Source organism: Streptomyces sp. B5E4, assembly GCF_039871555.1.
In the GTDB taxonomy this organism is placed as follows: domain Bacteria; phylum Actinomycetota; class Actinomycetes; order Streptomycetales; family Streptomycetaceae; genus Streptomyces.
The window spans coordinates 1-111,433 of record NZ_JBDPMI010000021.1 but is presented as its reverse complement, the minus strand read 5'-3'; the positions used below and the strand labels follow the sequence as shown (position 1 = coordinate 111,433).

Here is a 111,433-nt window from a genome sequence, read left to right as displayed (position 1 = left end):
TGTGCAGCGGCGTCGCCCATGCCGCCGACGACATCATGGGCAAGCCGTACGAGGACGCCTCCGGCAACACCTACCTGCCGATGTTCCGCGAGCCCGTCCTCGTCTTCGCCGCCGACGCCGCGGGCCTGACCCGTACCCACACCCGGGCCCTGTCCCGCGGGCTGGCCACCGCCGTCTACACCGACGAGCTCTTCGCCACCGGCAACGACGACGACAACCGCGCCGCCGTCCGCGACGTCGCCGCCGGTGACCTGAACCTTGCGGGCCTCGCGGTCCACGGCGCCCGCAACGCCGTGGACCGTACGGTCAAGGGCCTGTCACTGCACACCTGAGCCGCGCCCGCCCAGCGCGGCCCAGCCGCCCTCCGGCGCCTGCCCCACCTCCAGGCCGCGCAGCGCCCGCAGCGTCCGCGGGTCCTGCGCGTCGAGCCAGTCGGCGAGCTGCCGGAAGGACACGCACCGCACCTCCTTCCGGGGGCAGACCTCCTTGATGGTCTCCTCGACCGCGCGCATGTACGCGCCGTCGTGCCAGGTCTCGAAGTGGTTGCCGACGATCAGCGGCGCGCGGTTGCCCGTGTACGCGCGCTCGAAGCCGGCGAGCAGCCCGTCGCGCATCTGCGACTGGGCGTTGGCGGGGGTGGTGAGCGGGTTGACCTTGAAGTTGTAGTCCATGGTCAGCTCTTCGCGGTCGCTGCCGGGGTACGGCACGAGCTGCATCGACAGGTCCCACAGGCCGTCCTTCTTCGCCGGCCACACCTGCTCGTTCACCCCGCTCGTGTCGTACCGCCAGCCCAGATCGCGGGCGGCGGCGCGGAGGTTGTCGCCTCCTTCGAGGCAGGGGGTGCGGGCGCCGGTCAGCTCCTTGTCGTAGTCGAAGGGCAGCGGCGCGGCGTCGCGCAGGCCGGTGTTCGTCTTCCACCGCCGCACGAACCGCTTGGCCTGCGCGATCTCGCTCTTCCACTCCTCCTTCGACCAGCTCGCGACGCCGGTGGGGCCGCAGAAGTGGCCGTTGAAGTGGGTGCCGATCTCACTTCCGTCGAGCCAGGCCTCGCGGACCTGGTCGACGGTCTCCTCGATGTGCGCGTCGCTGAGCAGTCCGATGTCGGAGGCGCCGGGGGCGTGGCCGGGGGCCTGGTACTGGGAGCGCTTGGACTCGGGCAGGAGGTAGATGCCGGAGAGGAAGTACGTCATGGCGGCGTCGTACTTCCGCCCGACCTCCCGGAAGTGCGCGAAGAGGCCGTCGCCGATCTCGCCGGCGCCGTCCCAGGAGAAGACGACGAACTGCGGCGGCTTCTCCCCGGCGGCGAGCTTGCGCACCCGCGGCTGCCGGGGCTGCGCGCCGGTCCAGGCGGTGGAGCCGTCGCCGATCAGGCGTGCGCTCCGGCTCTTCTGCGCGGCGCTGCGGGCATCGGTCCGTGCGGCGGTGCGCTCGCTGCTCTTGTCGCCGGCCCTGTCGCCGCCGTCTCCCGGCCCCGCCGCGCACCCGGCCGCCGCCACCGGCACCAGCACCGCCGCCGCACACGCACCGACCGCCGCACGCCTCGCCCTGCCCATGGGTCACCTCTCTCCCGCGCCGATTCGCTGGAGTGATAACCCGAAAAACATACAAATACCGGATGCTCACCCGGATGCCCGGCGACATGCACCTGCCGGAGGCACGCCGTCGGGGCGGCTCCCCCGCGTCGGCCCGCCTCACCCCGCCTACGCTGACGACAGGAGAAGACGGCGCGTACGACGCTGTGAGACGCGCCCCGTCGGCTGAGAGGTGACTGTGCCCAGCGTGGTGAAGATCAATGTCCTGACCGTCCCCGCCGAGCAGCGGGAGGTGCTGGAGAAGCGCTTCGCCGCCCGCGCCGGCCTGGTGGAGAGCGCGGACGGCTTCGAGTGGTTCGAGTTGCTGCGCCCGCTGGAGGGGTCCGACCGGTATCTCGTCTACACCCGCTGGCGCAGCGAGGAGGACTTCCGGGCCTGGATGGAGGGTTCGATGAAGGCCGCGCACCGCGGGGACGCGGGCGGCGACGGGGAGCAGCGGCGGCCGGCGGCGACGGACTCGGAGGTCTGGACGTTCGAGGTCGTCCAGCAGGCGGGCCCGGAGGGCACTGCGGCCCAGGCGTGACGGCCCGGCCCCGGGGAGCACCGCCGAGGACCCGCCTCGGCGGGCGGCGGGCGGGCGTGGCAGCCGGGAGGGCGGGAACGGCCCGTCATACGTGCGGTCCGCCCTGCCCGCCGTGCCTGCCCCCCGCGGTCGGTTCGTACGGTCATGGGTCCCGGGCCCGGCCGCACAGGTCCCGCCTCGGTCCGGCAGGCCGGGCCCGGGGATGTGACTGCCGCGGGCCCCTAGGGAGGTGGGCGACCGGGTGGGCGCAGGGGCCCGCGGCAGGGCTCTATGACGTCAGCAACCGCTCCGCGAGGTCACGGGAGTCGCGGAGCGCGAGGCGCAGACGCTCGGTCTCGGCGTTCGCGGCGCCCTCGGCGGCGCGGGCGCTGCGGGTCAGGTCCCGGCAGGCGTCGCGGCGCTCCGCGAGAAGCGCGGCGATGCGCTCCCCGAGATCGCCGAGGACGACGCAGGCGTCGTCGACGGCGCCCGGCGGGTCGTCCACGAAGCGACCCGTCGCCCGGTGCAGCCGGTCCCCCCACTCGTCCCGCTCGGACGGCACCATGAGCGGGCCGCCCGTCTCGCGGTCGTCGTCGGCCGCGGACCCGGCCGCCGCAGCCGCGGGGGTCGCGGGGGCGGGGGCCACGGGGTCCGCGATCGCCACCGGGTCCGCGGCCACGGGTTCCGCGGTCGCCACGGGATCGGTGGTCGCGGGGCTGCCCTTCGCCTCGGCCGCCGGGTCCGCCGGTGCGAGGACGCCGGAGGACTCGGTACGGGCCGGCTCCCCGGCTCCGGGAGGGCCGGGCTCCGCCGCCGCGCCGCGCCCGTCGGGCGTGTCCCCGCCCGTGCCGCTCCCCGGCCCCGTGCCTCCTCCCGCTGCCGCCCCGGTGTTCTCACCCTCCCGGTCTCCGGAGCCGCCGGCCGGACGGGCCACCGCCTCGTCGCCTTTCCGCGTGCCGGTCACGACGCGCCCCCGTCCCGGCCGTCGCCGCGGCGCGGCCCCCACGGCACGTGCACGCGGTCGGCCAGCCGGCGCCCCCCGCCGCGCTCACGGGTCGAGGACGCGGTCTTCTCGGTCTCCGGGGTCCCGGGCGCCTCCGGCGCCTTCGGGAGGGTGGCGGAGGTGCCGGGCCGGCCGACGAGTTCGGTGTACAGCTCCCGGGTGTGGAGCAACGCGGTGCGGGCCTCCTCCGTGGGCGGCTCCGCGCCCGTCCGGCCGGGTTCGCGCTGGGCGAGCCGGTGCAGCCGGCGGTAGTCGCCGATGTGCCGCGGGTGGTGGACGGAAAGGGCCGAGACCCGCTCGTCGTACTCCTCGGCGGGATAGCCGAGGTCGCCGGCGAGCCGGGCGACGAGTCGGTCGGCCTCGGCGGCGGCGTGGGCGGGCGAGTCGACGAAGCGCTGCTGGATCAGGCTCCACTCGGCGTCGTACCGCTCACGGGCCGCGGCATCGAGCCGTACGGTCCGCAGCTTGCCGTACTTGCGGACGCGCCGGGCCAGTTCCTTCTCGGCGGCCCTGCGGTCGCCGTCATGCCGCTCGACGGTCCGGTCGTACTCCGGCCCGAAGCGCCGCCGCAGCCCTCTCGGCCCGCCGGGCAGGCCGAGGGCGGCGATGCCGCCGCCGGTGCGCATCAGTAACACGGCCGCTGCTGCGACGGCGGCCACGACCACGATGATGATCAGCCACACAGTCATAGAAGGCGGTTAGCCCGTATCTCCGGCCGCAAACACGGGCCGTACGACACCCGCCGGCCCGCGCACGCGGCGACGGGCGGTCCGGGGCGGCCCGACGGCGGTGCGCGGCGCGGGGGTTCCGCGCCGCGCCCGCGTGCCGCCGGGCCGCCGGGCCTTCGGGCCCTCGGGCCGTCAGCAGCCGGAGAGGACGGACTCCAGCTTCGCCTTCTCCGCCTCGTCGGCGGTCAGGTCGTACGTGTGCTTGACCCACACCCACATGCTCGCGTAGGTGCAGTGGTAGCCGGTCGACGGCGGCATCCACTCCGCCGGGTCCTTGTCGCTCTTGGACTGGTTGACGTTGTCGGTCACCGCGAGCAGTTGCGCGACGTCGAGGTCGTTGGCGAACTGCTCGCGCTCGTCGGTGCTCCACGCGCTGGCGCCGGAGCGCCAGGCCTCGGCGAGCGGCACCATGTGGTCGATGTCGACGTCGGAGGCCTGGGTCCAGGTCGCGCCGTCGTACGGGGAGTACCACGAACCGCTGACGGCGGCGCAACTCGCGTCCTGCTCGACGTTCTCGCCGTCCCGTTCGAGGACGACCTCGCGGGTGTTGCAGGCCCCGGACTGGGTGCTCCAGTGCGGGAAGAGGTCGCGGTCGTAGCCGTCGGAGGAGCCCTCGGGCGCGGTGGTGATCTCCCCGAGGTAGCCGAGGGCGGTGCCGGGGCCGGGCGGGGCGGGCGGTTCCGCCTGCGCGCTGGGTGCCGCGGTCAGCAGCAGCGCCGCCGCCGCGAGCGGCGCGGCGAGGTGACGCGCGTAGACCTTCAGCCGCGCGAGCGGCCGCTGAGAAATGCCGGACATACGAACTCCCGGATCTATGGGGGGTGTTGTGCACGTGCACGTGGATCTTGGCGCCGCGAAGTGTCGTTTCTGCAGGCACCAGGTAACACCTTGAGGACATGGCCATGTCATCCGCAAGACCGCGTACCGGGGTCGCCCTCGCCACGCCCCCGGCGTCGCCACCCCCCGACCGGACTACGCTCGGCTGGTGTTGCCCGTCGACGTCACCCTCGCGGCCGTGCTCACCGCCCTGTTGACCGCCGCCGTCACCGTCGCCGCGGTGGCCCGGCTCGGCGAGGGACAGGCACACCGGCAGAGCGGAAAAGGCGGTGCCGGCGGCGGGAGACGAGGGGGCGGGAAGAGCCGAATACGCCTCGGGGGCTCACCACACGCGCGCGCCATCGCCACCGCGGGACTGCGCGCCGCCGCCCCACTCGCCGTCGTCTCGCTCGTCATCGGCTACGTCGTACGCGCCGTGCCCCTGCTTCTCGCGTTCGTGGGCCTGATGTTCGCCGTCGCCACCTGGACCGCGGGCCGCCGCATCACCCACAACCGCACCTGGCGCTGGGCCGCCGTCCCCCTCGCCACCGGCGTCACCCCGGTCGTCGCCACGCTGCTGCTCACCGGCCTCGTCGCGGTCGACGACATCGCCCTCGTTCCCGTCAGCGGCATCCTCATCGGCGGCGCGCTGACCGGCACCGTACTCGCCGGCCGCCGCGCCCTCGACGAGCTGACGGCCCGGCACGGCGAGGTGGAGGCGGCCCTCGCGCTGGGTTTCCTGGAGCACGAGGCCCGACTGGAGATAGCCCGCCCGGCCGCCTCCGACGCCCTGATCCCGGGTCTCGACCAGACGCGCACCGTGGGTCTGGTCACCCTCCCCGGCGCCTACGTCGGCATGCTGCTGGGCGGCGCGTCGCCCGTCGAGGCCGGCGCCGTACAGCTCTTCGTGCTGGTCGCGCTCGTGGCGGTGCAGGCGGTGGCGGTCGCGGTGGTGCTGGAGCTGGTCGCCCGCGGCCGGGTGCATCGCCTACACTCGGGGACGTCTGAAGGGGAGTAGCCCTCAGCCGGTGTCGTCGACATACTGCCCAGCCCGCTGGGCCGGCGCCCGGAGCGCGGAACCGCACGGCCGAGAGGCCGCGGTGCGTCCGCGCCGGCGAGACCTTCGGCCGCAGTGTCCGTTGACGCTGCCGTGCCGAGGTCTGCCCCCGCGCTTACGCTCTCGGTACGGCGCCCGACCGAGAGTAGGAACCTTGCTCAGCCTCAGCACCGTCGCGATCGTCTTCGGCGTCGTCTTCCTCGCCGAACTCCCCGACAAGACCGCGCTCGCCGGCCTCATGCTCGGCACCCGCTACCGCGCCTCCTACGTCTTCGCCGGCGTCGCCGCCGCCTTCGTCGTCCACGTCAGCCTCGCCATCGCCGCCGGCAGCCTGCTCGCCCAGCTCCCCCAGCGGCCGGTGCAGGCGATCGTCGGCGCGCTGTTCCTGGCCGGCGCGCTGGTCCTGCTGCTGAAGAAGGACGACGACGAGGAAGAGGTCAGGGCCCCCGCCGACCAGAGCTTCCTGAAGGTAGCGGGGGCGGGCTTCATGCTGATCCTGGTCGCCGAGTTCGGCGACCTGACGCAGATCATGACCGCGAACCTGGCCGCGCGCTACGACGACTGGCTGTCGGTCGGCATCGGCGCGGTGCTGGCGCTGTGGGCGGTGGCGGCCATCGGCATCCTGGGCGGACGGACACTGATGCGCTACGTGCCGCTGAAGCTGATCACCAAGGTGGCGGCGGGAGTGATGCTGGTCCTGGCGGGCTTCAGCATCTACGAGGCGATCAGCGGGTGAGCCCGGCCCCGACCCGTTCCACCGCCGGCCGGAACTGGTCGTAGAAGCCCAGTTTGAGCTGCAGGGCCCGCTCCTCGACCGCCCTGAAGACCTCGGTCGACGTCTCGCGGGAGAGGAGTTCGCCCAGCCGCGCCGCCAGGCGATCGGCGTGGGAGCCGGACAGCAGGGACACGGCCGAGAGCGGGTGGGTCTTCGCGTCGTGCACGTGGTGGGGGTGGTAGAAGCGGGACCGGTTCTCGCCCTCGTGCGTCAGCAGCGGCTCCATGCGCGGCCACAGACGGCCGTATTCGACGGACACCAGCACCTCGCCCCAGAAGCGCAGGAGTGTCAGCAGGCGCAGGTCGGAGTCCTCGTGCCGGCCCGCGTCGGCGATCAGCTCGAAGGTGTCACCGATGATCTTCTTCGTCGCCGCCGTCGGCCCGGTCCCCACCAGGACCCGCCTGGACACCCCGAGCCGGAGCAGGTCCGCCACCATGTCCTCACGGTGCGACGGCGCGTGCCCGCTGCCGTCGGGGTACTCCTCGCGCAGGATGACCCGGGCGATCCGCCGTCCCGCCTCGTCCTGCAGCAGGTCGATCGCCAGGTCGTAGGCCGGGGTGAACGCGAGCGACACGAAGCGGCGCTGGAGCAGGATCGCGGCGAAGTCGTCGTCCGGGAGGAGCGTGGCGTGCGCAAGGACGGGGTGGTCCCTGAACCGCTCGATGAGTGCGTCCTCGAACTCGTCCAGTTCATGCATGGCGTGCCGCCTTCCGCGGGTCACAGGGTGTCGGTCGATCCGCGCCAGTCGTCGAGGTCCACGTCCCGCCCGATCCGCCACAGCTCGTCCAGCTCCCGCCGCACCCCTCGGCCCATGGTGGTGTCGTCGCCGTCGATCTCGGTCTGGGAGGAGTCGATGGCCAGTTGGCCGTGGAGAAACGAGCTGACGAGATAGTGGTCGTCGGCCTTGTACACGGCGATCGACGGCAGGGAGTTGTACACCCGCACCCGCAGCCTGGCCCGGTCCCGCCCCTCAAGCTCCTGCGACAACTCCGCGAGGATGCACAGGCACTCGTTGACGTTGTCCCGCACCCGCTCCCGGCGGGCGGGGTCGCGCCGCAACGCCTCCTCGCGCAGCTGCGCGACGGGCGACATCGGGTGCAGCAGCAGGACGTTCACCTGGACCTGCCGGTCGACGAGGGCCTTCTTCAGCGCCCACGTGAACCGGTGCAGGTTCGGCACCCAGGTCTGGAGGATCGTCACCTCGCGGCGGGCGTCCTCCAGGAAGGCGGTGAACGTCTCCTCGGGAAAGTGGTCGTGCACCCGCACGATGCCGCCGTAGCGCTCCTGGCGGAACCTGCTCGCCTCGCCGTCGAGATCGAGCGGGCGCAGCAGCTGCCAGACCTTGTCGAGCACTCCGAGACGGTCGATCTCCAGCAGGAGGAACAACGTGACCGTGCTCAGGATGACGAGGGTGAGCTTCGCCAGAGCGGCCGGAGACAACTCGTCGATCAGCCCGACGAGTTCGGCGACCGGCACCAGAATGCCCGCCGTGGCGACCGCGGCCAGGGCGGTCCGCTCGGTCCAGTAGCGAATCCGGCTCCCCATCCGTCACCCCAGTCTCGGCTCGCCGTGGCCGATGACCGTACACCGTGGGATGCCGGAGAAGGGGCGCTTTGCCCGCACCCGGCCGGCACCGAACGCATCAGCGAACAGTCCGCGCCAGCAGCCGCTCCCCGCCTACGCGAGCGTCAGTCGCAGCGCGCCGCCGCCCAGCGGCCGGACCCGCACCCCCGCCAGCGTCTCCACGTGCAGGTCCGTCCCCTCCGTCGCCGCCCGCGGCCCGACCCCCACGACCCGCATCCCGGCCGCCCGCGCCGCCGCGATACCCGCCGCCGCGTCCTCGAAGACGACGCAGTCGGCCGGCGCGAACCCCAGATCGGCGGCCCCCTTGAGGAACCCCTCCGGGTCCGGCTTGCTCGCACTCACGCACTCCGCCGTGATGGAGATCGCCGGCACCGGCAGCCCGGCGGCCGCCATCCGCGCCTGCGACAGCGCCCGGTCGGCGGACGTGACGAGCGCGTGCGGCAGGCCGGCCAGACCCGCCATGAACTCCGGCGCACCGGGCACGGGCACGATGCCGTCGGTGTCGGCGGTCTCCCAGGCGAGCATGCGCGCGTTGTCCGCGAGGTTCTGCTCGACGGGCCGCTCGGGGAAGAGGTGCGCCATGGTGGCGTGCGCCTGCCGCCCGTGGGCGTGGCGCAGGATCTCCTCGGGGTCCTTGCCGTTCTCGGTGGCCCAGCGGCGCCAGATGCGCTCGACGACGGCGTCGGAGTGGAGGAGCGTACCGTCCATGTCGAGGAGCAGTGCCTTGAAGACACCTATGTCCGTGGGCCTGCCCATACGTAACCCCCAGGGGTGGAGAACCGTGTTTGTTCCCCCACGATACAAAACGGCGCACCCCACGCCAAGAGCGGTATGACCCGGCTCACCCCCAGAGGCCGGCCAGGTGCGCGTGGAGAACGTCGTGCGCCTCGTGCGGGGTGAGATGACCCACGAGGACGTGCACGGTGAGGCCGTCCGCGAGGGCGAGGAGCGCACGGGCCTCGCGCTGCGGATCGAGGGGCACGTCCCGCCCGGCGTCCTCGCCGGCTTCCGCGAGGAGGCGGACGAACACCTCGTGCACGCCCGCGTAGTTCGCCCTCAGCGTCCCGGCGAGCGCGTCGCTCACGGCCGCCTGCGCCACGAAGGCGAGCCAGACCCTGGCCTCGGCGCGGTTCTCGTCCCCGAGCAGGGACACCTCCGCGGCGGCGTGCCCCAGCGCCGTACCCGCCGACTGGGCCGGGCTCCGGACCAGGCGGGCCCGTACGCGCTCACCGACCCGCTCGCTCACGTACCCGAGCGCGAACACCAGCATCTCTTCCTTGGTACGGAAGCACCGCTGCACGGCGCCCATGGACACCTCGGCGCGGGCCGCGACGTCGCGCAGGGTCACACCCTCCAGGCCGCGTTCGCCGGCGAGGCGGCAGACGGCCTCGGCGATAGTGCGGCGCCGGCTCACGTGATCCACCTGTCTGGGCATGCTTCCGGCCGCCTCCTTATTCGATGCGCGCGTATCGGATCCAGGGTACGGTGACCGTTCCGATGCGGACGCATCGGAACGTGGGGAGGAAGAGGAGGAGCCATGCCGGACGACCTGTGGAAGATGACGGCCGCAGCACAGGCGGAGGCCGTACGCGCCGCAGATGTCTCGGCCGTCGAGCTGGTCGACAGCCACCTCGACCGCATCGCCGAGATCAACCCGCGGGTGAACGCGGTCACCCAGCTCCTCGCGGAGAGCGCACGCGAGGCCGCGGCACGGACGGACCGCCTGCGGTCCGCCGGTGCGGCGCTGGGGCCGCTGGCGGGCGTGCCGTTCACGGTGAAGGAGAGCACCCCCGTCGAGGGGGTGCCCACCACGTTCGGCGTGAAGCGCTTCCGCGATCTCGTGGCGGCGGCCGACGCGCCTGCGGTGGCACGGCTGCGCGCGGCCGGGGCCATCCCTATCGGACACGCCAACGTTCCCACCCTGATCCTGGCGGGGATGCACACGCGCAGCGAGCTCTTCGGCGACACCGTCAACCCGTGGGACACCGGCCGCACCCCGGGCGGCTCCAGCGGCGGCGACGCGGTCGCCGTGGCCACGGGCATGGCGGCGCTGGGGCTCGGCAACGACTCCGGGGGCTCGGTGCGCATCCCGGCCCAGTTCTGCGGCGTGGCCGGGCTGAAGCCGTCCACGGGCCGCATCCCGGCGGACCACCGCGTGCTCGGCCCGGACGACCCCGGCCCGGCGTCCCAGGTGCTGGTCACGGAAGGACCGCTGGCCCGCACGGTGGCCGACCTGCGGCTGGCGTACGAGGCGCTGGCCGGAACCGACCCGCGCGACCCCAGGGCCGTACCGGTGCCGCCGTACGGCGAAGCGCTCCCCGGACCGCTGCCGGTCGCGGTCGTGGCGGACCCGGGCGGCCGCGGCGTCCACCCCGCGATCCGCGGGGCCGTCGAGACCGCGGCCGAGGCACTGCGCGACGCGGGGTACGCGGTGCGCGAGGTGGCGGACGTACCGCGGCTGGACGAGACGCTGGAGGCGTACGGGCGCCTGACCGTCACCGAGTTCGCCCCGGCCTGGCCGGCGGTGCGGACGCTGCTCGGCGAGGGCGGGGACCGCTACCTCGCGATGGCGATGGAACAGACCCCGCCCGCGACCGCGGACGAACTGGTGGCGCTGATGGGCACGTGGATGTCCGTTCGCCGCTCGTGGGCCGAATTCCTCGACGCCTACCCGCTGTTGCTGGGCCCGTCGTTCACCGAGCCGCCCGTCGAGCCGGGCCTGGAGTCCCGCGACCGGGCGGGCCGGGACCGGGTCGCCTCGGCGATGCGGCTGTGCAGCGCGACGAGCTTCGCGGGGGTGCCGGCCGTGGCCGTACCGACGGGTGTCGTGGACGGCCTGCCCGTGGGCGTGCAGATCGCCGGGCGGGCGTTCCGGGAGGACCTGTGCCTGGAGGCGGCGCAGGCGGTCGAGGACCGGCTCGGGGTGCTGACGCCGGTCGGCCCGGAGGCCGGGTGAGGCCGGGTGAGGCCGGGTGAGGCCGGGAAAAACGCCTTTCGAAGCTGCCCGGGATCGCGATACGTGTACGGGACGACCCCGGCACCACGACGGAACGGACGCCCCATGGACACCGCCCCCACCGAGGAACACCCGCCCTCCTGCCGCGACCTCGTCGGCCTCCTCGCCCAGACCGACCGCCGCGCCGTCTACGCCGCCCTCGCCCTCGGCGCGACCTCGGTGACCGACGTCGCCGCCCGCACCGGGCTCCGCCCCCCGGCCGCCGCCGCGGCGCTCCAGAAGCTCACCGACGGCCGGATCGCCGCCTTCGACGCCGCAACCCGCACGTACACGCTGCGCGATGACACCTTCCGGCTCGCGGTCCGGGCCGAGGCCCGGCTCACCGGCCGGGGCGGGGGCGACGGCGCGGGCGGGTACTTCCGCCGCGGCCGGCTGACGTCGATCCCGGGAGACGCGGAGGTACGGGGCCGGGTGCTGGCGGTGGTGACGGACTCGTTCGAGCCCGGCGTGACGTACTCCGAGGCGAAGGTCAACGCCCTCTGCGGCGAATGGCTGGACGACTGGGTGAGCCTGCGCCGCGCCCTGGTGGACGAGGGGCTGCTGCGGCGGAACGAGTCAGGCACCGCATACGCACGCGTCTGACGGACCTTCCCAGCACCGGCGTCCTCATGGCCGTTCCTCCCGGGTACGTCGGCATCGGCGCACCCGAACCTGGAAGCTCGACCGGACTTCAGGTCAACGGGGCCCGTCCAGCGGGGTGAGGAGAACGACCGGGATCTCGCGGGCGGTCTTCCGCGCGTACTCCTCGTACAGCGGGAAGATGCCCGCCATCTGCTCCCAGAGCGCCGGGCGCTCGGCCGCGGACGCGACCCGCGCCCGCGCGGTGAACCGCCGGGTGCCGACCTGCACTCCGACGCTGGGCTCCGCCACCAGGTTCCGCAACCACGCCGGGTCCTCGTCGGCGCCGCCCTTGGAGGCGACGACCACGTAGTCGTCGCCCGCGGTGCCGTAGATCAGCGCGTTACGGCGGGGCGTCCCGGTCCGCCGCCCGGTGGTGGCGAGCACGAGCGTGTACACGCCGTCGCGCTCGTGGCCCTCGGTGCCGCCGGAGGCGAGGTACGTACGGGTGTGCTCGGCGACCCAGTCCCACTGCGAGTCGGTGGCGCGGTCGAGGTCTTCTGCGGTGGCCATGGCGGCGCTCCTTCGGGTACGGCTGGTGCGCCCAGATTGACCGCACCCGCCCCGGGGACGAAGCAGGCACGCCGCCCTCGACGTTCTCCGCACACCTTTCCCACGACCGGTGCCCCTGCCGCCGGAGCCCGGCACGTCAAGTCCGCCGCGCAGAACACGCCTTGACCCGGCGGCTTGCCCGTCCCGGGGGAACGGCCACGAACCGCACGGTCCGATGCGCCGCGGGCGCCCGGGGACCCCACCCGGGCGGGCGGCGGTAGAACGCCGCCATGACCACATCGGAATCGACCACCCGCCGCACGGCACGCGCCGCGGCGGGGACGGTCGCCCTCCTGGCCCTCACCGCCGCGCTGACCGGCTGCGGCTCCGACGCGGACGACGCGAAGGCGTCCGGGCCGGAGTCACCCTCGCGTGCGGCCGCCCCCTCCCCCGCATCCCCGACGCCCACGCCGACACCCACGACCCCGCCGCCGTCGCCGGCCTCCGCGAAGCCGCTGAAACCGTCGACGCAGGCCGAGTTGGAGGCGTGTACGGACGGAAGCTGCACGGTCGTCGTCGAGGAGGGCACCGAGATCCCGGCGGTCCCGAGCCTGCGGGCGGGCCCGTTCCAGGTGACCGGCGTCGGCGCCGAGGGCGTGGACCTGACGTCCACCGACGCGACCGGCTTCACCTCCAGCCTCCTGGGCCAGCGCCCCGACCAGGGCGGCGCCTCCACCGTCAACGAGTTGTCCGTCGCCGTCCTCACCCTCACCGGGAACACCGCGAAACTGCGGCTCTTCCCGGCGGAGTAGGGGCACCGTGCGTGCGCGGTCCCCGCGGCGTCAGCCGGCGCCGTCCTCCGCCCGCCCCGCACGCGCGCGGTCGGCGAGGATCAGCGGGACCGCGCACGCGGCGAGTGCGGCGCCGACCAGGCAGACCGCGGTGAGGTCCGCGCCCCGGGTCAGCACGGCCGCCGCGAGGACCGGCGTGCCGCTGATGCCCAGTTGGAAGGCCGAGACCGTGGTGGCCCCGGCGAGCGTCGGCGCGTCCGCCGCGATCGCGAAGACGCGCCCGTAGAGAGCGGGGTTGAGGACGAATGCCGCGATGCCGAGGACGCACACGGTGGGGATCGCCGCCCAGGCGTGCCGGACCGCGACGGTCATCACCAGCGACAGCAGCACGATCGCCGCCGCGCCGGCCAGCAGCGCGGTGTGGGGCCGCCGGTCGGAGATGCGTCCGCCGATCGAGAGGCCGGCGAAGGCGCCGATCCCGAAGAGGGCGAGGACGGCGGGGATCCAGACCTCGGGCAGGGCGGTGACCTCGGCGAGCATGGCCGCGAGGTAGTTGAACGTGATCATGTACGCCGCGGTGGTCAGCACGGTGATCGCGTAGATGCGCCACAGGTACGGGTCACGCATCGTGGCCAGCTCCCGCGACACGCTCGGCCGCGCGTCCGGCGCCCCCGGCCGGGCCGCGGCGGGAACGCCGGCGAAGCAGCCGGCCGCCCCCGCCAGCGTGAGGGCGATGACGACCCAGAAGCCGCCCTGCCACTGGATGAAGTGGCTGAGCAGCGTCCCGGCCGGACCACCGGCGATCATCGCCACGCTGAGCCCGCTGACCACGACGGCCGACGCGCGGGCGTTGCGGTCCGGGGTGACCAGGCTGATCGCGGTCACCGACGCCACGGCGAAGAAGCCCGCGTACGCGACGCCGGAGACCACCCGCGTCAGCAGCAGGACCTCGTAGCCGCCCAGCAGCCCGACGGCGATGCTCACGGCGAAGACGCTCTGCGTCGCCACCAGCGCTCTACGCCGCGGCCAGCGCAGGCTGAGCACCGCGAACGGCGGCCCGCCGAGCACGACGCCCAGGGCGAACGCGGTGATCAGGAACCCGGCGGAGGAGAGCGTGACGTCCAGATCGGCGGCCACGGCCGGCAGCACGCCGGCGAGCAGGAACTCCGCGGTCCCCATGGCGAACAGGCTGAAGGCGAGGAGATACACCCCCGCGGGCAGCCGGTCCGGCCGGCCGCTCCGGGCCGTCGCCGCCGGCCCCGGCCCACTGCCCCCGTGCACCTTTCCGGAACCGTCGGCCCCGGTGAATCCGTCGTCCTGCGCCGTCCGCACGTCGACCACCTCCGCGGGCAGCGTCCGTCCGTCCGTTCGGAAACGACAACTTCCGTTGCCGATTCCGGGACGCGTTGATTGACTGCGCCCCATGGACGACCAGCCCAGCGTCGGCGCCGTCATCGACCAGATCGCCCCGCGGCTGCGCCGCGCCCGTGAGGCCAGGGGCGTCAGCCTCGCCGCCCTCGCCCGCACCACCGGCATCTCGACCAGCACGCTGTCCCGGCTGGAGTCGGGTCGGCGCAAGCCGAGCCTCGAACTGCTCCTGCCGGTCACCGCGGCCCTCGGCATCCCGCTCGACGAGATCGTCGCCGCGCCCCGCATCGTCGACCCGCGGGTGCCCCAGCGGCCCACCACCCGGGACGGCCGGGTGCTGATCCCGCTGTCCCGGCAGCAGGGCGAACCGCGCGCGTACAAGATGACCATTCCGGCCCACGACAAGGAACCCCATCTGCGGACCCACGCCGGGCACGAATGGCTCTACGTGCTGCGCGGGCGGCTGCGCGTACGGCTCGCCGACCGCGACTTCGTCATGACCGCGGGCGAAGCCGCCGAGTTCGACTGCCGGATCCCGCACTGGTTCGGCGCCGCGGGCCGCGGCCCCGTCGACGTCCTCAGCCTCTTCGGCAAGTCCGGCGAGCGCATCCACCTCCGCACCGCCGGGGGCGGCGGGGGCCGGAGGACCTAGGCCGTCTCTTCCGGATCTTGGGGCGGGCGGACTTCGCACGCTGCCGCGCGCACATATATTGGGGAGGTGGACGAAGCCGAGGCGAGCGGTCGGGTGTGGAGGGACGAGGTCCGAGCACGTCCGACGGCTGAGCAGGATCGGGATGCCCTGGCTCGTCTGGTCGAGGTGGACGCAGACTCCTTCGAGGTTGAGCTGTACGAGCGCGCGGCAGATCCCCAGGTGCTTTCGATTGATCGCGCGCAGAGGTCGCAGGCTGGGCAGTACGCCAGGCGCGTGCGGCGACGTCGAGAGCGTCAGCAGCGCCAAGGAAGTTGAGCAGTAGCCTTCCGACCATCTGATCGTTGGGCTGGTGTGTCGTTGACTGACGCCCAGTGGGCGAGGATCGAGCCATTGCTACCGGATAGGACTCCGAAGCGGGGCGGGCGGTGGCGTGATCACCGGCAGGTGATCGACGCAATCGCGTTCAAGTACCGCACCGGGACACCTGGATGGACCTGCCCGAGCACTTCGGCTCATGGAAGGGCGCCCACAACCGCCTGCGGAGATGGGCCGCCGACGGCACATGGGAGAAGGTCTTCACCGCCCTGCTCGCCCAGGCCGACACCGAGGCGACCTCGACTGGGCCGTCGCGGTCGACTCCACGATCGTCCGTGCCCACCAGCACGCCGCCGGGGCCCGTCAAAAGGGGCTGCGGCCGGCGAGCCGGTTGATCACGCCCTCGGACGGTCCCGCGGCGGACTGACCACCAAGATCCACCTCGCAGCCGACAGTCGCTGCCGCCCGCTCACCTTCGTCCTTACGCCTGGTCAGGCGGGTGACGCACCCGCATTCCCCAACGTTATGGCGCGCCTTCGGGTGCCCCGACGGGTCGGCCGACCCAGAACAACGCCGGAGCTGGTCCTGGCCGATAGGGCGTATTCGTCCCGCGCGATCCGCACCCAGCTCCGTCGGCGCGGCATCCGGGCGGTCATCCCCGAGCCCGTCGACCAGCAGGACAACCGCAAGCGCCGAGGCCGTGCCGGCGGCAGGCCCCGCACCCTGGACCGCCAGACCTACAAGCAGCGCAACACCGTCGAGCGGTGCATCAACAAGCTCAAGCAGTGGCGCGGCCTGGCCACCCGCTATGACAAGACCGCCACCAGCTACCTTGCCGGACTCCACATCGCCGCCATCTTCATCTGGTCAGACAGGTAACTCCAGCGGCTGCCTAGACCCAGCCCTCGTCAAGGTAGATCGTCCAGGAGTCTCCCACTGCCTTGTGCAGTTCAACCAGGGCCGCAACGTCGGCGATGGCCGCCGGGGCGTCGGACAGCCGCAACGGGGAGTTCGGGACGCTGCTGCGGGTGTAGACCGGCAGCTCGCCGTTGCAGTTGAAGGTGTGAAGCGATGGGGGAACATCGTTGAACCATGCGGGACGGTTCTCCTCGGCCCATGCAGCTGCGGCGTCGACACGATCCACATGCACCAGCAGATGCTCAGGAGCCGGCCCGCCACTGAACTGCACGAGGAACCCCTGAGCGTCCACCGCCCACCAATCCCACATGAATCCAGGTCGGGGGTGCCGCAGGATTGTCGTCATGCCGTCACCGTATCCAGGCCGGACAAGACCGCTGAAAGGTGATCCGGAAGAGACGGCCTAGGCCGAAGGTCTCGTTCCCCTGCCCGGCCGGCTTGTGATGGTGTCGGCGTACCCGATCACAGCAGGGCGGCAGGCAGCACGGACACTCCAGGGGCGGCAGGCAACCACATGGGCTTCGAACGGCAACGCGTCGTCATCACCGGTGCGTCCCGCGACTTCGGCCGGACTCTCGCCATCCGTTTCGCCCGGGAGGGTGCCGAGGTCTTCGTGTCCTCCCGCAGCCTGGCGGCGTCGCGGCGGGTGGCGGACGAGATCGGCGACCTCGGCCACGCACAGGTGCACGCCCTCGCCTGCGACCTGGCGGACCCCGCCTCGATCCGGCAGTTCGCCGCCGACGTGGCCCGGCGCACCGACCGGGTGGACGTGCTGGTCAACAACGGCGCCCGCTGGCTGGGCGGGCCGGATCTCCTCTCCGCCACCGACGAGGACGTGATCGACACCGTGTCCGCCGGGGCGACCGGCACGATCCTCGTCGTCAAGCGCCTGCTGCCGCTGCTGCTCGCGTCCGACAGGCCGGACATCGTCAACATGATCTCCGCCGCCGGGCTCCCGGCCCACCGGCGCTCCGACGCACACGACGCCTTCTACGCCGCCAAGAGCGCACAGGCCGGCTTCGCCGACATCCTCTCCGCGCGGCTACGGCCCCGGGGAGTGCGGGTCATCTCGCTCTACCCGCCGGACTTCGCCAACCCCGATCCGCTGTCCCCGGAGTGGGAGAGCACGCCGCGCGGCTCCGCGGACATGCTGACGGCCCACTCGGTCGCCGAGTGCGTGTTCTTCGCCCTCGGACAGCCCCGGGACTGCTTCATCAAGGCGTTCCACTTCGAACAGGCATCCGACTGAAGGACCGTCCGCATCCCGCGCCTGCGCCCGGCCCGTCAGGCTCCCACGAAGGTCACCGTCTCCGCCGGGTCCGCCCGGTCCGTACGCAGCGGCGGCACGCCCGCCTTCGCGTGGCCGACCGCGACGCCGCACAGCAGCACGAGCCCGTCACCGGCCCCGACCGCCTCGGCGACGGTCCGGCGGTACATCGTCCACATCACCTGGGGGCAACTGTGCAGCCCCTCCGCCCGCAGCAGCAGCATGACCGTCTGCAGATACATCCCCGCGTCCGCCCACTGCCCCGGCCCCATCGTGCGGTCGAGATAGCAGAACAGGACGACCGGGGCCCCGAACGCCCCCGCGTTGAGGGCGGCGATCTTCTGCGGCCTCCCGGGGTCGTCGCGCTCGATGCCCAGCGCCGCGTACCGCTGGGCCGCCGCGGCGGTGAACCGGTCCCGGTACGGCGGGCCCAGTTCGGCCGGGTACATCGGGTACTCCCGCTCGTCGCCCGGGTCCCCGGCCAGCGCCCTGGCCGTCGCGCGCTCCTTCAGGCCGGCCAGCGGGTCACCGGTGACGACGTACAGATGCCACGGCTGGAGGTTCCCGCTCGACGGGGCGCGGCCGGCGGCGGACAGCACCCGTTCGAGAACCTCCTTGGGGACGGGCTCGTCGCTGAACGCCCGTACGGCCCGGCGGCTGTCCACGGCCTCGTATACGTCCACGTTCAGGGTTCCTTCGTCATGGACTCCAGCGCGCGGCGCGTCTCCGGGCCGTAGACGCCGCGTTCGTCGCCGTCGATGTCGTTGTCCCGCTGGAAGCGCTCGACCGCCAGCCGCGTGAAGCGCCCGTACTGGCCGTCGGCGTCCAGAAAGTTCTCGTAGCCCGCGTCGTCGAGCCTCTCCTGCATCTCGGCGACCTCCCGGCCCGAATCGCCCTCCCGCAGCGTGGGCGGCGGCGGGGGCGGGTCCGGGTCGTCGGAGGTGGCGCCGGGGTCGGGGTCGGCGGGCGTGGTGGGGTCGGAGCCGGAGCCGGGCGGGGCGGCGGTGACCTGGCCGGCTTCGGTGCGCTCGGTCGGTGCCGCGTCCGGGTCGCCCGAGGCGGTGCCGGGGCGGTCGGAGTCTTCGGTGGCGCTGGGCTCCGCCGGGTCGTCGCCGTCCGCGGGAGCGCTGGGGGCGCCGCTGTGCGCGTCGTCGGGGCCGGGCTTCGTGCCGCCGCCGGTGGGGACGGCGGTGATGGAGTCCGGCTTCGGTACGGCGCGGTCGTCTTCCCCGTCGTCCGAGAACAGCCCGGAGCCCAGCAGTCCGACGCTGAGTGCGGCCACGACGCCGCCGACCGTGAGGACCAGCGTCATCCGCCGGCGCCGGCGGGCGGCGAGGCGCTCGCCGCGGCGGCGCGGGTCGTACGGGCCGCGGGGGTCGTCCGCGTCGTACGGATCCCGGGCGGCGCGCGGCGCGGCCGGGTCGTCGGCGAAGAGACCGAGGTCGGTGTCCGCGGGCCCTTCCGGTGCGGCGCCGATGGGGCCCAGGGGGGCGGCTTCCCCTCTCCCGGCCTCCGGCGCCCCCTCGCCGTAGCCCTCCGGCGCGCCGTCGTCCTCGCCGTCCCATCCCCCCACCGGACCCGGCGCCTTCATGACGTACGGCCGCAGCAGCGGCCTTTCCTGCTCCGGCGCCTCCCCCGCGCTCGCCTCGACGCCGCCCTCCGCGCCGCAGACGCAAGCCCGCCCGCCCCGCTCCTGGAGCGGCTCGCCGCAGGTGCGGCATGCGCGAGGTATCACCGTGCTCCCCCTCCTGTGGGCTGGAGGCGATTATGCAGACCCCGCGGAACCCTGCGCACCGCACCCCGGCCGCAATCCGTCCCGAGCGGACCGCCCCGGCGGGCCGTATCGACGCATCCGGGCGACTATGAGGCAAACGACCCGCGCATCACCGGCACCACGAGCATCAAAAGCACCGCCCGCCGCACGGTCACGCCACCCGAGGGGAGCCGCGCATGTCCCAGACCGCCGGCGCCCCGTCCGCCCCCGGGGTCCCCGGCCAGGGCCTCCCCCGGCGCGCCGTCCTGGTGTCCATGGGCGCCCTGCTGTCCGGGATGCTCCTCGCCGCACTCGACCAGACCATCGTCGCCACCGCCCTGCCCACGATCGTCAGCGACCTCGGCGGCCTGGAGCACCTGTCCTGGGTGGTCACCGCCTACCTCCTCGCCGCCACCGCCGGGACCCCGCTCTGGGGCAAGCTCGGCGACCAGTACGGCCGGAAGAAGCTCTTCCAGACCGCCATCGTCATCTTCCTCGCCGGCTCCGCGCTCTGCGGCATCGCACAGAACATGGGCCAGCTCATCGGCTTCCGCGCGCTGCAGGGCATCGGCGGCGGCGGGCTCATGTCGCTGGCGATGGCGATCGTCGGCGACATCGTGCCGCCGCGCGAACGCGGCCGCTACCAGGGCCTGTTCGGGGCCGTCTTCGGCGCCACCAGCGTCCTCGGCCCGCTCCTCGGCGGCATCTTCACCCAGCACCTGAGCTGGCGCTGGGTGTTCTACATCAACCTGCCCATCGGGCTCGCCGCCCTCGTCGTCATCGCCGTCGTCCTGCACCTCCCGCGCCGCGCCACCGAGCACCGCATCGACTACCTCGGCACCGCCCTCATCGCCTCCTTCGCCATCTGCCTCGTCGGCGTCACCTCCCTCGGCGGTACGACCTGGGCGTGGGGCTCCTGGCAGGTCGCCGTGGCCTGGCTGCTGGCGATCGCTCTGCTCACCGCGTTCATCCAGGTCGAGCGCCGGGCGGCAGAGCCGGTCATCCCGCTGAAGCTCTTCGGCATCCGCACGTTCACGCTCTGCTCGGTCATCGGGTTCGTCGTCGGCTTCGCGATGTTCGGCGCCATGACCTACCTGCCGACCTTCCTCCAGGTGGTCCGCGGTGTCTCCCCGACCGCCTCCGGCGTCCACATGCTCCCGATGGTCGCCGGCATGCTCATCGCCTCCACCGGCTCCGGGCAGCTCATCAGCCGCACCGGCCGCTGGAAGATCTTCCCCGTCCTCGGCACCGCCGTCACCACCGTCGGCCTCCTCCTGCTCCACCGGCTGCACCAGGGCAGCAACGACGGGGAACTCAGCGGCTCCTTCTTCGTCTTCGGCTTCGGCCTGGGCCTCGTCATGCAGGTCCTCGTGCTCGTCGTGCAGAACGCCGTCTCGTACGGCGACCTCGGCGTCGCCACCTCCGGCGCCACCTTCTTCCGCTCCATCGGCGCGTCGTTCGGCGTCGCCGTCTTCGGCACCGTCTTCAGCGGCCGGCTGCGCCACAAGCTCGAAACGGAACTGAGCGGCGTGTCCCTGCCCGACGGGATCAGCATCACGTCGCTGGAGTCCGATCCGCGCTCCCTCGGCCGGCTGCCCGCCGCCCTGCGGCAGGAAGTGGTGAACGCCTACTCCACTTCCATCACCGACGTCTTCCTCTACGCCGCGCCCGTCGCCCTCCTCGCCTTCCTCATCGCGCTCTTCCTGCGCGAGGACCCCCTGCGCGGCACCGTCACCGTCCCCGACGGCAGCGAGACCGTCGCCACCAACCCCGTCGAGCGCTCCCCCCGCGACGAGGTGTGCCGCGCCCTGAGCGCGCTCAGCACCCGCGAGGGGCGGCGGGAGTTGTACGAGGACATCACCCGCCGCGCCGGCCTGGACCTGCGGCCCGCGTCGAGCTGGCTGCTGCTGCGCGTCCAGCGGGACGAGTCCACCGAGCCGGTGGCGCTCGCCGAGCGCACCGGGCTGCCCCTCGACGTGGTCCTCGGCGCGGCACAGGAGTTGGAGGAAGAGGGCCTGACGCGCCGGGAAGGGCTGCCGATCCTCTGTACGCAGGAGGGCGTCAGGGCCGCGCGGCGGCTCGCGACGGCGCGGCAGGCCGCGCTGGCCGAGATGCTGGGCGACTGGTGGACGCCCGACCGGCCCACGGACCTCACCGAGCTGGTGGAGCAGTTGTCGGCCGAGCTGTGCGGCTCCGACCACGAGGCGCCGCCCGGCGAAGCCGTCGAGAAATGGCGGCCCGACCCGGACTCCCCGCCGAAACCCCCTGCTTGAGCGGCACGCCGCAGCACCCGTGCCGTGCGCCGGCCGCAACGACTGGCCTACGGCGGCACCCGGCACGCCGTGCCGTACGGCATCCGGGTGACAGCAGGTGAGCGTGCCCTCAGGAGTGATGCAGGTTACATCTGGTGCCCCCGTGCGAATTCCGGCGACGCCCCAGGCGTACGCTGTGATCCGCCCGGCGCTCTCGTCCGCGGCAGAGGATCACCGGAATGACCGCCGGGACACGGGGAGCAGGGGAACAGTGGAGTTTGTGGGGTCACTGAGCGGTACCCCGTGGATGTACGCGATCGTCGCCACCTCCGTCCTCCTCGACGTCTTCCTGCCCCTGCTGCCCAGTGGCGCGCTGGTCATAATGGCCGCCACCGCCGCCGCCGGCACCACCACCGCGGCCGACGCCGTACGCAACGGCGCCACCCTGCCAGCCGCCGACCACCTCGCCGAACTGCTGGCCCTCATGCTCTGCGCAGCCACCGCCTCCGTGCTCGGCGACATGCTCGCGTTCCGGCTCGCCAGCAGAGGCCGCGAGAAGTTCGCCAACTCCCGCCTGCTGGTCCGCGCGCAGGAGCGCCTCGGCCACCACCTCAGCGGCCGGCGCGGCGGCGGGATCGTCGTCCTGGCCCGGTTCGCGCCCGCGGGGCGCAGCGTCGTGATGCTCGGTGCGGGCGCGATGCACCGGCAGGTACGGGAGTTCCTGCCGTGGTCCGCGCTCGCCGGGCTGCTCTGGGCCGCGTACGGCGTGACGCTCGGGTACTTCGGCAGCCGCTGGCTGGGCGCGGGCTGGCTGGCCACGGGCGTGTCGGTGCTGGCGCTGTTCGTCGCCGGGCTCGGCGCCGCGTACCTGGTCCGCAGGCCGCGCCCACAGCCGACCGCCTCCGACTGACCGCCGGCGGGGACGGGTCAGCCGCGCAGGTAGGCGTCGACCTCGTCGGCGACCGCCCGCGTGTAGCGCTCAAGACCCGGGGACCTGGCCGGGCACGGCCGCCCGCCTTCGGGGGTCGGCGCGAGACAGAAGTGCAACGGGTCGTCGTCGCGGTGCAGTCGGGCGGTGTCGCCGGGTCCGGTGCAGTAGCCGGCGGTGCGCTGCTCGTAGGCGTTGCACGGCAGGTACTGCGTCCACTTGCCGTCGTCGTCGCGCAGTTCACGGCCACCGTCGGCCAGCAGGTCGCCGGCGGCGGCGGCCTGCTCGTCGTAGAGGGCGTTGACCTGCTCGATCCGGTCGGGGTGCAGCGCGTCGGGCGGCTGCTGCACCCAGACGATCCGGGGCCGCGGCACGTCCGCGGCGCGCGCGGCGTCGGCGATCTGCCCGGTGAGGGCGCGCAGGTCGGCCGCGTAGCGCTCGTAGTACGCGGCCGTCCCCCACTCGACGCCCTCCATGCAGGGGGTGTAGCCCCAGGTGTTGCCCCAGAACTGCAGCACGATCACGCCCGGTTCGCGCTCCTTGACCAGGGCGGCGGCCTTGTCCTCCTTCGGGACGAGGGAGCGGCCGGGGCGGCCCTGGAGGTAGTCGCAGACGGTCACCCCGGCGACGGGCTCGCTGCTGTACGAGCCGACGCGGGCGGAGCGTTCGAGCCGTCCGCCGAGGATGTCCTGGGCCTCCATGGCGAGGGAGTCGCCGAGGTAGAGCACGTCCTGCGGGGTGCGCGGGGGCGCGCCGGGGCCGGGTGAGGCGGAACCGGACGCGCCGGGGCGGGGGGTGGCGGCGTCGGGCGGGGTGAAGCGGGAGCGGTCCGGCGCCTGGTCCCGTACGGCGCTGTCCACCGCATCGCCGCCCGCCGAGCCGCCGTCGGAGCGCGACACCGCGCCCCAGCCGACGGCCACGGCCACCAACGCCACGGCGAGCACGGGCCCCACCCAGCGTTTCGTCTCCATCAGGTCCTCCGGCACCCGGTGACAACTGGCCAGTAGGGTAGGGAGTCGACCGCCTCCGGGTCGAGGCCCTTCGGCCCCTTCCCCGCGGCCGGTTGTGCCACGGTTGTCGGCCGTCGGTCGTCAGGTGCGCGGAGTCGGACGCGGGGCGTCGGGCGGAGGGCGTCAGGGCTCAGGTGCCGTATAGCCTGGCCACCGCCTCGTACGTCTCCTTCTTCTCCCACCGCTCCGGCTCGCCCTCCAAGAACCGGACCACCCCGGAGCCGGCCGTGTCCAGGCCGTGCCGCGGGTCGTCCGGGGTGTGCGGGAAGTGTCCCGCACGGCGAAGGTGCAGACGAAGCAGCGGTGCACGCCGCGGGCGGTGGCGAGGGCGTCGGCGAGGAGCGGGCGCAAGCGGCGCGCGGCGGCGGCGCGACGGCCCGAACCGGTGGGAGCGCGCGTCTGGGGTCCAGTGGGGCGGAAGTGGCCACGGACCGGGGCGGGTGAGGGCCCGTAGCGTACGGGGACGGCGCACGGCGCATCGCCGAAGGTCACAGCGGTGTCGGCCGAAGTCCCGCAGCCGTCGCCGTCCGCCCGCCGTCCGCCCGCCGCCCCGTTCGCCGTACGCCCAGGAGGCCCCCGTGCACCCCGTCCTCGCCGCCGACCTCGACCGCTTCGACCAGCTCCTCGACGCCGCCCGCGCCCGCGCCGTGGCCGCTCTCCGCGGCCTCGCGGACCGCCCGGTCGCCGCGCCCGCGCCGCATGCCCCCGGCCCGTACGAGCCGCTGCCCGAGCGCGGCGCCGGGGGCGCGGCGGCGCTCGCGCGCTTCGGGGAGCGCTGGGAGCCGGGTCTGTCGGGCAGCGCGGGGCCGCGTTACCTCGGGTTCGTGACCGGCGGGGCGACGCCGGCGGCGGTGGCGGGCGACTGGCTCGTGGGTGCGTACGACCAGAACGTGGTCGTGGCGGGCGACTCCGCGGCGACGGATCTGGAGCGCGAGACGGTGGGCTGGTTGCGCGAGTTGTTCGGGCTGGGCGGGGCGCACGCGGGCGCGTTCGTGTCCGGGGCGACGATGTCGAACGTCGCGGGGCTGGCCGTGGCCCGGGAGTGGCTGGGCGAACGGCTCGGGGTCTCGGTCGCGGACGCCGGGGCGGGCGCGCTGGGCGAGGTCACGGTCCTGTCGGGTGCGGCCCACTCCAGCGTCCCCAAGGCGCTGTCGCTCCTCGGGCTCGGCCGCGGCGCGCTGCGCGCGGTGCCGCCGCTGCCGGGGCGGGAGGCCGTGAACGTGGGCGAACTGGCCGCCGCACTGGCGGCGTTGGACGGCAGGCCGGCGATCGTGGTGGCGAACAGCGGCACGGTCAACACCGTCGACTTCGACGACCTGCGGGCGATCGCCGCGCTGCGGGAGCGGTATCCGTTCTGGCTGCACGTGGACGCGGCGTTCGGGGCCTTCGCGGCGCTGTCACCGGAGCACGCGCACCTGGTGGCGGGGCTGGACGCCGCCGATTCGGTCTGCGTGGACCTGCACAAGTGGCTCAACGTCCCGTACGACGCGGCGGTGCAGTTCACCCGCCGCCGGGACCTCCAGGTCCGCGTCTTCCGCAACGCGGCCGCGTATATGGCGCAGCCTGGCGACGACCCCGACTTCGTTCACCTCACCCCGGAGAACTCCCGCCGCCTGCGCGCCCTGCCGGCGTGGCTGACGCTGGCGGCGTACGGGCGCGAGGGCCACCGGGAGGTGGTGGAACGCAACGCGGCGCTGGCCCGGCGGTTCGGCTCGGGGGTGGAGGGCGGATCGGGGGGCGGATTGCGGCTGCTGGCGCCGGTGCGGCTGAACGTCGTGTGCTTCACGCTCGCGGCGGAGCCGACGGAGGAGCGGGTGGCGGCGCTGGCGCGGGCTGCCGCGGCGAGCGGGGAGGTCGTGGTCACGCCGACGGTGTACGGGGGGACGCACGGCCTGAGGGCGGCGTTCAGCAACTGGCGTACGGGGCCGGAGGATGTGGACCGGGCGGTGGAGGCGCTGGTGCAGGCGGCACGGGAAGTGCAGGCGGCACGGGAGGTGTAGGGGGCTCGGGCGCGTCCGGCGGCAGCGGCGCACCCGCTGCCCGTCCCGCCCTCTCCTCACCCCGCCCCCCACTCCACCGCCGTGCCGGGCCGCGCCACCCGGACGTCCCCGTCGAACCCCCGCCGCGCCGCGGCGACCGCCGCGTCCCGGTCCCCGCCCGGCCACAGGTGGGTGAGCAGCAGTCGCTCCGCGCCCGCGCGGGTCGCGTGCTCGCCGGCCTGGCGGGCGCTCGACAGGTACGGTGCGTCCTCCTCCGGCACCTCCTCCGGGTAGGTGGCCTCGGCGAGGAACAGGTCCGCCGCGGCGGCGAGTTCCGCGAGGGCGGGGCTCGGGCCGGTGTCGCCGGTGTACGCGAGAACCCGGCCCCCCGCCGTCAGCCGCAGCCCGGCGTTGGGGACGTGGTGCGGCAGCGCGCGGGTCCCGACGCGGAACGGGCCGGAGGTGAACTCCGGCTCCGTCGCCGGGTCGAACGCACGCAGCTCGTACGAGCCGCGCAGCATCCCCGGCCGGTCCAGCGCCAGTACCGCGTCGAGCGCACCGGCCGGGGCGTACACCGGAAGCGTGGGCGCCGGCGCTTCGGCCAGTGCGCGGGCGCGTAGAAGGGGATGGAGGTCGGCGCAGTGGTCGGGGTGCCCGTGAGTGACGACGACGGCGTCGACGTCACCGGGGCGTAGCTGCCGGAGGAGCTGCGGCATCACGGCGTACCCGGGATCGAGCAGCAGCCGGTGCCCGTCGTGCTCGACGAGGTAGCCGCTGCAGGCGGCTTCCGCGGTCGGCCAGGCGCCGCAGCCGCCGAGCACAGTGAGCTTCATGCCGTCCTCCCGTCGCCGCACGGGGGGCGGACCCGCCCCCCGTGCGCCACAGTAACGGCGTCCGCCCGCCCCGCGTCCGCACGGGGCCCGTCACCAGGCGATGTGCACCAGGAACCAGCCCGCGAAGCCCAGCCAGGCCGCGACGAAGACCGCCTTGCCCACCGGCGTACGCACCCGGAACCACGCCCGGGTCCGCTCCGAGAGGGTGTCGCCCTTCTGCGGGGTCCGCAGCGCGATGACCTCCACCACCGCGCCCAGGGCGAGCAGGCCGCCCCAGATCCAGTCGGCCCCGCTCACGCCGGCCGCCCCTCGGCGGCGTCGGGCGGCGGTACGGCGGCCACGGGCGAGGGCGCCGCGGCCGTCCGCGCCGGGTACTCCGGCGGCCGCGCCCAGCCCAGCAGCACGCCCGCGACGACCTGCAGCGGCTTCCACTCCCGCTTCGCCGCCCACTCCTCCAGCGCCCGGAACACCGCGTAGTACACGGCGGTGACCAGCGCGGTGACCCCGGCGGTCGCGGTCGTGGAGTCGGCGTCGACACCGAAGGCACCGGCCGCGGTCACGACCCAGCCGACGAGCAGCGGAACCAGGGTACGTAACACAGAGATGTACAGATTCATGGTCAGATCCCCCGATCTGTCGCCACCAAGGGTGAATAGTGGCCTTCTGCTACGGGGATGCCCGCACAGCGGCCCCTTGAACCACAACCTGAACGTCCAGTTCCGCATCGAACTCCCCCGGCCCACCCGCCCCTTGGGGCGCACTCCGGGCACGCAGGAATCCACGGCCGCGCTTGCGCGGCGGCCGCAACGGGGACGAGGGGGGAAACGCACGAGACGGCAAGGACAGCAAGGGATAGCGCGAGGGATTCGGCCACCGTCCCGTCCCGACCCCCACTCGAAAGGGACGAATGATGACCATCAAGGGCATCGACGTCAGTTCGCACCAGTCAAGCAACTACTCCACGCGAGGCATGAACTTCGTCTTCGTCAAGGCGTCGGAAGGCCGCAGCTACGTCAACCCCAAGCAGGGCGCCCAGGCCACGCACGGCCGCGAGGCGGGCCTGGTGCTGGGGTTCTACCACTTTCTCTGGCCGGGCAACATCAAGGCCCAGGCCCAGTACTTCGTCGACAAGGCGAAGGAGAAACCGGGCGACATGCTCGCCTGCGACTGGGAGCACACCAGCGAGGGCACCGCGGCGAGCAACAAGGAGAAGGACGCCTTCATCAAGGAGGTGAAGCGGCTGCGGCCGCGCCACCGGGTCCTCCTCTACTGCAACCGCGACTTCTGGCTCAACCGCGACACCACGAGCTACGCCGGCGACGGCCTGTGGATCGCCCAGTACAACGGCAACCCGGGCAAGCCCGACATCCAGGCGTCGTGGCGCTTCCACCAGTACACGTCGTCGCCGGTCGACACGAACGTGGGCCGCTTCAGCTCACGTTCGGCACTGCGGTCGTGGGCCCGCGAACGCTTCGACGCCAGACTCACGGCAACCGAAACGGAAGCCGAACCGGACGGCGACGCGGAGGAGCCGATAACCACCTGACCCGCGGGGCGGCGGCGACGCCGGGTCGCGGGCGGTACGTGCCGCGTGGTGAGCAGGTGTACTCATGCCGGCCGGAACTCCCGGGAGGACATTCCCCGCATGGGACTGCTGGATGCCGTGTCGGGTACGGCCCTGGTGCTGTGGACGGGAGCCTGCGTGAGGGGGCTCGTCTACTTCTCCCTCTGCATCGGCTGGAAGAACAAACGTCATCCTCCCCCCGGCCGGCTGAAGGTCCTCGCCTGGCGGGTGGGGCTGGCCGTCGCCGCCGCGGCGCTGCCGGCGACACCGCCGCTGGTCCTCTGGTTCGGGATCACCCGCGGCTTCTGGATCACCGTGACCGTACAAGCGGCCCTGTGCGCCGCAGCGCTGTGCTTCCTCGCCACCCGCCGCCACCGCAACCGGCGCCCGCCCCCGCCGGGGGCCCGCCGCCCCCGGCCCCCGCAACCGACCCCGGAAGAACCCGAACCGCCGACACCTGCCTCGTCACCCTCGCGGGCGCCGCCACCCGGGACGGCAGAGGCCCAGGTGCCCGGTAGGGAACCGGGTGGCCTGGGCCTTCGTCGTTGCTGTCGGGTGGTGGGCGCGGGCGGGTTCGAACCGCCGACATCTGCCTTGTAAGACGAGAGGCGATGCTCTGGCGCACTCCGGCTACTCTGACACGCTCCCCCCGACCCCAGGTCAGAGCCTTCTACCCTCCGGGTCACTCCGGCAATTCCGGGCGTCTCCGGGACCTCCGCTCACGCATCGCTCACGCAAGCCAGCGGATCTCCGGGGGCGGTGACCTGCCCAGACTCCATTCTCCCACTCCCCCGCCCGCACGGAACGGCCCCGGGAGCGGATGCACGCTCCCGGGGCCGGCCTATGCCCGTGCTCGCCCTGCCTACGGCGGGGAGGCGGCAGCCGCCGCCACAGCGCCTCACGCGGGCGTTCAGGGTGCCAGGGCGGAGCGGGCGATGAGGGTGCCGATGTGGTCCCGCTTCGGCGCCTGGAGGACGTCGACCGCGATGTCGGTGAAGCCGGCGCGCTCCAGCAGGACGCGCCACTTCCGCGGGGTGTAGCTGTAACGGTAGGTGTACAGGGCCTTCCCGGCGAAGCCGCCCTTGTACATGCCCTGGGGGCCGTAGGCGCCGGGGATGGGCGGCGGCTGGGAGAAGGCGAAGACGCCGCCGGGGTTGAGGCGCTGGGCGACGAGCGGGAGCAGCTTGACGGGGTCGGTGAACCAGGCGGCGCCGAAGATGGAGTACACCGCGTCCCACGTTCGGCCGGTGCCGGTGAGGTAGTCCAGTACCTCGGCGCAGACGAACTCCGGTACGCGGCGGCCGGCCCAGTGTGCGGTGATCTGCTTGACCATCACGGGAGACAGATCCAGGCCGGTGACCTCGACGCCGCGGGCGGTGAGGTGGACGGCGGCGCGGCCTGTGCCGCAGCCGAGCTCCAGCGCGGTCTTCGGCTCGCCGAGGAGTTCGGGACCGGGCCCGTGGCCGGCGTACTGCGTCCAGTTCAGGACGGGCTCGGTGATGTCCTTGGTGACGCTCTCGGCATAGGCGTCCCACAGTTCGGTCTCGTGGGCGAGGTTGTGACGGGCGGGCAACCGGGTCTCCTTGGACGCTGGGAGAAGGGACTGGCCCCGCCCCCCCGGGGGTGCGGGGCGGGGCCAGCGTAGGGGTGGTCAGTGGCTGTCAGGGGCCTTGTCGTCGCACGGAGAGCACTCCGCGCCGTCCATCGCCCACAACTCCTCGTCCGGGGCGAAGCCACAGCCGCGGATGAAGTCGGCGGTGCGCAGCACGGTGCCGTCTCTGCGGCGGTCGATGAGCGGGGCGTGGTGCTTGTACCGGCCGCCGTTGTACGCCTCACAGAAGGCGAAGTACACGGGGGTGTCGAGGATGATCTGGTGCACGCCGATGTCGACGATCTTCCCGACGCCGAGATGGACCTCGGGGTGCTCCATGGCGGTGACGAGGTACATGATCGCGTTGTCGAGGATCCGCTCGGCCATGTCGCGGACCATGGTCCCGTCGCGCATGAGGAGCTTGATCTCCCGCTCCCACAGCGTGACCTGCTCGGAGCCCGGGGACTCCAGCACGTTGTACGTCAGCTCCTTGATCCGCGGCCGGACCGCGTCCAGCAGCGCCCGCGGGTCGCGCTCCGTTGTCGCGGCGCGGGCGGGTTCGAGTGCGACGCTCATTACTCCTCCGTGATCCGTTGATGGGATGCAGTGGTGCGGAGCCCCGCCCGCCGGAGCCGGCGCAACGGTGGGCGGGGAGCCTTCTAGGCGGCCGTAAGTATCAGCGGCCCGCCGGGGCCCGCCTCTTGGCCGCGGTGTCCCGCGGCCGGAGGCGGGAGTCAGCCCTTCGCGGTTCTACGTACTGGTCGTGTAACCGCATTTGCTGCACGTCGCTGACTTGCCGTTGGATTGCATGGGGGCGCCGCATGCGGGGCAGTTCATGGTCTTCACCTCCGTTCTCTTCACCTCGGGCGCGGTCGGTACGGCCGGCGCGAGCAAGCGCGTGGATGACCGCGCCGGCCGATGCCCGGCCTGCCATCTGTCCGGCAGGTGGGCGGCCCGCCCCGTGGCCGCTTTGTCCAGGCGGCTACGGGGCGGAGTTCAGGGGGTGAACCGGGCTGCGAACTCCTCGGGCTCGACGACGGTGCAGCCGCGCAGCACGCGCGTCAGGTGGGCGGCCAGCACCCACGGAACCGCGGGGTCGTCGTAGGGCACCGTGACCGGCTTGTCGGGCACGGCAAGCGGGCCGTCGGGCTGGTAGCGCAGGCCGTGCACGCCGTCGATGTCGGGGTGCTTCACCTGTACCGCCACCGCGCCGGTGCGGCGCAGGTGCGGGCACCACCGCGGCGACATCGCGGCGCACCGGAGGCACAGCGGGGGGTGGGCGGTCACCTCGTCCTCGGGCCAGCCGGGCACGTTGCGGTGGTCTTCCAGCAGGAACAGCGTGCCGTGCTCGTCCTCATAGGCAGGCATGGCGCAGATCTGGCACAGGAGCCGGTGCATGGCCCGGCGTTGCCGCTGGGGGTGTACGTGGCCGTAGCGGGGGCGGCCGGCGCCCTGCCGTAACGGCCTGCGGGCCCACAGCACGCCCACGGTGTCGCGGTCGTGGGGGTTCTCGTGCGGGTAGCCGATGCCGTTGGCCTTGCGGATCACGACGGGAGCGGTTCGGCGGTCCTCGCCGGTCCATGCGGTCACGTATGGCACCGGCGGCCGGGCGGCGCTCACGGCCGCCCTCCGCGGCAGCGGAGGCACCGGCAGGGCGGGTAGACGCCGGTGAGCAGAGGCGGCTCGCAGTCGCGGGAGTAGAACCGCTTCTCGCGGCCGAAGGTGCGCCCGCTGTCGCGGGAGACCCGCAGCGTCATGCGGGGGCTTTCAGGCGCCGCCCGTAACCCGGGAGCACTAGGCTCGTACATGCTGACGCTCCAGGAAGCGTTGGCCACGCCCTCGGACCGGTGGTGCGGTCGCGGGGGCCTTGTTACGGGATCATCGCGTTCCGTTACGGACAGCGCACCGACATGACAAGACGTCTACGGACATCTCCCTGTCGGTGCCCGAGGGTTGCTGTCATCCTGTGCGGCATGGGCACGAACGAACGCCTCCGCCGCGCCATGCACCGGGCCGGGCTCGACATCGCTGGCCTGGCCACCGCCGCAGAGGTCTCCACGAAGACTGTTGAGCGGTGGATCGCCGGCACCGCTCCCTACCCCCGCACCCGATACCGGGTGGCCGCCGTCGTGCACGAGGAGGAGTCGTACCTGTGGCCGGAGGCCACGAACACCGCGTCGCTGGCGGGCGCCGAGCTGGTCGCCACGTACCCGCGTCGCAGCGAAGTTCCTCCGCAGCTGTGGATGGAGTTGCTACGCGCGGCCCAGCGGGACGTCGGCCTGCTGGCGTTCGCGGGCCTGTTCCTCACTGAGGAACACCCTGAGTGGCTAGACACGCTCGCCGCGAAGGCGCGCGCCGGGGTTCGGGTGCGGCTTCTCCTCGGCGACCCCGAGGGAACGCAGCTCGCCGCGCGCGATGGTGAGTACCAGATCGGGGGTGGTGTCGCTGGGCGTGTAGCCGCCGTGCGGTCCTACTACGAGCAGCACATGCCGGACTCGGTGGAGATCCGGCTGCACGACACCCCGCTCTACAACAGCATCTACCGGTTCGACGACGACTTGGTCGTGAACATGCACGCCTACGGGGTGCTCGCCGCGCACACGCCGGTGATGCACCTGCGCCGCATCGACGGCCGGTACTTCAACACCTATGTCGAGTCGTATGAGCGGGTGTGGGCCTCGGCGCGGCCGGCTTCCGCGTCTGTGGAGGCGTGATGGCCATGGCGAGGGGCACCCGCCGCATTGATCACTGGCAGGACCCGAACGCCCCGAAGCCGACGAGCCGGAAGACGTCGGCGAGCGTGTTCGTCCTCGATGACGAGGGGCGCCTCCTGATGCTCCGACGGGTCGACAACGACCTGTGGACGATCCCCACGGGCGGCGTGAAGAAGGGGGAGACGGTCGGGCAGGCCGGGGCGCGGGAGTGCCACGAGGAGACCGGCCTGCACGTGGAAGTCACGGGCCTGGTCGGGGTGTTCTCCACCCCGGAGCACGTCATCGTGTACATGCACGGCGACAAGGTCGACGAGGTACGCCAGCCGATCAACATCTGCCTGCGCGCACGAGTTGTCGGCGGTGAGGTTCGCCCGGATCCGTCGGAGGCGGCAGAGGTGCGGTGGGTGCCACCGAGCGAGTTGGGCGACTACCCGATTCACCCAGCGCTTCGGATGCGTATCGAACACGGGCTCGCCGGTGACGAGCCATACGTTTCCTGACACGACGAAGCGCCTCCTGTCCCGGCCGTGTGGCCAGGACAGGGGCGCTCTCGTCTAGGTGTACTGCCGTCGGTGGGCGTCGAGTGCCGCGGCGAGGGGCCTGGCCGGTTCCCGGGGTTGTCGTCGGGGGTGACTCGTCGCCCGTGCACGTGTAGTGCGTCGAGCCGTCCGCGGTCCCGAGCATGTGCAGTGCCATGGTTGGCCTCCTTCGCGGAGTGACGAACCGGTTTGCCCAGGCTTGCGCGCAGGCCGACCACGCGGCCACAGGTGTGCACGAACTTGCGCGTACCGTGGCGCCCTTGGGGTCGAGGCAGACGGGCGCGCACGACAATGTGCCCCGTGCCCCGGCCGTGGACGACGGCGTCGATCGCGCGCTGCGCTACGAGGTGGTGGGCTGGGCGACCGACGACATCAAGGGCGCCTACGAACGCATCACGCCGGAGATGCGTAAGCGCCGTGTCGACAAGCTACAGGCCCGCTTCGTGCAGGCCCGCAAGGGCACGCACTGGGACCAGCGGCGGAAGCGAACTTGAGTCATCCTCGGGAGTCGATCTCCCGTTTCGCTCCCACTGGATCGCGCGAGAGCCCCGTACCGATCTTGGTACGGGGCTCCGCTGCTGGTCAGCCGGGTGGGCGCGGACGGGTTCGAACCGCCGACATCTGCCTTGTAAGGGCAGCGCTCTACCGCTGAGCTACGCGCCCGGACGCGGGGACAGCGTATCGTGCCCCGCCGACCGCGCTCGACCTGCGGGGGGCCGCGGGGATCGTCGTGGGCCGTGTGTTCGTTCAGCCCTGGTGGGAGAATGAGTCTCCAGGGGAGCGCAGGGCACGGAAAGGGGTCTCGTGGCATTCGGCGGAGGCGGAGGCGGCACCCGGCGGTGGGGCTGGGGAGACCGGGGCGACGGGGCTCGGGCCGAGGCACAGGCGGCCAAGGACGCCGCCGCGACCGCGTTCTACGAGCTGGATACCGCGCAGCGCGACCTGCGCATCTCCGTGGAGACGATCGCCGCCGTCGACGACTCCCCCGCCGCCCGCAAGGCGACCTCGGACTTCGCCGCCCTGGGGCAGCGCATCGACGAGGTCAGCCACACGTACATCACCGCCGTCGACTCCTACGACCTCGACCGCGACGACCTCGACCACGGCACCGCCTCCCGCGCCCGGCAGGAGCTGCAGCAGGCCACCAACGGGCTGGAGAAGGTCCGCTCCGACCTCAACCACTTCGCGCACGGCCTCGGCCCCCTCCTCGACCAGGCCGAGAGCCAGCTCGCCCGTCTCGCGCCCGCCGTGGAGCGGGCCCGGCAGGCGCTGCTCGCGGCGACGACGGCGCTGGACGAGGTGCGCGGCAAGGGTTTCCAGGCCGACGATCTGGCCGCCCGCCTCGCCGGGCTGGGGCCGGAGCTGACCAAGCTCAACGAGGGCGCCGGGCGGCACGGCGTGCAGGAGACCATCCACCGCGCCGTCGGCGTGCAGCGCGACGCGGAGGCGCTGCGCAGCGAGGCCGAGCAGTTGCCGCAGCGCGCCGAGGAGATCGATCGCCGCCTCGTCAGCCTGCGCACCCGCGCGCAGGCGCTGGCCACCCGCGCCGAGAAGGTCAAGCCCGTGCTCAGCGAGCTGCGCCGGCGCTTCGCGCTGGCCTGCTGGCGCGATCTGCAGGAGGTGCCGAACCGCGCCGCGCAGGCCGTCACCGAGGCGGAGGAGAAGATCGCCGACGCCGGCCGGGCCCGCCGTGAGCAGCGCTGGCCGGACGCGATCGCGCTGCTGGCGAGCGTACGGGCGCTGCTGAACCAGACCGACGAGGCCGTGGACGCCACCCGCGACCGGCTCCACCGCCTCGACGAGGTGGAGAAGGACCGCACCTCGGAGGTGAACCGCACCCGCTTCGCCATCCGCGACGCGCAGCGCCTCGCGATGGCCGGCCGCGACCGCCCCGACCCCCGGCACGCGGGGCCGCTGGACGCGGCGGTCGAGCGCGTCGACCGGGCGGAGGCGGGCCTCACGGGGCGGCACCCCGACTACTGGAGCTTCCTGGAGGAGCTGGAGGCGGTCCGCGAGACGGTCGCCGAGGTGGTCCAGGCGATACGGACCGAACGCGGCGGCGGCGCCGGCCGCTGACCCCGGCCCTCGCCCGCCGCGCGCCCTACGGCCCGTCCCGTACCGGCGATATGCTGTCCGCCATGCCGCGATACGAGTACCGCTGCCGGTCCTGCGGGACGACCTTCGAGGTCAGCCGGCCCATGGCCGAGTCCTCCGCCCCCGCCGACTGCCCGCAGGGCCACGACGACACCGTCAAGCTGCTCTCCACCGTCGCCGTCGGCGGAGCCGCCACCGGCGCCGCGCCGCAGGCCGGCGGGGGCGGCGGGGGATGCTGCGGCGGGGGTTGCTGCGCGTAGCCGCGGGGGTTCGTAGCGTACGGAGCGTGGGCCAGGCGATTTGCCCCGATGCGCGGACCGGGCTGATGCTGGATTACGGCACAGCCGCGAAGGCGGCGCGGCCCCACGTGGCGGCACCGCCGTGAGGAGGTCCCGCCATGGCAGAGCAGCAGCACGTCATGGAGTCCCTGCCGCATCCCCTGGCCGAACCGCCCAAGGACGAGGTGCCCGGCAGCCGCGAAGCCCTCCAGGACGTCGTCAACGTCGGGCATCCCGTCCACCAGCACACCAAGCTCGACGAGCATCTGCCCGTCGACCACCACCTCAGCAACGTCTACCGCTTCGGTGCCGGCCTCGCAGGCCTCTTCCTCCTGGTGTTCGGCATCCTCGGCCTCATCGACCGCATCGGGTTCTTCGACACCGGCGGCCACCAGACCCTCGGTCTGAACAGCAACGGCGCGCTGAGCGTCCTGTCCATCGCCGTCGGGGCGCTGCTGCTCTACGGCATGGTCCGCGGCGGCAACTTCGCCTCGACGCTCAACATGGTCCTCGGCGGGCTCTTCGTCCTCAGCGGCTTCGTCAACCTCGCCGTCCTGGACACCAGTGGGAACTTCTTCGCCTTCAGAATGCAGAACGTGCTGTTCAGCTTCATTCTGGGCGTCGTCCTGGCGATGTTCGGGATGTACGGGCGCGTGAGCGGCCGGCTCCCCCACGACAACCCGTACTGGCGCACCCGCAACCCCAAGGAGGCGGCCGCGGAGGCCGACGAGGAGGCCCGGGCCGCTACCGGCGCCGCGCGACGGTGAGGCCGTCCGCGACCGTCAGCAGCACCGAGTCCATCCGGGCGTCGGCGACCACGTGGTCGTTGAACCTGCGGATCGCCGCGGCCCCGCCGGTGGCACCCGGGTCGACGACCCGGCCGTGGAAGAGCACGTTGTCCACGACGATCAGCCCGCCGGGCCGCATCCGCGGCACCAGTTCCTCCCAGTACGCGACGTAGCCCTCCTTGTCCGCGTCGAGGTACGCCAGGTCGATGTGCGGCTGCGCCGGCATCGCCCGCAGCGAGTCCGCCGCCGGCCCGAGCCGCAGCTCCACGCGGTCGGCGACGCCGCCCTTCTCCCACGCCTCGCGCGCGTACGCCGTCCACTCCTCGGAGACGTCGAGCGCCACCAGCTTCCCGTCGGCCGGCAGCGCCTGGGCCATGGACAGCGACGAGAAGCCGGTGAACGTGCCCACCTCCACGATGTGCCGGGCACCGACCAGCCGTACCAGGAACGCCAGCAGCGGACCCTGCTCCTGCGCGGACTGCATGCTCGCCGAGTCGGGGAAGCGGCTGTGCGTCAGCTCCACGAGATCGCGCTGCACGGCGTCCAGCGGCGGGTTGTGGTCGAGCACGTACCGGTACAGCTCCGGTGTCTGATCAGCGCGCTTGTCCCGGCCGGCGGGAGAGGGAGAGGTCATGGGAGGCATCCTGTCATCTGCCGGAGTATCTCCTCGCCCGCTGCCACGCCGCGCTCGTCGAGGGCCGTGACGTGCGGCGCGGTCCAGCCGCGGGCGGCCAGCTCGCCGTGTCCCGGCCGCCAGGCGCGGTCGGCGGCCAGGAGGAGGTCGGTGTCGAGGAGGGAGTCCCCGGCGGCGAGCACGCCGTCCTCCGCCGCCGGCTCACCCACTCTCCGTACGACCTCCGCCACCGCCGCGCTCTTCGTCAGCGGGCGCGGCACGGCGTAGATCTTCCGCCCCTGCGCCGATACGGACCACCCGCGGCCCTCCGCCCACTCCCCCAGCTCCTTCAGCCACTCCTCCGGCACCGCCGCCCGCTCCACCACCAGGTACGCGAACAGGTCCTCCGCGGTCCGCAGCTTCCGCAGCCATGCCGGGTCCGCCGCCCGCTCCAGGTGCGCGCGGACCTCCGCCAGCGGCGCGCTGCCCGCGGCCAGCTCCCGGCCCACCCGTGCCCGCCACCCGGTGTCGGCCTCGCCGTCGACGAGCAGGTGGCCGCCGTTGGCGCAGATCGCGTACCGCGGCGGCGGCCCGGGCAGCCGGACGCGGCCGTACTGCTCGCGGGTGCGCGTCGTCACCGGTACGAAGGGGGCCCGTCCGGCGAGGCCGGCGAGGAGCGCGGCGGCGGTCTCGGTCAGGAAGGACAGCGGCCTGCCCTCGTAGACCTCGACGCACAGCAGGCGCGGCGCGGCGGCGTCGGGCATGCCGAGGGCGAGGGCGGCCGGGGAGTAGATGAGGGTGCGGTCGAGGTCGCTGGCGATGACGGTCACGGTGCGGGCGCTCCAGGGGCGTCGGGGAGGGGGGTGCCCGGGGCCGTCGTGGCCGCGGTGCCGTCCGCGCCCGTCGCCCCCCGGGTGTACCGCGGGTGGATCAACCCCACGCAGGTGTACGGCAGATCGTCCGTCTCCTCCACCGGCACCCCCCGCTGCTCCGCGAGCAGCCGTACGTGGTCCAGGTCCGCCCCCGCGCCCCGCCGCGCCAGCACGCGCCACGGCACCCGCCGCAGCATCACGCGCGTCGTCTCGCCGACACCGGGCTTGACGAGGTTCACGTCCCCGATGCCGTACGCCTCGCTGATCCGCTCCACCGCCGCCCAGCCGGCCCAGGTCGGCTCACGCTCGGCACTCGCGGGCATGGGGCGGACCGCGCCGGGGGCGGGGAAGCGGGCGGTGACGGCGTCGAGGAAGTGGCCGGAGAGGTCGTCGCCGGCCAGCTCGCGGTAGAACTTCGCGCCGTGGTAGTCGGCGGGGCCGATGAGGTCGGCGCGCAGCACCGTACGGGATATCAGGCCCGAGACCGTGGAGTTGAGGCAGGCGGAGGGGATGAGGAAGTCCTCGCGGGTGCCGTACGTGTCCACGCAGCGGCCCGGGTCGGCGAGGACGGCGAGCCGCGGGTCGAAGGCGGGGAAGTCGCGCAGCGCGGCGGCGAGTTCGCCGGCGATGGCGCCCTTGCCGGTCCAGCCGTCGACGAACACCACGTCGGCGGGGTCGTGGTGGGCGGCGAGCCGGCGCAGGGCGGCGGTGTCGATGCCGCGGCCGCGGACGATGGAGACGGCGTAGTGGGGCAGGTCGAGCCCGTGGGCGTGCCGGGCCCAGCGGCGCATCAGGATCCCGACGGGGGTGCCGGCGCGGGCGAGGGAGACGAGCACGGGTGCGGGCGACCGCTCGGCGAGCACGGTCTCGGTGACGGTGGCGACGGCGTGCGCGATGCGGCCGGCGGTGGCGTCGAGGGCGGTGTGGAAGAGGCGTACGTAGTCGGGGCTGGGCTGGTACTCGACGGGCAGCGACTCGGCGTAGTGCGCGCCGCCGCGCTGGATGGCTTCCTCGCGCTCTTCCGTGGGGGCTTCGAGGGCGACGTCGGAGAGGTCCTTGAGGAGCCAGCCGACCTCGTCGGGGGCGTAGGAGGAGAACGCGGGCCCGCGCAGGGGCTCGGCCGGGGCCTCCGGTTCTGCGACGGGGGGCACGTACGAGGGGATCACGGCGAGAAGCACCCGGTCGGTGTGCGGGGCGAGCCTGTCGAGGAGCCCGCCGGGGGCGTGCAGGGCGGGGGTGTCGGCGGCGGAGTCGGTGACGACGACGACGGCGTCGTGGGCGTCGGCACCGGTGACGTTGTAGGCGTAGCGGGCGCCGCCGGGGGCGTCGTCGGCGCCGGAGGCGTCCGGGGCGTCGTGGGCGGGGAAGGTGAGACGGCTGCGGATGGCGTAGCCGGGGTGGTCGACGGGCAGCACGGGCGAGCGGGTGGTGGAGGAGAACCGCACGTCGGCGCCGGGGAGAAGGTCTTCGAGGGCGCAGGCGAGCCGGAGGGGCGCGTACATCAGCTCCTCGGTCCCGAGCACGAGCACGCGAGGGGGCTCCGCCGGGGCCGCGGGGAGGTCGAGGGCCCCGGCGATACGGGCGCCCATGGCGGACAGGGCGGCATCGAGCCGCACACGGTGCCCGGCTCCGAACCCGTGCCGGCCGCCGTCGGGCAGCCCGGAGGGCCACCCCAGCGCGACGCGGCGCACGGTGGCGGCGCTCGCTCCCCGCCCCCGCCCCGTCCCGAACCCCGAGGGCTCCGCCCCCGAACCCCCCGGAGCGGCCACCGGAACATCCGGCCCGCCCGCCGCAGGCACCTCGTGCTCCGCGACCAGGTCCGCGCCCCGGCGCAGCACGTCCGCCGGCAGGCGTACCGTTCCCGACGTCAGCGACACCACGTCCACCCGCGTGCCGAGGTCCGCCGCCGACTTCTCCAGGGCCCTGCGGTCCTCCGGCGAGCGCATGTCCGTCAGCGCGGCCACCACGTACCGGGTCCGCGGCCGGGCCGCGTGCAGGGCGGCGATCGTGTTGCGCAGCGTACGGCCCGTCGACAGCTCGTCGTCCACCAGCACCAGCGGGCCGTCCCCCGTCAGCAGCGCCGGGTCCGCCGGGAGCAGCAGGTGCTCCGTCGCGTGGCTGTGCTCCTCCTCGAAGCCCGCCGCCCGCCGTACGCCCGGGACCGCCCGGCGGGTGGAGTGCAGGTACGCGCTCGCCCCCAGTCCGTCCGCCACGCAGTGGCCCAGGCCCGTCGCCGTCTCGGCGTAGCCGAGGACCACCGACCGGGCCGCGGCCTTTGCGCCCAGCAGGTCCCGGGCGAGGCCGCCGAGGCGCAGACCGGCGCCGTGGATGCGGCTCGGGCGCTGCGGGACGTGCTTGCCGAGCACCGTGGAGACCAGCAGGTGTGCCCGGCGCGGGTTGCGGCGCAGCGCCAGGCCCACCAGGTCCCGTAGCTCCGCCGGGCCCGACAGCTCGACCCCGAGCCTGCGCTCCACCCACTCCCCGGACCACACCCCGGAAGCGGCACCCGGCCCTCCACCGGAGCCGGCGCCCGCACCGGAACGCGTGCCCCCGGCCATCAGCCCTCCCCCCGTCCCGCCGCCGCCAGCAGTTCCACGAACGTCGTGTCCTCCCGCGCCACCCCGAACGCCCGCGCCCGCCGCAGCGTCCGCTCGGCCCACGCCCGGTGCGGCTTCGCCTCGTTCATCTTGTTCGTGTACGCCGATCGCATCACCCCGCCGCCCGCACCGGACTTACGCAGGATGTCCGTCGCGTCCACGTACTCCTCGTGGCTCACCACCGACAGCGCGTGCACCGGCGCCACATGGCTCGGGTGGATGCACGTCTTGCCCTGCAGCCCGTTCGTGCGGTCCAGCGAGATCTCCCGCAGCAGGCCGTCCATGTCGTGCTCGATGAGGGCCGCCCGCAGCTCCTCCGCGCGTCCCGCCGCGAACGGGCTGCTCCGCAACTGCGGTTTGAACAATCGTTCCTGCTGGCGGAAGTACTCCCATACCGGCCCCGTGACCGTGAAGCCGCTCCCGTCCGCCCGCCCGAAGACGTTCACCACGTCCCCGATCGCCGCCGCCACCAACTGCACGTCGTACGCCGTCATGTCCGGCGAGCGCCGCAGCCCGTAGGCGGCGCAGAAGTCCGTGACCCCGAGCCGTACCGCCAGCACCCGCTCCCGGTACTGCTCCAGCACCCGCGCGATCCCCCGCAGCGCCGCCGCCCGCGACTCCAGGTGCAGCACCTCGGGCGACTCCACCACCGGCATCGCGTACAGCCGCCGGCCGCCCGGCTCCAGCACCTGCTCCGCCTTGATGACGGCCTCCAGGAACGCCACCCCCTGCACCGCCGTGAACTTCGGCAGCACGAACCCCGACAGCAGCCGCGCCGCGGGACCGAGCCGCGCCACGAGATCGGGGATCTGGCCCGCCTCCCGGGTGCGGACGAACAGCAGCGGCAGGGCACCGCCGGTGTCCTGCCGCTCCAGCTCCTTCAACTGCCGGACGATGTTGGCCTCGGCCTCCGGCACCTCGTCGTCGGCTATGGAGTCCTCCAGGCACAGCACCATCGACACCACCCCCCGCGCCGCCTGGACGCGGATGTCGCGCGCGAGCTGCGGGCGGGTGGCGGGGCTGTAGAGCGTCGCGCCGAGGGCCATGGCCAGCTCGGCGGGCGGGGCGCCGGCGGTGAACTCGGCCGGCTCGCGGTGGAACAGCGCGGCACGCACGTCCGGGGGGACGTGCCCGAAGTGGCGCATCCGGTGCTCCAAGGGTCGTCGCGGCCATGCGGGGCCGACGTGGATGGCAGAAGGCGGGCGGAGGACGGCGGGTAAAAGAAGGTCGAGGATTGGCGATGATTCGGTAAAAGGGACGTCCGGGAGGCCTCCACCGTTCCCCGATCGCCCCGCATTGTGGCCGCCGCGGGCGACAGGGCAGGATAGCTCGCATGACGCACGCCATGGCGCAGGGATCCGACATGTCCGTATCCGTCCCTGCGGTACGGGCCGTGCTGCGCTGGACCCCCGGGGCCGGCGTCCCGGACGTCGACGCCTGCGTCATCCTCCTCGACGACAAGGGCCGGGTGCGCTCCGACGCCGACTTCGTCTTCTACAACCAGCCCCGGCACCCCTCCGGGCTCGCCCGCAAGCTGCCGAAGAAGCGGCAGGGCGAGGGGCTGACCGACTCCGTCGAGGCGCAGCTCGCCCGGCAGGACCCGTCGGTCGACCGCATGATCCTGGTCGCCTCCGCCGACGGCGGCACCCTCGCGCGGGTACGGAACCTGCGGGTCGAGCTGCACGACGCCGGCGGCGGCGAGGCGGCGGCCGGGGAGCCCTTCGCGTACGTGGACATCCAGCCGGACGGCAGCGCCTCGTCGGCGCTGATCTGCGGCGAGCTGCGGCGGGCCGGCGGCGGCTGGCAGTTCCGCGCGGTGACGAAGGGGTACACCACGGGCCTGGTCGGCGTCGCCGGCGAGTTCGGCATCTCGGTGGACGAGACCGACACCGGGCACCACCCGACGCCGGACCCCGCGAACGACCCGGCCTCCGGCGGCCGGCCCGCACCGGGTGCCGCCCAGGCCCCGCAGCCCGCGCAGGCCCCGCAGAGCGCCCCGCCGGCCGCCGCCCGGCAGCCCCAGCCCGCGCCCCCCATCGCGTACGGCTACCCCCCGGCGTTCACCCTCCCGCCCCAGGGCCCGCAGTTCATCGGCCGCTGACCGCCGCGACGGGGACTCACGTCTTCGTCTTGTACCCCCGGCCCCACACCAGCCCCCAGCCGTAGAGCCGGTCCAGCTCCGACTGGAACCCGTACACGTAGCGCACCTCGCGGCGCACCGTCAGCTCGCCCTTCTTGTTCTCGATCAGCAGCACCGCGCACGACCGCGCCTCCGGCGCCCGCTCGTCGAGCGCGATCTCCACCCGCGGCCCGCTGGACGGATAGAGCGTGACGACGGCCTGCGTACGGTCGAACGCGGGGGTGCCGTCGTAGATGTAGACGAAGACCAGCAGCCGCCGGAAGGCGTCCTTGTGGTCGAGGTTGACGTACACCGTCTCGCCGGAGCCCGAGCCGAACCTGTCGTCGCCGCTGAGCTTGATGTACGGCGGGTCGTTGATGTCGCCGAGGAGGTTGCCCAGCGGCTGCACCACGCCCCTGGTGCCGTCCTCCAGCTCGTACATGCACGCCAGGTCGAGGTCGACGTTGACGACGGCCGGGCCCTGCGCCTGCACTATCTCCGGCCGGAACAGCTTCGCCGGGTGCAGCAGCGTCCCGCTGCCCCTGCGGGTGCGGCCGCCGAGGTCGGAGGTGCGCATCCGCCAGGACAGGTTGATGCGCAGGTTGCCGGTGTCGGATCCCTGCTTCGTCAGCGAGAGCAGCGGCTTGCGCTTGGTGAGCTGCACCGAGTACGACGCACCCGCGCTGTCGAACTGCGGCACCCCCTCCCGCCGCCAGTTGCCCCAGAACGACACCTCGCACCCCCAGACGTGGGAAACCCCTCGGGCCCGGTCGGACGACCGGCCCCGAGGGGAATCCTTCCGCATCGAAGACCGCGCGGAACCTACACGCGGGAGGGAAGCTCCTTTTCGGCCGGTTCGTCGTCCCCGTCGCCGCCCTCGGCCGCGATACGCCGGTTGCGGCGGATGGAGGAGTAGAGGGAGAGGCCGATGAAGGCGACGCCGATGACGCCGGTGATCACCTCGTGGATGTGCCACTTGATGGTGATCAGCAGGATGGTGGCCAGGGCACCGATCGCGTAGTGCGCGCCGTGCTCCAGGTACACGTACTCGTCGAGAGTGCCCTGCCTGACCAGGTACACCGTCAGCGACCTGACGTACATCGCGCCGATGCCCAGGCCTAGCGCCATCCAGAAGATGTGGTTGGTGATGGCGAAGGCGCCGATGACCCCGTCGAAGGAGAACGAGGCGTCCAGGACCTCCAGGTAGAGGAACATGAAGAACGCGGCCTTGCCCGCGAGCCCCACGGCGGACGGCTGCTGGCCGGAGCGCTTCGCGGCCTCCTCCGCCTCGTGTTCCCGTTCCTCTTCCTCTTCGAGCTTGTTCTCGAAGTGTCCGGACAGCCCGCCGACGATGAGGTACGTGATGAGGCCGGCGATGCCAGCGGACATGACCGTCCCCGATTTGTCCACATGGCCTCCGCCATGCTGGATCGCGCTGGTGGCGATCGTCATGGCGGTGGTGAGCAGGACGATCAGGGCGATGCACACGGAGATCGCGTCGATCCGGCCGACCTTCGAGAGCGGCTTCTCCAGGAACGGGATCCACTTGTGCTCCCGCTCCGCGAACAGGAACTCCAGGAAGATCATCAGCAGGAACATCCCGCCGAACGCGGCGATCGACGGATGCGCGTCGGTGACGAGCTGCTCGTAGTGGTCGGGGTCGTCCACGGCCAGTTCGATCGCTTCGATCGGCCCGACCTTGGCGGTGATGGCGACGATCACCACGGGGAAGACGAGCCTCATGCCGAAGACGGCGATGAGGATGCCGATCGTGAGGAAGATCTTCTGCCAGAAGGCGTTCATCTTCTTCAGCACGCCGGCGTTGACGACCGCGTTGTCGAAGGAGAGCGAGATCTCCAGGATGGAGAGGATCGCCACCAGGACGAACGCCTCCCACCCCCAGAAGATCGCGGCACAGGCGAGGCCCGCGGCGGTCACCGCGAAAGACCAGCCGAAGGTTTTCAGCACCACTGGCAGTCGTCCATTCTCATCGTGTGTCCGTCCTTCTCCGCGGCCCTGCGCGGCACGGGGCTGTCGTCACCGTACCCGCACGGTTCACCAGCACCCGGCACGTACGTCGTGACCCCATCTTCCCCGGCGGTGTCAAGTCCCCGCACTTCCCGGGTCCGGAAGCGTCAAGAGCCGCTCCGCTGCCGGATCGTGCGGGATTCCGGCCGCCCGCGCCCACCCTGCCGAACACCCGAACGAACACCCGCCCGGCCCCGCGGGACCGTCAGGCGGGGGCGAGAGCCTTCAGCGCGGTCACGTACTCGTCGAGGTCCCGGGCGTCCGGCAGGTCGTTGACGACCGTCCAGCGCACCGTGCCCGCGGTGTCGATGATGAACGTGCCGCGGACCGCGCAGCCCTTCTCCTCGTCGAAGACGCCGTACGCGCGCGCGACCGTGCCGTGCGGCCAGAAGTCACTGAGCAGCGGGTAGCCGAAACCCTCCCGGTCCGCGAAGACGCGCAGGGCGAACGGGGTGTCGCAGGAGACGGCGAGGAGCTGGACCTCGTCGTTGACGAAGGCGGGCAGCCGGTCGCGCAGCGCGCACAGTTCGCCCGTGCACACGCCGGTGAAGGCGTACGGGAAGAACAGCAGGACGACCGCCTTCTCGCCGCGGTAGTCCGAGAGCCGCACGGTCTCCCCGTGCTCGTTGCGCAGCGCGAAGTCCGGCGCCTCGGCGCCGGGCGCCAGCGCCTCGATCCCGTCCAGTGCCATATCCGTGACCTCCGGTCTGCCCGTCCAGCGAACCTTTACCGGGTCACGAGCGTACGGCCGGGGCGGAGGCCGCCCCGCGCCGGGATCCCGTCGCGTCGACCGGGATCCCGGCCACGTGGCATCGCGGGACCGCCCGCGCGGCCCCGGTGAAATGACGTGTCTCAGCGCTTGGTCGAGCGGGCCCCCTTCGGGGTGACCAACCGGCTGCCGCTCCAGTCCGTACCCGCGTTGATGCTCTTGGTCTGGGCCAGACCGGCGGTCTGCGCCGCCTCGCCGATGTCGCTGGGCTCGACGTAGCCGTCACGGCCGGTCTTGGGCGTCATGAGCCAGACCGGGGCGCCTTCGTCGATCATGGTGGTGGCGTCCACCAGCGCATCCGTCAGATCGCCGTCGTCCTCGCGGAACCAGAGCACGACGGCGTCCGCGACGTCGTCGTAGTCCTCGTCGACAAGGTTCTGCCCGGTGATCGATTCGATGGCCTCGCGAAGCTCCTGATCGGTGTCGTCGTCGTAACCGATCTCCTGGACCACCTCTCCGGCCTGGAAACCCAGCCTCGTGGCGGGGTTGGTCCGCTCCTCCGCGTGGTCCGCGGTCGCGCTCACGGATTGCCTCCTGCTCGTGTCCGTCGATCTTCCGAAATCAGCATCACACCCGCGCGCACGCGAGGCGATGGGCGTAGTCCACACGTGCCGGGCGAATCGCGCAAGTACCCGGCGGCCGATCCCGCCCTATGGAGGGCACCCCTGGACCAGGGGGCGCAGTCGCCCGGGTTGCCTGCGGGTACGCTGGCGATCAGCCCGTACGGCCCCTCCACGGCCGTGTCGGTGGAGCCCCGGTGGAACGAATGCAGGGTTACCAAACAGTAGAGATGACGTGGCCGCAACCGCGGTAGACGATGGGAATCAGCGCGAGACGTCTCATCTGTGAGCAGTCCGATTACCGATACGTACAGCGAGGGAACAGCGTGGCTTCCGGATCCGATCGCAACCCGATCATCATTGGCGGCCTTCCCAGCCAGGTCCCGGATTTCGATCCCGAGGAGACCCAGGAGTGGCTCGACTCGCTCGACGCGGCCGTCGACGAGCGGGGCCGGGAACGAGCCCGCTATCTCATGCTCCGCCTCATCGAACGCGCCCGCGAGAAGCGTGTGGCCGTTCCCGAGATGCGCAGCACGGACTACGTCAACACCATCGCGACCAAGGACGAGCCGTTCTTCCCCGGCAACGAGGAGATCGAGCGCAAGGTCCTGAACGCGACCCGCTGGAACGCGGCCGTGATGGTCTCCCGGGCCCAGCGCCCCGGCATCGGCGTCGGCGGCCACATCGCCACCTTCGCCTCGTCCGCGTCGCTCTACGACGTGGGCTTCAACCACTTCTTCCGCGGCAAGGACCGCGGCGACGGCGGTGACCAGGTCTTCTTCCAGGGCCACGCCTCGCCCGGCATCTACGCCCGCGCCTTCCTGCTCGACCGCCTCAGCGAAGCGCAGCTCGACGGCTTCCGGCAGGAGCACTCCAAGGCGCCCCACGGCCTGTCGAGCTACCCGCACCCGCGGAACATGCCGGACTTCTGGGAGTTCCCGACGGTCTCCATGGGCCTCGGCCCGCTGGGCGCCATCCACCAGGCCCGGATGAACCGGTACATGCAGGCCCGCGGCATCGCCGACACCTCGAACTCGCACGTGTGGGCGTTCCTCGGCGACGGCGAGATGGACGAGCCGGAGTCGCTGGGCCAGTTGTCCCTGCCCGCCCGCGAAGGGCTGGACAATCTCACCTTCGTCGTGAACTGCAACCTCCAGCGGCTCGACGGCCCCGTCCGCGGCAACGGGAAGATCATCCAGGAGCTGGAGTCGTACTTCCGCGGCGCCGGCTGGAACGTGATCAAGCTCGTCTGGGACCGCTCCTGGGACCCGCTGCTCGCACAGGACCGCGACGGCGCGCTGGTCAACAAGCTGAACACGACGCCCGACGGCCAGTTCCAGACGTACGCCACCGAGTCCGGCGCGTACATCCGCCAGCACTTCTTCGGCGACGACCTGCGGCTGCGCCGCATGGTCGAGGACATGACCGACGACCAGCTTCTCCACCTCGGCCGCGGCGGCCACGACCACCGCAAGGTCTACGCCGCCTTCGAGGCCGCCGTCGCGCACAAGGGCCAGCCGACCGTCATCCTCGCCCAGACCATCAAGGGCTGGACCCTCGGCCCGAACTTCGAGGGCCGCAACGCCACGCACCAGATGAAGAAGCTCACGGTCGAGGACCTCAAGCGCTTCCGCGACCGGCTGCACCTCCCCATCCCGGACAAGGACCTGGAGGACGGCCTCCCGCCGTACTACCACCCGGGCCGGGACTCCGAGGAGATCCAGTACATGCACGACCGCCGGCAGGCCCTCGGCGGGTACGTGCCGACGCGCGTGGTGCGCTCCCAGCCGCTGAAGCTGCCGGACGACAAGACCTACGCGGCCGTCAAGAAGGGCTCCGGCACCCAGGCGATCGCCACCACGATGGCGTTCGTGCGGCTGCTGAAGGACCTGATGCGCGACAAGGAGATCGGCAAGCGGTTCGTGCCGATAGCGCCGGACGAGTACCGCACGTTCGGCATGGACTCCTTCTTCCCGAGCGCCAAGATCTACAACCCGCTGGGCCAGACGTACGAGTCCGTGGACCGCGAGCTGCTCCTCGCCTACAAGGAGTCGCCCACCGGCCAGCTCCTGCACGACGGCATCTCCGAGGCCGGCTGTACGGCCGCGCTGACCGCCGCCGGCACGGCGTACGCCACCCACGGCGAGCCGCTGATCCCGGTCTACGTCTTCTACTCGATGTTCGGCTTCCAGCGCACCGGCGACCAGTTCTGGGCGATGGCCGACCAGCTCGGCCGCGGCTTCGTCATCGGCGCCACCGCCGGCCGCACCACGCTCACCGGCGAGGGCCTGCAGCACGCCGACGGCCACTCCCAGCTCCTGGCGTCGACGAACCCGGCGGCCGTGGCGTACGACCCGGCGTTCGGCTTCGAGATCGCGCACATCATGCAGGACGGCCTGCGGCGGATGTACGGCTCGACGCCGGAGCACCCGCACGGCGAGGACGTCTTCTACTACCTGACCGTGTACAACGAGCCGATCGTGCACCCGGCCGAGCCGGAGAACGTCGACGTCGAGGGCATCGTCAAGGGCATCCACAGGCTGTCGCCGGCTGCGGCGGGCCGGATCCCGGCGCAGATCATGGCGTCCGGCGTGGCCGTGCCGTGGGCGCTGGAGGCCCAGCGGATACTGGCCGAGGAGTGGGACGTACGCGCCGACGTATGGTCCGCCACCTCGTGGAACGAGCTGCGCCGTGAGGCCGTCGAGACCGAGCGGCACAACCTGCTGCACCCGGAGGAGGAGCAGCGGGTGCCGTGGGTGACGCGGAAGCTCTCCGGCGCCGAGGGGCCGTTCGTGGCGGTGTCGGACTGGATGCGGTCCGTACCCGACCAGATCTCGCGGTGGGTGCCGGGCACGTACCAGTCGCTGGGCGCGGACGGCTTCGGCTTCGCGGACACCCGCGGCGGGGCGCGGCGCTTCTTCCACATCGACGCGCAGTCGATCGTGGTGGGGGTGCTGACGGAACTGGCGAAGGAGGGGAAGGTGGACCGCTCGGCGCTGAAGCAGGCGATCGACCGGTACCAGCTTCTCGACGTCACCGCGGCCGACCCGGGGGCGGCGGGCGGCGACGCCTGACGCCTCCGGCGGGGCGGGCGATCCGGTTCGCCCGCCTTTCCGCGGCAGACTGAGGCATGAGCGCGGGCCCGGGGCGTACGAGACTTCTCGTACGCCCCGGGCCCGCGGTGCGTGGGTGGCGGGATGGCCGGACGATTGACAGATATCAGAATCTGTCATCTGACGGCTGACGCCTGTCAACCGTCAGGCGGTGGCGCTGCCCTTGCTCCTGCCCCGCTACTCCCGCCCCGCCGAGGTGAAGCTGACGTCCGCGTACCGCGGCCCCGCGACCTGCCCGGCCAGGGGCTCCAGCAGCGCGCGGTCCGCCTCGCTCAGCTCGATCGCCGCCGCCGCCGCGTTCTCCTCCACCCGCGACGCCTTCCGCGTCCCCGGGATCGGCACCACCGTCATCCCGCGGAGCGCCGCCTGCCCGTGCACCCAAGCGAGCGCGATCTGCGCCGGCGTCGCCCCGTGCGCCTCGGCGATCTGCCGCAGCGGCGCGAGCAGTTCGGCGTTCTTCGCACCGTTGCCGCCGGTGAAGCGCGGCATCGTCCGGCGGAAGTCGTCGGCGGTCAGGTCGGACTCGGCGTCGACGAAGGCCCCGGTGAGGAAGCCCCGGCCGAGCGGCGAGTACGGCACGAAGGCGACGCCCAGCTCCTGCGCCGCGGGCACCGCCGTCCGCTCCACGTCCCGGCTGAAGACCGACCACTCCGACTGCACCGCCGCGATCGGGTGCACCGCGTGCGCCGCGCGCAGCTCGGCGCCGGTGACCTCGCTCAGCCCGAGGTGGCGCACCTTGCCCTCCTGGACCAGCTCGGCCATGAAGCCGACCGTGTCCTCGATCGGGACCCGCAGGTCGCGGCGGTGCATGTAGTACAGGTCGATGGTCTCCACGCCGAGCCGGCGCAGGCTGCCCTCGATGCAGGAGCGCAGATACGGGCGGTCGTTGCGGATCACGCGCTTCTGCGGGTCCTGCGGGTCGGTACTCAGCGAGAACTTGGAGGCCAGGGTGACGGCGTCCCGGTTGGAACGGATGAAAGGGGCGATGAACTTCTCGTTCTCGCCGTCGGCGTACATGTCGGCGGTGTCGTACAGGGTGACGCCGAGTTCGAGCGCGCGGTCCAGGGTGGCGCGGGCGGCGTCCGCGTCGGTGGGCCCGTACGCGAAACTCATGCCCATGCAGCCGAGTCCCTGGACCCCGACCCGGGGCCCGTCCGTGCCGAGGGGGACGGTGGCGATGGGGGTGTTCACGGAGTGCATCCGGAAGATACTCCCTCGTAGAATTCGATCTTGAAGTCGAGGACGGCGAGCGTCGTCTGCAGATCCGCGATCTGCTGCCTGACCACCTCGCGGTGCTCGCGGAAGAGCTGGGTGCGCTCCGGCATCGTCTGGTCCCCGGCCCGTACCAGCTCGGCGTAGCGGACCATGTCGGCCACGGGCATCCCGGTGAGCCGCAGCTTGCCGATGAGGTCGAGCCAGTCGAGGTCGCCGTCGGTGTAGAGGCGCTGCCCGGTGTGCGAGCGGTGTACGCCGTTGAGCAGCCCGATGCGCTCGTACCAGCGCAGGGTGTGCGCGCTCAGCCCGGTGTACGAGGCGACCTCGCTGATGGAGTAGTGATCTTGGCCCACGGGGCGCACCCGGGCCGCTGTGGTCAGGCTCATTGCCGGCTCCCCACTCTCGACGCGTCGAAGCTACTGGCTTGGAGTGCACTCCAAGCAACACGATATGCGCGGGTTAGGCTCGGCGCATGGACAGCCTGCTTGTGATCGAGTCGTGGCCCGTCGGCACGGCGGCAGCCGCGGCCCTGCGCGCCGACGGCTCGCTCGCCGGGTCGCACGGCCCGGCGGACCACCGCTTCTATCTGGCGTCGGTGACGAAGCCCCTGGTGGCGTACGCCGCGCTGGTGGCCGTCGAGGAGGGCGCGATCGAGCTGGACGAGCCGGCGGGTCCCGAGGGCTCGACCGTACGCCACCTGCTGGCGCACACCTCCGGGCTCGGCTTCGACGAGCACCGCGTGATGGCCCCGCCCGGCACCCGCAGGCTGTACTCGAACGCCGGCTTCGAGGTCCTGGGCGACCATCTCGCGAAGGCCACGGACATACCGCTGGCGGAGTACGTCCGGGACGCGGTCTTCGTACCGCTGGGCATGGCGGCGACGAGCCTGGACGGGTCACCCGCGTATGCGGCGACGTCGACGGTGGCGGATCTGGCGCGGTTCGCGGGCGAGCTGCTGGTGCCGCGCCTGGTCTCGGACGAGACGCACGCGGAGGCGACGTCGGTGGCGTGGGTCGGCCTGAAGGGCGTGCTGCCGGGCTTCGGGCACCAGAGCCCGAACGACTGGGGCCTGGGCCTGGAGATCCGCGACGGCAAGTCTCCGCACTGGACGGGGTCGTCGTCCTCCCCGCAGACGTACGGCCACTTCGGCCAGTCGGGCACGTTCCTGTGGGTCGACCCGGAGGCGCCCACGGCGGCGGGGCACGGGGCGGCGTGCGTGGCACTGGCCGACGAAAGGTTCGGGGACTGGGCGGTGCAGGCGTGGCCGCCGTTCACGGACGGGGTGCTGGCGGAGCTGGCCGCGGGCAAGTGACCTCTGCCGCGCAGTCGGCGGCGGGTCGTGCACCTGGCGGTGGCTGACGCTCAGCGCACGAGCTGGAGGGCCTGCTTCATCAGCTCGCTGTCGTCGAGGGCGAAGGTGCCGGTGTGCAGGAGGTCGTGGCCGTACATCTGCCTGGCCGGGGCGATGCTGCGGTCGGGGCGCAGGCTCCAGCGGGTGTGCGGGATGTCGAGGCGGGGTCCGGAGCCGCCGATGCGGGCGGACCAGCCGGTGCAGATCACCCAGCCGGCGCAGGCGTTCTCGTGTCCGCCGCGGGAGCCGTACAGACCCAGGGCGTGGTGTGCCGCGGCGACGGCCAGCAGGTCGGGGTGCTCCAGCTCCGGCACCGGCAGGACGCCGACGATCGCGGTGGTGCCGAAGTGGCCGGTGGTGGTGTAGGCGAGCAGGCAGCGGCGGTCGGGCCAGTGGTGGGTGAGCGGGAAGACGGTGACACGGCCGGTGCCGGTCTGCTCGCTGCCCATGGTGCTCCTGTCGGTCCGTGTCGGCCCCCGCGGCACAGTAGCCGCGGGGACTGACATTTCGGCGCATATCAGCGGTGACCGGGGGACGGGTTGCCGCCGCCTCCGTCGCCGTCCTCGATGTCGGTGTTGTCGTCCTCGTCCCCCGGGTCGCCCCAGGCAGCGGGGGAGATCGTCAATCCGTTCGGGAGGTGCATCGTTGGGTGCCTCCTCTTAAGGGACGCCCCGGGCCGCCCGGGGCGGTGGTCAGCTCGGCACTGCCCATCGCACTCATCTCCGGCTCTGATCACTCTGGTGAGCGTCACCGCCACATCGGCCCGCACGGCGCCGAGGCGGAGACGAGGCTGAGACGAGGCGGGGCCGTGCCAACCGCGAGCCGGGCAGGACTACGTCCGCCTGGGTGAGCGCGTGCCGGAGCTGTTCGGCAGCCGTGTGCGTATCTACGGCCTGGGTCATTGCCATGCGCAGGAAGCTAGGGACGGCCCCGGCGCTGGTCGACGCAATGTTCTCCGATGTTCTCGCAGCTTGACCGGATGTTCTCGTGTGTTCGCAAACAGCCGGTGGCACGCTGTAGTCGCGCTCCCACTGGCCGAGGATCCTGGACGGACAACACCGTTCCCACGAAAGGGGAAACGACCATGGTGCGCAGGCTGCGCTTCAACGGCACCGACAGCAAGAACGGAGGATGCCCAGCCGTCCACGAGCTGGACACGGGCGATATCGTCGTGCAAGGCCCACAGCTCACGGCCCCCGAAGAACTCCGGCAGTTACAGCACCTCGGTACTTCGGATGTCGCGGTCGTGGTGCCGCGGGAATTGCTCGTTCACCACGGCCCCAAGGAGGTCGAGCACGTGGCCAACCTGATCGACCTCGACGAGTTCGGCAGGCTCTTCGAGACCTTCGAACACTCCGCTTGGCGGCTGGAGTCGCGCCGCGGCTATGCCTCCGACCGCGACGACCTGGACTTCGAAGAATTCCAGAAGACCGGCACAGTGACCTACGACCTCGACTCCAAGTGGTGCACGAACATGCGGCGCCAGACCGGCGCGGGCAAGCGCGTCGGCCGGGTCCGGATCGTCGACGACCCGCCGACCGAGGGGCAGTTGTTCCTCCTCGCCTACGCCGAGTGCAACGCGACCACCGGCGAGGACATCCGCAACCTGCGACGCACCGAGGCCGAGCGGCTGAACCTCCCCGACGCGGACTTCTGGGTCTTCGACTCGCGGATGGTGGCACTGCTGAACTTCGACGAGGCAGACGTCCTGCTGAACGTCGAGGTCATCACGGAGCCCGCCGAGGTCAACGGGTACATGCAGGCGTTCGACGCCGCGATGCACCACGCCACGCCGTACCTCCGATTCGCCACCCAGTTGAAGCGGTGAACGCCGGCCGGTGAGCACGGACTACCAGCAGGCGCGCGTAGCCCTCGGGCAGCGCCTGCGCGAGCTTCGCCTCTCGCATCCCCAAGGCCGACTCACCGGCCCGCAACTCGCCGCGCGACTTGGCTGGCCACACTCGAAGATCTACAAGCTGGAGAACGGCAAGCAGACCGCCAGCACCGACGACTTGCAGTCGTGGGCAGAGGCCACCGGTCAACCCGAGGCCGCCGACGAGCTGCACGCGCGCCTTCAGGGCTTCGAATCCCACATCCGCTCCTGGCGCCGGCAGCTCGCCGCCGGCCACCGCCCGGTCCAGGACACCTGGAACAACGAAGTCGCCCGGAGCACGGTCCTGCACACCTGGGAGGAGTCCGTCGTACCGGGCATGTTGCAGACCGCCGACTACGCCCGCCACATCTTCCTGCGTTACGCCCAGTTCCAGGGCACCGCACCCGACACCGACGACGCCGTACGGGCGCGGACACGACGGCAGGAATGGCTGTACGAACCAGGACACAAACTCCACGCCCTGGTCTGGGAAGCAGCACTGCACGCGCTCGTCTGCCCTCCGAACGTACTCGGCGCCCAACTCGACCGACTCGCCGGCATCATCGGCATCGACACCGTTGAGCTTGGAGTCGTCCCACTCAGCGCGTCGTTGAAGCTCCCGCCCGCCAACGGCTTCTGGGTCTTCGACCAACGACTCGTCATCACTGAGGACTGGCACGCCGAACTATGGCTGGACGACGCCGAGAGCATCACGACCTACTTGCAGGTGTGGAAGGCACTACGCGAGTCCGCGTCGTACGGTCCGGAAGCACACCGGATCATCGCCCGCGCCCGGAGCACGCTCAATCCGCCGTGACGGCGTGTCCCGTGTCTCTGGCCGGGGCTAGGCTGGTGGTCGAGTGACGTGGAGGGGGAGAGACGATGCTTTTCGGATTCGGCAGCGCGTTAGAGAAGTTGGTGACGGTCGCGGGAGTGGTGGTTGCGGCGGTCGCGGTGGTGAAGCTGGCCGAGGAGACCGAACCGGCGGACGCGGCAGGGGACGGCGCGCCCGAGGACACCCGGCCCGCGGAGGCGTGAGGCAGTCCCTCTACGTTCCGGGCGGTACGTCACGCAGCTCGAACCAGACGGTCTTGCCGATCCCGTGCCGCCGCGGGTAGGCCCCCCACCGCGACGCCAGCGCCGCCACCAGCGTCAGCCCCCGGCCCGACTCGTCGTCGGGCCCGGCCTCGCGCGGGGTGGGCAGCTCGCTGCTCCCCGCGTCGGAGACCTCGACGCGCAGTCCGCCGTCGCCCAGCACGCACCGGGCGGTGATGTGGCGACCGCGCGGGGCGTGTGCGTGGAGGCACGCGTTGGTCAGTAGTTCGCTCACCAACAGCACGGCGGTGTCGGCTGTTCCGGGCGGCAGCTTCCACTCGCGTGCCTGCTCGGCGAGGAGAACACGGCCGCGGGCAGGGCTGCGGCGGCTCGTCGGCAGCCGCCACACGACGTCCGGTGGGAAGGGGGTGGGATCTTTGAGGTTCACCTCTCACAGAGTGGTTTCTGGTCGCTACTGTGAGTAGGGACAGGGGGGGTCGATGGACCTCCGTACCCCTCAATGGCGAGGTGAACGCGGTGACTACGCTCGAAAACTCCCAGCCCCCGGTGCAGTGGCGGTACTGCGGCAACCAGACGAAGCGCTGGCGCACGCGGGCGGGCGTGAGCCGCGAGGAGCTGGCGACGGAGGCGGGGTACGCCTACGACACCGTGAAGATGATGGAGCAGGGTCGTCGTCGGCCGACGCCGCGGTTGTTGCAGGTGGCGGATGAGATGTGCGATGCGCAGGGGATGTTGGTGGCGGCGCTGGGGTACTTGCAGCCGGAGAAGTTCGCGTCGTACTCGCAGGAGTTCATGCTGTACGAGGCCGAGGCTGTCTCCAGGATGTCGTACGAGCCGAGGTACATCCCGGGCTTGCTCCAGACCGAGGAGTATGTCCGAGCGGTATTGTCCTCCCACCAACCGCCGTTGGCCGCAGAGACGTTCGCGGAGCAGGTCAAGGCGCGACTAGAACGACAAGCACTGCTGGATCACGAAAGTCGCTCGTTCAGCTTTGTCATCGAAGACGCCGTGCTGCGCCGCCGCTTTAGCGAGGAGGAAGCGTGCGAACGGCAACTGCGCCGACTGCTGGAAGCCGCCGAGCGGCGCAACGTCACCTTGCAAGTGATGCCGTCCGACCGTGGCCTTCATGCCGGTCTCAGAGGCCCGGTCGTCATCCTGGAGACGCCCGAGCACGACCACCTCGCCTACGAGGAAGGCCAGACGACCGGAGTCCTCTACGCTGACCCGGAGAAGGTCAGCACCGTGATGCGTCGCCATGACATGATCGCCCGCGAGGCCCTGTGCCCAGGGGACTCCCTCCGTTTCATCACGCAGCTCCTGGAGGAGTGATGATGGACAAGCTCGACTGGGTCAAGTCCAGCTACAGCGACAGTTCCGGCGGCGACTGCATCGAAGTCGCCGTCGCCTGGCGCAAGTCCACGCACAGCAACAGCGAAGGCGGCGACTGCGTCGAGGTTGCCTCCGCCCCAGGCGCCGTCCACGTCCGTGATTCCAAGGACCCCCACGGCCCCCACCTCTGCTTCACCCCGGAAGCCTGGTCCGCCTTCGTCACCCACGCCGCCACCGCAGCCACCACCGACTGACCCTGCCCGGAGGCCGGGGCGGCCCTGAGAACCGGACCGCCCCGGCCTCCGGGACAAAGGTGCTCACCGCTGCGGTGTCGGCCCTCCTCCCGTAGGAGCCCTCTGGCTCTCCAGGTGCTCGGCCAACCGCTTGCGCAACCAGGCGGCGGCGAAGGGCGTCAGCGGCCCCACGAACAACCGCACCGCGGGAACAAGCGCGACCCATATGATCCCGACCGTCAATCCGGTCAGGCACAGCTCCGCTTTCGCCGCCGGGTCTCCACGGCCGGGGTCGGCCAGCGCCAACAGGGCCAAGAACTCGACCAGGCACAACATGCCCATGATCGAGAGCCAGACGAGGCCGAGACTGATGGGCCAGATCGAACGCCCGGCACTGAACACCCAGTTGATCACCGCGACCCGGCGCCCCTCCTCGTCAGGTGGCACATCACCGCGCTCGACACGATCGAAGAAGTCACGCACCTCACCCATGGCGGTGCGCGAGAGCCGCTCGTAGACCGCGAGTTCGACGGCCCCCACCAAGACGATCACCGGCGCCACGGCTGCCACCGTCGCCGCGAATGTCTCCGTCATCTCCATCTCACCAGTGTCGCGAAGTTCCGCCACCTATCGCCCCGTTACGGCCGAACAAGGAGGTGTGGAGGACCTACGGGTCCAGACCCTGGCCGGAGCGCCGCCCATGCACCTGGATCGACCGTGGTCAGGGGTGGCAGGTGCGGTCGGTCGGGGGCAGGGGGCCGCCGGCGAGGTAGGTGTTGACGGCCTTGTCGGCGCAGGGGATGGGCTGGTTGCCGCTGATGGCGTTGGCGTAGACACCGTGGCTGCGGATGTCGGCGGTCAGGAGGCGGGAGCCGTCGAGTGCCCGGTGGAGGGCGACGCCGCCGGGGTAGGGGGTGTTGTTGTCGCGGGTGGCGTGGAGGAGGAGGACGGGTACGTCGTTGTCGATGGCGGTGCCGCCGTCGCCGGGCGGGGTGGGCCAGAAGGTGCAGGCGGAGATGGCGTTGGCCTGAGGGCCGAAGACCGGCTGGGTGGTGCGGCTCTGCCGGGTGTTGCGCCAGTAGGCGTTCGTCCCGGCGGGCCAGCCGCCCGCGGGCCAGCCGCCGTCGGCGCACATGGTGAAGGAGGGGACGGAGAACAGTGCGTCCGCCTCGGGTGAGCTGAGGAGCGTCAGCCACTGCGCGAGCACCGGGTCGGGTTCGACGGCGTGCCCGTCGAGGGCGTCCTGGAGGTTGCGTACGATGCGCGCGAGCGCCGGGTCGCTCTCCTCATACTGCAGCAACTGGTGCATGATCAGCCGCAGTCGGCCGGCGTCCGCGGTGTGGCCGCCGAGGGTGAGGGGCTGCCGCTCCGCGTGGGTGATCAGCCGTTCCACGGTCGCGCGGACGCGGGGGGCGGTGCGGCCCAGGCGGTACGTGCCGTGGCGGGCGGCCGTCCACGCCGCCCATTCGTCGAGGGCCGTTTCCGCTGCGGGGCCGGTGACCTGGAACAGCTCGTACTGCGTGAGCGCGGGGTCGGTGCCGCTGTCGAGGACGATGCGGTCGGCGCGGTGGGGGAAGAGCTGGGTGTAGACGGCGCCGAGGTCGGCGCCGTAGGAGACGCCGAAGTACGACAGTGCGGGCTCGCCGAGGGCGGCGCGGATGGCGTCCATGTCGCGGGCGACGTTGCGGCTGGTGGCGTGGGGCAGCAACGCGGTGTTGCCCGGGGGCTGTCCGCAGCGCCGCGCCATGTCGCGTGCGGACGCGACGGTGGCGTCGAAGACCTGCCGGTGGTTGCCGGTGGCGGGGGCGGGCGGCCCGGCGGGGGGCGTACAGGCCAGGGGGGTGCTGCCGCCGAGGAAGCGGGGGTCGAAGCCGATGAGGTCGTAGCGGTCGGCGACCTTGCCCAGCACGGGGCTGAGCGCGAGGGGGTAGTCGAGACCGGGCCCGCCGGGTCCGCCGGGGTTGGCGAGGAGGATGCCGCGGCGCTGGGCCGGTTCGGCGGTGGCGCGGATGCGCGATACGGCGATCTCGATGGTGCGGCCCTGCGGGGCGGCGTAGTCGAGCGGCACGGTGAGGTGCCCGCACTCGGCCCCGGCCTCCACCAGTTCGGGGTGCTGCTCGGCGGAGCAGGGGCCCCAGTCGACGGTCTGACCGCCGCCGGGCGTGGGGGTGGCGGCGGAGGTGGGTGCGGTGGCGGAGAGGGAGGCGGCGAGGGTGGTGGCGGCCAGGAGGGCCAGGGAGGTGAGGGTCGGTCTGCGCATCGTGCTCCTCGGGGGCAGGGGTCGGGAGCGCCGGGGCGCTCGGAGGCCGGGGCCCTGAAGCTACGATGCGGGCGTGACCTGCGGCCATCGGGCCAACTCCCGTACGCCGCAGGGGGATAACCCCCGTGGGCGGCTGCCGTACTGGCCAGGATGGGGCGGGTGGAGCGACGTGCTCTACCTGTCTTCGGCGCCGCCGGCTTCACCGCCCCGCACGCTGCTCGGAGCCTCTGCCCGAGGCACGGCGGCCGTGGGGGATTGCGCCGGGCGTCTGCACGTTGCCGGAGGGTTGCCGGACGGACAGTCCGTGGCCGCCTTCGAGGCGATTCCGTCTGCGCCGAACTCGCCCTGGTACCGGCGCGGTGGGTGCTGGCAGTGGTTCCGGCCCGGACGGGCAGCGCGGCTCCCCGGACTATCCATCGCTGCCACGACGTACCGTGGCTTTCGGCCGCGGGGGCGCAGCTCTCACGTCACTAAACGTCCGGGGTGACGATCTCCACGAGCGGGTCGACGCCGTCCCAGCGTTTGTCGCCGGTCAATACCGCGGAGGCGCCCGTCGCCGTCGCCGTTGCGATCACCAGCGCGTCCGGCAGCCGGAGTGCCTTCTGCTGTGCCCTCAGCTCCGCGGCCACGCGGGCGATACGGCGGTCGAGAGGAAGTACGTCGACCGCGATGCGGTCGATGGCCTTCTCCACTTCAGCCGCCATGTCGCTTCCGCCCTGCCTGTGTGCGCGTACGAGGCACTCGCTGAGCACCGATGCGGGGATGGCGAGTTCGTGTCCGTCCTGCCGCTTCGACGACACGGCCTGCCGGGCGGACGCATGCAGGGCGTCGTTCGGGTCGAGCAGCCCCAGGAGGACGCTGGAGTCGAGGATCACGCGTCCCATGCGTCCCGTTCCGCCTCCAGGTCGGCGCTGTCGGAGAGCCCGGGGAACACCGCCACCGCGTCCAGCGGATCGTGCTCCGGTACCAGAGTCAGCCTGCCCTCATCGTCCACCTCGACACGCAGTATGTCGCCGGGGTGGATGTGGGCGGCACGGAGCGCGGCGACGGGGAGGGTGATCTGGTTCTTGCTGGAGACCTTGGCGGTGCAGCGTCGCACTTTCCTTACTTTCTCTGTCACAAAGTAAAGGATACCTCCAGCGGCCCTCAGGCGCACTGCCGCACGTTCATCGCGCCGGGCCGAGGCCGGTCACCGCCAGCCGGAACAGGCGGTGCGCCTGGGCGGCGGGGCCGGGGTGGTGCTCTGTGGCCAGGGTGATGCCGACGATGAGGGTGATCAGATCTGCGACGGTGACGTCCGGTGTCACCGTGCCGTCCCGGACGGCCCGGTGCAGCAGCGGGTCTGCCGCTTCCTCCAGGGCCGCCGCGCAGGTGTTGCCGTGTACGGGGTCGGCCCCGGCGGTGTCGTAGGACAGGGCGGCGGCCAGGCCGCGGGCGGAGACGCAGTAAGCGACCACGTCGTCCAGCCATTCCAGCAACGCACCACGGCTGTCGGCCTTGCCGGCCAGGTCGAGGGCGCGGAGGCGCAGGGCGTCGATCCGTTCCCTGGAGACCGCCTCCAGGAGGGCGCGGCGCGTGGGGAAGTGCCGTCGTACGGTCGCCGAGCCGACGCCTGCGGTGCGGGCGATCTGTTCCAGGGAGGCGCCGGCGCCCTGTGCGGCGACCTCTTCCTCGGCCACGGCGAGGATGCGCGTGTAGTTGCGCCGGGCGTCTGCGCGTCGGCCGCTGCCGGGCATGGTGTCGCCTCCGGGATTGCTAAGTGGCGGGGCCCGCCGTATCGTACCCGAGACCGAAACGGCGGGCCCCGCCGTTTCTTCCTGGCGAGCATCCGAGGAGCTCCGTGAGTGCCGTGAGTGCCGTGTCCACAGACTCCGCACCCGTTCTGGTCACCGGCGCCACCGGCAGGCAGGGCGGCGCCACCGCCCGCGCCCTGCGCGCGGCGGGCGTTCGCGTCCGCGCGCTGGTACGGGACCCGGACGGTGACCGGGCCCGGGCCGTGGCGGCCCTCGGCGCCGAGTTGGTGACCGGCGATCTCCACGACCGCGACTCCGTGGTCCGGGCCGCGACGGGTGCCCGGGCGGTCTTCTCCGTACAGATGCCCGCCATGACCGCGGACGGCTTCGACTTCGACGGTGAGGTGGCCCAGGGCGTCAACCTCATCGAGGGCGCGAGGGCCGCCGGGGTCCGCCAGTTCGTGCACACGTCCGTCACCGGCGCGGGACAGCACACCGGGACTCCCGGCTGGGCGGAGGGGCGCTGGGCGGTGGAAGCGAGCCTGACCGCCAAGAGCGCGGTCCAGGACCACCTCCGTGCGGCCGGCTTCCCGCGCTGGACGCTCCTCAAGCCGGGCACGTTCATGGAGAACTTCCTCCCGTCCATGGGGTTTCTCTTCCCGCGCGGCATCGAAGGCGGCCTGGTGAGCGTCCTGAACCCCGGGACCCGGCTCTCGCTGGTCGCGGTGGACGACATCGGCCGCGCGGCGGCCGCGGCGATCGCCGCGCCGGAGCGATTCGACCGGGTCGAGCTGGAGTTGGCGAGCGACTACCTGTCGATGACGGAGATCGCCGAAGTCCTCTCCCGCGTCGTCGGTACGCACCTGCCCGCCCCGGACATGACCGCCGAGCAGGCCCTCGCCGCCGGCATGCCGCCGATGGGCGTCTCGCACGAGTGGCTGAACACCGCGGGCCAGCCCGGCCGCCCGCACTACGCCACGGACCTCGGCATCCCGCTCACCGGCTTCGAGCAGTGGGCCCGGAAACACCTGCGAGCCGAACCCTGACTCCCGCCGGTCACCCCGGACGTCGGCGACGTGCACGAGTTCAGCCCTCTGCGCCGCCCCGGTCCCGCAAGTCGACCACCGTACGTTCGACTCCGGGTATGCGCGGTACCCGCAACGATCCGAGAGCGACGCGCTGGATGTCCGGGTTCCAGGCTTCCGAAACGTCCCACGGCCCGTACTCGTCGCGGCGCACCCGGGGCTCCCGCAGGAGGTCGCTCTCCAGAAGTTGCCGGCACATGGCTTCCGCCCGTTCCAGCAGGTCGTCAAGGTCTGCGGAGGAAAGTCGCCGGGCGCCCACCAGCCCGCCGAGGAGGCGGTATGCCGCATCCCAGGTGAACCCGTCGGGACCGACCAGACGGCTCGCGCGCACCACGTCCGCCTGCAGCAACCCTTCGAGGTCGGCGACCTCGACCTCCTCCAACCCGTCTGTGTGGGCGAGAGCCTCGGTCAGCAGCCATCCCGCGCTGCCGTCTTCGGGCAGCCCTCCCAACTCGTCCACGACGGCCATATGAATGGCGGCAAGTGTGAGCAATTCAGGAGTAACGCGCTTCCATATATCCGGAACCAGCACCGGCGCGGATGTCCGGGACAGGGTTCCTTCCCTCTCAAGAAGCCGCACTATCTCCCTGACCTGCGCCACCGATTCCGACAAGAGAACTCCTCACTGGTATAGCCGCTTCCTCACCGCCCGTCGCCGCCGCCGGGCAGGCGCCGCTCATGCGGCTCGCCTCCGACCGGCACTCAGGTGCCGCACGCAGCCGGGGTCAGCGCTGGAGGGTGTCGGAGGGTAGTTCGCCGAAGCGGTGCCGGTAGTACGCCGCGAACCGGCCGTAGTTCGAGAACGCATAGCGCTCCGCCACCCGGCTGACCGTCGTCGTGGCCGGGGTCGCGGCCAGCAGGTCTTCCCTGGCCCGGCGCAGCCGGGCCTCGCGCAGGCGGGCCGAGGGCGTGGTGTGGAACTCGCGCTGGAAGCCGAGTTGCAGCGCACGGATGCTCAAGGAGACGGCACAGGCGAGGGAGGCCACGGTGAACTCCCTGTCGCCGGCGTGCTCGTCGATCAGGTCGACGGCACGTCTGACGGCCGCGGAGGAGGCGGGGGCGCTCCCCTCGTGCAGCCGGGCGGAGTAGTTGTGGGGCTGCCCGTCGAGCAACTGGCCCAGCAGCGCCTGCTCCAGCGGGCGCATCACCGACGGGTTGCGCACGCTGACTCCGCCGCGCTCGGCGTCCTCGCGGAGCAGGGACACGATCCGCCACCACGCCTCGATGTCCGGTGCCCTCTGGTCCATCCGCAGCGCGAACCGGACGGGTTCGGCGACCGGGCGTCCCAGCATCGCGCGTAACTGCTGCTCCAGAGCGGTGCGCGAGATCTGGAGCACCAGGTGCGGACTGTGCGCCTGTACGTCGATCCGGTAGGGGCGGTCGACCGGCGGCACCGCCGCGCCGCTGCGGTCGTACCGGGCCTCCTGCCGGCCGTGCGCCAGGGCCGCGCGGCCGGCCAGCGGGGCGAGCACCAGGTAGAAGCTCTCCTGCGGTTCCACGGTGATGTCCACCTGCCCGCCGTAGTCCAGGTAGCACAGATTCACCCGGCCGGCCTGTACGGCATGGAACCGGGTGTCGAAGTCCCGCTCCCGCTGCGGCACGGTGAGGCGGTGCGGGCAGAACGCCTCGGCCACGGTGTGCCGCGCCTCGTCCACATCCCGGGTGTGCAGTTGCTGATAGCGGTCCAGCGGCAGCCGCATCCCGGCAGTCGCGCCCTTTCCGAACGCATGTGCGTCGCCGAACGCCCGGCCCTGCGGGACGTTCTGGGTCATGCCACGCCCCCTCAACCACGCTTGCGCTCAGCGTACAGACGGGGTGCGTCCAGTGGATAGCCGTCGGTCTGCCGCCGGTCGACACTGGCGTCGCGTCTCCGCCCCGGACACCGACGGACGTGGATGCGGAACGCCATTTGATGGGGGAACGAGGTCCATGGAAGCAGCATTCGCCGCAGCGCTGGTAGCGGTTCTCGTCGGCTTATTCTTCCGGGTACGGCAACGAGTGTCGGTCGCCCGGCAAGCGGGGGCGGAAGCCGGGCCGGTGTCTCCGCCCCAGTTCAACATCGTCTCCGTGGGGCTCCCGGGCGCCGGGAAAACGCTGCTGCTCGCAAGCGTCTACAACCGCTTCCAGGCCCCCGCCGACGGGCGGAGTTTCTCTCTGGAGGCGCCGCGGGAGCAGGCCGTCGAGCTGAACGCGATGTTCCGAACGATCGGCGACTCCTCGGCACCGTGGCCGGCCGGGACCAGCAGGGGGGATTTCCGCAGGTTCCACTTCACCGCCGCGGCCCCGGTACGCGGCGGGGAGTTCCACCCGGCGTTCACGATCCGGTACACCGAATATGCCGGAGAATTACTCGTGACGCACAGCGACGACGGCAGCGGAAAACAGGAGATGCTCCACCGGGACATCGCCGAGGCACACGCGGTCATGGCCCTCCTCGACGGACACGACGTCCTTCGGGCGATCGGCGGGGACCTCGACGCGGGCGGGAGACTCCAGCACGCGGTCAGCACGTTCGTGGACGCGCTGCGGCACGTCAGGTGTTCCGTCAATTTCGCGGTGACGAAATGGGACCTGCTGCAGACGACCGGGCAGACCGACACCGAACTCGTCACCCGGGTACGCCGGTTCCTCCACTCCAACGACGCCTTCCGCTGGCTGGTGGAACGCCAGGACGCCGCCTTCACCGTCCGGCTCTTCCCGATCAGTGCGGTCGGCCCGGGGTTCGCCCGGCTCGACGCCTCCGGGCTGGTGGTCAAGACGGCAGCCGGCAACGTCAGTCCGACGGGCGTGACGCTGCCGTTCTCCTCCGTGGTGCCGGACATCTTCGACCGTGCGGAGGCGCTCGCGCGGGCCCAGGCCAGTGCCCACGACCGCGGAGCAGAGGCGTCCCGGAACCACCAGCAGCGCTCCGACATGCGATTCGGCGTGCTCACCTCGGTACTGGACCAGCTCGCCCTGGTGCCGGGCGGCGGACTGCCGCTGCACGTGCTGCGCTGGATGATCGGCGTCGAACCGCGGCTCGGGCGGTCGGCGGGCCTGCCGCCGGACGCGGCCTGGCTGAGGAACGACGACGCCGAGGGGGGCGCCGGCATGGAGGCCGCACGGCTCATCCTCAAGGAGATGCGCCGCGAGACGGACGCCGCGGAGGGCGCGCTGCCCGAGGGCGTCCTCAGGCGGGTGGGCTGAGATGGCGGCTCACCACGGCGGGGCGGTCGCCGGCACGTTCGCCGTCGCCCGCGGCCGGAACGAGGGCTACCGGGTGCTGAGCGCCCCGGAGTTCCTGGGGACCGGCACCGGCGTGCTCACCGACCTGGTCTCCGCCGACCACCCCGACGGGGACCTCTTCCACGGGCAGTCCCCACCGCACCAGGGGCAGTCGGTGCACGTCACCTACACCAGCCGTGCCCTCGAAGCAGGCGATCTCGACGAGGCCGCCCTGGCGCTACTGGGCAGCCCCCCGCGGGACGGGTTCGGCAGGCCGCTGCGCATCGTCTACGGCATCGTCCGCCGCTCGCCCGCGCCGGACTCCGTTCCGCCGGCCTGGATCCGGCGGGCCGAACAGGACGCGCTGGAGGCGTTCCGGGCCTTCGCCGCGGACGAGGCCGGATACCGGCTGCGCACCTCACCACCGCTCGGCGGCCCGGCCGGTCACGCACCCCCGGCCGCGGCGGCGGAAAGCGCGGCGCAGAGCGTGGCGGACACGGGGGCGGAAAGCGGCCACCGTACGACCCCCGCTGGAGCGCAGCCCGAAGACCGGCCGCGATCGCGGCAGTTGACCGCCAGCACGTGGATCACGGTGACGCTCACGTTCCTGGGCGTCGGATTCGGCGGCTGGGCGATCCTGGAGGCCCACCGCGCCAACGAGCAGTCCGACCGTGCCAACAGATTCGATCAGCGCGGCGCCAGCTCCGCCGTCATCACGAGCCCGCAGGTCGCCCCCGACGAATGCCTCCCCGTCCACCGGGAGAATCCGCCGGCCCTCCGGGGTACCGCCACGATGGCGAAGGGGGCGACGCTGTGGGAGATCACCCAGCCGGTGAACGACAGTTCCCTGTGGCCCGGCCCGAGAGCCAGGACCCGGGCCGCGAGCAGCAGTTGGACCATGCGGATTCCGTCGGTGGGAGCCGCCGGGGACAAAGGTCACGAGTACATGATCCTTCTGGTCGCAGCCGACCCCACGGCATCGAAGGAGTTGGAGGAGGCAGCCGCGGCGAAGAAGTACGAGCCGCTGCAGAAGATGCCGGAGGGAGCGGAGATCCTCGCGGAGATGTGCGTACGGCGCGTCGACTGAGCGGTCGCGCTGCGGTGACCGCCGACCGGGCCGCCCGCCCGGCACGTGGTGCGGCGAACGGCGGGAGGGGCGCCCGGGGGTCACGGAGGGGCCCCCGGGGCGGTGCGACGCGCGCGGCGTCGGTTCACTCGCGTGAGTGAGCCGGAGGCGGCGGGGCCGGCCCTACGGAGACGCCCCGTCAGTGGTCACAGCGGCGGGTGGGCCGCTCGGCGTACGGCTGATCGGCCCTGCACGCCCGACGCCCTTTGATGAATATCCTACTTATACCCATATGCTTTTTCTGCGGTTCACCGAGAGCCGTCTCCAATCCAGGAACTACTCCGCCGCGAAAGGGGCGGGGCGTACCCGGTCGCGGAGCCGAGGTTTCATCCTTGATTCGTGGAGAGAGACATGCGCGTTGCCGTGACCGGTGGCGGCGGCTTTCTCGGGTCGCATCTGTGCGAAGCACTGATGCGGCGCGGGGATTCCGTAGTGTGCCTGGACAATTTCTCGACCGGTGACCCGGAGAACATCGCCCACCTGAGGGCGCACCCCGCCTTCGAATTCCTCCACACCGACGTCAGCGTCGCCGTGGACGTTCCGGGGCGGATCGACGCCGTCGCGCATCTCGCGAGCCCGGCGTCGCCGCCCGACTATCTGCGCAGGCCGCTGGAGACGCTGGCCGTGGGCAGCCGCGGCACCGAGAACTGCCTCCGCCTCGCCCGGCGGCACGATGCCCGCTTCGTCCTCGCGTCGACGAGCGAGGTGTACGGGGACCCCCTGGTCCATCCGCAGGGAGAGGACTACTGGGGAAACGTCAACCCCGTCGGGCCCAGAAGTGTGTACGACGAGGCGAAGCGGTACGCCGAGGCGATTTCGGTGGCCTACCGGCGGAGCCACTCGGTGAACACCGGCATCCTGCGCATCTTCAACACCTACGGCCCCCGGATGCGCCCGCAGGACGGCCGCGTGGTGTCCAGCTTCATCACCCAGGCCCTCACCGGCGAGCCGCTGACGATCTACGGCGACGGAAAGCAGACGCGCAGTTTCTGCTACGTGGACGATCTGGTCCGCGGCATCGTCGCGATGCTCGACTCGCCCGAAGACGGTCCGTTCAATCTGGGAAACCCGGCGGAACGGACCGTGACGGAGCTTGCCGAACTCGTGCTGGGCATCACCGGTGCCACGTCCGCGTTGCAGTACCACCCGCTCCCCGTCGACGACCCGGCCCGCCGCCGCCCGGTGATCACCCGCGCGCAGGAACGGCTCGGCTGGTACCCGGAGGTGGGCATCGAGGAAGGGCTGCGGCGAACGGTGGAGTGGTTCGCCGCACGGCCCCGGGACGTGGCGGCCGGTGCCGCAGCGATCCGGGGCGGGCAGCAGGACGGCGCCCCCGCCGTCGTGCCCGCCGGAACGGCGGCCGAGGCCGGGTTCTGACGAACGCCCCCGGCCGGAACCGCCGGACGTCACGCGGTTCCGGCCGCCGCCCCCTTCGCCCAGCGCGGCCCGCACCTCTCGCGTTGCCGCGCCGAGACCACTCCCGGAGCACGTTCCCATGACGCAGGCAGAGTCAGGGCTCGCAGGTCAGGCTGTTGCAACCGGCGAAAGCCGGACGGCGCCCACCGGTTCGCACGAAGACCTGCGTGCCCGGATCCTCGCACTCTCGGACGGCAACGTCGTCCGCATCCCCGCCGGCGGACCGACGTTCGGCCGCCCTTCACCGTCCCTGCGCACCCGGGCCGGCAGCTTCGTCTCCGTGTTCTCCCGGGCCGACCGGTGGAAGGTGACGATCCTGGTGCTCGGCTGGCTGGTGTGCCTGGTCTGGTTCTGGGTGTGGTGGCTGCAGCCCGCGCACCGGATCGGCTGGGTGGGGCTGATCGTGAACAGCGCACTCCTGATGTACCTGTCGCTCATGCCCCTGCACTTCCTCGTCCCGGTCCTGCGGCTGCGCAGGTTCAGTCCGGCGATCGACGTTCCGCACGTGCGCGCCGCGTTCGTGGTGACGCGCGCGCCGTCGGAGCAGTGGGAGATGGCCCGCGGCACGCTCCTGGCGATGCTGGCGCAGGACTTCCCGTACCCGTACGACGTGTGGCTCTGCGACGAGGACCCGTCCGCGGAGGTCCTCCGGTGGTGCGCGGCCAACGGGGTGCGGGTGTCGTGCCGGCGCGGCCGGGCGGACTACCACCGGGCCACCTGGCCGCGGCGGACGCGCTGCAAGGAGGGCAACCTCGCCTACTTCTACGACCACTGGGGGTACCGCGACTACGACGTGGTCTCCCAGCTCGACTGCGACCACGTGCCGCACCGGAGCTATCTGACCGAGGTGATCCGGCCGTTCGCCGATCCCGCCGTCGGCTACGTGGCCGCCCCGAGCGTGTGCGACGCCAACGCGGCGGCCTCGTGGTCGGCCCGGGGCCGGCTGCACCGGGAGGCCATGTTCCACGGCGCCGTCCAGCTCGGGCACAACGAAGGGCTCGCTCCCGTCTGCATCGGCTCCCACTACGCGGTGCGCACCCGGGCCCTGCGCGACATCGGGGGGATCGGTCCCGAGCTGGCCGAGGACTTCTCCACCGCCTTCCTGCTCAACTCGGCGGGCTGGCAGGGGGCGTTCGCCATCGACGCCGAGGCCCACGGCGACGGGCCGATCACCTTCGCGGCGATGGTCACCCAGGAGTTCCAGTGGTCGCGCAGTCTCACGGTGATGATGATGGGCCTGGTGCCCCGGCACCTGGGCCGGATGAGCGGGTGGCTGCGTGCACGGTTCGTGCTGGCGCTGTCGTTCTACCCGCTGCTCGCACTGACGTCGACGGTCGGACTCACGCTGCCTCCGGTCGCGGCCGTCACCGGGCTGCCGTGGCTCGACGTGAACTACTTCGCCTTCCTCGGCCACTTCTGGGCGATGACCGTGTGGATGGTTCTCCTGGCCCTGATGATGCGTCGGCGCGGCCTGCTGCGTCCCCGGGACGCCCCGGTGGTGAGCTGGGAGAACTGGCTGTTCAGCCTCTCCCGCTGGCCGTTCGTCGTCTGGGGGGTGAGCACGGCCGTACTCCAGCGGCTGCGTCCCCGGACGGTCGTCTTCAAGGTCACGCCGAAGAGCCGCGACGGTCTGGAGCCCCTGCCGCTGCGGCTGGTGGCCCCCCATCTCTTCATCGCTTCGGTGCTGACGGGTGCGGCCATCATCGGCGAGCTGACCGGTCCCGCCGTCGGCTACGTCTTCCTCTGCCTCGCCGGTGCCGTCTCGTACGCGCTGGTCACCCTGGTGGTCGCGGTGCTGCACGTCGTCGAGACGGCCAGAGCGACCGGAGTGCGCTTTCGCCGCGCACTGGGAACGGCCGGCGTGCCGCTCCTCGCCGGTGCCGCGCTGCTCGTCCCGCTCGCCTGGGCCCTCTCGATGTACCCGGTCTACCTGGCAGGCGTCATCGGCTGGTGAGACCGGCCCCGCTTCCCCCCGCAACCCGTGACGAGGTCGAAAGAGGTACTCCCATGTCCGCAACAGTGCTGGTGACCGGCGGTGCCGGGTTCATCGGCAGCCATACGTGCGTCGAGCTGCTGGAGCACGGCTACGGCGTGGTCGTGGTCGACGACCACTCCAACAGTTCACCCCGCGCCCTGGAGCGCGTCGCCAAGGTCGCCGGCCGGCCGCTCACCGCGGCGTACGAGAGCGACCTGCGGGACCGGCGCGCGCTGTCCGAGGTGTTCGCCGCCCACTCCTTCGACGCGGTGATCCACTTCGCCGCGAAGAAGGCGGTCGGCGAGTCCGTACGGCAGCCCGTCGAGTACTACGACACCAACGTCGGCGGCACCACGGCGCTGTTGTCCGCCATGCGCGAGCACGGCGTGCACCGCCTGGTGTTCTCGTCGTCGTGCTCGATCTACGGCGACGCCACCCGGGTGCCGCTGACCGAGGCGGACCCGGCCCGGCCCACCAACCCGTACGCCACGACGAAGTGGCTCTGCGAGCAGGTGCTCGCCGACACCTGCCGGCGGCTGCCGGACATGAGCGTCCTGGCGCTGCGGTACTTCAACCCGGTCGGCGCCCATGAGAGCGGGCTGCTGGGCGAGGACCCCCGGGGCGTGCCGAACAACCTCATGCCGTACCTGGCCCAGGTCGCCGTCGGGCGGCTCCCGGGGCTCCGCGTCTTCGGCGACGACTACGCGACCGCCGACGGTACCGGGGTCCGCGACTACATCCACGTGCGGGACGTGGCCGAAGGGCACCGGGTCGCTCTCGAACATCTCGGTGACGAGAGCGGAATGCGCACCTTCAATCTCGGCACCGGCGTAGGCACCTCCGTCCTCGAACTCATCGCGGCGTTCACGCGCGCGTGCGGCAGGCCGATCCCGTACGAGATCACCGCGCGGCGGCCGGGCGACGTGGCCGCGCTCGTCGCCGACCCGGGCGCCGTGGCCCGGGCCTGGAGCTGGGCCACGACCCGCGATCTCGCGGCCATGTGCCGCGACGCGTGGGCGTTCCAGGAGCTGAATCCGTCGGGCTACCCCGACTGATCCCTCCGCAGTCAGCAGTGTCGTCAGTGTCAGGAGCCGGACGTTCTACAGATGGGGACAGGTATGCGATTGACGGTCATCGGTACGGGATACCTCGGAGCCGTGCATGCCGCGTGCATGGCGGACATCGGGCACGAAGTCCTCGGCGTCGACGTCGACGCCCGGAAGATCAGGGCTCTGGCCGAAGGCACGCCGCCCTTCTTCGAGCCGGGTCTGCACGACGTGCTCACCCGCAACGTCGGCTCCGGGCGGCTTGCGTTCACCACCTCGCTGCGCGCGGCCGCCGATTTCGGTGAGGTCCACTTCGTGTGTGTGGGCACCCCGCAGCAGCGCGGCTCCCAGGCGGCGGACCTGCGCCACGTCGACGCGGTCATCGACTCCCTCGCGCCGCATCTGCACCGCCCGTGCCTGATCGTGGGCAAGTCCACGGTCCCGGTGGGCACGACGGCCCGGCTCACCGCCCGGCTGCGGGAACTCGCCCCGGGGGTCGACGCCGAGGTCGCCTGGAACCCCGAGTTCCTCCGGGAGGGCTTCGCGGTCCAGGACACCCTCGAACCGGACCGCCTCGTGGTCGGCGCCGGTTCGAGCCGGGCGGACGAGACGCTGCGCGCGGTGTACGCACCCATGCTGGAGGCGGGCGTTCCGTACGTCGGCACCGATCCGGCGACGGCCGAACTGGTCAAGGCGGCCGCCAACTCGTTCCTCGCGACGAAGATCTCGTTCATCAACGCCATGGCCGAGGTGTGCGACGCGGCCGGGGCGGACGTGGTCACCCTGGCCGACGCCATCGGCCACGACACCCGCATCGGCCGGCGCTTCCTCTCCGCCGGTCTCGGCTTCGGCGGCGGCTGCCTCCCCAAGGACATCCGGGCCTTCACCGCCCGCGCCGAGGAGCTCGGCGTGGGCCCGGCGGTGGCGTTCCTGCGGCAGATCGACGAGATCAACCTGCGGCAGCGCAGCCGCACCGTCGCCCTCGCCAGGGACCTGGCCGGCGGGACGTTCAGCGGACGCCGGGTGGCGGTCCTCGGCGCGACGTTCAAGCCGGACAGCGACGACGTGCGCGACTCACCCGCGCTCGCCGTCGCGGCGGCGATCCACGACCAGGGCGCCGAGGTGCACGTCCACGACCCGCAGGGCCTGGACAACGCCCGCAGGGTCCTGCCGGCCCTGCGGTACGCCACCGACGTGAGCGCGGCGTGCCGGGACGCCGATCTGCTGCTGCATCTGACCGAGTGGAGTCACTACCGCCGCCTCGATCCCGTCGCACTGGCCGCGGTCGTACGCGCGCCGAAGGTCCTGGACGCACGCAACGGTCTGGAAGCCGACCGGTGGCGCGCCGCGGGCTGGACCGTGCACGCGCTCGGACGGCCGGCCCCGGCCACGGTCGCCGGCGGGCAGCCCCCGCGCGTCGTCATTCCTCACGGTGCCTCGGGCAGTGCCGCTCCGGCGGTCGCCGACTCGCTGAGCCTCTCCCCGAAGTAGTCCACCGGGCCGGGGTCGACGCCGAGTGCCTTCAGGTCCACCGCACCCGTCACCCCGTCGGCGCACCCGGGCACCATCTCGGCGGCTCCGGTCACACCCGTGATCGGGGCCGCCGCCCCCGGGAGGCAGGGATCCTCGCTGGTCCCCGTCGCCGTGGAGCCGAGTCGTTCCTGACCCGCGGCACTGCGCCACCGGCTCAGCGCGCCGTACCTCCGGTCGCCCCACGTCACCTGCCAGGCACCGGTGCTGAAGTAGTTGTTGCCCTGGATCTTCACCTCGGCCGGTGTGTACGCCGTCGACGATTCGACCAGCGGGGCTCCGTCCGTGACGAAGATGTTGTTGCGTACGGTGGCGCCCGTGAGCCCTTCCTGCAGACGAAGGGCCGGCACGAGGTAGGGGCCGTTCGCCTCCTGCACCACGGTGTTGTGGTAGATGTGCACATTCTTGACCCACTCCCCGTAGGCCACGATTCCGCCGTACAGGTGCAGCTTCCGGGAGTCGCTCCCGCTGAGGTTGAAGCGGACGGTGTTGTCCTTCTGCGCGCGGTTGTCGACAGCCGTGTAGACCAGGTAGCCGGGGCCGTCGTTGCGGTAGGACAGGTTGTACTGGAGGACCGACGCGGACACGTTGTTGTCCAGGCCGAACCCGCCCCCGTCCGAACGCGATCCGGTGTGGTTGGCGTAGGAGACGCTGTGCTCGATGACCATGCGGGTCGAGTCGTAGGTCCAGATTCCCTCGGGCCCTTCCACCGCCCTGGCGGCCGACTTCGCCCCGTTGTCGTGCGCGACCGCCCGCTGCACCCTGCCGCGGCGGACGCTGCCGAGGACGATGCCGCTGCCGGTGTTGCGGCCGTGGGCCGCCGGGTCGCCGTCGTTGCCGTACGCCTTGACCCGGAAGACGGTCACCCGCTCGTGCGCGTACGCCGGATCGCGGGCGTCGAAGGCGGGCCCGTAGGTGGACAGGCCGGCGTCTTTGTTGCCGCGCACCGTGGAGTTGCTGATCTGCACGTTGCGGAATCCCGCGGTGCCCTTGCCGGCGCCGATGCTGATCCCGGTCCTGAAGTGGGAGACGTCGACGCCGTCCACGATGACGTGGTCCAGTTTTCCGCCGTCGGGTTCGTCGGCGAAGAAGTTGATCCCGGGCCGCTTCCTGAACGATGCCCTGTTTCCCACGAGTTCGAGATCGCGGATCTCGATACCGGCGGTGTTGTGGACGGAGATCCCCGTTTCGCCGGTGGCCGCGATCGTGGCGCGTCCCCTGCCGTACGACTCGATTCTCACGGGAGCTTCGGCGCTGCCCGCGTCCCGCTTCTCCAGGCGCAGCTCGCCGCGGAACCGCGCACCGGCCCTGAGCAGCAGCCGGTCCCCGGGCTTGAGCCTCACCTCGTCGGCGCGCGCCAGTGACCGCCAGGCCTGCGACGGGGAGAGACCGTCGTGGCCGTCGTCGCCGTCCGGGCTGACGTAGTACGTATAGCCGCCACCGGAGTTCTTGCTCGGCGGGACGTAGGGCCTGGGCACCTCGCATCCGAACAGCAGGAGGCATACGAGCGCGGCCGACCCGGCCGTCAGATCCCGCCTGCGCGGCGAACCGGCGGACATGACGCGGCCCGCGGGTTCGGGTGGTCCGCCGGGCCCCCTGGTGCCTGTCCGCATCGGCGCACTCCACTCCCCGGTTGCCTCACCGGTTCCCCTGGCGGCAGCCGACTCGATGGCCGGGGAAACGGCGGCTCTCCGGCGGGGAGATCAGCCTGCCAGAGGCCGCGGCCCGGTTTCGTGAGCGACATGACGCAGAGGAATGAAGCGGGCCAGGGCGCTTTCGGCACGCCAAGCGCCCGCGCCAAAAAGCCCTATTCCCCGCCCGTCTGCATCTCCCACACCAGCGCCTCCGCCGGGCCCTGTGCCGTCAGGTCAAGACCCTCGCAGCCCGCGATACGGGCCGCGTCGCCCGGCCCCGCCGCCGGGGATTCGCCGCCGACGCGTACCGCCCCGCGGACCACGTGGACGTACACCCACGGCGCGTCCGGCAGCGCCGTCCGCTCGCCCGCGCGCAGCCGGCGTACGTACAGGACCGACGCCGCCCGTTCGACCGCCAGCGGCGTGCCGTCGGCGATGCCGCGGACCACCTCGTACGCCGGGTCGCCGCCCGGGGCCGCCGGCATCAGCCACATCTGGAGGAACGTCAGCGGCGCCGCGCCCGCGTTGCGTTCCACGTGCCGGATGCCCGTGCCCGCCGACAGCAGCGCGACGTCCCCGGGGCGGACCACCTCGCTGCGGCCGGCGGAGTCCTCGTGGGTCAGCTCGCCGTCGAGGACCCACGTGACGATCTCCATGTCGCGGTGCGGGTGTTCGGCGAAGCCCGCGCCGGGCCGCAGCCGCTCCTCGTTGCACGCGACGAGCGAGCCGAAGCGGACGTTGCCCGGGTCGTAGAAGCCGCCGAAGGAGAACGCGTGCAGCGTCTCGATCCCGGCCCCCGCGTCCCCGCCGGGGTAGCGCCCCCGCCCCCGCCGTAGCTGAATCACCCCGCCACCGTACGCCGCCGCGAAGCCGCCCGAAGCCCCTCGAAGCGGCCGTGGCCCCCGCGGGAAGACGCCGCTTTCGTCCGACGCGACCCGGATAGGGCAGGCTAGACCCGTGCCTGAACCGACCGAGACACCCGAGCCGCCCGACCGTGACGCCGCTCGGCTGCAGCATCCGCACGCCGCGACCCTGCGCCGGCTGGAGAAGTCGTCCGGGGAACTGGCCGCCGGCGCCATCGCCCGGATGGATGAGCAGTTGCCCTGGTACCGGGCCATGCCCCCGGAGCACCGCTCCTGGATCGGGCTGGTGGCGCAGGCCGGTATCGCGGCGTTCACGGAGTGGTTCCGGCACCCCGAGACGCCGCAGGCGATCTCCACCGACGTGTTCGGCACGGCGCCGCGGGAGCTGACCCGGGCGATCACGCTGCGGCAGACGGTCGAGATGGTGCGGACGACGATCGAGGTCATGGAGTCCGCGATCGAGGACGTCGCCGCGCCCGGCGACGAGTCGGCGCTGCGCGAGGCGCTGCTCGTCTACGCCCGCGAGATCGCCTTCGCCACCGCCCAGGTCTACGCGCAGGCCGCGGAGGCCCGCGGCGCGTGGGACGCCCGGCTGGAGTCGCTGGTGGTCAACGCGGTGCTGTCCGGCGAGGCCGACGAGGGCGCCGTGTCCCGGGCGGCGGCGCTCGGCTGGAGTTCGCCGGACCACGTGTGCGTGGTGCTGGGCACCGCACCGGACGGGGACAGCGAGCTGACCGTGGAGGCGATCCGGCGGGCCGCGCGGCACGCGAAGCTCCAGGTGCTGACCGGGGTGCTGGGCAGCCGGCTGGTGGTCATCGCGGGCGGCAGCACGGAGCCGCTGAAGGCGGCGAAGGCGCTGATCGGCCCGTTCGCGCAGGGTCCCGTGGTCGCCGGTCCCGTCGTCGGCGACCTGCTGGCCGCGACGCGCTCCGCGCAGGCCGCGGCGGCCGGGCTGAAGGCGTGCTCGGCCTGGGAGGACGCGCCGCGGCCCGTGCTGGCGGACGACCTGCTGCCGGAGCGCGCGATCGCCGGCGATCCGGCGGCGCGTGACCAACTGGTGGAGGAGATCTACAGTCCTCTGGCAGAGGCCGGCTCCGCGCTGCTGGAGACGCTGAGCGTCTACCTGGAGCAGGCGTCGAGTCTCGAAGGCGCCGCGCGGATGTTGTTCGTTCACCCCAACACCGTTCGCTACCGGCTGCGACGTGTGACCGATGTCACGGGTTGGTCTCCGTCCGATGTCCGTTCGGCGTTTACTCTGCGTATCGCACTGATCCTCGGCCGGCTGACGGAGGCGGAACCCCAGCCCTAGTCATTTGTTCGGACTCAACAAATCCCTCCGGTGTTCTTCGTCCCCGTCCCCACGGGCGGCAGACACCCCCGACAAGAGAAGGTTGAAGGGTGCTCGTACTCGTAGCTCCCGGCCAGGGCGCCCAGACGCCCGGCTTCCTCACCCCCTGGCTCGACCTCCCCGGCGTCGCCGAGCGGCTGTCGGCCTGGTCGGACGTCGCCGGGCTCGACCTGGTCCGCGCCGGCACCGAGGCGGACGAGGACGAGATCCGCGACACCGCGGTGGCGCAGCCGCTGCTGGTGGCCGCCGGCCTCGTCAGCGCGTACGCGCTCTTCAAGGGCCCCGGGCCGCTGCGCCAGGAGGTCGGCATGGTCGCGGGACACAGCGTCGGCGAGCTGACCGCCGCCGCGCTCGCCGGGGTGATCACCGACGAGGAGGCCATCGCGCTGGTACGGGCCAGGGGCCTGGCCATGGCCGAGGCCGCCGCCGTCACGGAGACCGGCATGTCCGCCGTCCTCGGCGGCGAGCAGGACACCGTGCTCGCGCACCTGGACCGCCTGGGCCTCACCCCCGCCAACGTCAACGGCGCCGGGCAGGTCGTCGCCGCCGGCACCGCCGCGCAGCTCGCGGAGCTGGCCGCCGACAAGCCCGAGGGGGCACGCCGCGTCATCCCGCTGAAGGTCGCCGGCGCCTTCCACACCGAGCACATGAAGTCCGCCGTGTCCGCGCTGGCGGCGAGGACCGGGCAGCTCACCCCCGCGGACCCGCGGATTGCGTACGTGTCCAACGGCGACGGCCGCGTCGTGGCGTCGGGCGCGGAGGTCGTCGAGCGGCTGGTCGCGCAGGTCGCCAGCCCGGTGCGCTGGGACGCCTGCATGGAGACCTTCGCGTCGAACGGCGCGACCGTACTGGTGGAAGCCGCCCCCGGCGGCACGCTCACGGGCCTTGCCAAGCGCGCCCTGAAGGGCGTGGCGGCGGTGCCGCTGAAGACTCCCGAGGACATCGAGAAGGCCCGCGCCGCCGTCGCCGAGACGGCCGCCGCCGCGGAGGAGAGCGCATGACCGCGAAGATCCGCCCCACCAAGGGTGCTCCGTACGCCCGCATCATGGGCGTCGGCGGCTACCGCCCGACCCGCGTCGTGCCCAACGAGGAGATCCTGCAGTACATCGACTCCTCCGACGAGTGGATCCGCAGCCGCTCCGGTATCTCCACGCGGCACTGGGCCGGTCCCGACGAGACCGTCGCGCAGATGTCCGTCGAGGCCGCCGGCAAGGCGCTCGCGGCCTCCGGCGTGACGGCGGAGCAGATCGACGCCGTGATCATCTCGACCGTCTCGCACTTCATGCAGACGCCGTCGGTCGCCACCGAGATCGCGCATCTGCTGGGCACCCGCAAGGCGGCCGCGTTCGACATCTCCGCCGCCTGCGCCGGCTTCGGGTACGGGCTGACGCTGGCCAAGGGCCTGATCGTGGAGGGCAGCGCGGAGCACGTGCTCGTCGTCGGCGTCGAGCGGCTCTCGGACCTCACCGACCTGTCCGACCGGACCACCGCCTTCCTCTTCGGTGACGGCGCCGGCGCGGTCGTCGTCGGCCCCGCCGACGAGCCGGGCATCGGCCCCGCGGTGTGGGGCTCGGAGGGCGACAAGCACGAGACCATCAGGCAGACCGTGCCGTGGGACCGCTTCCGCATCGGCGACCTGGGGCAACTGCCCGTGGACGAGAACGGCGACGTGAAGTTCCCGGCGCTCACCCAGGAGGGCCAGACGGTCTTCCGCTGGGCGGTCTACGAGATGGCCAAGGTCGCCCAGGAGGCCCTGGACGCGGCCGGCATCACGCCGGACGAACTGGACGTCTTCATCCCGCACCAGGCCAACATGCGGATCATCGACTCGATGGTGAAGACCCTCAAGCTGCCGGAGCATGTCGCGGTCGCCCGCGACATCGAGACCACCGGCAACACCTCGGCCGCCTCCATCCCGCTGGCCATGGAGCGGATGCTGGCGACCGGGCAGGCGAAGAGCGGGGACACCGCCCTCGTCATCGGGTTCGGGGCCGGACTGGTCTACGCCGCCACGGTCGTGACCCTCCCCTGACCCGCGGCCGGGCCCGCCCGGCCGCCGTGCAGCTCACTCCCAGTTGAGAACCCTCAAGGAACGGAAAGAAGGAGTCCCCAAGATGGCCGCCACTCAGGAAGAGATCGTCGCCGGTCTCGCGGAGATCGTGAACGAGATCGCCGGCATCCCGGTCGAGGACGTCCAGTTGGACAAGTCCTTCACCGACGACCTGGACGTCGACTCGCTGTCCATGGTCGAGGTCGTCGTCGCCGCCGAGGAGCGCTTCGACGTCAAGATCCCGGACGACGACGTCAAGGCGCTCAGGACCGTCGGCGACGCCACGGACTACATCCTCAAGCACCAGAGCTGACCGACGTCCCTCCCGCTGTCGCCACCCCCTCCCCCGCGCCCCCGGCGCGGGCGGCGGCCCACGGTGGCGCCGTAGAAACACCTCAACCTTCGGAGTGAGCATCGACGTGAACGCGACCGATCGCACCGTGGTCGTCACCGGAATCGGCGCCACCACACCGCTGGGTGGCGACAGCGCATCCACCTGGGAGGGCCTGGTGGCCGGCCGCTCCGGCATTGCGGAACTGAACCACGCCTGGGCCGCCGACCTGCCCGTGCACTTCGCCGGCGAGGTCGCGGTGGAGCCCACCGAGACCATCCCCCGGCCGCAGGCCCGCAAGCTGGACCGGGCGGCGCAGTTCGCGCTGGTCGCCACCCGGGAGGCGTGGGCCGACGCCGGCTTCACCGCCAAGGCCGGCGAGGACGCGGCGGTCGACCCCGACCGGCTGGGCGCGGTCGTCGCCTCCGGCATCGGCGGCGTGACGACGCTGCTGGAGCAGTACGACAACCTCCGGGACAAGGGCGCCCGGCGCGTCTCGCCGCACACGGTGCCGATGCTCATGCCCAACAGCCCGGCGGCCAACGTCGGCCTGCAGATCAACGCCCGGGCCGGCGTGCACACGCCGGTCAGCGCCTGCGCCTCCGGCGGGGAGGCGATCGGGTACGCGGTGGAGATGATCCGCACCGGCCGCGCCGACGTCGTCGTGGCCGGCGGCACGGAGGCGGCGATCCACCCGCTGCCCATCGCGGCGTTCGCCAACATGATGGCGATGTCGAAGAACAACGACGACCCTCAGGGCGCCTCCCGCCCGTACGACAAGGCGCGCGACGGCTTCGTGCTCGGCGAGGGCGCGGGCGTGCTGGTGCTGGAGTCGGCGGAGCACGCGAAGCGGCGCGGGGCGAAGGTCTACTGCGAGGCGGTGGGCCAGGGGCTGTCGGCGGACGCGCACCACATCGCGCAGCCGGAGCCGAGCGGCCGCGGGATCGCGGCGGCGCTGGAGAACCTGTTCGCGCAGAACGACGTGACGCCCGCCGAGGTCGTCCACGTCAACGCGCACGCGACGTCGACGCCGCAGGGCGACATCGCGGAGATCAAGGCCATGGAGAAGGTCTTCGGCGACGAGCTGGGGCATGTCCTCGTCTCCGGTACGAAGTCGATGACCGGCCATCTGCTGGGCGGCGCCGGCGGTATCGAGTCGGTGGCGTCGGTGCTGGCGGTCAAGCACCGCATCGCCCCGCCGACGATCAACGTCGCCGATCTGGACGACGAGGTCGACCCGGCGCTGATCGCCGTGAAGGCGACGCCGCTGCCGGCCGACGGCCCGATCGTGGCGCTGAACAACTCGTTCGGCTTCGGCGGCCACAACGTGGTGCTGGCGTTCCGGACGGCCTGACGCCGTCGGGGAGTTCGGGCGCGGTCCCGGGCCGTGCGGCGAGCGGCTGCTCCCGGCAGGCCCCGGGCCGGCACCCGTCCCGGGACTCCGCCCGGGTGCGCCGACCTGCCCGTGTGCGGGGCAGGGGTGCGCGGGGCGGCAGGCCGGCACCGGGAATCCGTCGAGGCCCCCTCGCGTTCGGGTGGGGCCCGCCCGGCGGGGGCCGCGTCAGACGACTTGGTGCAGCCAGCGGACCGGCGCGCCCTCGCCGGCGTAGCGGAAGGGCTCAAGCTCGTCGTCCCACGGCTTGCCCAGCAGCTTGGCGATCTCCGCCTCCAGCTGCGTCTCGCCGCGCTGTGCCCGGGACAGCGCCGCGCGCAGCCGGTCCTCGGGGATGAGGATGTCGCCGTGCACGCCGGTGACGGCGTGGAAGATGCCGAGGTCGGGGGTGGAGCTGTAGCGCTCGCCTTCCGCGGTGGCGTACGGCTCGGCGGTGACCTCGAAGCGCAGCAGGTGCCAGCCGCGCAGCGCGGAGGCGAGCCGGGAGGCGGTGTCGGGCTCGCCCTGCCAGGAGAACTCCGCGCGCCACGTGCCGGGTGAGGCGGGCTGGGGGATCCAGTCGAGGCTGATCCGGCCGCCGAGGACGCCGGCGACGGCCCACTCGATGTGCGGGCAGAGCGCCCGCGGGGCAGAGTGGACGAACAGAACTCCACGTGTCGTCACCGGGGGCCTCCATCCGCGGGCTCGAAGTTGCCTAGAGTAAACACCACGGGTCGCCTTTCCGGGTAAACAGGACACTCCGTCACCGGGTGCTGTCCCGCCGCGATACGGCCCGTTGAGCATCAGCCAAGCTACCGTGCCACCGCACCCCGCGCGTGCCGTACGGTCGGTCCTGGGCATGCTGACCCACGTTCGGAGGAGGACCTCGGGGGCGGGAGGGAGCGCAGGGATGCGCAAAGGGGCGGCACTCGTCTACACGGGGGCGGTCGCGTTGTCACTGGTCCTCGCCGGCTGCACCGGCGAGGACGCGACGCAGGGGAAGGACAAGGGATCTGCCGCGCCGTCAGGCGGCGCGGAGCACGCGGGTGCGCCGTCGGAGCGGGCGCGGGCGGCGCCCCGGCCGCCGACGTCGGTGGCCGCCCTCGGCGACTCCATCACGCGCGGGTTCCACGCCTGCGAGCCGCTGACCGACTGCCCGGAGAAGTCCTGGTCGACGGGCGACTCGGCGGACGTCGACAGCCTGGCGCAGCGGTTACTGGACAAGCCGTCGGGGCACACATGGAATTTCGCCCGTTCGGGCGCGCAAGTGGCGGATCTGCCGGTCCAGACGGGCGAGGCCATCGCCCGCCGCCCGGATCTCGTGACGATACTCATGGGCGCCAACGACGCCTGCACGGACAGTGCGGCGGACATGACATCCGTGGCGGACTTCCGCACGGCGGTGGCGGACTCGCTGGACCGGCTGGAGGCCGACCTGCCGCGGACGCAGGTGTACGTCTCCAGCGTGCCGAGCCTGATGCGGCTGTGGGAGGTGGGCCGCGGCAGTGTGGTGACCCGCCAGGTCTGGTCGCTGGGCATCTGCCAGTCGATGCTGGCGGAGCCCTCGGACCTCGGCGCCTCGGCGAGCGACCGGCGCACGGAGGTGCAGGACCGGGTGGTGGAGTTCAACGCGGTGCTGCAGGAGGAGTGCGGACGGCATCCGCTGTGCGTGTACGACGACGGGGCGGCGTTCCGGTACGCCTTCACCGGCGACCACCTGAGCCGCTGGGACTCCTTCCACCCGGACGAGGACGGCCAGAACGTCCTGGCGGAGATCGCGTACAAGAAGCTCCGGGAGGCCCGGGAGGGGTAGGCGAGGCGGGCGGCCGGCGGTGGCCCGCGGGGAGGCCCGGCGGGGCGCATAGGGTTTTGTCATGGCCGAGACTCCCCTGCCCCCGCCCGACGCCGTGCCGGCGCCCTCCGTGACCGCCGAGCCGTTCGGGAAGCTCGCCGACGGCACGCCCGTCGAGCGGTGGACGCTGGTCGCGGGCGGTACCCGGGTGCGGGTGCTGTCGTACGGCGGGATCGTACAGTCCGTGGAGGTGCCGGACCGGGCCGGGCGGTACGCGAACGTGGTGCTGGGGCTGGCGACCGTGGACGAGTACGTGGAGCACCCGGACCCGTACTTCGGTGCGCTCATCGGGCGGTACGCCAACCGCATAGCCGGCGCCTCGTTCACCCTCGGCGAGCGCACCTACCCGCTGCCCGCCAACGACGGCCCCAACTGCCTGCACGGCGGCGCCCGCGGCTTCGACAAGCGGGTGTGGGCCGCCGCCGAGGCGCCGGCCGCGCCCGGGGCCGCCGCGCTGCTGCTGGCGCGGACGAGCCCGGACGGCGAGGAGGGCTTCCCCGGCACCCTCGACGTGCGGGCCACGTACACCGTGACCGCCGGGGGCGCGCTGCGCTTCGACTACGAGGCGACCACCGACGCGCCGACCGTGGTGAGCCTGACGAACCACTCGTACGTCAACCTCGACGGCGAGGGCAGCGGCAGCGTCGAGGACCACCGGCTGCGCATCGCCGCGAGCCGGTTCACCGTCAACTCCCCCACCGCGGCGCCGACCGGCGAGATCGCGGACGTGGCGGGCACGCCGTTCGACTTCCGCGCTCCGCGTCCCGTGGGCGCCGAACTGCGCTCCGGGCACCCTCAGTTGCTGATCGGCCTGGGGTACGACCAGAACTTCGTGCTCGACAAGGGCGTCACCGCCGTGCCCGAGCCGGTCGCCGAGGTCGTCTCGCCGGCCTCGGGGCGGGAGCTGCGGGTGCTGACCACCGAGCCCGGACTGCAGCTCTACACCGCGAACTTCGTCTTCCCGTCGTTCACCGGGCCTTCCGGAAGGGCGTACCGCCCCGGCGACGGACTCGCCCTGGAGACCCAGCACTTCGCCGACTCCCCGCACCACCCGCACTTCCCCTCGACCGTGTTGCGGCCCGGCGAGCATTACCGTTCGGCCACGGTCTACGAGTTCGCCGTGCGCTGACCGTTGACACCGGCCGCCTGCCTCCTTAGTGTCTCGCCAGAATTTCGAACGCCTGACGAAATCTCGAACGCGCTGAAGGAGTCACCAGCCGTGCGCATCACGGGAATCAGCACGCACGTCGTCGGCACCCCCTGGCGGAACCTGACCTACGTCCAGGTCCACACCGACGCGGGCCTGACCGGGGTCGGCGAAACCCGGATGCTGGGCCGCACCGACGCCCTGGTCGGCTATCTCCGCGAAGCGGAGGTGAACCACATCGCGGGCTCCGACCCGTTCGCGATCGAGGATCTGGTCCGCCGGATGAAGTACGGCGACTTCGGCCGGGCCGGCGAGATCGTGATGTCGGGGATCGCGTGCGTGGAAACGGCCTGCTGGGACATCAAGGGCAAGGCGCTGGGCGTGCCGGTGTGGCAGTTGCTCGGCGGGGCGGTGACCGACCGGGTCAAGGCCTACGCCAACGGCTGGTACACCACCGAGCGCACACCCGAGGCGTACCACGAGGCCGCCCGCCGGGTGGTCGAGCGCGGCTACCGGGCGCTGAAGATCGACCCGTTCGGTGCGGGCCGCTTCGAGCTGGACCACGCCGAATCCCGCTACGCGGTCTCCCTCATCGAGGCCGTGCGCGATGCCGTCGGCGACGAGACGGAGCTGATGCTGGAGATGCACGGCCGCTTCTCCCCGGCCACAGCGGTGCGGCTGGCGCGGGAGTTGGCGCCGTTCCGGCCGGCCTGGCTGGAGGAGCCGGTGCCGCCGGAGAACCTCAAGGCGCTGGCGAAGGTCGCGCAGCGGGTGGACCTGCCGGTGGCGACCGGGGAGCGGATCCACGACCGGATCGAGTTCCGGGAGCTGTTCGAGAGCCAGGCCGCGGACATCGTGCAGCCGGACGTGGGGCACGTCGGCGGCATCCTGGAGACGCGCAAACTCGCCGCCACCGCCGAGACCCACTACGTGCTGCTCGCACCGCACAACGTCGGCGGCCCGGTGCTGACCGCCGCCTCCCTGCAGGTCGGTTTCTGCACACCCAACTTCAAGGTCCTGGAGCACTTCAACGACTTCGCCGACGCCGAGATCAAGAAGGTGGTCAAGGGCGCGCCCGAGGTGGTCGACGGCTACTTCACGCGCTCCGAGGCGCCGGGCCTGGGGGTGGAGCTGGACACCGACGCGGCGGCGGAGTTCCCCCAGCAGCGGGCGCACTTCGACCTGTGGGCGGAAGGCTGGGAGAAGAGGAACCCCGATGGCTGAGTCCCATCGTGCGGTCGTGCTGCGCGAACCGGGGCGGGCGCGGGTCGAGAGCGTGGCGTCGCCGCCGCCCGGCCCCGGCGAGGTGCGGGTGCGGGTGTACGCGGCCGGGGTGTGCGGCAGCGACCGCGAGGTGTACGACGGCACCCGGCCGGCCGGTTACGTCACGTACCCGCTGACGCCGGGCCACGAGTGGTCGGGGACGGTGGCGGCCGTCGGGCCCGGCGTCGACGGGGCGCTGGCCGGGCGGCCGGTGGTCGCGGAGGGGTTCCGTTGCTGCGGGGTGTGCGCGCGCTGCCGGGCCGGCGAGACGAACCTGTGCGCCGGGCCGTACGACGAGACGGGGTTCACCCGCGCCGGGGCGTTCGCGGAGTCGGTCACCGTGCCGGCGCGGCTGCTGCACGTCCTGGACGACGCCGCCGACCTGCGCGCCGCCGCGCTGCTGGAGCCGGCGGCCGTCGCCGCGGCGGCGGTGCTGCGCGGAGGGCCGCTGCCGGGTGAGCGGGTGGCCGTCGTGGGCGGCGGGACGCTGGGGCTGCTGGCGGTGCAGTTGCTCGCGCGGTACTCGCCGGCGGAGCTGCTGGTGGTGGAGCCGCGGGGGGAACGGGCCGAGGTGGCACGGAGGTTCGGCGCCCGGACGGTGGCACCCGGCGCTGCCGCGGGTTTGGCGGGGACGTACGACATGGTGGTGGAGACGGCGGGGGCGCGGCGCTCGGCGGTGGCAGCGGTGGCGCTGGCACGGCGCGGGGGGCGGGCCGTGGTCGCCGGCATCCCGGCGGGCGGGGCGGCGGGGGTCGATCCGGTGGAGCTGGCGATGCGGCAGGTCGCCGTGTACGGGGTCTTCGGCGCCTCGTCGGCGGCGTGGTCGTACGCGGTGCGGGCCTTCGGCGCGGGGCAGTGGGACCCGGCGGCGCTGATCACGCACGAACTGCCGCTGGACGCGTACGAGAAGGCCGTCGGCCTGGTCGGCGGCGGGGATCCGGCGGTGGGCAAGGTGCTGCTGCGGCCGTAGGTGCGTGCGTGGCCGCCGTGGGCCTTCCCATCGGTACGAAACCGAACGACGTCCGATATGACGAACGAAGGAGTACCGTGCCTCACGCTCCCGGTGAACCGGCCCTCGGCCGCCTCGGCTTCGCGGCCCCGCCGCCCGACCCCGCCGACACCTCGCCGCACGCCTTCCCCGACGGGGGCCGCTGGCGTACCGAGATCCCGTCCGTCGAGGGCCCGGAGGCGCTGGCCGCCGTGCTGGAGGAGAGCACCCGCCTCGGCGTGCCGGTCCACCGGATCAGCCAGGGCAGCGGCGTGTGGATGCTCACCGACGCCGAGATCGCCGAGATGGTCGCGGCCTGCGCGGCGCGGGGCATCGAGCTGTCGCTGTTCACCGGCCCGCGGGGCACCTGGGACACCGGCGCCGCCACCCGCAGCCTCTCCGGCGGCGCGGGGCTGCGGGCCCGCGGGCACGACCAGCTCGCCGGCTGTGTGGAGGACGCGCTGCGCGCCGCCCGGCTGGGCGTGCGGTGCCTGCTCGTCGCGGACGAGGGGGTGCTGTGGCTGCTGCACGGGCTGCGCGAGATCGGCGAGTTGCCCGCGCACACCACGTTCAAGGTCTCCGCGCTCGTCGGCCCGGTGAACCCCGCCGCGTACGCGGTGTGGGAACGGCTCGGCGCCGACTCGCTCAACATCCCCTCGGACCTCTCGCTCCAGCAGCTCACCGAGATCCGCCGGGCCAGCGCGGCGCCGATGGACCTGTACGTGGAGGCGCCCGACGACCTCGGCGGCTTCGTGCGGATGTACGACGCGGCCGAGCTGATCCGCCGCGGGGCGCCGCTGTACCTGAAGTTCGGCCTGTCCAAGGCCCCGGGGATCTACCCGTACGGGGCCCACATGCGCGAGATGGTGATCGCCACCGCGCGCGAGCGGGTGCGCCGGGGGCGGCTGGTGCTGGACCTCCTCGACCGGCTCGGCGCGGGCGACGCGATGTCGCCGCCGGGATCCCGGCTGCCGGGCGTGCTGCGCCGGTTCCCGGGTGCCGGGTCCGGCGTCGGCCCCGCGGCCGGTTCCGCCGGCGCTGCCTCTCCCTCCCCCGCTCCCGAGTCCGCCTCCGCCTCGGAGTCCGCCTCCGAGTCCTCCTCCGCCTCCGTATCCGAAGGGATCTGACCGCCATGCGCACCCCCCGCACCTCCCGAGCCGCCCGTCTGCGCACCGCCGCCGCCGTGTCCGCGCTCGCCCTCGCCCTCGCCGCCTGCGGCCAGGACAGCGAGGGCGGCAGCGAGGAGAAGAAGGGCGGCGCCGAGGGCGGCACGATCGGCATCGCGATGCCCACGAAGTCGTCGGAGCGCTGGATAGCCGACGGCGAGAACATGGTGAAGCAGTTCGAGGCCGCCGGCTACGACACCGATCTGCAGTACGGCGAGGACAAGGTCGAAAACCAGGTCTCGCAGATCGACAACATGATCACCAAGGGCGTGGACGCGCTCGTCGTCGCGGCGATCGACAACACCTCGCTGACGGAGGTGCTGGCCGACGCCAAGGAGGCGGACATCCCCGTCATCGCGTACGACCGGCTGATCCTGGAGACGGAGAACGTCGACTACTACGCCTCGTTCGACAACGAGCGGGTCGGCAGGCTCCAGGGCCAGTACATCGTGGACGCGCTGAAGCTCGACGCCGACAAGGGCGCCGAGTACAACATCGAGCTGTTCGCGGGCTCCCCCGACGACAACAACACCCGCTACTTCTTCGACGGCGCCATGGCCGTGCTCCAGCCGTACCTCGACTCCGGACAGCTCACCGTCCGCTCCGGCCAGACCGGGCTCAACCAGGTCACCACGCTGCGCTGGGACGGCAGCGCCGCGCAGAAGCGCATGGACGACCTGCTCAGCGGCAACTACGGCGCCGAGGACGTCGACGCCGTGCTGTCGCCGTACGACGGCATCTCCATCGGCGTGCTCTCCTCGCTCAAGGGCTCGGGCTACGGCAGCGGCGGCAAGGACCTGCCCGTGGTCACCGGCCAGGACGCGGAGCTGGCGTCGGTGAAGTCCATCATCGCCGGGGAGCAGACCCAGACCGTCTACAAGGACACCCGCAAACTCGCCAAGCAGGCCGTGCAGATGACCGACGCCGCGCTCACCGGCGGCGAGCCGGAGATCAACGACACCGACACGTACGACAACGGCGTCAAGGTCGTCCCCGCCTTCCTGCTGGATCCCGTCAGCATCGACAGGACCAACACGGACCTGCTGGTCGAGGAGGGCTACTACAAGGCCGGGGACCTCACGTGACCGCTGCGGTCCTCGACATGCGCGCCATCACCAAGACCTTCCCCGGCGTCACGGCCCTCGACGGCGTGAACCTCACCGTCGCGCCCGGCGAGATCCACGCCGTCTGCGGCGAGAACGGCGCGGGCAAGTCGACGCTGATGAAGGTCCTCAGCGGCGTCCACCCGCACGGCAGCTACACGGGCGAGATCCTCTTCGAGGGCCGGCCGTGCGCGTTCCGCGACATCAGGGCCAGCGAGGATCGCGGCATCGTCATCATCCACCAGGAGCTGGCGCTGGTGCCGTACCTGTCGATCGCCGAGAACATCTTCCTCGGCAACGAGCAGGCGAGCCGGCGGCTGAAGGTCATCTCCTGGAACGAGACGCTGCGCGCCGCCGCCCGCCTGCTGGCGCGCGTCGGTCTTGCCGCGGAGAAGCCGCAGACGCGGGTCGCGGACATCGGCGTCGGCAAGCAGCAGTTGGTGGAGATCGCCAAGGCGCTGTCGAAGGAGGTGAAGCTCCTCATCCTCGACGAGCCCACCGCGGCCCTCAACGACGAGGACAGCCGCAAACTGCTGGACCTCATCCGGGAGTTCCGGGACCAGGGCATCGCGTGCATCCTCATCTCGCACAAGCTGAACGAGATCCGGCAGGTCGCGGACAGGGTGACGATCCTGCGCGACGGCCGGACGATCGAGACGCTGGCGGTACGGTCCGGGGCCGGCACCGGGGACGGTGACGAGAGCGGGGCCGGGGCCGGGGACAGCGGCCTGTCGGAGGACCGCATCATCCGCGCCATGGTCGGCCGCGACCTCGACCACCGCTTCCCCGCCCGCTCCCGCTACGGCGGCCCCGGCGCCGGCACAGTCGCCCTCGCCGTCGAGGGCTGGACCGTACGCCACCCGATCGACCACGAACGCAAGGTCGTCGACGACGTCTCGATCGAGGTCCGCCGCGGCGAGATCGTCGGCATCGCGGGCCTCATGGGCGCGGGCCGCACGGAGCTGGCGATGAGCGTCTTCGGCCGCTCCTACGGCCGGTACGAGGCGGGCGTGGTCCGGGTCGACGGCCGGGAGGCCGACGTACGGACCGTCCCGGACGCGGTCCGGCACGGCATCGCGTACGTCACCGAGGACCGCAAGACGTACGGCCTGAACCTCATCGACAACGTCATGCGCAACATCACCCTCCCCTCCCTCCACAAGCTCAGCCGCCGCGGCGCGGTCGACGAACACGAGGAACGCCGGGTCGCCGAGGGCTACCGCACGTCGCTGAACATCAAGACCCCGACGGTCTTCGAGACCGTGGGCCGCCTCAGCGGCGGCAACCAGCAGAAGGTCGTCCTCGGCAAGTGGATCCACGCCGACCCCGAGGTGCTGCTCCTGGACGAGCCCACCCGCGGCATCGACGTCGGCGCCAAGTACGAGGTCTACACCGTCATCGGCCACCTGGCCGCCCGCGGCAAGGCGGTGGTCTTCATCTCCTCCGAACTGCCCGAGCTGCTGGGGATGTGCGACCGGATCTACACCATGGCCGCGGGCCGCCTCACCGGCGAGATCCCGCGGGCCGAGGCCACACAGGAAGTCCTGATGCGCCACATGACCATGCACGTGAGGGGCGAGGGATGAGCCCGGTGACCAAGGACCAGCGCTCCGGGGCGCCGAACGCCCTGGCCGCGGCGCTGCAGGCCGCGATGCGCACCCACATGCGGCAGTACGGCATGCTCGTCGCGCTCGGCCTGATCGTGGTGCTGTTCCAGATATGGAGCGACGGCACCCTGCTGCTCCCGCGCAACGTCTCCAACATCCTCCAGCAGAACAGCTACATCCTGATCCTGGCCATGGGCATGATGATCGTCATCATCGCGGGCCACATCGACCTGTCGGTCGGCTCCCTGGTCGCCTTCGTCAGCGCCATGGCGGCGGTGATGATGGTCAACCACGACTTCCCGTGGCCGCTGGCCCTGGTGTGCTCGCTGCTGATCGGCGCGGCCGCGGGGGCGTGGCAGGGCTTCTGGATCGCGTACGTCGGCATCCCGTCGTTCATCGTGACGCTGGCGGGCATGCTGGTCTTCCGCGGCCTCACCCAGATCGTGCTCGAAGGCCAGTCGCTGTCCCCCTTCCCCAAGGGCTTCCAGAACATCGCCCAGGGCTTCCTCCCCGAAGCCGGCCCGGACACCAACTACCACAACCTCACCCTGCTGCTGGGACTGTGCGTCGGCCTGTTCCTGCTCTGGCAGGAGTGGCGCGACCGCCGCCGCCAGCTCTCGTACGAACTGGACGTCCTGCCGTACCCCCTGTGGCTGGGCAAGTGCGCCTTCATCGTCGCCGCGGTCGTCGCCGCCACCCTGATCCTGGCCAGCTACCGCGGCGTCCCGGTCGTCCTGCTGATCATGGCGGGCCTGCTGGTCTCCCTGGGCTACGTGATGCGCAACGTCGTCGTGGGCCGCCACGTCTACGCCCTGGGCGGCAACAAGGCGGCGGCCACGCTGTCGGGCGTCAAGGACAAACGCGTCACCTTCCTGGTCTTCGTCAACATGGGCGTCCTCGCCGCCCTCGCCGGCTGCGTCTACGCGGCCCGCCTGAACGCGGGCGTCCCGAAGGCCGGCGAGATGTTCGAACTGGAGGCGATAGCCGCGGCCTTCATCGGCGGCGCGTCGATGAGCGGCGGCATCGGCACGGTCTTCGGCGCGGTCATCGGCGGCCTGGTGCTGGGCGTGCTGAACAACGGCATGTCGCTGGTCGGCCTCGGCACGGACTACCAGCAGGTCATCAAGGGCCTGGTGCTGCTGGCGGCGGTGGGCTTCGACATCTGGAACAAACGCCGGGCGGGCGCGTAGCGCGTGACTCGTGTGCCTGCCCCTTCCCTCAATGAGGAGATGCATCGACATGACCCAGGACCGAGCCCCGGTCGCGGCGACTTCGGCGACCAGCAGACGGACCTTACTCGCCGCCACGGCCGGCGGCCTCGCCGCCGCCGGCCTGGCCGCCCCCGCCGCGGCGGACACCGCGAGCCGCCCCCGTCAGCCGGTGCGCGAGCCGTTCGGCCGGCTGGCCGACGGCACCCGCGTGGACCGCTGGACGCTGAGCAACGGCGGCACCCGGCTCAAGGTGCTGTCGTACGGCGGCATCGTGCAGTCCCTCGAACTGCCCGACCGGCACGGGCGATACGCCAACGTGTCGCTCGGCTTCGGCGACCTCGGCGACTACGTCGCCCTGAGTCCGTACTTCGGCGCCCTCATCGGACGCTACGGCAACCGCATCGACGCAGGCCGCTTCGCCCTCGACGGCCGGACCTACCAACTGCCGCTCAACGACGGCGACCACACTCTCCACGGCGGCGACAAGGGTTTCGACAAGCGGGTGTGGGACGTCGAGCCGTTCACCTCCGCCGCGGGCGTGGGCCTGACGCTGCGCTACGTCAGCGGCGACGGCGAGATGGGTTACCCGGGCGCGCTGACCACCAGGGTCGACTACACCCTCACCGCGGAGGGCGACTGGCGCATCGACTACGCCGCCACCACCTCCGAGCCGACGGTCGTCAACCTCACCAGCCACGTCTACTTCAACCTCGCCGGCGAGGGCAGCGGCGACGTCTACGACCACGAGCTGCGGATCGCTGCCTCCCGCTACACCCCCGTCGACGCGGGCCTCATCCCCACCGGTGAACTGGCCCCGGTCGCCCGCACCCCCTTCGACTTCAGGCGCGCGAAGACGATCGGCGCGGACCTGCGCGACGACCACGGGCAACTGCTCTACGGCAAGGGCATCGACCACAACCTGGTCCTGGACAAGGGCATCACGCGTGCCCCCGAACGCGTCGCCACGGTCCGGGAGCCGTCCTCGGGCCGCACGATGAGCATCGCCACCACCGAACCCGGCCTGCAGTTCTACAGCGGCAACTTCCTCGACGGCTCCTTCTCCGGCACCTCGGGCCGGGTCTACCGCCAGGGCGACGGCTTCTGTCTGGAGACCCAGCACTTCCCCGACTCGCCGAACCAGCCGTCGTTCCCCTCCACGGTTCTCCGGCCCGGCGACACGTACCGTTCCACCACCGTGCACTCCTTCGGCACCAACTGACCCGTGCACACGAGCGGGTGGCCCTCCCGTGCCGGGACGGCCACCCGCTGTCCCCCGCCGGACGGGGGCGGACGAGGTCAGCCGGCGTCGCGCAGGGTGTGGGCCTCGTACGACTCCGCCGACCACGGCGGGGCGTCCGCCGAGGGTGTCAGCGTCACCGTGATCTCGCTTCTGCCCGCCGTCGCGCTTGCCGGGATCTGGTACGTGTCGTCCAGCCAGCGGCGCTCCGTGTTGCCCAGCGGCTGCAGCCAGTCCGGCAGCCGCTTGCCGTCGACCTCCACCGCCGCGCGCTGGTACGGCGCCGCCTGGTCGCTCGTGCGGCGCAGTTCCACGCCCTCGTTGCGCCGGTCGACGCGCAGGGTGAAGCTGACCGGCGCCGTCGTGGCGCGGGTGCCGGCGGTGAGGCGCCGCGGGTGCTCGGCGTCGCCTTCGAAGACGGAGTCCAGTTCGGTGACCTCACCCGGGGCGTCCGAGGTGTAGGCGTGGGCCTTCTCGCTCTGCGGGTCGCCCACGTCCAGGGTGTCGGTCTTCGCGGCGGTCGCCTTCTTCTCGCCGTACCAGTACGCGGTCGTCGAGTAGTCCGCCTGCTTGTCGTTGACGAAGCCGTGCTCGATGTCGAAGTCGATCGCCCGGGTGAACGGCACCGCGTCGTGGATCATCAGCCGGTACGTGCCCGTGCAGTCCCGGTCCGCCGCACAGCCGGTGGGCGGGCCGAGGTGGGTGGGGTTGCCGTTGAAGGGCTGGGCGTAGGTGCCGCGGTTGAAGTACCACCCGCTCTGGTAGAAGTCCTCGGTGCCGGTGCCGTGGAGCTGCGGGGTGCGGGCGCCGTCGACGTGGACCCGCTCGTCGCCCTCCAGGTAGTTGCGGTTCAGCTCGCCGGTCATGGTGTGGGTGACGCCGGTGAACTTGCCGGTCCCGGCCGTCGCGAGGAAGTCCCAGCTCTCCCCCGGTACCGTCGGCCCCGCGTGGGACGTGGCACGGAAGCGGCCCGCGTCGCCGGAGGCGACGGCCTGGGCGTGGCTGCGGGACGGGGCGGCGGTGACCTCGGCGGTGCCGGACGTGATCGCCGTGCCGGAGCCGTTGTAGAGCTCGACCTTCGCGTTCCGCGCGAACGGCATGGGCCACCAGGAGGTGAGTGCGGGCCCGCCCGCGGCCTCCGCATCGATGCCGTACATCAGGGCACGCACGGGCGCGGTCGCGTGGCCGGAGCCGAAGAACTCGCCGAGCGGGGCGTCCACCGTGCGCTCGCCGTCGAAGGTGGCGCGCAGCCGCAGGCCCTGGAGCACGTCCTGGGCCGCGGCGAGTTCGGCGCGCTCGTCGTCGCCGAGGGGGTAGTCGTAGGTGCGCACGCCCTGCCAGTTCGGCGCCGTGATGGCGTACCCGTGGGCGGTCTCGGCGGCGGCGTCGCCGACGTCCATGGTGTCGGTGCGGCGTGTCTCGCCGCCGACGCGGCTGTCGGCCCAGTAGGTGAACTCGTTGACGTCGAGGTCGGAGGAGACGAAGGCGTTGCGTACGGTGATCTCCGACTTGCCGGCGGTCAGTCCGGCGGGCAGCTCCACGCTTTCCTCGCCCCACAGCCCGCCGCCGGCCTGCGGCGTCGGGCCCCAGGTGCCGGCCTCGCGGCCGTCCACGTACACGGTGGCGACCTGGTGGGCGATGATCGGGTCGTAGCGGCGGGTGAGCCGCACACCGTCGTTCGCGGGGTCGATCGCGAGGGTGAACTCGCTGCCGCCGCCCGCGCCGTACGCCCTGCCGTCGTCGGTCTCGCTGCGCGGCCGGACGTACGGGGCCTGCGGCAGCTTGAGGCGCAGTTCGGTGAGGAGTCCGGGCCGGTCGGCGCGGGCGAGGGTCTGGGACGCGCCGGGCGCGAGGGCGAGGCCGGTGCGCTGGGTGCGGGCGCCGGGCAGGGCCGGCTTGGGGTCGGCGGTGCCGGCGGCGCGCAGGGTGTCGACGACGTCGGCGGCGGGGTCGTCCGGGTCGAAGGTGGCGACGCCCTCGGCGTCGGCGAAGGTGCGGTACGAGACGTGGTGGAAGAGCGGGTTGTGCTCGGTGGTGATCCGCATCGACTCGCGGTACGGCATCGGCACCTCGACCACCACGCCGCCGGACGTCTGGTCGGCGTTGGCGACCAGCGGGCTGACGAAGGGGGCGCCGAGCTTGCCGTCGACCAGGTCCTGCAGCGGCGCGTCGACGACCTTCTCGCCGTCGAGTTCGATCGTGATCCTGCCCGTCCTGCTGACGTCGCCCTCGTCGCGGGTGAACCAGATGGCGCCGATCTCGCCGGCCCCGGACTGCTCGGCGATGACGCAGCCGGCGTCGGTCGTACGCAGACAGGAGTACTTGCCGTCGAAGCCGTCGTGCGCGTTGCCGCCGGTGCGGTCGAAGCTGGAGAACTGCTTGGTGTGCACCCCGGCCGGCAGGTCGGAGAGCAGGTCGAGCTGCCGGTAGGTGTCCCATCCCACGGGCCCCTTGCCGGCACCCCGGTCAGGACCGCCGCGCGGCTCGGGCGCCTCGGGCGCGGCCGCCGCCAGGCCCCCGGTCGCCAGCGCCGTCACCACGGCGAGGAGGGCGGCGATGCCGCCGCGAATCCGGCCATGTCTGTCCACGGTGCCTCCCAGTCTTCTCGAAATCGATTTCACGAGAAGCTAGGCGCGGTCCCGGGGTCGGTCAAGGGGTGCGTACAGAGCAGGAGTTGAACCCCCAGGCTGTCAAGCCCTGCGGCACGCAATCGATTTCACGAACGGGGGCCGCAGCCCCGCGGGCTTCACGCCAGCCCGTCGAGCCGCTCCAGATGCACCGGCTCCAGCCGTACGGCCGCCGCCGCGACGTTCTCCTCCAGGTGACCGAGCTTCGCCGTCCCCGGGATCGGCAGCACCACCGGCGAGTGCGCCAGCAGCCAGGCCAGCGCGACCTGCACGGGCGTCGCGCCGAGTTCGCGGGCCACCTCCCCGATCACCCGGTACGGAGCCTCGGGCCCCCCGGCGTCCGGCGCGTCCGGCGCCGGCGGCACCGCGCCCAGCACCGGGCGCCACGGCAGGAACGCGATCCCCGCCGCCGCGCACGCCTCAAGCACCGCCTCGTGCTCCCGGTCGCCCACGCTGTAGCGGTTCTGCACGCTCGCGACGTCCACCAGCTCCCGCGCCCGCGCCAGCTCCCCGGCCGTCACCTCCGACAGCCCCAGCCGCGCGACCTTCCCCGCCTCCTGCAGCTCCCGCAGCGCCCCCAACTGCTCGGCGATGTCCACCTCCGGGTCGATGCGGTGCAGTTGCAGCAGCTCGATCCGCTCCACCCGCAGCCGCCGCAGGGCATGGTCCACCTGCTCCCGCAGCACCTCCGGCCGGCCGTCGAGCCCCCACTGCCCCGTCTCGGCAGACCGGGCGACGCCGACCTTCGTGGTGATCAACAGCCCCTCGGGATACGGGTACAGCGCCTCGGCGAGCAGCTCCTCGTTGGCGCCGCCGCCGTACAGGTGCGCCGTGTCGATCAGCGTGACGCCCAGCTCCACCGCCCGCCGCGCCACCGCCACCGACGCCGCCCGCGCCTCCGCGGGACCGGTCGGCAACTGCATCGCGCCGAACCCGAGCCGGCCGACCTCCAGGTCCCCGCCGATACGGAACGTTCCGCCCGTCATCCGTGCCTCACCCCTCGAACGGCGCCTGCGGCAGCCCGCGGCCCGCGTCCGGCAGCACCAGCACGGAACCCGCCAGCGGATGCGTGTCCGCCAGCGACGAGGAGGTGACGTACAGGTCGGTCAGCTCCGGGCCGCCGAACGCGCAGGAGGTGGGGCGGCGTACGGGCACCTCCACCGTGCGGTCCAGGGTGCCGTCCGGGGCGTACCGGCGGACGGCGGCGCCGTCCCACAGCGCGACCCACACATATCCCTCGGCGTCCACGCACAGCCCGTCGGGCGAGCCCGGGGTGTCCTCCACGGCGGCGAACAGGCGCCGCCCCGTGACCCCGGCGCCGTCCGTGTCGAAGACGTCGATGCGGCCCGTGGGGGTGTCGGTGTAGTACATGAGCCGGCCGTCCGGGCTCCAGCCGGTGCCGTTGCTGACGGTGACGTCGTCCAGGACGACGGTCTGCGTGCCGTCGCCGGTGACGCGTGCCAGGGTGCCGCCGCCGGGGGTGGAGTCGTAGCGCATGGTGCCCGCCCACAGGGCGCCGTCCGGGGCGACCATCGCCTCGTTGCCGCGGCGGCCGGCGACCGGCTCGTGGACGAGCCACCGGAAGGCGCCGTCCGCGTCGTAGAGCCCGACGCCGTCGCGCAGGTTGACGACGTAACCGGCGCCGCCGGCGCGCGGCTTGGCGGATCCGACGTGCTGCTCGGTGGTCTGCACGGTGCGCCTGCCGGTGGCCGGGTCGTACGCGTGGATGCGGGCGCCCAGGATGTCGACCCAGATCAGCAGGCCGGCCGCGGGGTCCCACGTGGGTCCCTCGCCCAGCTCGGCGCGCGTGCGTACGGCCACGTCCAGCATCGTCACCTGGCTCCTTCCCGGGTACGTCCCGGCTCTCGTCTCCGGGCGCGTCCCCGGCTCACTTCCCGCGTACGTCCCGGGCGCGCGTCCCGGGTACGCCCCGGCCCGCCGTCCCGGCCACGTCCGCGGCTCACTCGGCTCCGGTCCCGCCGCCCCGGTGGCCCAGCCGCCCGGACAGCCGGCCCGCGCCCTTCGCGGCCAGCTCCGCCAGCTCGTCCCTGCGCTCCCCGCTCCACCGGATCATCGGCACCGAGATGCTGAGCGCGGCGACCACCCGGCCCGCGGAGTCGTGCACGGGCGCCGCCACGCAGCTCACGTCCGGGTTGGACTCGCGCTCCTCGACGGCGATGCCGCGCTCGCGCACCCCGGCGAGGTGGCGGCGCAGTTCGCGTACGGAGGTGAGGCTGCGGTCCGTCATCGCGACCAGCGGCCGGCTCTCCGGCAGCCGCGCGTCGAGGGCCTGCTCGGGCAGCGAGGCGAGGAGCATCTTGCCGACGGCGGTGCAGTGCGCGGGCAGCCGGCGGCCGGTGGCGGAGACCATCCGGACCGCGCGGGTGCTGTCGACCTTCGCGATGTAGATGACGTCCGTGTCCTCCAGGATCGCGATGTGCACGGTCTCGTCGCAGGTCTCGGCGACCTCGCGGGCCACCTCCCGGCCCTCGGCGGCGAGATCGAGCTGCTCGCCGAAGGTGCTGCCGAGCTGGTACGTGCGTACCCCCAGGCGGTAGCGCCCGGGCTGGCCGGGGACGGCGCCGAGGTAGGAGCGGGCGGCCAGGGTGGTGACCAGCTCGTGCACGGTGGTCCTGGGCAGGCCCAGCTTCCGGGTGATCTCGGGAGCGGAGAGCGTCGCATCCCGGTCGAGGAACAGCTCTAGGATGTCGAGAGCGCGCGTCACGGCCGGTACGAGTCGCCCCATGCGCGCTCACCCACCCCTCGAAGGTCCGAAATCTCGACCAGTTATCGAAATGACGAACGCAGCGTAACGTCCGCCTCCACGGCGGGCAATGGGGACCGGAGTCAGAGATCGACGTGCATGCAGTGCAGGCCGACCAGTCCCTCCGCGGGGTGGCGGAAGGCGCGGGGCTGGGTGCCGGTGATGCGGAAGCCGAGGGACTCGTAGAGCTTCACGGCGTAGATGTTCGTCTCGACCACGGCGTTGAACTCCATGGAGAGGAAGCCGCGGTCGCGGGCCCAGCGCAGGGAGTCCTCGCACAGCGCGCGGCCGACGCCGCCCGCGTGCCGCTCCGGGTCGACCATGTAGCTCGCGCTGGCGACGTGGTCGCCGTTGCCCTGCCGGTTGGCGTTCATCTTCGCCGAGCCCACGATCAGGCCCTCGTCGTCGATGGCGACGGTCGTACGGTCCGGGGGCGGCGGCAGCCAGACCTCGCGGCCCTGCTCGGCGCTCATGTCCAGCGCGTAGGGGTAGGTCTCGCCGGCGGCGACGATGCGGTGGAAGAACGGCCAGATGGCGGGCCAGTCGTCGGCGGTGGCGTCCCTGATCAGCATGGGGTCAGCATGCCGGGGCGGCGGGTGGCTGCGCCACCGGTTTGTATGGCGGGGCGCTCCGTGGGGCGTAGAATGGCGCTCCACTCGAATATCCGTACAAAAAGTGTGAAAGTGGCGGCATGAGCGACCGGGGAGGCACGCCGGCCCCGGAGGCCGGCGACTGGCCCGCGCCCGCGGTGGTCAGCATGGAGCTGAACCACATGGGCAGCTTCGACTGGGACCTCGACGGCGGGCAGATGCACCTGGACGAGGGGGCGCTGCGGGTCTTCGACCTGCGGCCGGAGGAGTACGACGGCGACCCCCAGAAGCTGAACTCGCGCGTCACCAAGGAGGAGAGCGCGCGGCTCGACGCGCTGGTCTCCCGGGCCATCGCGCAGGGCCGCCCCGCCTACAGCGCGTACCTGCGGGTTCAGCTGCGCGACGGCACGTCCCGCCTGACGCACACCCAGGGCGCGATCCTGCGCGACGGCGGCGGCCGCGCGCACCGCGTCGTCGGCATGGTCCGCGACGCCACGCTGGAGCTGAACTACTCCGCCCAGCAGTTCGCGCTGGACCAGGAGCGCCGCCGGCAGACCGGCGTCGTGCAGCAGACCACGGCCGCGCTGGCGAACGCGACCACCGTGCACGACGTGATCGGCGTGCTCGGCGGCGCGGAGGGGCTGGCCCGGCTCGGCGCGGTGAACATGGTCCTGGGACTGGTGGACGCCGCGCGGATCCAGATCATCACCATGGGTGAGGGTACGGAGGTGCAGCTCGCGGACTACACCCGGGTCGACGAGCCCGGGCTGCCGCTGAGCGAGGTGGTGCGCACGGGCCGGCCGCGGCTGGTGCTCTCCCGGGCGGAGTTCGCCGCCGCCTACCCGCGGCTCTATCCGTACGCGGAGTCCCTCGGCATCGACTGCGCCGCGTATCTGCCGCTGATCGCCGAGGGACGCGTCATCGGGGCGCTCGGGCTGTCCTACCGCGACAAGGGCGCCTTCTCACCGGAGGAGCGCAATCTGCTGGTCTCGCTGAGCAGCGGCATCGGCCAGAGCCTGCAGCGCGCCAAGCTGCACGACCGCGAGCACGGGCTGGCCGAGGACCTGCAGCAGGCCATGCTGCCGCGCAGCATCCCCGAGGTGCCGGGCGCGGAGGTCGCCGTGCGCTACCGGGCGGCGCACGAGGGGCAGGGCATCGGCGGCGACTGGTACGACGTGATCACGCTGCCGGGCGGCCGGGTCGGCGTCGTCATCGGCGACGTCCAGGGCCACGACACGCAGGCCGCCGCGGTGATGGGCCAACTGCGCATCGTGCTGCGGGCGTACGCGGGCGAGGGGCACGCGCCGGCCACCGTGATGGCCCGGGCCTCGGAGTTCCTGCGCGAGCTGGAGACCGAGCGGTTCGCCACGTGCACCTACGCGGAGATCGACCTGTCCACCGGCGCCCTGCAACTCGTCCGCGCCGGGCACATCGACCCGCTGGTACGGCACGCCGACGGCGGCTGCCGCGTGCTGGCCGTACCCGGCGGGCTGCCGCTCGGGCTCTCGGCGACGTTCGGCCCGCTGGACTATCCCGTGACGACCACCGTCCTCGACCCCGGCGACGCGCTGCTGATGTACACCGACGGCCTCGTCGAGGTGCCCGGCACCGACCTGGACGAGGGCACGGCGCAGCTCGCCGAGCTGGTGCGCGCGGGGCCGCGCGACATCGACGAGCTGTCGGACCGGCTGTGCGACGTCGTCGACGAGCGGAACGTCGAGGACGACATGGCGCTGGTGATGCTGCGCCGCACCGCGGGCGACACCGCGCAGCCGGGCAGCAGGCTGCGCCAGTACATCCCGCCCTCCGACCCCGACGCGCTCTCCGCCGCCCGGCACATGATCCGCAGCGCGGTGCGCTCCTGGGGGGCGGGCGAGCGCGCGGACGAGATCGAGCTGGTCTCCGACGAGCTGATCACCAACGCGCTGCTGCACACCGACGGTCCGGCGGTGGTGACGATCCGGCCGCTCAGCACGCCGGAGCGCAGGTTGCGCGTCGAGGTGGAGGACCGCTCCAGTGCGCTGCCCCATCGCCGCGAACCGGGCGAAGCGGGCGTCTCGGGCCGCGGTCTGCTACTGGTGGACCGGCTGGCGGACGTGTGGGGCGTGGAGCCGCGCGGCAACGACAAGTGCGTGTGGGCCGAGTTCGGCTGACGGCCGCAGGCGCGCGGGCGCACGGCGCGGCGCGTACCGGGTACCGCCGCCGCAGCAGACGCATCGCGCCACCGGACGGTGACTACTTGTCACCTGGTCGACAATTTTTGGACATCGATACGACACCGTGTCCTCGGCGTGTCGCCGCCCGTGGGACGCCGGCTCCCCGGGCATGGCAAAGCCCCCGTCGCGGCCTCCGCGACGGGGACGAATGCCAGGTCAGCGACCGTCGAAGCTGATGAGCGGGACGTTGGGCTGCTCCGGCGTGGCGTTCAGCGCGGCCACCAGGCCGAGGGCGGCGCCCACGGCGAGAGCGGCGGCGGCGACGCTGGTCACCACGGCGGCTACCAGTCGGTTCTGCATGGACGCTGAGTGTGGGAGCAGCATTGACACCCTGTCAAGCACAGCCTTACGTTACCGACCCGTAGAACTTGCACCGCGGTGACAAAACCAGCGTCGTAAACCAGCCCCTGCCGGGAGTGCAGCATGAGCCGCCGTACCGCGTCACCCCTGTCCCTCATCTTGCTGGGGTTGGGCGTCTTCCTGCTCGTGCTCGCCCCCATGCTCGCGTTCTACGTCGAGCCACGCGCCAAGCTCAATCCTCTCGACATCGACTCGACGACGCGCTACGAGGGCACCGGCACCTTCTACGACACCGAAGCGCGGAAGGAACGGGACAACCAGGAGCTGACGATCGTCCGGAAGGTGCTGGGCGACGTGGCGGCGGGCGACGACGACACCGCCGTCTGGGACGCCGCCACCACCATCGACACCCCGCTGACGCGCGAGATCGACGATCCGCGCCGCGCGTTCCAGTTCACCACCGAGCGGTGGGTCATGGACCGCGAGACGAACGCGCCGGAGCACTGCTGCGACGAGAACACCGGCGTCGACGGCAACCGGTTCGGCGGCGATGCGTACCTGAAGTTCCCCTTCGACGTGGAGAAGCGCACGTACCGCTGGTGGGACAGCAGCGCCCAGGACACCGTGGCGCTGAAGTACGACGGCGAGCGGAAGATCCAGGGCTACACCGGGCTCGCCTTCACCGGCGAGGTCGAGCCCGTCAAGACCGGCACCCGGCAGGTGCCGGGCGTGATGGTCGGACTGCCCGACAAGGAGCAGGTGTTCGCCGACGAGTGGTACGCCAACGAGAAGATCGAGCTGGTCGCCGACGAGCGCACCGGCCGCATCATCTACGCCTCCATCGCGCCGAAGAAGACGCTGCGCCAGCCCGGCGGCGGCACCGACGAGGTCACGCTGCTGCAGAGCGACGGGATCGCGTTCACCGAGGAGACCCAGAAGGAGCAGGTCGACCTCGCCGACGAGGACAGCAGCAGGCTGAAGCTGGTCGGCGAGACCCTGCCGGTCGTCGCCCTCGTGGCCGGATTCGTACTCGCCGGTGCCGGTGCCGTGCTGCTGGCCCGCGGCGGCCGGCGGGACGAGCCGGACGGCGAACGGGAGCCGGACGGCGTCCCGCCCCAGCCGGTCGCGGCCTGATGCCCCCCACCCCCCACCCCCGTGACGGGGACGCCGGTTCCCCCGGCCGGCGTCCCCGTCGCCCCCGTCCACCCGACCGTCATGCCGCACCCCACGAACGGCCCTGAACCACCCGCCCGCACCCTGAGACGAGTTGGAGCACCGATGCCCCAGCACGTACCCCCGTCCCTGGACGCGGACGCGCTCCGGCGCACGCACGCCTACCCGGCCGGGACCGTCGGCGTGCCCGCGAGCCGGGGCGCAGAAGGCCACGACGCCGAACACCGCGGCGTCCGCGGCCCCGAGGACCACGGCGCCGACACCCGCGCGGCCCACGGCCACGGGGGCGCCGGCCGCGGCGCCGACGGCCACCCCGCCCGGCGGATCACCTTCCTCGCCCGGCGCGACCTCGGCAACCCCGCCGCGGGCGGCTCCGAACTGCTCGTGGACCGGCTCGCCGGCGGCCTGACCGACCACGGCCACCAGGTGACCCTGGTCTGCGGCGGCCCGGCCGCCTACCGCGACTACCGCGTCGTCTCCGCGGGCGGCACCACCTTCGAGCTGGCGCACTTCCTGCGCGCGCGCCGCGCGCTGTCCCGCCACGTCGGCGGCACCGACCTGCTGGTCGAGGTCTGCAACGGCATGCCCTATCTGGCGCCGTTGTGGCACAGCGGCCCGTCGCTCTGCCTCGTCAACCACGTGCACACCGAGCTGTGGGCGATGCGCTACCCCGGCCCCCTCGCCCGCCTCGGCCGCCGGCTGGAGCACTGGGCACTCGCCGGCGCGCACCGCGGCAACCTGCTGGTCGCCGTCTCCTCCTCCACCGCCACCGCCCTGCGCAACATAGGCGTCGACCCCAAGCGGATACGGGTCGTCCACAACGGCGTCGAGGATCCGGGACCGCTGCCGCCGAAGTCGCCCGAACCGCTGTTCCTGGCGATGGGCCGGCTGGTCGAGTACAAGCGCATCGACCTGCTGCTGCGGCTGTGGGAGCGGGTGCGCCCGGTCACCGGCGGCCGGCTCGTCATCGTCGGCACCGGCCCCGAGCGCGGCCGGCTCGAAGCGATGGCGGGGCCCGGCGTGACGTTCGCCGGCCATGTCTCCGAGGGCGAGAAGCACCGCCTCCTCGCCTCCTCCTGGCTGCTGCTGCACCCCTCCCTCGTCGAGGGCTGGGGCCTGGTCGTGACCGAGGCGGCGGTACGCGGCACGCCCGCGATCGGCTTCGACATCCCCGGCCTGCGCGACTCCATCCGCGACGGCGACACCGGCATGCTGGCCCGCGGCGAGAGCGCGTTCGCCGCCCACTGGTGCGCGCTGGCACTCAGCGAGGAGCGCCGCGCCACCCTCGGCGCCGCGGCCCGGCGGCGCGCCACCCGGCTGAGCTGGGAGGCGACGGTGCGCGACTTCCGTACCGTCGCCGGCGAAGCGATCGCCCGCGCCGGACAGCACGACAAGCGGGGAGGATGACAGCAGTGCGGGACCCCTCCATACGGCGGTCGGTCGCCCTCTTCCGCGCCTTCATGAAGGAGCAGGACGACCCCGCCCGCGCCTACAGCCTGCTGGCCCGGGACGCGGCGGACCAGGTCGAGCGGATCACCCCGCTCAAGGACCGGCTGGTCGTCGACGTCGGCGGCGGCGGGGGCTGGTTCACGGAGGAGTTCCGCAGCCGCGGCGCCGAGGCGTACCTCTTCGACTGCGACGCGGGTGAGATGTCCGGTGCGGTGGACGGCTCCGACGTGACCACCGGTGCGGTGGTCGCCGACGGCTATCTGCTGCCGCTCGCCGACGGCGTCGCCGATGTCGCGTTCTCCTCCAACGTGCTGGAGCACGTCGCCGACCCCGAGACCTTTCTCAGCGAGCTGATCCGGGTCACCAAGCCCGGCGGCCTGCTGTACGTGGCGTTCACCAACTGGCTCTCCCCCTGGGGCGGCCACGAGCAGGCGCCCTGGCACTACCTGGGCGCGGACCGGGCACGCCGCCGCTACACGCGGCGCGCCGGACGCGACCCCAAGCACACCCTGGGCGAGAACCTCTTCCCCATCCACATAGGCCCCACGCTCAAGGCGGTACGGGCCCGGGACGACGTCGAGGTCGTCGCGGCCCGGTCCCGTTACTGGCCCTTCCTTGCCGAGGCCGTCGTCCGTGTCCCCGGCGTACGCGAGTTCGCCACCTGGAACCTTCTTCTCATACTCCGGCGGTGCCCATGACCTCCACGCTCCCCGCGCAACCGGCCACGCCCGGCCGGCCCTACTCACCACCGCCCCCCACGGGGCCGGCAGGGGCGCGGCCGCCCGAGAGCCGGCGCAGTTGGCGCTGGCCGCTCGGCTTCTGGGCGTTCGCCTTCGTCGCCTGGCTCATCCCCTCGGCGGGGAAGACGACGTTCGAGACGAAGCTCGGCGTGGTGGTCGACCCGTGGAAGTTCGCCGGTGACCTCGGCGAGCTGTGGCACGACCAGAACGGCTTCGGCGGCATCCACGACCAGTACTTCGGCTACGCCTTCCCGATGCTGCCGTACTACCTGCTCACCGACCTGGTGCAGATGCCGACGTGGCTGGCCGAGCGGCTGTGGCTGTCGCTCGTGGTCACCGCCGCGTTCTGGGGCGCGCTGAAGCTGGCCGACCGGCTGGGCTTCGGCACCTCGGGGACCCGGGTGCTGGGCGCCACCGCGTACGCGCTGTGGCCGGTGTTCACCGTCATCGTCGGCTCCACCTCCGCCGGCGCGCTGCCCGGCGCGATCCTGCCGTGGGTGCTGCTGCCGCTGCTCGACGAGCGGCTGACCCCGCGGGTCGCCGCCGCCCGCTCGGCGCTGATCATCCCGTTCATGGGCGGCGTCAACGCGGCCTCCACGCTGGCCGCGCTGCTGCCCGCGCTGCTGTACGTGTGCACCCGCACGGGCCCGCGGCGCACGAAGCTGCTCGCGTGGTGGCTGCCCGGGGTGCTGCTGGCCTGCCTGTGGTGGATCGTGCCGCTGCTGCTCCTCGGCGTCTACGGCGAGAACTTCCTGCCGTTCATCGAGACCGCGCACAACACCACGACCACCATGTCGGCGACCGAGGTGCTGCGCGGCACCGGCAACTGGGTCGCGTACCTGAACTTCGGCGAGGCGTGGCTGCCCGGCGGCTGGACCGTGGCCACCGGCTGGCTGCCGATCCTGTCCTCCGTGCTCGCCGCCGGCCTGGGCCTGGCGGGCCTGGCCCGCCGTGACCTGCCCGAGCGGCGCTGGCTGGTGCTGACCGTGATGATCGTCGCGCTCGTCACCCTGGCCGGCTACGGCGGCGCGCTGGGCGCCCCGTTCTCCGGCGGCGTGCAGGACGCGCTGGACAGCTGGCTGAGCCCGTTCCGCAACATCTACAAGTTCCAGCCGGGACTGGCCCTCGCGCTCGCCCTGGGCCTCGCGCACTTCGTCGCGGTCGCCGCCGAGCGCCGCGGCACCCGCGCCAACCCGCGGCGCAGCGCGTGGGTGCCCGCGGTCGCCTCCCTCGTGGTGCTGCCGGGGCTGCTGCTGCCGTACGCCAACGGCGACGTGCTGCAGCCGGGCGCGTTCGACAAGCTGCCCAAGCACTGGGAGCAGACGGCGGACTGGCTGGAGGAGTACTCCCCCGACAGCCGGGCGCTGGTGGTGCCGGCGACCGCGCACGGCACGTACGAGTGGGGCAAGCCGATCGACCAGCCGCTGGACGTGCTCGCCGAGTCCCGCTGGGCGCAGCGCGACTACGTGCCGTTCGGCACGGCGGGTTCGCGGCGCGCGATGGACGCCGTCGACCAGGCGCTGATGACCGGCGGCGAGGTGCAGGGCCTGCAGGCGTTCCTGGCCCGCGCGGGTCTGCACTACGTCGTCGTACGCAACGACCTCGACCCCGACCAGGTCGGCTACGTACCGCCGACCACCGTGAAGCAGACCCTGACGTCCTCCGGCTACGAGAAGGTCGCCGAGTTCGGTCCCGAGCTGACCGGCGGGCGCATCCCCGAGGGCACGCCGCTGCAGATCGAGGGGCTGTTCTCGCGCCAGCGCGCGGTGGAGATCTACCAGCCTGCCGACGGCGAGGGCCTGCGCCCGGGACCGGCCGGCGCGCTCAACGCCGCCGACACCGCCGTCCTCAGCGGCGGCCCGGAGTCGCTGCTCCAGCTCTCCGCCGACCCCGACTGGCAGGGCCGGCCCGCGGTGCTCGCCGGCGACGGCCACCCGGGCGTCGACGAGCCGGCGGTCAAGGTGCAGGCCGACGGGCTGCGCCGGGCGGACACCCGGTTCGGCGTGGTCAACAACAACACCTCGTACACCTACACCGAGGACGAGAAGAACCCGGAGGACAGCCTCCAGGACCCCGGTGACGAGCCGCGGATGATCGTGCCGGAGAAGGGCAGCGAGCACCAGACGACCGCGGTCCTCGACGGCGCCGCCTCGGTGACCGCCTCGACCAGCGGCAACTGGATGTTCCACCTGCCGCAGTTCGACCCCGTCAACGCCTTCGACGGGGTGGCGCAGACCGGCTGGGCCGAGGGCAACCCGGACACGTCCGAGGGCGAGTGGCTGCAGATCGACTTCACCGAGCCCACGAACCTGGAGGGCACGCTCGACCTGACGCCGCTGCCCGGCGCCGGCATCCGGCCCGAGCCCGTCGAGGTCGAGGTGGAGACCCCGCGCGGCAGCGAGGTCAGCACGCTGCAGGCCGGTGGCCGTACGCAGACCGTCAAGTCCCCCGAGGGGCAGGCGGACTGGCTGCGGATCTCCATCCGCAAGACCGAGGGCAACCGCACCGGCTTCGCCGGGGCCGGCTTCGCCGAGGTCGAGATCCCCGGCGTCTCGCCGGTCAGCCGGCAGCTCCAGCTTCCGGCGGACGCCAAGCAGGTCGCGGCGGACGCGGAGCAGATCTCCCTGCACCGCGGCAGCGACCTCGGCGGCCTCAACCCGGCCGCGGCCGAGACGGGTCTGCAGCGGCGGTTCGAGTCCGGCGAGGGCGAGTACACCGTGACCGGCAGGGCGCTGCCCGTACAGGGGCAGGAACTCGACGCGCTGCTGGACGACCTGAGCGCGCTGCCGGAGGAGCGGATCAGCGCCACCGCGGGTTCCACGATGCCGCTGAGCCCGCAGCTCAGCCCGCGCAACCTGGTCGACAAGGACCTGACCACGGCCTGGATCGCCGGGACGGACGAGTCGCTGACGCTGACCTGGCCGGAGGCGACGGAGATCAGCGAGTTCGTGCTCGCGCCCGCCGGCGGGCTGTCGGCGCGGCCGACCGAGGTCGAGGTGGTCACCCCGACCGGGGCGCAGACCGTGGGCGTGGACGCCAACGGCTGGGTGCGGATCCCGCCGGTGACGACCGACCGGCTCGACATCAAGGTGACCGAGACCGAGTCCCTGGCGGTGCACAACCCGTTCGCGGACCGCGACGTGCAACTGCCCGTGGGCCTCACCGAGGTCTACGTCCCGGCGCTCGGCGAAGACGCGGAGGACGACCTGCGCACCAAGCCGGTCGAGAAGGACGAGCCCTTCGAGCTGGAGTGCGGCCGCGGCCCGATGGTGTCCGTGGACGGTCAGTTGCTCAACACGCGCGCCGAAGGCACGCTGGGCGACCTCGTCGACCGCCGGCCCGTCGACATCGAGCTGTGCCCGGACGACGGCGAGGCCGCCGGCCCCGTGCAGCTGGAGGCCGGGCGGCACGCCGTCGCCGCGGGTGACGGCGAGGCGCTGGCGGTCACCGACCTGACGCTGACCCGCGGCGAGCCGGCCGCGGCGGCCGAGGGCCGCGACGTGGAGGCCACCGACTGGGCGGGCGACGAGCGCTCCGTCACGGTCGGCGAGGGCCAGGACGCGTACCTCACGATGTACGAGAACTACAACGACGGCTGGAAGGCCACGCTCGACGGCAAGGAGCTGGAGTCGGTGCGGCTCGACGGCTGGCAGCAGGGCTTCCTGGTGCCCGCCGACCTGAGCGGCGAGGTGACGCTGGAGTACAAGCCGGCGGCCTGGTACGACGCGGGGATCTTCGCCGGAGTCGCGGCGATCCTGGCGCTGCTCGGGCTGGCGTTCGTCCGCGCCGGGCGGCGCGAGGCGGTCGCCGCCGAGCCGGCGCCGCCGGCGCCGGGCTGGGTGCTGGGTGCGCTGGTGCTCACCGCCGTGGTCGCCGTGGTGGCCGGTCCCTATGCGCTGATCGTGCCGGCGCTGGCGCTGCTGGCGCGGACCCGGGCCGGGCTGCTCGCGCCGCTGGCGCTGGTGGCGATGGCCGGCGCGGGTGTTGCGGCGCTGACCGGTGCGGGCGAGGCTGTCCGCATGGACGAGGGGGCCTTCAGCGGCGTCGCCCAGGCGCTCGCCGTGCTGGCGCTGGCCGCGGCGCTGGTCACCGCGGAGCGGCCGGAGCCGGCCGGGACGGAGACCGGGTACGGCCCGGACACCGACCCGGAGGCGGAGACGGCCGCGTTCCCCGCGTACGGCGCGGGCGTGCCCGCGGCGGGTGCGGGTGCGGCCGGTGCCGCGGGCGGTCCGCCGCCCGGGCCCGGCGGGCCGCCCGGACGTACGGCCGTCGCGGCGGAGCCCGCCGCGGAGCCGGAGCCGGACCGGCCGACGCAGCGGTTCTGGCGCCGCAGGTCCGCGGGCGCGGGTGCCGAGCGGACGCCGGCGCTCGGCACCGAGCGGGCGGCGGACGGCTCGGAGACCCCGCCGCTGGGCACCGCCCAGGACGAGCCGCGCGACGCCTTCGTGCCCAAGCCGCCGATCCCGCTCAGCGGCACGGCGGAGCAGGCGGACGACGTCCAGGACACCCCGCCCGCGGACGCACCGCCCGCGGACACCCCGCCGGACGACGGCACGCCCGCCGACCGGCGGGAGGAGAACGGCAAGTGAACACCGGTGGGCGCCCCGCACCCGGGGCGCCCACCGCGAAGGAGAGGCGTAGATGACGGTGACGCAGCCCGCCCGGCCCGCCCCGGCGGCGCCGGGACGGGTCCCGTTCCCCACGGTGGACGAGGTCTCGCTGCACTGCACGGATCCGGTGGAGCCGGAGACCGTGCACATCGAGCTCCACTTCCCCGGGCGGTTCGAGCCCGAGCGGCTGCGCACCGCGCTCGCCGAGGCCGCGCGCCGGCACCCGCGGTTCCAGCAGCGCAAGGCCGCCGGCCGCTGGTGGCACCGCCGTTACCAGTGGCAGGTGACCGCGGAGGCCGACGTCGACCCGGTGACGTTCCTGGCCGCAGGGCCCGGCGTACTGGAGGCGGCGCGCGAGCGGACCATGACCGACTGCCCGCCGCTGGACGCCGCGCCGCCGGTGCGTATCGAGGCCGTCGAGACCGAGGACGGCGGCACGGTCCTGATGACCACGGTCAACCACACGGCCATGGACGGCCCTTCGTGCCTGCGGGTGCTGGCCACGGCGGCGGAGGTGTACGCGGGCGGCGAACCGCAGCCGGCGACGTCCGCCGCCGGCAGGGCGTCTGGCGGTACGGCACCGAAGGCGGCCCCCGCCCCGCCCGCGCCCCCGTCCGCCGACGCCGGCCGCGCGGGACCCGCCCGCCCCGCCCGCATCGCCGGCGACACCGCCGCCCCCGGCACCGGCAACGGCCTGCTCCTCCTCGACCTGCCCGCGCCCCGCCGCACCTCCTACGGCGCCACCGTCAACGACCAGCTCCTCGTCGCGACCTGCCTGACCGCAGCCCGCTGGAACCGCGCGCACGGCGCCCGCAGCGCCCCGGTGCGCATCACCATGCCCGTCGACAACCGCGCGCGGGAGTCGGCGGAGATGCTCATCGGCAACGGCACCCGGCTGACCGAGGTCGCCTTCGGGCCGGAGGAGCGGGCCGACGCGGAGGCACTGACCGGCGGCGAGGCCCCGGACCGGGCGGCGGTCGAGCGGCTGCTGCGCGCCACCATGGCCCGTACCCACACGCTGAAGTCCGAGCCGAGCCACCCGCTGGGCCTGTACGGCGTGCTGCTCACCGCGCCGGTGCTGCCCGTCGGCGTACGCGGCGTGCTGGCCCGTACGCTGCGCAGCGCCGCCGCACCGCTGATGTCGACCACCCTGCTGTCCAACCTCGGCCGCATCGTCTACCCGCTGGACTTCGGCGCCGCCGGCCGCCCGACCGCGGTGTGGGTCTCCGCCCCGTCCCGGATGCCGCGCGGCCTCGCGATCACCGCCGCGTCCACCGCGGGACGGCTGCACCTGGCCGTCCGCTACTCCCGCGCCCTCCTCGACCACGCCGCCGCCGTCCGCATCGGCGAGCTGATGCAGCAGGGCCTCGCGGCCTGCGCGGAGCCCCCGGCGTGAGCCGGGCCGAAGCCCCCGCCTCGCTGCGGGACTTCTACGAGAACCCCGCCGTGCCCGTCGCCTCCGGCGACGCCCGCAGCCGGCGGCAGGCGCGGATGCTGGCGGACGCCCTGGGCCCGTTCCGTACCGGCGCGGCGCCCGCGGTCGTCGTGGACGTCGGCTGCGGCGACGGCTCCGCCGCCGCGGTGGCAGCCGGGGTGCTCGACGCGCGCCGCCCCGGCGGGCAGCGCATCGTCGCCGTCGACTGGTCGCACGACGCCCTGCGCCGCGCCCGGACCCGTACCCGCGACGCCGCCCCCGGCACACCGGTCCACGTCGTCCGCGGCGGGCTGCCGGACGGCGCCGCGCAGCCCGCGGGGCTGCCGCTCGCCGACGGCAGCGCGGACGCCGTGCTGTTCAGCGAGGTCGTGGAGCATCTGGTCGACCCGGACGCCGCGCTCGACGAACTGCGCCGCGTTCTGCGCCCCGGCGGCCATCTGCTGCTCTCCACCCCCAACCTCGCCGCCTGGTACAACCGCGTGCTGCTGCTGGCCGGCGTGCAGCCGGTGTTCTCCGAAGTCAGCCTGCGCGGCATCCACGGCCGCCCCGGCAGCCAGGTCGTCGGCCACCTCCGGCTGTATACGGCCCGCGCACTCCGGGGCTTTCTGGCGGCCTCCGGCTTTACGGTGGAGAAGGTGGCCGGCGCGCCGTACCACGACGTGCCCCGGCCGCTGCGGCCGTTCGACCGCGTCGCCTGCCGGGCGCCGTCGCTGGCCTCGATCCTGCTCGTCCACGCCAGGCGGGAGTAGTCGATGTGGTGGGGGGTTGCCGCGGCGCTGCTGGCGAACGTCTTCATCAGCTGCGGCTTCGTGCTGGAGAAGCGGGCGCTGTCGGCCCTGCCGGAGCTGAGCGTGAAGCGGCCGGCCCGCATGGTGCGGGTGCTGGTGTCCAGCCCGCTGTGGCTGGCGGGCTGTCTCAGCCTGGGGCTGGGCTTCGCCGCCCAGTTGCTCTGCTACCGCACGCTGCCGCTGGCCGCCGCGCAGGGCATCCTCGTCTCGGGTCTGGTGCTGCTGATCCTGCTGTCGTCGCGGTTCCTCGGCGAGCGGCTGAGCGCGCGCGAGCTGGCCGGGGTGGGCGCGATCCTGCTCTCGCTGGGGATGATCGTGCTGTCCCTGGACAAGGAGGCCGACACGGTCAGCACGTCGGCGCCGGCCGGGCGGTTCCTCCTGATCGCGCTGCCGTCGCTGGCCGCGGGGCTGTGGCTGTACCTGGCGGCGGAGCTGCGCGCCAAGCGGCGGCACCGGATCCCGACGACGGGCATCGCGTACGGGGTCGGGGTGGGCTTCCTGTACGGGGTCAGCTCGCTGACGATCAAGGGCGTCTCGGGCCTGGTGTCGGGCTCGGACGTGCTCGGCACCGCGGTCGACCTGCTGGCGTCGCCGTACCCGTACACGCTGGCGTTCACCGGGGCGGCGGGGCTGGTGATGTCGCAGGCGGCGCTGCAGCGCTGCCGGGCGTCGCTGATCGTGCCGGTGTGCACGACCGCCAACTGCCTGCACGCCGTCGCCGCGGGCACGTTCGTCTTCGGCGAGCCGCTGCCGGACGACGCGCCGCGGCTGCTGCTGCGGCTGGGCGGGATCGCACTGGCGGTGTCGGTGCTGCTGGCGCTGCCGCGCCACGACGAGCCGGCGCCGGAGGAGACCCCCGGTGGGGCTCCGGCCCCCGGGCCGGTACGCGGCGGAGCCGTACGCGGCGACGTGCCCGGCTCCCCGCCCCCGTCCGCCGCCGAGCCCGAGCCGCCGGAGCGGCGCCCCGCCGTCCTGCCGCCCGCCCCCGTACCGACCCCCCATCGTGGAGGACCCGTCCCGTGAACCCCGACGACCCGCTGCTGAGGATCCTCGTCTGCCCCCTCGACAAGGGCCCGCTGACCCTGCTGGACTCCGGCGACGCGCTGTACAACCCGCGGCTGCGGCGCCGCTATCCGGTGCGCGACGGCATCCCGCAGTTGCTGCCGGCCTCCGGCGAGACGGTGTCGGACGAGGAGCACGAGCGGATCACGGGCGGCCTGCAGCCCCGGGCGTGAGCCCTACTCCGCCGGCGGCTTGCGGAGGCGTACGCCCTTGCCCCGCAGCCACGGCTCGGGGTCGATCCCCGAGCCGAACTGCGGTGTCACCCGGACCTCGAAGTGCAGGTGCGGGCCCGTGGAGTTGCCGGTGGTGCCGGCGCGGCCGAGGGGCTGGCCGGGGAAGACCCGCTCGCCGGGCTTGGCGCGGACCGCCAAGAGATGGGCGTAGAAGGTGTAGTAGCCGTCGTCGTGCAGGACGGTGACGGAGTTGCCGAACGCGTCGTCGCAGCCGATCTCGTACACCACGCCGTAGCCGACGCTGCCCACGGGCTTGCCCTCGGCGACGGCGAAGTCCAGGCCGGTGTGCCGGGAGGACCACATCCCGCCGGCCTGGTCGAAGCGCGCGGACAGGGTGTAACGGCCCACCGGAGCCGTCCATGTGCGGCCTCCCAGCGCCTTGCCGTCCGTGCTGAGCGTCACGGCCCGGGAGCGCTCGGCGCGCGGGCAGTCGGAGCTGCGCGAGCGGGCGTCCTGGGCTCCCTGCAGATCCTCCAGCCTGCTCTGCGCCCGCTCCAGCTTGCGCTCGATGAACCGCTTCACCCGCGCCTGCGTGTGCAGTTCCGCGCGCAGGTCGGCGAGCGCGACGGCCTGGCGCTCCCGTTCGTCCGCGAGCCGCCGCTCGGCCTGCTCGGCACGGTGGTAGAGGCCGGCCGCGGCCTGCTCGCCCTTGTCGAGCAGGAAGACCTTGTCGAGCAGTTCCTCGGGGGTACGCGCGAACAGCAGCGCGGCGGTGGGGCCGAGGCCGCCGGACTGGTACTCGCGGGCGGCGTACTGCCCGATCCGGCCGCGCAGCACGACGAGCCTGCGGTGCTTGGCGCGGACGGCCCGCTGGAGCTCGGCGATCTTCACGCGCTGCGCGGCGGACGCCCGGCGGGCGGCCTCGTAGCGCTCGGTGGCCGCGGCGGCGTCCCGGAACAGCCGGTCGACGGTGCCGCGCACCGCCCGCACCCCGGCCTTGCCGTCCGTGCCCGGGTCGGGGCGGGCGGCGGCGTGCGGGGCGCCGGCGGGGATGGCGAGGGCGACGCACAGGGCCGCGGTCGCTCCTGTTTGTGTGATAATTCGTCGCATCGGCTGATACTTACCGATGTACGGCGCGGCATGACGCAGGAAGCGCGGGGTGTCGGTGTAGATCGCCCGTCCGGCGCACCCGGCCCCGCCCCGCGCTCCCCCGACCGTGGTACGCCGCACCCCGCCGGCCGGCAGAGCGGCGGGCGGGGTGCGGGCCGGGGTGGAGCCCTCCTGCGGACCTACTTCACGGATCCGGCGGTGAGTCCGGAGACGACGTGTCGTTCGATGAAGGCGAAGAGGATGACGACGGGGATGATGGCGACGACGGAGGCGGCGAAGAGGTAGTTCCATTCGACGGTGTAGTTGC

At 72.7% G+C, this 111,433-nt stretch carries 108 protein-coding genes, 1 tRNA gene and 2 pseudogenes (1 of these 111 cut by a window edge); 59 read left to right on the top strand and 52 right to left on the bottom strand.

Translation table 11 applies throughout. The features are described from left to right. Positions 1 to 332: the 3' portion of a DUF2000 domain-containing protein gene (locus ABGA99_RS24740; RefSeq protein WP_347583441.1), read on the top strand. 79 nt of this gene lie to the left of the window's left edge; only the last 332 of its 411 coding nucleotides appear in the window; its start codon lies off the left edge, out of view; it ends in the stop codon at positions 330 to 332. On the opposite strand, the gene ABGA99_RS24735 is transcribed toward ABGA99_RS24740, so the two are convergent. Beyond that, positions 318 to 1,553: a hypothetical protein gene (locus ABGA99_RS24735; protein WP_347583440.1), complete on the bottom strand. Its 1,236-nt coding sequence runs from the start codon at positions 1,551 to 1,553 to the stop codon at positions 318 to 320. The genes ABGA99_RS24740 and ABGA99_RS24735 overlap by 15 nt on opposite strands. A 217-nt stretch (positions 1,554 to 1,770) precedes the next feature. Here ABGA99_RS24735 and ABGA99_RS24730 point away from each other — a divergent pair, with 217 nt between their 5' ends. Next, the gene (locus ABGA99_RS24730; protein WP_347583439.1) at positions 1,771 to 2,115 is read left to right on the top strand and encodes an antibiotic biosynthesis monooxygenase; all 345 of its coding nucleotides are present in this window, start codon (positions 1,771 to 1,773) and stop codon (positions 2,113 to 2,115) included. A gap of 268 nt (positions 2,116 to 2,383) precedes the next feature. Here the strand turns inward: ABGA99_RS24730 and ABGA99_RS24725 are convergent, their stop codons facing one another. The 3 genes from ABGA99_RS24725 to ABGA99_RS24715 form a co-directional block, all read right to left on the bottom strand. Further along, positions 2,384 to 3,058: a hypothetical protein gene (locus ABGA99_RS24725; RefSeq protein WP_347579511.1), complete on the bottom strand. Its 675-nt coding sequence runs from the start codon at positions 3,056 to 3,058 to the stop codon at positions 2,384 to 2,386. Beyond that, positions 3,055 to 3,786 (bottom strand): hypothetical protein, encoded by a 732-nt coding sequence (locus ABGA99_RS24720; protein WP_347579512.1) that lies wholly within the window; start codon positions 3,784 to 3,786, stop codon positions 3,055 to 3,057. The genes ABGA99_RS24725 and ABGA99_RS24720 overlap by 4 nt, the downstream gene beginning before the upstream one ends. Positions 3,787 to 3,957: 171 nt before the next feature. Then, positions 3,958 to 4,620: an HNH endonuclease family protein gene (locus ABGA99_RS24715; protein WP_347583438.1), complete on the bottom strand. Its 663-nt coding sequence runs from the start codon at positions 4,618 to 4,620 to the stop codon at positions 3,958 to 3,960. Positions 4,621 to 4,804: 184 nt separating this feature from the next. On the opposite strand from ABGA99_RS24715, the gene ABGA99_RS24710 reads away from it, so the two are divergent. Together ABGA99_RS24710 and ABGA99_RS24705 are read left to right on the top strand one after the other, a co-directional pair. Continuing rightward, positions 4,805 to 5,656: an ABC transporter permease gene (locus tag ABGA99_RS24710; RefSeq protein WP_347583453.1), complete on the top strand. Its 852-nt coding sequence runs from the start codon at positions 4,805 to 4,807 to the stop codon at positions 5,654 to 5,656. Between the two features lie 193 nt (positions 5,657 to 5,849). Beyond that, the gene (locus ABGA99_RS24705; RefSeq protein ID WP_347579514.1) at positions 5,850 to 6,431 is read left to right on the top strand and encodes a TMEM165/GDT1 family protein; all 582 of its coding nucleotides are present in this window, start codon (positions 5,850 to 5,852) and stop codon (positions 6,429 to 6,431) included. Here the strand turns inward: ABGA99_RS24705 and ABGA99_RS24700 are convergent. From ABGA99_RS24700 to ABGA99_RS24685, 4 genes are all read right to left on the bottom strand, one after another. Then, positions 6,421 to 7,167, bottom strand: a complete 747-nt coding sequence (locus ABGA99_RS24700) for a hypothetical protein (protein ID WP_347579515.1) — start codon at positions 7,165 to 7,167, stop codon at positions 6,421 to 6,423. The genes ABGA99_RS24705 and ABGA99_RS24700 overlap by 11 nt on opposite strands. A gap of 20 nt (positions 7,168 to 7,187) precedes the next feature. Then, complete coding sequence (locus ABGA99_RS24695; protein WP_347579516.1) at positions 7,188 to 8,015, bottom strand: hypothetical protein; 828 nt, start codon at positions 8,013 to 8,015, stop codon at positions 7,188 to 7,190. A 132-nt stretch (positions 8,016 to 8,147) separates the two neighbouring features. After that, positions 8,148 to 8,810, bottom strand: a complete 663-nt coding sequence (locus tag ABGA99_RS24690; RefSeq protein ID WP_347579517.1) for an HAD-IA family hydrolase — start codon at positions 8,808 to 8,810, stop codon at positions 8,148 to 8,150. A gap of 85 nt (positions 8,811 to 8,895) precedes the next feature. After that, a complete protein-coding gene (locus ABGA99_RS24685; protein WP_347579518.1) occupies positions 8,896 to 9,489 on the bottom strand; it encodes a TetR/AcrR family transcriptional regulator in 594 nt (197 codons plus the stop codon). 102 nt (positions 9,490 to 9,591) lie between these two features. Between ABGA99_RS24685 and ABGA99_RS24680 the strand changes: the two genes are divergently transcribed. Next, on the top strand, positions 9,592 to 11,010 hold the full coding sequence (locus ABGA99_RS24680) for an amidase (protein ID WP_347579519.1): 1,419 nt from the start codon (positions 9,592 to 9,594) through the stop codon (positions 11,008 to 11,010). 105 nt (positions 11,011 to 11,115) lie between these two features. Continuing rightward, the gene (locus ABGA99_RS24675; RefSeq protein ID WP_347579520.1) at positions 11,116 to 11,652 is read left to right on the top strand and encodes a DUF2087 domain-containing protein; all 537 of its coding nucleotides are present in this window, start codon (positions 11,116 to 11,118) and stop codon (positions 11,650 to 11,652) included. Positions 11,653 to 11,745: 93 nt separating this feature from the next. On the opposite strand, the gene ABGA99_RS24670 is transcribed toward ABGA99_RS24675, so the two are convergent. Further along, entirely contained in the window at positions 11,746 to 12,201 is a 456-nt protein-coding gene (locus ABGA99_RS24670) for a nitroreductase family deazaflavin-dependent oxidoreductase (protein WP_347579521.1), read from the bottom strand. Positions 12,202 to 12,470: 269 nt separating this feature from the next. Here ABGA99_RS24670 and ABGA99_RS24665 point away from each other — a divergent pair, with 269 nt between their 5' ends. Beyond that, complete coding sequence (locus ABGA99_RS24665; RefSeq protein ID WP_347579522.1) at positions 12,471 to 12,992, top strand: hypothetical protein; 522 nt, start codon at positions 12,471 to 12,473, stop codon at positions 12,990 to 12,992. Between the two features lie 30 nt (positions 12,993 to 13,022). Here the strand turns inward: ABGA99_RS24665 and ABGA99_RS24660 are convergent, their stop codons facing one another. Then, entirely contained in the window at positions 13,023 to 14,303 is a 1,281-nt protein-coding gene (locus ABGA99_RS24660) for an MFS transporter (RefSeq protein ID WP_347579523.1), read from the bottom strand. Between the two features lie 91 nt (positions 14,304 to 14,394). Here ABGA99_RS24660 and ABGA99_RS24655 point away from each other — a divergent pair, with 91 nt between their 5' ends. Together ABGA99_RS24655 and ABGA99_RS24650 are read left to right on the top strand one after the other, a co-directional pair. Beyond that, entirely contained in the window at positions 14,395 to 14,991 is a 597-nt protein-coding gene (locus tag ABGA99_RS24655; RefSeq protein ID WP_347579524.1) for an XRE family transcriptional regulator, read from the top strand. Positions 14,992 to 15,342: 351 nt separating this feature from the next. Continuing rightward, positions 15,343 to 16,185 (top strand): annotated as a pseudogene (locus tag ABGA99_RS24650) (IS5 family transposase). Positions 16,186 to 16,198: 13 nt separating this feature from the next. On the opposite strand, the gene ABGA99_RS24645 reads toward ABGA99_RS24650, so the two are convergent. Then, the gene (locus ABGA99_RS24645) at positions 16,199 to 16,570 is read right to left on the bottom strand and encodes a hypothetical protein (RefSeq protein ID WP_347579525.1); all 372 of its coding nucleotides are present in this window, start codon (positions 16,568 to 16,570) and stop codon (positions 16,199 to 16,201) included. A gap of 168 nt (positions 16,571 to 16,738) precedes the next feature. On the opposite strand from ABGA99_RS24645, the gene ABGA99_RS24640 reads away from it, so the two are divergent. Continuing rightward, positions 16,739 to 17,473, top strand: a complete 735-nt coding sequence (locus ABGA99_RS24640) for an SDR family oxidoreductase (protein WP_347583437.1) — start codon at positions 16,739 to 16,741, stop codon at positions 17,471 to 17,473. A 35-nt stretch (positions 17,474 to 17,508) separates the two neighbouring features. Here the strand turns inward: ABGA99_RS24640 and ABGA99_RS24635 are convergent, their stop codons facing one another. Together ABGA99_RS24635 and ABGA99_RS24630 are read right to left on the bottom strand one after the other, a co-directional pair. Next, complete coding sequence (locus ABGA99_RS24635; protein WP_347579527.1) at positions 17,509 to 18,174, bottom strand: nitroreductase; 666 nt, start codon at positions 18,172 to 18,174, stop codon at positions 17,509 to 17,511. 2 nt (positions 18,175 to 18,176) lie between these two features. Then, positions 18,177 to 19,226: a peptidoglycan-binding protein gene (locus tag ABGA99_RS24630; RefSeq protein WP_347583436.1), complete on the bottom strand. Its 1,050-nt coding sequence runs from the start codon at positions 19,224 to 19,226 to the stop codon at positions 18,177 to 18,179. Between the two features lie 215 nt (positions 19,227 to 19,441). Here ABGA99_RS24630 and ABGA99_RS24625 point away from each other — a divergent pair, with 215 nt between their 5' ends. Both ABGA99_RS24625 and ABGA99_RS24620 read left to right on the top strand, forming a co-directional pair. After that, positions 19,442 to 21,517, top strand: a complete 2,076-nt coding sequence (locus ABGA99_RS24625) for an MDR family MFS transporter (RefSeq protein WP_347583435.1) — start codon at positions 19,442 to 19,444, stop codon at positions 21,515 to 21,517. A 286-nt stretch (positions 21,518 to 21,803) separates the two neighbouring features. Then, complete coding sequence (locus ABGA99_RS24620) at positions 21,804 to 22,406, top strand: VTT domain-containing protein (protein WP_347579607.1); 603 nt, start codon at positions 21,804 to 21,806, stop codon at positions 22,404 to 22,406. 17 nt (positions 22,407 to 22,423) lie between these two features. On the opposite strand, the gene ABGA99_RS24615 is transcribed toward ABGA99_RS24620, so the two are convergent. After that, a complete protein-coding gene (locus tag ABGA99_RS24615; RefSeq protein WP_347583434.1) occupies positions 22,424 to 23,395 on the bottom strand; it encodes a hypothetical protein in 972 nt (323 codons plus the stop codon). A 617-nt stretch (positions 23,396 to 24,012) separates the two neighbouring features. Between ABGA99_RS24615 and ABGA99_RS24610 the strand changes: the two genes are divergently transcribed. After that, complete coding sequence (locus tag ABGA99_RS24610; protein ID WP_347583433.1) at positions 24,013 to 25,434, top strand: pyridoxal-dependent decarboxylase; 1,422 nt, start codon at positions 24,013 to 24,015, stop codon at positions 25,432 to 25,434. A 56-nt stretch (positions 25,435 to 25,490) separates the two neighbouring features. On the opposite strand, the gene ABGA99_RS24605 is transcribed toward ABGA99_RS24610, so the two are convergent. The 3 genes from ABGA99_RS24605 to ABGA99_RS24595 form a co-directional block, all read right to left on the bottom strand. After that, positions 25,491 to 26,246, bottom strand: a complete 756-nt coding sequence (locus ABGA99_RS24605; protein ID WP_347579533.1) for an MBL fold metallo-hydrolase — start codon at positions 26,244 to 26,246, stop codon at positions 25,491 to 25,493. Positions 26,247 to 26,336: 90 nt separating this feature from the next. After that, positions 26,337 to 26,543: a hypothetical protein gene (locus ABGA99_RS24600; RefSeq protein ID WP_347579534.1), complete on the bottom strand. Its 207-nt coding sequence runs from the start codon at positions 26,541 to 26,543 to the stop codon at positions 26,337 to 26,339. Further along, positions 26,540 to 26,863, bottom strand: coding sequence for a hypothetical protein (locus ABGA99_RS24595; RefSeq protein ID WP_347579535.1), 324 nt, complete (start codon positions 26,861 to 26,863; stop codon positions 26,540 to 26,542). The genes ABGA99_RS24600 and ABGA99_RS24595 overlap by 4 nt, the downstream gene beginning before the upstream one ends. A gap of 293 nt (positions 26,864 to 27,156) precedes the next feature. Between ABGA99_RS24595 and ABGA99_RS24590 the strand changes: the two genes are divergently transcribed. Together ABGA99_RS24590 and ABGA99_RS24585 are read left to right on the top strand one after the other, a co-directional pair. After that, positions 27,157 to 27,792: a GH25 family lysozyme gene (locus ABGA99_RS24590; RefSeq protein WP_347579608.1), complete on the top strand. Its 636-nt coding sequence runs from the start codon at positions 27,157 to 27,159 to the stop codon at positions 27,790 to 27,792. A gap of 99 nt (positions 27,793 to 27,891) precedes the next feature. Next, positions 27,892 to 28,410, top strand: a complete 519-nt coding sequence (locus tag ABGA99_RS24585; RefSeq protein ID WP_347583432.1) for a hypothetical protein — start codon at positions 27,892 to 27,894, stop codon at positions 28,408 to 28,410. Between the two features lie 310 nt (positions 28,411 to 28,720). On the opposite strand, the gene ABGA99_RS24580 is transcribed toward ABGA99_RS24585, so the two are convergent. The 3 genes from ABGA99_RS24580 to ABGA99_RS24570 all read right to left on the bottom strand — a co-directional run bounded on the left by ABGA99_RS24580 (position 28,721) and on the right by ABGA99_RS24570 (position 30,991). After that, a complete protein-coding gene (locus tag ABGA99_RS24580) occupies positions 28,721 to 29,383 on the bottom strand; it encodes a class I SAM-dependent methyltransferase (RefSeq protein WP_347583431.1) in 663 nt (220 codons plus the stop codon). Between the two features lie 78 nt (positions 29,384 to 29,461). Continuing rightward, entirely contained in the window at positions 29,462 to 29,977 is a 516-nt protein-coding gene (locus tag ABGA99_RS24575; RefSeq protein WP_347583430.1) for a hypothetical protein, read from the bottom strand. A 420-nt stretch (positions 29,978 to 30,397) separates the two neighbouring features. Continuing rightward, complete coding sequence (locus tag ABGA99_RS24570) at positions 30,398 to 30,991, bottom strand: hypothetical protein (protein ID WP_347583429.1); 594 nt, start codon at positions 30,989 to 30,991, stop codon at positions 30,398 to 30,400. Positions 30,992 to 31,374: 383 nt separating this feature from the next. Between ABGA99_RS24570 and ABGA99_RS24565 the strand changes: the two genes are divergently transcribed. From ABGA99_RS24565 to ABGA99_RS24555, 3 genes are all read left to right on the top strand, one after another. Next, the gene (locus ABGA99_RS24565) at positions 31,375 to 32,115 is read left to right on the top strand and encodes an XRE family transcriptional regulator (protein WP_347583428.1); all 741 of its coding nucleotides are present in this window, start codon (positions 31,375 to 31,377) and stop codon (positions 32,113 to 32,115) included. Further along, entirely contained in the window at positions 32,115 to 32,615 is a 501-nt protein-coding gene (locus ABGA99_RS24560) for an NUDIX domain-containing protein (RefSeq protein WP_347583427.1), read from the top strand. Before ABGA99_RS24565 ends, ABGA99_RS24560 begins: the two co-directional genes overlap by 1 nt. Positions 32,616 to 32,914: 299 nt before the next feature. Then, positions 32,915 to 33,148, top strand: a complete 234-nt coding sequence (locus ABGA99_RS24555) for a hypothetical protein (RefSeq protein ID WP_347583426.1) — start codon at positions 32,915 to 32,917, stop codon at positions 33,146 to 33,148. Between the two features lie 97 nt (positions 33,149 to 33,245). Here the strand turns inward: ABGA99_RS24555 and ABGA99_RS24550 are convergent. Then, positions 33,246 to 33,317: transfer RNA gene (locus ABGA99_RS24550), tRNA-Val, on the bottom strand. A 141-nt stretch (positions 33,318 to 33,458) separates the two neighbouring features. Here ABGA99_RS24550 and ABGA99_RS24545 point away from each other — a divergent pair. The 3 genes from ABGA99_RS24545 to ABGA99_RS24535 all read left to right on the top strand — a co-directional run bounded on the left by ABGA99_RS24545 (position 33,459) and on the right by ABGA99_RS24535 (position 35,793). Further along, entirely contained in the window at positions 33,459 to 34,730 is a 1,272-nt protein-coding gene (locus tag ABGA99_RS24545; RefSeq protein ID WP_347579538.1) for a hypothetical protein, read from the top strand. Between the two features lie 62 nt (positions 34,731 to 34,792). Then, positions 34,793 to 35,008, top strand: a complete 216-nt coding sequence (locus ABGA99_RS24540; RefSeq protein ID WP_347579539.1) for a zinc ribbon domain-containing protein — start codon at positions 34,793 to 34,795, stop codon at positions 35,006 to 35,008. 137 nt (positions 35,009 to 35,145) lie between these two features. After that, the gene (locus ABGA99_RS24535; RefSeq protein WP_347579540.1) at positions 35,146 to 35,793 is read left to right on the top strand and encodes a DUF4383 domain-containing protein; all 648 of its coding nucleotides are present in this window, start codon (positions 35,146 to 35,148) and stop codon (positions 35,791 to 35,793) included. On the opposite strand, the gene ABGA99_RS24530 is transcribed toward ABGA99_RS24535, so the two are convergent. The 4 genes from ABGA99_RS24530 to ABGA99_RS24515 form a co-directional block, all read right to left on the bottom strand. Further along, positions 35,771 to 36,448 carry an O-methyltransferase gene (locus ABGA99_RS24530; RefSeq protein ID WP_347579541.1) on the bottom strand — a complete coding sequence of 226 codons (678 nt, stop codon included), beginning with the start codon at positions 36,446 to 36,448 and terminating at the stop codon, positions 35,771 to 35,773. The two genes, ABGA99_RS24535 and ABGA99_RS24530, sit on opposite strands and share 23 nt — an antisense overlap. After that, positions 36,445 to 37,257 carry an HAD family hydrolase gene (locus tag ABGA99_RS24525; RefSeq protein ID WP_347583425.1) on the bottom strand — a complete coding sequence of 271 codons (813 nt, stop codon included), beginning with the start codon at positions 37,255 to 37,257 and terminating at the stop codon, positions 36,445 to 36,447. Before ABGA99_RS24525 ends, ABGA99_RS24530 begins: the two co-directional genes overlap by 4 nt. Further along, positions 37,254 to 39,773 (bottom strand): phosphoribosyltransferase, encoded by a 2,520-nt coding sequence (locus tag ABGA99_RS24520; RefSeq protein ID WP_347579609.1) that lies wholly within the window; start codon positions 39,771 to 39,773, stop codon positions 37,254 to 37,256. Before ABGA99_RS24520 ends, ABGA99_RS24525 begins: the two co-directional genes overlap by 4 nt. 83 nt (positions 39,774 to 39,856) lie before the next feature. Further along, positions 39,857 to 41,041: an HpcH/HpaI aldolase/citrate lyase family protein gene (locus ABGA99_RS24515; protein ID WP_347579543.1), complete on the bottom strand. Its 1,185-nt coding sequence runs from the start codon at positions 41,039 to 41,041 to the stop codon at positions 39,857 to 39,859. A 188-nt stretch (positions 41,042 to 41,229) separates the two neighbouring features. Between ABGA99_RS24515 and ABGA99_RS24510 the strand changes: the two genes are divergently transcribed. Then, a complete protein-coding gene (locus ABGA99_RS24510; RefSeq protein WP_347583424.1) occupies positions 41,230 to 41,997 on the top strand; it encodes a TerD family protein in 768 nt (255 codons plus the stop codon). Positions 41,998 to 42,013: 16 nt separating this feature from the next. On the opposite strand, the gene ABGA99_RS24505 is transcribed toward ABGA99_RS24510, so the two are convergent. The 4 genes from ABGA99_RS24505 to ABGA99_RS24490 all read right to left on the bottom strand — a co-directional run bounded on the left by ABGA99_RS24505 (position 42,014) and on the right by ABGA99_RS24490 (position 45,336). Further along, complete coding sequence (locus ABGA99_RS24505) at positions 42,014 to 42,748, bottom strand: Tellurium resistance (protein WP_347579545.1); 735 nt, start codon at positions 42,746 to 42,748, stop codon at positions 42,014 to 42,016. A gap of 89 nt (positions 42,749 to 42,837) precedes the next feature. Further along, positions 42,838 to 43,986 (bottom strand): DUF475 domain-containing protein, encoded by a 1,149-nt coding sequence (locus ABGA99_RS24500; protein ID WP_347579546.1) that lies wholly within the window; start codon positions 43,984 to 43,986, stop codon positions 42,838 to 42,840. A 262-nt stretch (positions 43,987 to 44,248) separates the two neighbouring features. Next, a complete protein-coding gene (locus ABGA99_RS24495) occupies positions 44,249 to 44,734 on the bottom strand; it encodes a peroxiredoxin (protein WP_347579547.1) in 486 nt (161 codons plus the stop codon). Positions 44,735 to 44,895: 161 nt separating this feature from the next. Beyond that, positions 44,896 to 45,336, bottom strand: a complete 441-nt coding sequence (locus ABGA99_RS24490) for a DUF3052 domain-containing protein (protein WP_047015555.1) — start codon at positions 45,334 to 45,336, stop codon at positions 44,896 to 44,898. 362 nt (positions 45,337 to 45,698) lie between these two features. Between ABGA99_RS24490 and aceE the strand changes: the two genes are divergently transcribed. Next, entirely contained in the window at positions 45,699 to 48,446 is a 2,748-nt protein-coding gene (aceE, locus tag ABGA99_RS24485) for a pyruvate dehydrogenase (acetyl-transferring), homodimeric type (protein WP_347579548.1), read from the top strand. Between the two features lie 216 nt (positions 48,447 to 48,662). Here aceE and ABGA99_RS24480 read toward each other — a convergent pair whose 3' ends face one another. Both ABGA99_RS24480 and ABGA99_RS24475 read right to left on the bottom strand, forming a co-directional pair. Beyond that, positions 48,663 to 49,685, bottom strand: a complete 1,023-nt coding sequence (locus ABGA99_RS24480; RefSeq protein WP_347579549.1) for an aldo/keto reductase — start codon at positions 49,683 to 49,685, stop codon at positions 48,663 to 48,665. Beyond that, on the bottom strand, positions 49,673 to 50,086 hold the full coding sequence (locus tag ABGA99_RS24475; protein ID WP_347579550.1) for a MerR family transcriptional regulator: 414 nt from the start codon (positions 50,084 to 50,086) through the stop codon (positions 49,673 to 49,675). Before ABGA99_RS24475 ends, ABGA99_RS24480 begins: the two co-directional genes overlap by 13 nt. A gap of 86 nt (positions 50,087 to 50,172) precedes the next feature. Between ABGA99_RS24475 and ABGA99_RS24470 the strand changes: the two genes are divergently transcribed. After that, positions 50,173 to 51,012 (top strand): serine hydrolase domain-containing protein, encoded by an 840-nt coding sequence (locus ABGA99_RS24470; protein WP_347579551.1) that lies wholly within the window; start codon positions 50,173 to 50,175, stop codon positions 51,010 to 51,012. 50 nt (positions 51,013 to 51,062) lie between these two features. Here ABGA99_RS24470 and ABGA99_RS24465 read toward each other — a convergent pair whose 3' ends face one another. Next, entirely contained in the window at positions 51,063 to 51,500 is a 438-nt protein-coding gene (locus ABGA99_RS24465) for a hypothetical protein (protein ID WP_347579552.1), read from the bottom strand. 68 nt (positions 51,501 to 51,568) lie between these two features. Then, positions 51,569 to 51,694 carry a hypothetical protein gene (locus ABGA99_RS24460; RefSeq protein ID WP_347579553.1) on the bottom strand — a complete coding sequence of 42 codons (126 nt, stop codon included), beginning with the start codon at positions 51,692 to 51,694 and terminating at the stop codon, positions 51,569 to 51,571. Between the two features lie 441 nt (positions 51,695 to 52,135). Here ABGA99_RS24460 and ABGA99_RS24455 point away from each other — a divergent pair, with 441 nt between their 5' ends. The 3 genes from ABGA99_RS24455 (at position 52,136) to ABGA99_RS24445 (ending at position 53,962) form a co-directional block, all read left to right on the top strand. Continuing rightward, the gene (locus ABGA99_RS24455; RefSeq protein ID WP_347579554.1) at positions 52,136 to 52,879 is read left to right on the top strand and encodes a DUF6879 family protein; all 744 of its coding nucleotides are present in this window, start codon (positions 52,136 to 52,138) and stop codon (positions 52,877 to 52,879) included. A gap of 10 nt (positions 52,880 to 52,889) precedes the next feature. After that, positions 52,890 to 53,741 (top strand): helix-turn-helix transcriptional regulator, encoded by an 852-nt coding sequence (locus tag ABGA99_RS24450; protein ID WP_347579555.1) that lies wholly within the window; start codon positions 52,890 to 52,892, stop codon positions 53,739 to 53,741. Positions 53,742 to 53,806: 65 nt separating this feature from the next. Next, positions 53,807 to 53,962 carry a hypothetical protein gene (locus ABGA99_RS24445; RefSeq protein ID WP_347579556.1) on the top strand — a complete coding sequence of 52 codons (156 nt, stop codon included), beginning with the start codon at positions 53,807 to 53,809 and terminating at the stop codon, positions 53,960 to 53,962. A 10-nt stretch (positions 53,963 to 53,972) separates the two neighbouring features. Here the strand turns inward: ABGA99_RS24445 and ABGA99_RS24440 are convergent, their stop codons facing one another. Next, the gene (locus ABGA99_RS24440) at positions 53,973 to 54,407 is read right to left on the bottom strand and encodes an ATP-binding protein (protein ID WP_347579557.1); all 435 of its coding nucleotides are present in this window, start codon (positions 54,405 to 54,407) and stop codon (positions 53,973 to 53,975) included. 89 nt (positions 54,408 to 54,496) lie between these two features. On the opposite strand from ABGA99_RS24440, the gene ABGA99_RS24435 reads away from it, so the two are divergent. Together ABGA99_RS24435 and ABGA99_RS24430 are read left to right on the top strand one after the other, a co-directional pair. Then, the gene (locus ABGA99_RS24435) at positions 54,497 to 55,309 is read left to right on the top strand and encodes a helix-turn-helix transcriptional regulator (protein WP_347579558.1); all 813 of its coding nucleotides are present in this window, start codon (positions 54,497 to 54,499) and stop codon (positions 55,307 to 55,309) included. Continuing rightward, entirely contained in the window at positions 55,309 to 55,563 is a 255-nt protein-coding gene (locus ABGA99_RS24430; protein ID WP_347579559.1) for a DUF397 domain-containing protein, read from the top strand. Before ABGA99_RS24435 ends, ABGA99_RS24430 begins: the two co-directional genes overlap by 1 nt. Positions 55,564 to 55,626: 63 nt before the next feature. On the opposite strand, the gene ABGA99_RS24425 is transcribed toward ABGA99_RS24430, so the two are convergent. From ABGA99_RS24425 to ABGA99_RS24405, 5 genes are all read right to left on the bottom strand, one after another. Then, positions 55,627 to 56,142, bottom strand: a complete 516-nt coding sequence (locus ABGA99_RS24425; RefSeq protein WP_347579560.1) for a hypothetical protein — start codon at positions 56,140 to 56,142, stop codon at positions 55,627 to 55,629. A gap of 121 nt (positions 56,143 to 56,263) precedes the next feature. After that, on the bottom strand, positions 56,264 to 57,802 hold the full coding sequence (locus ABGA99_RS24420; protein ID WP_347583423.1) for an alpha/beta hydrolase: 1,539 nt from the start codon (positions 57,800 to 57,802) through the stop codon (positions 56,264 to 56,266). Between the two features lie 470 nt (positions 57,803 to 58,272). Further along, a complete protein-coding gene (locus ABGA99_RS24415) occupies positions 58,273 to 58,686 on the bottom strand; it encodes a PIN domain-containing protein (protein WP_347583422.1) in 414 nt (137 codons plus the stop codon). Beyond that, positions 58,674 to 58,922 (bottom strand): AbrB/MazE/SpoVT family DNA-binding domain-containing protein, encoded by a 249-nt coding sequence (locus tag ABGA99_RS24410; protein WP_347583421.1) that lies wholly within the window; start codon positions 58,920 to 58,922, stop codon positions 58,674 to 58,676. Before ABGA99_RS24410 ends, ABGA99_RS24415 begins: the two co-directional genes overlap by 13 nt. A 46-nt stretch (positions 58,923 to 58,968) precedes the next feature. Next, positions 58,969 to 59,538, bottom strand: a complete 570-nt coding sequence (locus tag ABGA99_RS24405; protein ID WP_347583420.1) for a helix-turn-helix domain-containing protein — start codon at positions 59,536 to 59,538, stop codon at positions 58,969 to 58,971. A gap of 122 nt (positions 59,539 to 59,660) precedes the next feature. Here ABGA99_RS24405 and ABGA99_RS24400 point away from each other — a divergent pair, with 122 nt between their 5' ends. Further along, positions 59,661 to 60,581, top strand: a complete 921-nt coding sequence (locus tag ABGA99_RS24400; protein WP_347579566.1) for an NmrA family NAD(P)-binding protein — start codon at positions 59,661 to 59,663, stop codon at positions 60,579 to 60,581. A gap of 40 nt (positions 60,582 to 60,621) precedes the next feature. Here ABGA99_RS24400 and ABGA99_RS24395 read toward each other — a convergent pair whose 3' ends face one another. Beyond that, on the bottom strand, positions 60,622 to 61,233 hold the full coding sequence (locus ABGA99_RS24395) for a hypothetical protein (RefSeq protein ID WP_347583419.1): 612 nt from the start codon (positions 61,231 to 61,233) through the stop codon (positions 60,622 to 60,624). Positions 61,234 to 61,345: 112 nt separating this feature from the next. Next, a complete protein-coding gene (locus ABGA99_RS24390) occupies positions 61,346 to 62,392 on the bottom strand; it encodes an AraC family transcriptional regulator (protein ID WP_347579568.1) in 1,047 nt (348 codons plus the stop codon). 265 nt (positions 62,393 to 62,657) lie between these two features. Between ABGA99_RS24390 and ABGA99_RS24385 the strand changes: the two genes are divergently transcribed. The 6 genes from ABGA99_RS24385 to ABGA99_RS24360 all read left to right on the top strand — a co-directional run bounded on the left by ABGA99_RS24385 (position 62,658) and on the right by ABGA99_RS24360 (position 70,878). Continuing rightward, positions 62,658 to 63,806, top strand: coding sequence for a hypothetical protein (locus ABGA99_RS24385; RefSeq protein WP_347579569.1), 1,149 nt, complete (start codon positions 62,658 to 62,660; stop codon positions 63,804 to 63,806). Position 63,807: 1 nt separating this feature from the next. Further along, positions 63,808 to 64,911 (top strand): hypothetical protein, encoded by a 1,104-nt coding sequence (locus ABGA99_RS24380; RefSeq protein WP_347583418.1) that lies wholly within the window; start codon positions 63,808 to 63,810, stop codon positions 64,909 to 64,911. Between the two features lie 390 nt (positions 64,912 to 65,301). Continuing rightward, positions 65,302 to 66,327, top strand: a complete 1,026-nt coding sequence (locus tag ABGA99_RS24375; RefSeq protein ID WP_347579571.1) for a UDP-glucuronic acid decarboxylase family protein — start codon at positions 65,302 to 65,304, stop codon at positions 66,325 to 66,327. A gap of 118 nt (positions 66,328 to 66,445) precedes the next feature. Next, positions 66,446 to 68,320, top strand: coding sequence for a glycosyltransferase family 2 protein (locus tag ABGA99_RS24370; protein WP_347583417.1), 1,875 nt, complete (start codon positions 66,446 to 66,448; stop codon positions 68,318 to 68,320). 53 nt (positions 68,321 to 68,373) lie between these two features. After that, positions 68,374 to 69,396, top strand: coding sequence for a UDP-glucose 4-epimerase GalE (gene galE, locus ABGA99_RS24365; protein WP_347579573.1), 1,023 nt, complete (start codon positions 68,374 to 68,376; stop codon positions 69,394 to 69,396). A 63-nt stretch (positions 69,397 to 69,459) separates the two neighbouring features. Continuing rightward, positions 69,460 to 70,878: a UDP-glucose/GDP-mannose dehydrogenase family protein gene (locus ABGA99_RS24360; protein ID WP_347583416.1), complete on the top strand. Its 1,419-nt coding sequence runs from the start codon at positions 69,460 to 69,462 to the stop codon at positions 70,876 to 70,878. Here ABGA99_RS24360 and ABGA99_RS24355 read toward each other — a convergent pair. Together ABGA99_RS24355 and ABGA99_RS24350 are read right to left on the bottom strand one after the other, a co-directional pair. Next, positions 70,815 to 72,395, bottom strand: a complete 1,581-nt coding sequence (locus tag ABGA99_RS24355; RefSeq protein ID WP_347579575.1) for a right-handed parallel beta-helix repeat-containing protein — start codon at positions 72,393 to 72,395, stop codon at positions 70,815 to 70,817. The genes ABGA99_RS24360 and ABGA99_RS24355 overlap by 64 nt on opposite strands. 329 nt (positions 72,396 to 72,724) lie before the next feature. Then, entirely contained in the window at positions 72,725 to 73,396 is a 672-nt protein-coding gene (locus ABGA99_RS24350; protein ID WP_347579576.1) for a pirin family protein, read from the bottom strand. 112 nt (positions 73,397 to 73,508) lie between these two features. Between ABGA99_RS24350 and ABGA99_RS24345 the strand changes: the two genes are divergently transcribed. From ABGA99_RS24345 to fabF, 5 genes are all read left to right on the top strand, one after another. Next, entirely contained in the window at positions 73,509 to 74,723 is a 1,215-nt protein-coding gene (locus tag ABGA99_RS24345) for a helix-turn-helix domain-containing protein (protein ID WP_347579577.1), read from the top strand. 89 nt (positions 74,724 to 74,812) lie between these two features. Beyond that, positions 74,813 to 75,763 carry an ACP S-malonyltransferase gene (locus tag ABGA99_RS24340; protein ID WP_347583415.1) on the top strand — a complete coding sequence of 317 codons (951 nt, stop codon included), beginning with the start codon at positions 74,813 to 74,815 and terminating at the stop codon, positions 75,761 to 75,763. Further along, positions 75,760 to 76,794: a ketoacyl-ACP synthase III gene (locus tag ABGA99_RS24335; protein ID WP_347579579.1), complete on the top strand. Its 1,035-nt coding sequence runs from the start codon at positions 75,760 to 75,762 to the stop codon at positions 76,792 to 76,794. The genes ABGA99_RS24340 and ABGA99_RS24335 overlap by 4 nt, the downstream gene beginning before the upstream one ends. Positions 76,795 to 76,876: 82 nt before the next feature. Further along, entirely contained in the window at positions 76,877 to 77,125 is a 249-nt protein-coding gene (locus tag ABGA99_RS24330) for an acyl carrier protein (RefSeq protein WP_101424732.1), read from the top strand. Positions 77,126 to 77,231: 106 nt separating this feature from the next. After that, complete coding sequence (fabF, locus tag ABGA99_RS24325; protein ID WP_347579580.1) at positions 77,232 to 78,497, top strand: beta-ketoacyl-ACP synthase II; 1,266 nt, start codon at positions 77,232 to 77,234, stop codon at positions 78,495 to 78,497. Positions 78,498 to 78,704: 207 nt separating this feature from the next. Here the strand turns inward: fabF and ABGA99_RS24320 are convergent, their stop codons facing one another. After that, positions 78,705 to 79,199: a DUF3145 domain-containing protein gene (locus ABGA99_RS24320; protein WP_347579581.1), complete on the bottom strand. Its 495-nt coding sequence runs from the start codon at positions 79,197 to 79,199 to the stop codon at positions 78,705 to 78,707. 226 nt (positions 79,200 to 79,425) lie between these two features. Between ABGA99_RS24320 and ABGA99_RS24315 the strand changes: the two genes are divergently transcribed. From ABGA99_RS24315 to ABGA99_RS24275, 9 genes are all read left to right on the top strand, one after another. After that, positions 79,426 to 80,328, top strand: coding sequence for an SGNH/GDSL hydrolase family protein (locus ABGA99_RS24315; RefSeq protein WP_347579582.1), 903 nt, complete (start codon positions 79,426 to 79,428; stop codon positions 80,326 to 80,328). A 61-nt stretch (positions 80,329 to 80,389) separates the two neighbouring features. After that, positions 80,390 to 81,496: an aldose epimerase family protein gene (locus ABGA99_RS24310; RefSeq protein WP_347579583.1), complete on the top strand. Its 1,107-nt coding sequence runs from the start codon at positions 80,390 to 80,392 to the stop codon at positions 81,494 to 81,496. 90 nt (positions 81,497 to 81,586) lie between these two features. Continuing rightward, positions 81,587 to 82,738: a mandelate racemase/muconate lactonizing enzyme family protein gene (locus ABGA99_RS24305; protein WP_347579584.1), complete on the top strand. Its 1,152-nt coding sequence runs from the start codon at positions 81,587 to 81,589 to the stop codon at positions 82,736 to 82,738. Then, positions 82,731 to 83,747 carry an alcohol dehydrogenase catalytic domain-containing protein gene (locus ABGA99_RS24300; protein ID WP_347579585.1) on the top strand — a complete coding sequence of 339 codons (1,017 nt, stop codon included), beginning with the start codon at positions 82,731 to 82,733 and terminating at the stop codon, positions 83,745 to 83,747. Before ABGA99_RS24305 ends, ABGA99_RS24300 begins: the two co-directional genes overlap by 8 nt. A gap of 77 nt (positions 83,748 to 83,824) precedes the next feature. After that, positions 83,825 to 84,892 carry a hypothetical protein gene (locus tag ABGA99_RS24295; RefSeq protein ID WP_347579586.1) on the top strand — a complete coding sequence of 356 codons (1,068 nt, stop codon included), beginning with the start codon at positions 83,825 to 83,827 and terminating at the stop codon, positions 84,890 to 84,892. A gap of 5 nt (positions 84,893 to 84,897) precedes the next feature. Then, positions 84,898 to 86,016: a multiple monosaccharide ABC transporter substrate-binding protein gene (chvE, locus tag ABGA99_RS24290; protein ID WP_347579587.1), complete on the top strand. Its 1,119-nt coding sequence runs from the start codon at positions 84,898 to 84,900 to the stop codon at positions 86,014 to 86,016. After that, entirely contained in the window at positions 86,013 to 87,620 is a 1,608-nt protein-coding gene (mmsA, locus tag ABGA99_RS24285; RefSeq protein WP_347579588.1) for a multiple monosaccharide ABC transporter ATP-binding protein, read from the top strand. Before chvE ends, mmsA begins: the two co-directional genes overlap by 4 nt. Further along, a complete protein-coding gene (gene mmsB, locus ABGA99_RS24280; RefSeq protein WP_347579589.1) occupies positions 87,617 to 88,831 on the top strand; it encodes a multiple monosaccharide ABC transporter permease in 1,215 nt (404 codons plus the stop codon). Before mmsA ends, mmsB begins: the two co-directional genes overlap by 4 nt. A gap of 49 nt (positions 88,832 to 88,880) precedes the next feature. Continuing rightward, positions 88,881 to 90,071, top strand: coding sequence for an aldose epimerase family protein (locus tag ABGA99_RS24275; RefSeq protein ID WP_347579590.1), 1,191 nt, complete (start codon positions 88,881 to 88,883; stop codon positions 90,069 to 90,071). 77 nt (positions 90,072 to 90,148) lie between these two features. Here the strand turns inward: ABGA99_RS24275 and ABGA99_RS24270 are convergent, their stop codons facing one another. The 5 genes from ABGA99_RS24270 to ABGA99_RS24250 form a co-directional block, all read right to left on the bottom strand. After that, the gene (locus ABGA99_RS24270) at positions 90,149 to 92,677 is read right to left on the bottom strand and encodes a glycoside hydrolase family 172 protein (protein ID WP_347579591.1); all 2,529 of its coding nucleotides are present in this window, start codon (positions 92,675 to 92,677) and stop codon (positions 90,149 to 90,151) included. Between the two features lie 158 nt (positions 92,678 to 92,835). After that, positions 92,836 to 93,702, bottom strand: coding sequence for an aldo/keto reductase (locus tag ABGA99_RS24265; protein ID WP_347583414.1), 867 nt, complete (start codon positions 93,700 to 93,702; stop codon positions 92,836 to 92,838). A gap of 7 nt (positions 93,703 to 93,709) precedes the next feature. Next, on the bottom strand, positions 93,710 to 94,546 hold the full coding sequence (locus ABGA99_RS24260; RefSeq protein ID WP_347579610.1) for an SMP-30/gluconolactonase/LRE family protein: 837 nt from the start codon (positions 94,544 to 94,546) through the stop codon (positions 93,710 to 93,712). Positions 94,547 to 94,676: 130 nt separating this feature from the next. Continuing rightward, on the bottom strand, positions 94,677 to 95,462 hold the full coding sequence (locus tag ABGA99_RS24255) for an IclR family transcriptional regulator (RefSeq protein ID WP_347579593.1): 786 nt from the start codon (positions 95,460 to 95,462) through the stop codon (positions 94,677 to 94,679). 101 nt (positions 95,463 to 95,563) lie between these two features. After that, positions 95,564 to 96,052, bottom strand: coding sequence for a GNAT family N-acetyltransferase (locus ABGA99_RS24250; RefSeq protein WP_347583413.1), 489 nt, complete (start codon positions 96,050 to 96,052; stop codon positions 95,564 to 95,566). 119 nt (positions 96,053 to 96,171) lie between these two features. On the opposite strand from ABGA99_RS24250, the gene ABGA99_RS24245 reads away from it, so the two are divergent. Continuing rightward, positions 96,172 to 98,223 (top strand): SpoIIE family protein phosphatase, encoded by a 2,052-nt coding sequence (locus ABGA99_RS24245; RefSeq protein WP_347583412.1) that lies wholly within the window; start codon positions 96,172 to 96,174, stop codon positions 98,221 to 98,223. Positions 98,224 to 98,442: 219 nt separating this feature from the next. Here the strand turns inward: ABGA99_RS24245 and ABGA99_RS24240 are convergent, their stop codons facing one another. After that, on the bottom strand, positions 98,443 to 98,586 hold the full coding sequence (locus tag ABGA99_RS24240; protein WP_018840808.1) for a hypothetical protein: 144 nt from the start codon (positions 98,584 to 98,586) through the stop codon (positions 98,443 to 98,445). 123 nt (positions 98,587 to 98,709) lie between these two features. Here ABGA99_RS24240 and ABGA99_RS24235 point away from each other — a divergent pair, with 123 nt between their 5' ends. From ABGA99_RS24235 to ABGA99_RS24200, 8 genes are all read left to right on the top strand, one after another. Beyond that, positions 98,710 to 99,720 (top strand): DUF3068 domain-containing protein, encoded by a 1,011-nt coding sequence (locus ABGA99_RS24235; protein WP_347579596.1) that lies wholly within the window; start codon positions 98,710 to 98,712, stop codon positions 99,718 to 99,720. 144 nt (positions 99,721 to 99,864) lie between these two features. Continuing rightward, complete coding sequence (locus ABGA99_RS24230; protein WP_347579597.1) at positions 99,865 to 101,166, top strand: glycosyltransferase family 4 protein; 1,302 nt, start codon at positions 99,865 to 99,867, stop codon at positions 101,164 to 101,166. Between the two features lie 5 nt (positions 101,167 to 101,171). Continuing rightward, complete coding sequence (locus ABGA99_RS24225) at positions 101,172 to 101,906, top strand: class I SAM-dependent methyltransferase (protein ID WP_347579598.1); 735 nt, start codon at positions 101,172 to 101,174, stop codon at positions 101,904 to 101,906. Further along, on the top strand, positions 101,903 to 106,537 hold the full coding sequence (locus tag ABGA99_RS24220) for an alpha-(1->3)-arabinofuranosyltransferase family protein (protein ID WP_347583452.1): 4,635 nt from the start codon (positions 101,903 to 101,905) through the stop codon (positions 106,535 to 106,537). Before ABGA99_RS24225 ends, ABGA99_RS24220 begins: the two co-directional genes overlap by 4 nt. Before the next feature lie 52 nt (positions 106,538 to 106,589). Further along, a complete protein-coding gene (locus ABGA99_RS24215; protein WP_347579599.1) occupies positions 106,590 to 107,954 on the top strand; it encodes a condensation protein in 1,365 nt (454 codons plus the stop codon). Next, positions 107,951 to 108,742, top strand: a complete 792-nt coding sequence (locus ABGA99_RS24210) for a methyltransferase domain-containing protein (protein WP_347579600.1) — start codon at positions 107,951 to 107,953, stop codon at positions 108,740 to 108,742. The genes ABGA99_RS24215 and ABGA99_RS24210 overlap by 4 nt, the downstream gene beginning before the upstream one ends. 3 nt (positions 108,743 to 108,745) lie before the next feature. Further along, positions 108,746 to 109,804 carry a DMT family transporter gene (locus ABGA99_RS24205; protein ID WP_347583411.1) on the top strand — a complete coding sequence of 353 codons (1,059 nt, stop codon included), beginning with the start codon at positions 108,746 to 108,748 and terminating at the stop codon, positions 109,802 to 109,804. Further along, positions 109,801 to 110,016, top strand: a complete 216-nt coding sequence (locus ABGA99_RS24200) for a Trm112 family protein (RefSeq protein ID WP_347579602.1) — start codon at positions 109,801 to 109,803, stop codon at positions 110,014 to 110,016. The genes ABGA99_RS24205 and ABGA99_RS24200 overlap by 4 nt, the downstream gene beginning before the upstream one ends. A gap of 3 nt (positions 110,017 to 110,019) precedes the next feature. On the opposite strand, the gene ABGA99_RS24195 is transcribed toward ABGA99_RS24200, so the two are convergent. Together ABGA99_RS24195 and ABGA99_RS24190 are read right to left on the bottom strand one after the other, a co-directional pair. Beyond that, positions 110,020 to 111,126, bottom strand: coding sequence for a peptidoglycan DD-metalloendopeptidase family protein (locus ABGA99_RS24195; protein WP_347579603.1), 1,107 nt, complete (start codon positions 111,124 to 111,126; stop codon positions 110,020 to 110,022). A 179-nt stretch (positions 111,127 to 111,305) separates the two neighbouring features. Then, a pseudogene (locus ABGA99_RS24190) lies at positions 111,306 to 111,433 on the bottom strand (carbohydrate ABC transporter permease); the annotation flags it as partial.

What these genes read in the sequence shown, in the direction of transcription:
- ABGA99_RS24515 (WP_347579543.1), bottom strand. Translation starts at nt 41,041, where the DNA reads ATGCGCCACTTCGGGCACGTCCCCCCGGACGTGCGTGCCGCGCTGTTC.
- ABGA99_RS24735 (WP_347583440.1), bottom strand. Translation starts at nt 1,553, where the DNA reads ATGGGCAGGGCGAGGCGTGCGGCGGTCGGTGCGTGTGCGGCGGCGGTG.
- ABGA99_RS24690 (WP_347579517.1), bottom strand. Translation starts at nt 8,810, where the DNA reads ATGGGCAGGCCCACGGACATAGGTGTCTTCAAGGCACTGCTCCTCGAC.
- ABGA99_RS24715 (WP_347583438.1), bottom strand. Translation starts at nt 4,620, where the DNA reads ATGTCCGGCATTTCTCAGCGGCCGCTCGCGCGGCTGAAGGTCTACGCG.
- ABGA99_RS24670 (WP_347579521.1), bottom strand. Translation starts at nt 12,201, where the DNA reads ATGGCCACCGCAGAAGACCTCGACCGCGCCACCGACTCGCAGTGGGAC.
- ABGA99_RS24335 (WP_347579579.1), top strand. Translation starts at nt 75,760, where the DNA reads ATGACCGCGAAGATCCGCCCCACCAAGGGTGCTCCGTACGCCCGCATC.
- ABGA99_RS24230 (WP_347579597.1), top strand. Translation starts at nt 99,865, where the DNA reads ATGCCCCAGCACGTACCCCCGTCCCTGGACGCGGACGCGCTCCGGCGC.
- ABGA99_RS24315 (WP_347579582.1), top strand. Translation starts at nt 79,426, where the DNA reads ATGCGCAAAGGGGCGGCACTCGTCTACACGGGGGCGGTCGCGTTGTCA.
- ABGA99_RS24495 (WP_347579547.1), bottom strand. Translation starts at nt 44,734, where the DNA reads ATGGCACTGGACGGGATCGAGGCGCTGGCGCCCGGCGCCGAGGCGCCG.
- ABGA99_RS24530 (WP_347579541.1), bottom strand. Translation starts at nt 36,448, where the DNA reads ATGACCTCTCCCTCTCCCGCCGGCCGGGACAAGCGCGCTGATCAGACA.
- ABGA99_RS24585 (WP_347583432.1), top strand. Translation starts at nt 27,892, where the DNA reads ATGGGACTGCTGGATGCCGTGTCGGGTACGGCCCTGGTGCTGTGGACG.
- ABGA99_RS24445 (WP_347579556.1), top strand. Translation starts at nt 53,807, where the DNA reads ATGCTTTTCGGATTCGGCAGCGCGTTAGAGAAGTTGGTGACGGTCGCG.
- ABGA99_RS24565 (WP_347583428.1), top strand. Translation starts at nt 31,375, where the DNA reads ATGGGCACGAACGAACGCCTCCGCCGCGCCATGCACCGGGCCGGGCTC.
- ABGA99_RS24620 (WP_347579607.1), top strand. Translation starts at nt 21,804, where the DNA reads ATGTACGCGATCGTCGCCACCTCCGTCCTCCTCGACGTCTTCCTGCCC.
- ABGA99_RS24205 (WP_347583411.1), top strand. Translation starts at nt 108,746, where the DNA reads ATGTGGTGGGGGGTTGCCGCGGCGCTGCTGGCGAACGTCTTCATCAGC.
- ABGA99_RS24590 (WP_347579608.1), top strand. Translation starts at nt 27,157, where the DNA reads ATGACCATCAAGGGCATCGACGTCAGTTCGCACCAGTCAAGCAACTAC.
- ABGA99_RS24415 (WP_347583422.1), bottom strand. Translation starts at nt 58,686, where the DNA reads ATGGGACGCGTGATCCTCGACTCCAGCGTCCTCCTGGGGCTGCTCGAC.
- ABGA99_RS24235 (WP_347579596.1), top strand. Translation starts at nt 98,710, where the DNA reads ATGAGCCGCCGTACCGCGTCACCCCTGTCCCTCATCTTGCTGGGGTTG.
- ABGA99_RS24250 (WP_347583413.1), bottom strand. Translation starts at nt 96,052, where the DNA reads ATGCTGATCAGGGACGCCACCGCCGACGACTGGCCCGCCATCTGGCCG.
- ABGA99_RS24380 (WP_347583418.1), top strand. Translation starts at nt 63,808, where the DNA reads ATGGCGGCTCACCACGGCGGGGCGGTCGCCGGCACGTTCGCCGTCGCC.
- ABGA99_RS24685 (WP_347579518.1), bottom strand. Translation starts at nt 9,489, where the DNA reads ATGCCCAGACAGGTGGATCACGTGAGCCGGCGCCGCACTATCGCCGAG.
- ABGA99_RS24645 (WP_347579525.1), bottom strand. Translation starts at nt 16,570, where the DNA reads ATGACGACAATCCTGCGGCACCCCCGACCTGGATTCATGTGGGATTGG.
- ABGA99_RS24300 (WP_347579585.1), top strand. Translation starts at nt 82,731, where the DNA reads ATGGCTGAGTCCCATCGTGCGGTCGTGCTGCGCGAACCGGGGCGGGCG.
- ABGA99_RS24390 (WP_347579568.1), bottom strand. Translation starts at nt 62,392, where the DNA reads ATGACCCAGAACGTCCCGCAGGGCCGGGCGTTCGGCGACGCACATGCG.
- ABGA99_RS24560 (WP_347583427.1), top strand. Translation starts at nt 32,115, where the DNA reads ATGGCCATGGCGAGGGGCACCCGCCGCATTGATCACTGGCAGGACCCG.
- ABGA99_RS24255 (WP_347579593.1), bottom strand. Translation starts at nt 95,462, where the DNA reads ATGGGGCGACTCGTACCGGCCGTGACGCGCGCTCTCGACATCCTAGAG.
- ABGA99_RS24425 (WP_347579560.1), bottom strand. Translation starts at nt 56,142, where the DNA reads ATGGAGATGACGGAGACATTCGCGGCGACGGTGGCAGCCGTGGCGCCG.
- chvE (WP_347579587.1), top strand. Translation starts at nt 84,898, where the DNA reads ATGCGCACCCCCCGCACCTCCCGAGCCGCCCGTCTGCGCACCGCCGCC.
- ABGA99_RS24465 (WP_347579552.1), bottom strand. Translation starts at nt 51,500, where the DNA reads ATGGGCAGCGAGCAGACCGGCACCGGCCGTGTCACCGTCTTCCCGCTC.
- ABGA99_RS24700 (WP_347579515.1), bottom strand. Translation starts at nt 7,167, where the DNA reads ATGCATGAACTGGACGAGTTCGAGGACGCACTCATCGAGCGGTTCAGG.
- ABGA99_RS24655 (WP_347579524.1), top strand. Translation starts at nt 14,395, where the DNA reads ATGGACGACCAGCCCAGCGTCGGCGCCGTCATCGACCAGATCGCCCCG.
- ABGA99_RS24310 (WP_347579583.1), top strand. Translation starts at nt 80,390, where the DNA reads ATGGCCGAGACTCCCCTGCCCCCGCCCGACGCCGTGCCGGCGCCCTCC.
- ABGA99_RS24475 (WP_347579550.1), bottom strand. Translation starts at nt 50,086, where the DNA reads ATGAGCCTGACCACAGCGGCCCGGGTGCGCCCCGTGGGCCAAGATCAC.
- ABGA99_RS24260 (WP_347579610.1), bottom strand. Translation starts at nt 94,546, where the DNA reads ATGCTGGACGTGGCCGTACGCACGCGCGCCGAGCTGGGCGAGGGACCC.
- ABGA99_RS24375 (WP_347579571.1), top strand. Translation starts at nt 65,302, where the DNA reads ATGCGCGTTGCCGTGACCGGTGGCGGCGGCTTTCTCGGGTCGCATCTG.
- ABGA99_RS24220 (WP_347583452.1), top strand. Translation starts at nt 101,903, where the DNA reads ATGACCTCCACGCTCCCCGCGCAACCGGCCACGCCCGGCCGGCCCTAC.
- ABGA99_RS24265 (WP_347583414.1), bottom strand. Translation starts at nt 93,702, where the DNA reads ATGACGGGCGGAACGTTCCGTATCGGCGGGGACCTGGAGGTCGGCCGG.
- ABGA99_RS24370 (WP_347583417.1), top strand. Translation starts at nt 66,446, where the DNA reads ATGACGCAGGCAGAGTCAGGGCTCGCAGGTCAGGCTGTTGCAACCGGC.
- ABGA99_RS24460 (WP_347579553.1), bottom strand. Translation starts at nt 51,694, where the DNA reads ATGCACCTCCCGAACGGATTGACGATCTCCCCCGCTGCCTGGGGCGAC.
- ABGA99_RS24510 (WP_347583424.1), top strand. Translation starts at nt 41,230, where the DNA reads ATGACGCACGCCATGGCGCAGGGATCCGACATGTCCGTATCCGTCCCT.
- ABGA99_RS24215 (WP_347579599.1), top strand. Translation starts at nt 106,590, where the DNA reads ATGACGGTGACGCAGCCCGCCCGGCCCGCCCCGGCGGCGCCGGGACGG.
- ABGA99_RS24195 (WP_347579603.1), bottom strand. Translation starts at nt 111,126, where the DNA reads ATGCGACGAATTATCACACAAACAGGAGCGACCGCGGCCCTGTGCGTC.
- ABGA99_RS24360 (WP_347583416.1), top strand. Translation starts at nt 69,460, where the DNA reads ATGCGATTGACGGTCATCGGTACGGGATACCTCGGAGCCGTGCATGCC.
- ABGA99_RS24470 (WP_347579551.1), top strand. Translation starts at nt 50,173, where the DNA reads ATGGACAGCCTGCTTGTGATCGAGTCGTGGCCCGTCGGCACGGCGGCA.
- ABGA99_RS24640 (WP_347583437.1), top strand. Translation starts at nt 16,739, where the DNA reads ATGGGCTTCGAACGGCAACGCGTCGTCATCACCGGTGCGTCCCGCGAC.
- ABGA99_RS24535 (WP_347579540.1), top strand. Translation starts at nt 35,146, where the DNA reads ATGGCAGAGCAGCAGCACGTCATGGAGTCCCTGCCGCATCCCCTGGCC.
- ABGA99_RS24540 (WP_347579539.1), top strand. Translation starts at nt 34,793, where the DNA reads ATGCCGCGATACGAGTACCGCTGCCGGTCCTGCGGGACGACCTTCGAG.
- ABGA99_RS24605 (WP_347579533.1), bottom strand. Translation starts at nt 26,246, where the DNA reads ATGAAGCTCACTGTGCTCGGCGGCTGCGGCGCCTGGCCGACCGCGGAA.
- ABGA99_RS24480 (WP_347579549.1), bottom strand. Translation starts at nt 49,685, where the DNA reads ATGCACTCCGTGAACACCCCCATCGCCACCGTCCCCCTCGGCACGGAC.
- ABGA99_RS24455 (WP_347579554.1), top strand. Translation starts at nt 52,136, where the DNA reads ATGGTGCGCAGGCTGCGCTTCAACGGCACCGACAGCAAGAACGGAGGA.
- galE (WP_347579573.1), top strand. Translation starts at nt 68,374, where the DNA reads ATGTCCGCAACAGTGCTGGTGACCGGCGGTGCCGGGTTCATCGGCAGC.
- ABGA99_RS24405 (WP_347583420.1), bottom strand. Translation starts at nt 59,538, where the DNA reads ATGCCCGGCAGCGGCCGACGCGCAGACGCCCGGCGCAACTACACGCGC.
- ABGA99_RS24615 (WP_347583434.1), bottom strand. Translation starts at nt 23,395, where the DNA reads ATGGAGACGAAACGCTGGGTGGGGCCCGTGCTCGCCGTGGCGTTGGTG.
- ABGA99_RS24675 (WP_347579520.1), top strand. Translation starts at nt 11,116, where the DNA reads ATGGACACCGCCCCCACCGAGGAACACCCGCCCTCCTGCCGCGACCTC.
- ABGA99_RS24575 (WP_347583430.1), bottom strand. Translation starts at nt 29,977, where the DNA reads ATGAGCGTCGCACTCGAACCCGCCCGCGCCGCGACAACGGAGCGCGAC.
- ABGA99_RS24240 (WP_018840808.1), bottom strand. Translation starts at nt 98,586, where the DNA reads ATGCAGAACCGACTGGTAGCCGCCGTGGTGACCAGCGTCGCCGCCGCC.
- mmsB (WP_347579589.1), top strand. Translation starts at nt 87,617, where the DNA reads ATGAGCCCGGTGACCAAGGACCAGCGCTCCGGGGCGCCGAACGCCCTG.
- ABGA99_RS24430 (WP_347579559.1), top strand. Translation starts at nt 55,309, where the DNA reads ATGATGGACAAGCTCGACTGGGTCAAGTCCAGCTACAGCGACAGTTCC.
- ABGA99_RS24665 (WP_347579522.1), top strand. Translation starts at nt 12,471, where the DNA reads ATGACCACATCGGAATCGACCACCCGCCGCACGGCACGCGCCGCGGCG.
- ABGA99_RS24720 (WP_347579512.1), bottom strand. Translation starts at nt 3,786, where the DNA reads ATGACTGTGTGGCTGATCATCATCGTGGTCGTGGCCGCCGTCGCAGCA.
- ABGA99_RS24420 (WP_347583423.1), bottom strand. Translation starts at nt 57,802, where the DNA reads ATGCGCAGACCGACCCTCACCTCCCTGGCCCTCCTGGCCGCCACCACC.
- ABGA99_RS24625 (WP_347583435.1), top strand. Translation starts at nt 19,442, where the DNA reads ATGTCCCAGACCGCCGGCGCCCCGTCCGCCCCCGGGGTCCCCGGCCAG.
- ABGA99_RS24275 (WP_347579590.1), top strand. Translation starts at nt 88,881, where the DNA reads ATGACCCAGGACCGAGCCCCGGTCGCGGCGACTTCGGCGACCAGCAGA.
- ABGA99_RS24680 (WP_347579519.1), top strand. Translation starts at nt 9,592, where the DNA reads ATGCCGGACGACCTGTGGAAGATGACGGCCGCAGCACAGGCGGAGGCC.
- ABGA99_RS24695 (WP_347579516.1), bottom strand. Translation starts at nt 8,015, where the DNA reads ATGGGGAGCCGGATTCGCTACTGGACCGAGCGGACCGCCCTGGCCGCG.
- ABGA99_RS24595 (WP_347579535.1), bottom strand. Translation starts at nt 26,863, where the DNA reads ATGAATCTGTACATCTCTGTGTTACGTACCCTGGTTCCGCTGCTCGTC.
- ABGA99_RS24245 (WP_347583412.1), top strand. Translation starts at nt 96,172, where the DNA reads ATGAGCGACCGGGGAGGCACGCCGGCCCCGGAGGCCGGCGACTGGCCC.
- ABGA99_RS24330 (WP_101424732.1), top strand. Translation starts at nt 76,877, where the DNA reads ATGGCCGCCACTCAGGAAGAGATCGTCGCCGGTCTCGCGGAGATCGTG.